The following is an 82,082-nucleotide window of genomic DNA, read 5'->3' on the forward strand; positions in this document are numbered from 1 at the left end:
TCATCGTCAAAGACGGCAGTATACTGGCCACAGTACCGCTTCCGATATCAGGATTAATGGCAGACCGTCCTTTTGAAAAAGTAAATGAAGAGATTATCACGTTAAAGGATAAGCTAAAAGAGCTTGATTTTAAAGGCAATTTTGATCCATTCTTAACCCTGTCATTTTTGACACTTCCTGTTATTCCTGAAATTAAGCTGACTGACTTAGGTCTTTTTGATTTTAAAACGTTTCAGCATATCCCTATAACAGCTAGTACACTCCTCTAAACGAGCGAGTGGTTAAATGCATAGATAACGGCTTGCGTCCGGTCTTGAACGTCTAGTTTGCTTAAGATATTACTTACATGAACTTTAACGGTTTTTAAAGCGATAAACAATTCGTCTGCAATTTCCTGATTGGTTTTCCCTTTTGTCATCAGCAATAAAATTTCCATCTCCCGCGCAGTCAGTTCCTCATGAGGCTCGCGCGTTTGTTTTTGTCTCATCTTGCTCATCATCTTGCCTGTTACTTCAGGCTCAAGAACTGACTTTCCATGATAGGTATCCCGAACGGCTTGGGCAATATCACTGGCTTTTGACGTTTTCAGCATATAGCTTGAGGCACCCGCTTCGAGTGCAGGATAAACTTTTTCATCATCTAAAAAACTCGTTACAACTATAATCTTAGCCTCTGGCCATGATTCTGTAATCAAACGGGTTGCTTCAATTCCGTCCATTTCGTCCATCACGAGATCCATTAAAATAATATCAGGCTTTATCTCCAAAGCTTTATCAACAGCTATCTTGCCGTTTTCGGCTTCACCAGTTACTTCTATATCCGGCTGTGCAGAAAGGTATGCTGAAACCCCGATCCGGACCATTTCATGATCATCCACTAACAATACTTTTATCATGCTTTTTCCTCTCCCGCTGATAAAATCGGAACCTTAACTTCAAGGCGTGTTCCTTCGCCTGGCAAACTTACAATCCTAAGCGTACCGCCAATTTCCGCGGCTCTTTCGTGCATATTCTGCAATCCATACGAACCCGTTTTTTCCTGATCCAGTTTAAAGCCTACACCATCATCCTCTATACGAAGAATGATAAGGTCGTCGCGCTGAACAAGAAGAATTTGAGCTTTGTTCGCCTGTGCATGTCTGAGAATATTAGATACAGACTCTTGTAAAATACGAAAAAGGTGGTCTTCTACCCCTTTATCAAGAGGGATCGTTTCAATTTTCCACTTCAGCTCTATGGGAACTTTCTGAAGAAGTTCTTGCAGCAGCTCTTCCATCCCTTTTTGAAGCGATTTTCCGTTTAGTGCAGCAGGACGCAAATGTAAAAGAAGAGCTCTCATTTCAAGCTGTGTTTGATGGATGGTTTCTTCAACGAGCTTTAATTGCTTCGACTCACGAGTATCCGATTCTGTCCGCACTTCGTTTACAGCAGACATGATCATGCTAGCCGCAAAAAGCTGCTGGGAAACTGAATCATGCAGCTCTCTGGCCAACCGGTTCCTTTCTTGAGAAATGATTTTCTGAATTCGTTTTTCCTGATCGACCGCCTTTTCGGTCGCCATTTTTTGAGACTGACGGATCTTCTCTCCTAATTGCTGCTGAATCCCTTCCATCCGCTTTGTGATCGCTTTTAACTCCAGGCTGGATACCTCTTGCATGTTTACCTGCCGCCCGTCTTCGATTGACTTCAATGTACGGTCAATGAGGTTTAATTGTTTCCGGGCTGTTATACCTGAATTTAATCCGAAGAAAGCTCCCATAATGAAGACCAGGAACGGAACCACAAAGGCAATGGGGAAATCCAATAATTGTTCCTCCAGCAAAAAAGTCCAATCATGAATAGGAAATAGTGTATATACAATCGATCCTAAAAGAATGGTTACTGCAAAAGCTAATGAGATGCCAGAAAACATATGACGCAAAACGGTACTCATACCCGCTTCACCTCCAAGCTTCCAGCTAATATGCTTGTCATGATTTTTACTTTTTTCTCAGACTCTAAGTAGTTTTTTGTGCGATAAGAGACCGTCTGATTGAACATCTTTGAATCTTGATAATCAAAGATCAGCGTGTTCCCTGCAAAAGCAGAATGTTTGATGGTTACTTCGATCTCATAAGGAACATAAATGGTGATATTGCCAATAAGCCCCCGAATAAAAACAACAGATTCCCCTGAAGGCAAAAGGGTTTCACTCAGGTCAATGATCGTATCACCTGCGCCGCACTGAATGTTGATATCATTCCATTCATATACATGATCAGGAGTTTGCTGTGTACCAAAAGCTATATTTTTTAAAAGAGATTCTTTTTTATATAAGTCTTCTGATGAATGCGTTACTTCCTGATTCACTTGTGGTGTAATAACAAACGGGTTCTTTTTTGATTGATAGAATTGCACGATAATGTAGACCACTAAAGCAACTAAAATTAATTTAAACGTATACATGCTTAAGATCGTGATTATTGCAATAACTACCCCTGCCCAGAACATAACTTTTCCGGAGCGTTTCGGCATTCTTCTGCGTCCAAAATACATAAGAGCCGCACAGATAATAAGAGTGAATACAATACCCTCTCCATTTATAGTTGCTTCTAACAGCACCATTACACATGCAATTAATAGCATCCAGCTTATAAAATCATTTTTCTTTTTGACTGGCATTTGCATTCACTCACTTTCTGTGTCTAAAACGGCTTAAAAAGGCGCAGTATTTTGCGCCTCAGTCTTTTTTTCTATAATTATGATAACTTGTATACACGTATTAAGTCGAAGTAGTAACAAGTTGCAGTATATAATACAAGTGCAAGGCTGACGTATGTCAGCCAAGTTTTCTTTATCGTATCACATACTGAATTAAACGGTAGTATGTGTTTCTTCTTTTTTCCATTCTTTTTCTAATTTTGCGAGTTTTGCTTCCATAGAGCTCGCATAATAATCAGAGTTTACTTTTTGCTCAAGACGGTCCATATAATTCTCAAGCTCATCGAAACGGAATGCAGTTTTCTTTAACACACTTGATGGCTCAATCACACGGTCCATCTTTTGATGGGCTCTAGCAACATTTTCACGGCCCATTAATTCCATGCGCTTAATTTGCATATCCTTCAGCTTATGCTTCATTTGCTCATATTTTTGTTCAAGCTCTGTAAGATCTTTTTCCGCTTGAGCTGAAGATTCTTTCAGCTTGGCTGCACGAATTTCATGCTGTTCTTTCTCTTGAATAGCATATTGGTAAAGTTCCTTCTCATTTGCCTGTTGTGCCAAGTCTGCCTGTTGACTGCGCTTTGCTGCTTTTGCTTCTGCTTCTTGTGTTTCACGGGTAAATTGATCTTTTAAAAGCTGCTGCCGTTCAACAAGCTTGCGTGCCTTATTTACTTCTTGCTCACATTGTCTTAAATATTGATTCAAAAGAGATAGAGGATTCTTTTCTTCTTTTTGATCCAAAATTTCATGGACATCCGCTGATATTGAGTTTTTAATTCTTTCAAATAAATTCATTGTGATTAGCTCCTTTTGTTTTTTTAGCTGTTTTTTAGCTTCGCCCATTCTTTTTCAAAGTTTGTGAATGGGTCATTATCCGTATTCTGATCTAAAGACTCTTTGTCGTTCCATTTTTTGTACACAACATAAAGAACATAAATCGCAACTGCTCCTAAAATGGCTGGTATGTTTGCGACAGAGACACAAAGCCCGATAACGGAAAGTGCCCCCCACCAAAATTTCTTTCCGCTGGTTTCTGCAGTCATGCATTTCTTATACGCATAGTACATAACTGCAAGACCAATCGCGAATCCAACCATCGGACCTAAGTTAGCTATCAATACGATAGCGGCAATTCCTCCAACAACTAGCAAGCCTAACTTTTTCATAGCGGCTGCCTCCTTTCGTATCTTTAGCTTACCTCCCTGCAGAATTTCTCAAAACTGACCGTAGCTGTATTTTCCAATAGGACTTGAGGCGTAGATAGGGACAGACCCGGGTCTGTTCTCGTACAAATATAAAAGAGAGACACCTTATAAGTGCCTCTCTTGACTTCTTTTACTTTTCTATTCGTTTTCTGCCTTCTTTTGTTACCGCACTTTTTCGCACCATCGATTTTATGGGCTCCGGTTTTCTGAAGCGCAGCGCTGACCAATCATCGTCTTTTGCACTTGTCTTACCAGTTCAAACTATATTCGTTTGGACTGTTGATTATCAATACCGATTTATCTTGGCTTTTAACGTTTAGTTTTTTGATTATCGGATGCATTTCTTTAACTCCTTATACATTCTGAATATCATTAACAAAGAAATAGTCTGATTCAAGCAAACCCGTTATAAGTTTACTTTTAATTACTTCAGGATAAAGGGCATATTCTGACAGACATTTTAAAGGTACCCATTTAAATACGAGTCTTTCTGCCTCTTGAACCGTAAATTCTTCTCCATTATAAAGAGGCAAAGGCTCATTAGTCTTTTATTTAAAGTATAGGCCTACTTCATGAATTTTTTTCCCTTTGTATGTAAAAAAGTTCTCAATCGTACAAAGATGACTTACTACTTCCACATCTAAGGCTAGTTCTTCTAACATTTCACGCTTTAAGCTAGTTCTTGCGTCTTCTCCTAGCTTTACCCTCCCGCCAGGTAATGACCAGTGAGTTTCAATCTTTGAACGGTGAATCAATACATGTTCATCTTTAATCAAAACCCCTGCTACACGGTAATTAAAAACCTGATGTTCCACATGAAACACTGCATCCATCATTCTAGCCCCCTTATTTAAGCAACCTTATTCTACCATTAAGAGCATTTTCCATGAAAGCCATTTCAAATACCGTTAAAATAAGTAAAACGAGATTAAAAGGAGACGGTTTAATGGTAATCTATGATTTTTCAGTTGAAACAATCAAGGGAGAACAAACAAATCTTCAGCCTTATAAAGGGAATGTCATGTTAATTGTTAATACAGCAAGTAAATGCGGCTTTACGCCTCAGTATCAAGGACTTCAATCACTCTATGAGGCTAATAAAGATAACGGTTTTACTTTACTTGGCTTCCCATGCAATCAGTTTGGTGCACAAGAACCTGGAACGAGTGATGAAATACAGGAGTTTTGCGAGCTGAATTACGGGGTTAACTTTCCGATGTATGCAAAAGTAGATGTTAATGGAGACAACGCACACCCGCTATTCAAACATTTAACAGCGGAAGCACCAGGCATCCTTGGCTCTAAAGCAATTAAGTGGAACTTTACGAAGTTTTTAGTAGATCGTGATGGCAAAGTAGTAAAACGGTTTGCTCCTACTGACAAACCTGAAACCATTGAAAAACACATAAAGGAATTGCTGTAACAAAAAAAGCTGTTCAAAGGAAGCCTCCTCTGAACAGCTTTTTATATTTTTTAGAATAATAGATGCGCCATTCCCACAACAATCGGAAGGGAAATGAAAGTACGCAAGAAGAAGATAATAACTAAGTCTTTAAAGTTAACTGGCACTTTAGATGCTAAAAGCAAGCCGCCAACTTCAGACATGTAGATTAACTGAACGACAGACATCGCAGCAATCACAAAACGGGTTAACTCACTTTCAATACCCGCTCCGATAATAGACGGAAGGAACATGTCCGCAAATCCAATAACAATGGTTTGTGCTGCCTCAGATGCTTGAGGAACCTGCAGCAATTCTAAAATTGGAACAAATGGTGCACCTAGATACGAGAAGAAAGGTGTGAATTCCGCAACGATCAGTGCAGATGTTCCAATTGCCATAACAATCGGTACAACTCCCATCCACATATCCAGTACGTTTTGAATACCTTCTTTAACAAGAGGTGCTGCTTTTTTATTTTGATGCGCACGGTCTAATGCTTTTTTAAGACCAAAACGAAATGCTGTTTCTCCGCGCGGAATCACTTCATCTGCTACGTTTTCCTTCGCTCCTTCATAGTACGTATCTGCTTTTCTGGAAAGCGGCGGGATGCGAGGAATAATAATCGCACATGCTAACCCTGCCAAAATTACTGTCAAATAATAAGGAACGATCATATGAGCTAAATCTACTTGTGCTAAGACAACTATGGCGAATGTAATGGAGACAACAGAAAAAGTCGTTCCGATTACGGCTGCCTCACGTTTTGTATAATAGCCTTCCTCATACTGTTTGTTCGTTAAAAGCACACCAATCGTACCGTCTCCTAACCAAGATGCCAGACAGTCAATCGATGAACGGCCAGGAAGTTTAAATACTGGGCGCATAAGCTTCACAAGCAGTGCTCCGCAAAATTCTAGAAGTCCAAAGTTAAATAGCAACGGCAGGAATAAACCTGCGAATAAAAACACCGCAAACAATACAGGAATTAGATCAAAAAGCAGCAGCTGCCCTGTATTTTCTGACCAAACCGCTTCAGGTCCAATCTTAAACAATGTCATAACTGCAAAAATCAACCCAACAACACGTATTAGCTGCCATGCGATATTCACATTAAATAATGTATTTAAAAAAGGATTGTTCACAATCGCTTTTGGCTTCGCAAAATAAGTAATCAATGAACCGATTACTGTAATAGCGATAATAGCCGTCATAATGTGCGGGATATATTCTCCCATGAAATCTTGTAAAATCCCTGCCAGAATTGCTACAGGAATCGTAATTTCCCCTTTAAACGAAATGGGGATCATAAATAAGAAAATACCAATTAATGATGGAACGATAAACTTGCCTAAGCTCTTCTGTCTCATATGGTGATATGTTTGCTGTTTCTGTAATTCCATGATGATGATTTCCTCACTTTCTGCAATGTAAAGCGCTTTCATATACTTTTCATTTACAAGTATATGACCTTTTTACAATTTTCGCAAATTTATAAATAATCTAAAACGAATCTAATGTTAGTGAAAGTACCCATACATTTTTACCCTTCAGATACTTAAGTTTAAACTCTTCTTTAATTCTAAAAGCTCCTTCGTTTCAAGCACTCTCCACTTTCCCGTTTCTAATGCATGAAGATGAATATTCATAATTCGTATACGTTCTAATTTTTCTACTGCATACCCGAGCGTCTTGCACATTCTCCTGATCTGTCTGTTTAATCCTTGTGTCAGGGTTATTCGAAAAACATATTTACTTACGTATTCAGTAAGCGCCGGCTTTGTCATCGTATCTAAGATGGGAACACCTTCAGCCATTTTTAGTAGGAACAGACTTGTAATCGGCTGATCTACAGTGACTTCATACTCTTTTTCGTGTCCATAGTCTGATTGGGAAATTCGATTTGCCAGCTCTCCGTCATTTGTTAAAAGGATTAACCCTTGAGAGGCTTTGTCAAGTCTGCCCACCGGGAAAACACGTTCTGGCATTTGGACACACTCTAATATGTTACCTTCTATTTCAGGATTAGCTGTACAAGTAATACCAACAGGTTTATTAAAAACGAGATAAATAGAGGAGGTTTTTCTAGGGATTGGCCGATTATCAATCAGTACCTCATCGCCTTCCAATACGTCGGTCTCTTTATTACAAATAACTCCATTAACTGTAATACGTCCGCTCTCAATAAGACGTTTAGTTTCACGCCTTGAGCAATATCCAGTTAAACTTATATATTTATGAATTCGCATAATTGTCCTCACTTAGCCGTGTTTTATGCACAACAGTTAATAATTATAACTGTAATTGAATATTTTTTCGACACTTTTTATAAATATCCAATATTTTTCTATTATTTAATATATCCTACCACACGATTTAACCATTGTTATCAGAATATTGCTTCAAATTGCTTTTCAATTGTATGGAGCAGCTTGTAAAATGAGTGTTATATAAGGGAGGTCGTTCACTATGCAAGTAAGAAAGCTTACTGAACAAGAATTTGATAAATCGATCGAACTATCACAATATGCATTTCAGTACAAAGTAAACAAAGAAGATCTGCCTAAAAGATATAAGATGCTCAAGAGGCATGAAATTTGGGGAGAATTTGAGGATGAAGAACTCATTTCAAAACTGCACATTCTTTCCCTGGAAATAATCATCGAAAATTGTCAATTCGCTATGGGAGGCATAGCAGGCGTTGCGACTTGGCCAGAACATAGACGCAAGGGTTCAGTTACACGTCTTCTTAATAAAGCACTTATTTCAATGAAAGAAAAAGGACAGACGATTAGTTTTCTCCACCCCTTTAATATCCAATTTTATCGGCGATTTGGATGGGAGCTTACAGCTTCCTTAAACAAGTACACCATTAAAAAAATAGATTTGCAACGTTATCCAGAGGTTCCGGGCAGTATATCCAGACTTCAAAAAGTGGATGGAAACAGTCAGTTGAATGTGGTTTATGAAAAATGGAGTAAAAAATATAATCATTTGCTTGTCAGAAATGATTACTGGTGGGACAGCCATGTATTCACCGAAGGATACAACCGCATCGTTTACAAAGATGAAAATGGAGAGCCTAAAGGATATTTATGCTGTAAAGCCGCTGATAAACTGCTGGATGTCCAAGAGTTTGTTTATGTAACAGAAAATGCAAGACGTGCTCTTTGGAATTTCATATGCCAGCATGATTCTATGGTAGATAAAGTGAAAATCGTTGCACCTTCGCATGACCAGCTTCCTTATTTACTAAATAATCCAAGGATCCACCAAGAGCACTATCCATACTTTATGGCTCGTATCGTTGATGTAGAAGGGTTTTTAAAACAGTATCCCTTTAAAAACACGGAAGATCCCCTTACTATTTCGATTACAGATGATAAAGCAGAATGGAACAACGGAACTTATACGATCTCAAGCGATGGTATTGCATTAGAACAACAAAAAGGGGGTCTCAGTATGGATGTACAAACATTGACGGCTGTTCTTCTCGGATCACAAAAGCCAGCCTTTTTATATGAATGCGGAAAAATAAAAGGTGATCTGCAAGAAGCTCACAAACTCGAACAAATCATTACTAACCTTCCAGCAGCATTTATTGACTTCTTTTAATTTAAAGCCCAAGCGCCAACCTATTATTAGGATGGCGCTTTTTTCATAATGAATGGAGATGTTTCAGGTTAATACTAAAGGGAATTGTAGGGATACCAGCCATTATAGGTTGGTTTAATCGATTATCTTTAGAGGAGGCGATAACTATGGCTGATAAAAATAAACAATCCGAAAAGATCGCTGAAAAAAATTACGAGCCAAATAAGAAAAACAAATCGGATATCGATAAGAGCTTGGAAACTGTTCACGAACAAATCAACGATACTTTTAATCAAGGCACAATAGATGAAAAAGAAAAACAAGAAAAGAAGAAAGACGAAAAAAGTAATTCTTAAAAGAGGCTGACCCAAAAGGACATGAAATATGCCCTTTTGCGGTCAGCTTTTATAATTCTGTTTTTCTGTACCCTTCTAATGTGTTATTTACAGGTAGAATTTCCTTTTTGGAGCGAAAATGAGAGGTCTGCGCGTGAAACTCCATGCCGTTTGATCGAAACGAGGCCTGGTTTGCGTGAAACGAGCAATCGTTGGAGCGAAAACTCGCACTATCGAGCGAACGTGTAATAAATAAAAGAACACGTACCATAAAGACCAGAGGCTCACTAAAATACTTTTTAGCCTGCCCATTTTTTATACTCGGAAAATATGCGTTTATACCCCGCCATCAAACCATACCAAACCTGATGTTGTTTAATACACTATAAGTATTACTCACCAGGAAGGATGTCAGGATGGCGAATTTAACAAACCAACCTTCAATAACAATCCTTGGCAGTGGTGGTGGTGTTGCAAAAGCAATATTATCTATCTTAAACCAAGCTGTACAAGATAAAAATGACCCTTTACATGGATTACTGCAAAAATCCGAATTTCATTTAATTGATATCGAACAAAAACCCCTTCAATATTTTGAAAATCTATTTCCTTACATTAGAAAACAAATTTTCTTGTATGAACTGGATCTTAGTGACTTAGACTCATATAAAAATCACCTCCAAAAAACAAACACTTCAGTTGTTATCGATGTTTCCTGGGCTGATACGAACGACATGCTGACTTGCTGCAATGAATTAGGCGTTTATTACGTTAATTCTGCATTAGAGAACACAGCTGTCGATGAAGACGAATCACTTTACGGATTTCCTCTAGCAGAACGCTTTAAACGATTTGAAGAAAAAAAAGATCAGTTTAATCATACAAAAGCTATCGTCGGTTCAGGAATGAACCCAGGTGTTGTTCAATGGATGGTCCATGAACTCCTTCAAAAACATATGGACAAACCCCCACTTGCCTGTTATATCGTTGAGCACGACACATCATTTTTTAGCAATAAAAACATAATAAACAAAGATACCATCTATACGTCGTGGTCTGTTGAATGCTTCCTTGATGAAGCCATATTAAGCTACCCGATGTTTGTTTCTCATCACTTACCTTTGTATCTGTACGATCAAGTCTATACTTCGGAATACACAGTAAGATTAGGGAATAAAAAATTCCAAGGTTGCCTTATGCCTCATGAGGAGGTTCTTTCTCTTGGCAAACTGTATGATATAGAATTCGGCTTTATTTATCGGGTTAATGAGCATACGACAAACTTGATCAGGGATAATCTTTATCGAGTAGATGATTTATGGGATTGGAAGCACCAGTTAATCGATCCGGATTTAGGACAAGTTGACGGCGAAGATCTTGTCGGAGTTCTGCTTGTTTTTGAAGATCACGAAGAATATATATATAACGTTATGAACACGGCTGAAATCTATCCAAAATACAAAACAAACGCTACCTACTTTCAAGTTGCATGCGGTCTTTATGGAGGGTTAGCAAGTTTGCTTCTGGATAACATCCCAGATGGCGCCTATTATGTGGATGAACTTTTGCTTCATTCAAACAGCAGTTATGGCGAATATCTCTCTTATTACATGAAGGATTTTGTTTCGGGTTTCAATGAAACTTCTGATGGGTTGCTGCACCAGCGGATCAAAAAGATAAAATAAATAAAATTGCCTCCCTGTTAGGAGAGGCTTTTTATAATCAATCTAATTTCCCCACCAGAAGTTGCGTTACTTTTTATGATTTATTTAAGTAAATTATTTTTAAACAATCTCTCTTTCCCAATGACGATGAACGGCAATCGCATCCGCAAATTGATCAGCAAAATCACTCATATTATCACCGGTTACTACTCCGGTACGATCTGTTAAATGAGCTTCTCTCAGCAAAGCTGTACCTTCATGTGTAGCTCCTATAGGTTTATAGTGAGAATATGCTTCTTTAATAAAATGCAGTGCATTCTGTTTGAATTTAGCGTCTTCACTACTGCATGCAACATAAATGGCATCAAACAGTACAGACGAGGCGGTGATGAATGTATGAACGACCTCTATCTCGGTTCCATCAGAAGCTATCGGCTTTCCTAGCTTATCGCTTATACATTCTGGCTGTAAACCTTTAGCTTTTAGTGCTTTTAGGACTGTAGAAATTTCTTTTCCCTCTACATCATCTCCGACTATTACGCCAACTTTACGAGTGCTCGGGTTTTTCTTTGTATTGAGCTGACTTAAGGCCGGTGAAGATTTTGTAACTTCAGACCCTTTTCCTGCTGGAGGTTCCGCACCAATCGCCTCAGCAAATGATTCTGCTAGCTCTACACTTACGTTTGCAAACATATCAACTACTTGCTGCTGTACTGATTTGCTTTTTACTTTTCCAAGTTCAAAGCTGAATGCATTTTTAAGATGCTGTTTCTCTGGTTCACTCATACTATTCCAGAAAAGAGTTGCTTGACTAAAGTGGTCCTTAAAGCTTTCACTTCTGCTGCGGACTTTTCTACCCTCAACTTTTTCCTGATAGTGAACGTAACCACCTTCTTCTTCCGTTGCCGGCGCGGGAGTATTTGCTGCAAGTGAATTTTTGTGATAGCTTACTTGTCCTCTATTTATCGTCTGGCGACCGAAGCCATCCCTTTGATTGTTATGAAACGGACATACAGGGCGGTTGATCGGCAGCTCGTGGAAATTCGGTCCTCCGAGACGTAAAAGCTGAGTATCCGTATAAGAGAACAAACGCCCCTGAAGCAATGGATCGTTCGAAAAATCAATACCTGGTACAACATGGCCTGGGTGAAAAGCAACCTGTTCTGTTTCCGCAAAAACATTATCTACATTTCTGTTTAGCGTCATTTTTCCAACTATTTTTACAGGAACATCTTCTTCAGGCCATAATTTAGTCGGATCAAGAATATCAAAATCAAATTTGAATTCATCTTCTTCCGTAATAATCTGAAGCCCTAGCTCATATTCAGGATAATTTCCGTTTTCGATAGATTCCCATAGATCACGACGATGGAAATCAGGGTCTTTCCCGGAAATTTTCTGAGCCTCGTCCCATACTAGTGAATGGGTTCCTAACACAGGCTTCCAGTGAAATTTAACAAAATGAGCTTTACCCTCGTCATTAACAAGACGGAACGTATGTACACCGAAGCCTTCCATCATGCGGAAACTTCTTGGGATCGCTCTGTCAGACATCGCCCACATAACCATATGTGCCGATTCTTGATTGTTCGCAACAAAATCCCAGAACGTATCATGAGCGGTTGCAGCTTGTGGCATCTCATTATGAGGCTCTGGTTTTAACGCATGAACCAAATCAGGAAACTTTATAGCATCCTGAATAAAAAAGACCGGAATATTGTTGCCGACTAAATCGTAATTGCCTTCTTCTGTATAAAACTTCGTCGCAAAACCACGTGCATCACGAACTGTTTCCGCTGATCCCCGCGATCCGGCAACCGTTGAAAAACGTACAAAGGTTGGAGTTTTTTTAGAAGTGTCCTGCAGGAAATTTGCTTTAGTAAATTCTTTTAAAGACTCATATAACTCAAACTCTCCATGAGCCGCAAATCCCCTGGCATGGACGATTCTTTCTGGAATCCGTTCATGATCAAAGTGCGTCATTTTTTCCCGGAAATGAAAATCTTCCATTAAAGTCGGTCCACGTTCACCCGCTTTAAGTGAAAATTCATCCTCAGAAACTTTTACACCTTGATTAGTTGTTAGCTTCTTGCCTTCATCATCTGCACGAAATTGTTCAAGCTGCTCGTCTTTACTGTTGGGGGTCATTTTGTTATCGCTCATTCAACCGTTCCTCTCTTTAGGTTTTTAATACACATAAGGACCCTTCCCTTCAGAGAGGATGAACAAACTGAATTTCCCTATAAAAAAACGCAGCTGTTTTAACAGCTGCGCATCAATCAATTATTCATATGTGCCAGGAAATCACCTAACAGGTCTTCCATTTCTTTTTCTGGATCTTGAGGCTCATCTTTCGGATTATCTTCCTCGCGTTTAGCGTTATCCCAGTCAAATTGATTTAAATCATCGTCACCTAAATCATCAATAGAGTTTAGATTTACAGATTTATCATCGTAAACGTCTAAAGTGACCTCATCCTTTTGTTTGTCTTCTTGGAGATACAGCGCCTGATCAATATCTGTAGAGTTACTGTTTATAGCTGCAAGCAGAGAAGCTGTTCTAACCGGATTGGATATAAGCTGGTACATAATATTTCCTAATAAAGCTTCTGAATGTTCATGCTTTAGCCAATCCCTTTGCATTTTACTAAGATTCTTCGGGAGCGGAATGGTGATTGTCTCTCTTTCTTTTTGAATCGTTTGTCCAACACCCTGCATGACGAATTCTGAAATACGACTTGAAAAGTTGCGTCTTTCCGTGTCTTTTAACTTTTGTAGCTGTTTTAAGACATGATCAGGGGTGTCAGAGGGAATTCGAAAAGCAATCGTTTTGCCTCTAGTTATTTCATTGGCAGCTTTTTTATCCATTTCATCACCCTACTTAAGCTTTAACGGCTTTTTTCTCTTTATCCTCGCTCTTATTGTTGTCTTTTGATGTTCTTTTAAGATGATCAGAAATCAGCTTATAATAAGCGTTTGCCATCATCCAGATACTTTCTTTCTCATCTTCAAAGAAGTCGATGTTATAGCCATCAAGATTGTTGTTCAGCGTCTTAATGTAATCCTTTAATACAGCTGAACCGCCGCCTACAAAATAGCAGATCTCTGTTTGGGAATTCTTCTGCCATACATTGCGTAGAAGACGGTATTGCTTTTTAGCCAGATCTACTAAAATACGGTCTGTAATATCATGCACGCTTGTACGACTTCCGCGCACCATGATATGATTTCGGTTCGTTTTCTTCGTAATGATTTCAACTACATCACGTCTGCTATCTAATTCTACGCCATGCTTGGAGCGGATCTCTTCCCTGATTTGTTCTAATGCTTCAGATACACCTAAGTTAAACCCTTGTGCTTTGTCATCATCTACATTTCTATTTTTTATAACAGCAATATCAGTAGATAAGCCACCGATATCCTGAATGAGAATAGGCTTATCAATCAGATCTTTGTTGATGATATTTAAATCATTATCCATTACAAGGTTAATAAAAGCTGCAAAGCCTTCCGGATAAACTTTTACTTCTTCAAACTTCAGGTTAACTTTTAATCCCTGATACTTCGGTGTAACTAAAAACTCTACTTGGTGAACAGAGCCCAGCAGCTTCGAACGATATCCAGCGTCTTTTCCTTCTTTCACTTCACGAAGCGGTAATCCTGTGCCTAGAATGTAGCTTGTATCAAGTACATTATTGTTTTTAGTAAATGTTTTTGCATTTTCTTCTCTTACAGCATCAAGTGCAAGAGCTGCAAAAAGCATGATTAATGTTTGATCTTCTTCAGACTTACTGCTTCCAGGGTCTAATTCAGTAGAGTTATCACTTTTGGCTGCTAATTCTCCTACACGATAAATGACGTTATTTTCTTTTAGAGCAGGGGAGTGGACTTTAATATGTATTCCTTCTAATGGATCTTTGCTGTCTAATTCTTCAATCCCGATAACAGGACGGTCTTCAATATCTCGTGCAATAACATTTGGTATGTTTAGTTCATAATCTAGTTTTCCAAATATCCCTTTTAATGAATCATTGCCTACATCAATTGCTGCAATCCTAGAATTACTCATGGGCATGCATCCTTTCTTTCTTCATTTTTATTTTGTTGCTATATTACTAGATTAGAGTGTAATCATAAAATACACAATGCCCATTTTATCTTTTAACATAAATGTAAACGTTGTTGCAAACATGCAAACACCGTTGTAAACACAAGGGTTATTTCTCATGAATCCAGTCACACCAACATGTAAACACGTTCGCAAACTTGTAAACATTAATGCAAACAAACGCAAACATATTTGTAAACTTGTAAACATTTTTGTTTGCAATAGACTGATAAACATAATCACCCCCCTCCCCTGCGTACAATGTTATTGATTACTAGACGAAATTTAGGGAATCATTGGAGTAATTGAACCGAAATTTAGCATTCGAGGTGAGTGAAAGTGGTTTTTTTAGATAAAAAACATGATCCTAGAAAAAACGCACAGCTTATAAAGAACATTCATCAGCATTCATTTTCAATTCAAGAAACCATAAACACAACTGAGGATCTCTTTAAAGAGAGCTGTTTGAAAACACAAAAAACGATTGAAAAAAGTTCACTAATGAAATGGTTGAAATGGATGGCACTGCGACCGAAAGTAAAAAAAGTAAATTACAAAAATATATCAACCACACAATTATGCTGTGATACAGACGAATCCGTATTTCCAAAATGGAAAGCAAAACTTGATTTCGAATATAATAATTTGTTCAAACAAATTAAAGGGGAAGTAAACGTAAAAGATTATGGTGCAAAAGGGGACGGAAACACGGATGATACCGAAGCATTTAGAAAAGCACTAGGAAAAGGAAAAGTAATGGTTTATATTCCAGAGGGAACCTATGTTATAAAGGGGATTAAACTGCCATCTTTTACTTGCCTTAAAGGGGAAGGAAAAGGCCGAACTATTCTTAAGCTTCATAATCACTCTTCAAAAGCAGAATGGGTGATAACAAATAAAAATCATATTTTTGGCAACCGTAATATTCTAGTAAAAGGGATGAGCTTGGACTGGAACGTTGGAAGGCTAAATCCAATAGAAAAAACAGCAGCAGGAAATAATCGTTCCAGCTGTCTTACATTCGCTAACGTTAAGTATGGATGGATGTTCGATCTTGAGGCTATTAATCCGGGATTGCACTGCTTTGATGTTTCTTCCACTGTCTATACGTATCTAGGAGATGGAACCCGTTCAAGGGGAGGAAGTAAATATATATGGCTGGACAATTTGAATGGCCATGGTTTTGGTGATGATGGAATTACAACCCATCATAGCGAAAGTATTTTTATTTCAAATTCCCATATGTGTGACCCTAGCGGAAGAGCGCATAAAAAAGGATTCTCTAACTCGAATGGGATTGAGATAGATGACGGATCTGAGGATGTATGGCTCTTGAACAACTCTACAGCACGATGTTTTGGCGGATTGGAGATTAAGGCTCATCATAACGCTTCAGCAGCTTCTAACGTCCATATCGTAGGTCATCTATCGCTTAACGATAACAGAGCTTATAATTTTCGTCATATTGGCCACCACAAAGACATAGATCCGGCATCGAAAACTGCCTATCACATCTCTGCTACTAACATTTGTGCCATAGCTCCTATCTTTACCGGTCTCTATAAGGATTCAACTCCACGAGGTCTGGTTATATCCGGATATAACCATGTATTAATTCATAATTTTACTTTATTAGGCGACTTATCTTATGACTATATGAAAAACCCTTTAATTGCTATACAATATCGAGCACGTAACGTCGTATTATTTAATATAAACATTAAAGATTTTAAAACCGCAGGACCTGCTATTAAAGTATATGGCGGCAGCCACCGTGCTGATGATGTTGTCATTCGAAACATCACATGCGATAAGTACTTTTTAAAACCAATCGAGATTGGTATAGATGTAAAAAACGCATTGATCGATAATATTACTGTCAGCAACCAAGAAAAAGAGACTCCTGTAACCTGACAGAAGTCTTCTTTTTCCTTATAGCTTTTTTTCAAGCTGTAAATCCAAAGGTTCTTTTTCAACAATATATGGGTTGATCTCAGCAGCCCTCTCGCAGCCCATTGCCTGATAAAACGCTTGTGATTCAACGGATGGATGTGCAGCGATATAAAGCTTTTTAGCCCCTAACTTCCTAGCTTCCCTGCAGCATCGGCTAAGAAGTTCTTTTCCAATTCCAAAACCTCTTTTTTCATAAGATACATGAATGTATGGGAGCTCCACATATTCTTTATTTGACCCAAACAACTTAGCCTCTACATTCGCAAAGCCTGTTAAACCTTCATCATCATAAGCTGCTATTACAGCACCACCTTTATTAAGACATTGTTTGAGATCCTCTATGACAAATCTTTTTTTCTTATCGTCCCACTCATCAATAAAATGGTCAGACTTTATCATGAACTCGCTGTTTTCTTTATACCAAACACGATTTGTTACTTGATACCGATTAAATGTTTCTAAGAAATTCTTACCTAAGTCTGCTAAAGATAGTGATTTAAATGAAATTTGTTTTTTCATTTTTGTTCCCCGCTTATTAATTCTCCCTGTCAATTGACATACCATCAACATGGCGTTTATTCATCAGTTTATCTTTTTTGCGATTTTCTTTTGATTCAAACACGATATCCATATCATAATTTTCGGGATAAAGCATTTCGCTTGGAATATGAAGCTTTAAGCGTTTTTTGTGTATTTGGTGCTTTTTATCCCCTGCAAGTACTCCATACTCCCCTTGAGTATTCTCTAACTCGCATATAATTCCTGCTGTTTTTAAACTTGATATATATACTCTGTCTCCTATTTGATACTCTTCAGTTAGATTGTTTTGATTTTGCACTGGCTTTTCTAGATGTTTTTTAACACTTGATTGTGCTTTATAACGCAAAATTTGGATTCGTTCTTGATCTTCTGTGGATAATGTTAAAGCATTCTGATTATCCACATGTGGATAATCTTCATTGAAATACGTAATTTTCTTAGCGCGGTTAATTACATCTGGAAGCATTCCCAGTTTAAGAGCGATTGAAAACGCCTGGCTTTTACCAGCTTTTCCGATGACTAACTTATAGAGTGGCTGCAAAGTATTAAGATCAAATTCCATAGATCCGTTTTCAAATCCATCTGTGATATTTGCAAACTCTTTTATCTCACTGTAATGAGTGGTAGCTAATATCATACTTCCCTGGCTAAATAGTTTTTCAAGAATAGACACAGCAAGCCCCATTCCCTCTGCAGGATCTGTTCCCGCTCCAAGTTCATCAAGAATAACTAAATCTTGAGGTCCTGCCTGTTTCATAATAGAAATAATATTTGTAATATGAGAGGAGAACGTGCTTAACGATTGCTCGATGCTTTGACCATCTCCAATATCTGTGAAAACTTCTCGAAAAACTCCAAACTTGCTTCCTTCATCTACTGGAACATGAAGCCCTGATTGAACCATCAGTGTTAAAAGACCTACTGTTTTTATTGCTACCGTTTTTCCGCCAGTATTAGGTCCTGTAAGAACCAGTGCCTGATAAGCTTCTCCGAGTGAGAAATTTAACGGGATACATTTTTCTCCTAATAGAGGATGTCTTCCATTCACGATCTGAATCTTGTTTTCAGCATTTAACTCTACACCTGCTGCATCCAATGCTATGCTGTATTTTGCTTTTGTAAAAATAAAATCATAATGTGCCATGCCCTCAATATTAATTCGAATTTCACGCTCATACCCTTCAACCATACCAGTTAACATGCTTAAAATTTTTGAGATTTCAATTTCTTCTTCTGCTCTTAGCAAACTGATCTCTGTTTGAAGCTTTCGAATATCGCTTGGCTCAATGTATACTGTTGCTCCACTTGATGAGCTATCTAAAATCTGACCGTCTATATTCCGTTTGAATTTACTTTTAACTGGAATTACGTAACGGCCATCCCTCATAGAAATGATTTGATCCTGCATCATATCACGATAAACCGAAGATTTTAACATATTATCAAGCTTAGATTTAATTCTTTCTTCGATGACTCCAACTTGTTTTCTTATTTTTAATAGAGCTTTGCTGGCGTGATCATCTACTCTGCCATTCCGGATGCATCGATAGATTTCATCTTTTATATCCGGTAGATCGAACATGGAATACGCATAATTCGATACAGTTGGGGCGACAAATTCTTTATCCTTCATGTATCGCTGTATTCTGCTCACATTATCTAGAAGGCCATATAAAAGGGAGAGCTGATCAGGGTTTAGATTTAATCCTTTTTTAGGAATATCGAGTATATACTCAATTCCGTTTAAATTCGCGATAGGAACACTCGCACTTTTTTCTAATATATTTCTTGCTTCCGTTGTATCTTGTATCCATGAACGGATCACAGAGAGGTTTGCGGAAGGTTCAAGTTTATGAATAGCTTCTTTGGTTATCGTATTAATAGAATAACTTCCTAGATTTTCTTTAATTTTATTCAATTCAAGCATATTTATCGTTTGAGTATTCAATGGAACTGCCTCCAATTTTTTTATTTAAACCTGCATTTCTTATTCATGTTGTTGTTTTGTGAGCTTTTATCCCCTCCTCTAACAGAGGCCAGGAACTTGCCAATAAAAAAAGACAGAAATGAACAATGTCATTTCTGCCTCATAGATAGACTTCACCCTAAAAAATGCATAAAAAAATCGGCTCTTAAAAGAGTCCGGCAGCATCAAGGGATTTGTATATGATGGCTTGTATCTGACCGCTGTTCTTAACTAATGAACGGCAACAAAAGTGCATAACAAATAAACGCAATAAACGTTTAAATTTTTACTTTTGCATGCCTTTATTCAGATTGTTTTAGTTAAGAACGATAACGCTCACAAACACACCATCCTTTCCATTGATTACTTTTATCATATGTAATTAATTTACAAATGTCAATATTAAAAGGCCGATCAAATGAACCGGCCTTACTGTTTATAGGTTAACGGTATTTTGTTTATCTTTCTTAATCTGCTTGCTTCTAAGCTGGCCGCAAGCTGCATCTATATCTGTACCATGTTCTTGGCGGATTTTACAGTTGATTCCGTTCTTTTTTAGTGTATCGTAAAAAGCTAGAACTGATTCCTGGGTACTTCGTTGATATTGGCTGTGCTCATCCACTGGGTTATAAGGGATTAAGTTGATGTAAACCTTTTTCTTCTTATCCTGAAAAAGTGCTGCCAGTTCAATGGCTTCTTCTATATGATCGTTAACATCTTTTAATAAGATATATTCGATCGTAATCCGGCGGTTTGTTTTCTCGATATAGTAATTAATGGCTTCCATCAGTTTTTCAAGTGGATAGGCACGATTAATTTTCATGATTTTAGTGCGCAGTTCATTATTTGGTGCATGCAAGGAGATAGCAAGGTTAACAGGCAGTTTTGTATCTGCAAATTCGTATATTTTATTAACAATACCGCTAGTAGATACAGTAATGTGTCTTGAGCCGATAGCTAAACCTTTTTGATCAATGATTATTTTCAAAAAGTCTACCATGTTCTCAAAGTTATCAAATGGTTCTCCAATCCCCATGACAACGATATGACTTACCTTTTCATCCTGGCCTGCATGATCTAAGTGATGCTGCACATTCATGATTTGTTCTACGATTTCCCCGCTGGATAGATCGCGTGTCTTTGTTAATAAACCACTCGCACAAAAACTGCAGCCGATGTTGCAGCCTACCTGTGTAGTAACACAAACAGACAAACCGTATTTATGCCTCATTAATACGGTTTCAATTAAGTTGCCATCTTGCAGTTTGAATAAAAATTTTATCGTTCCATCAGATGCTTCTTGTTTAACATGATGCGTCAGCGTGTTGATTGCAAAATTTTCATTTAGCAGCTCTCTGCATTCTTTGGTTACATCAGTCATATCTGAGAAATCCGTTACACGTTTTCGGTATAAATATTCCCAGACTTGCGATGCTCTGTATGGTTTATATCCATGTTTCAAAAGCCATGCGGTAAGCTGTTCTAATGTTAATCCATAAATGGAATTTAAATTCATAAAGAAACCTCTTTTCAATACCTTTAACTTATTCTTCTATACTACTGAAAACTTATCATTCCCACAATGTTATCATGCCATTTCCAAAACATTCATATTAAAATTTCCTAAATCGCCTATACTACTTTTTGAGGCTTTTCTAATACATTTATATAAGTCTTTCTACCTATAAAGGATGTAATTTCCATTTACGAATAAATAATAACCTGTAATAATAGATAAGCCAAAAACTTTTGACAATAATAAATATTTCAAAGTATTATATTTAATGAAATAAAGGAGGTTGTCTTATGTCAGACATCAATAGACAGAAAATTGTGGACTCTGTGCCTCAAAAAGGCTTCTTTGGACATCCTAAAGGTTTGTTCACACTTTTCTTCACAGAGTTTTGGGAGCGCTTTTCTTATTATGGAATGAGAGCAATCCTCATCTATTACATGTACTACGAAGTTTCTAAAGGTGGTTTAGGACTTGATGAAACCACAGCATTAGCAATCATGTCCATTTATGGTTCACTAGTATATATGTCTGGTGTTATCGGTGGTTGGTTAGCAGACAGAGTTTTTGGTACATCCAGGGCATTATTCTATGGTGGTATTTTAATCATGATCGGTCATATTGTCTTATCTTTGCCAGGCGATTTGACGATGTTATTTATTTCTATGGTCTTTATCGTAATTGGGACAGGTTTACTTAAGCCCAACGTATCAAGCGTTGTAGGGGACATTTATGCTCCTGAAGATAATCGCCGTGATGCAGGATTCAGTATTTTCTATATGGGTATTAACCTTGGTGCTTTCCTGTCTCCGTTAATCGTAGGTGAAGTTTCAAAAACGAGCTTCCATCTAGGATTCGGGATTGCAGCGATTGGTATGCTATTAGGACTAATCGTATTTGTTGTTACAAAGAAAAAAAATCTTGGCCTTGCAGGTACTTATGTGCCAAACCCGCTTTCTCCAGCTGAGAAGAAAAAATATTCCATAATCGTTGGAATTACAGCGGTAGCATTAGCTGTTATCTTAGGAACAACAATTCCTGCAGGTATTTTTACACTTGATGTTTTCATCACACTGGTTGGTATTTTCGGTATTACTATTCCAACAATCTATTTCATCGTTATGTACCGCAGTCCTAAAACAACAGCTACAGAGCGTTCAAGAATTTTGGCATATATTCCATTGTTTATTGCATCTGTTATGTTCTGGGCTATCCAAGAACAAGGATCAACAATCCTTGCTGCTTATGCGGACAAGCGTACTGATTTAGAATTTGCTGGTCTAACGATTTCTCCAGCTTGGTTCCAATCGTTGAACCCATTATTCATCATCGTTCTGGCACCTGTATTCGCTTGGATGTGGGTGAAGCTTGGTGATCGTCAGCCAACAGTACCTAAGAAATTTGCACTTAGTCTTTTCTTTGCTGGTTTATCATTTATGGTTATTCTTCTGCCTGCATACTTTGGAGGAGAAAACACATTGGTAAATCCTTTATGGCTTGTTCTTAGTTACTTTATCGTTGTACTTGGTGAGCTGCTATTATCACCAGTTGGACTTTCAGCAACAACAAAACTTGCACCAGCTGCTTTCTCTGCACAAACAATGAGCTTATGGTTCTTATCAAGTGCTGCTGCACAAGCAATCAATGCACAAATCGTTAAGTTCTACTCTGTAGAAACAGAAATGATGTACTTTGGTACAATTGGTGGAGTGGCAATCTTGCTAAGTCTTATCCTCTTTGTGATCTCTCCTAAGATTCAGGAGTTCATGAAAGGTATTCGTTAATCAAATAGTTATTTAATGCCACTGGCTTAGGAATTCCCTTATGTCAGTGGTTTTTTTAGGTATAAAAAAGCAGCTAACTAAAAAGCTTCCAATTATTCATTTATTTAATTTATAATCCCATGCAGCGTCCCGAGTAATGTGAAGATAACTAAATGATCTCCTACATTGTAATTTTCCCTTCTCTCTTAAGCTGTAAATAAATGATAAACTATATTTCTTATCCGCTAGTGTAAACATTTTTTGTGCGCATCCAATTTTATTAAATCAATTGTTTGTCCAAACATTTTAGACAAGCTAGCGTAAGATATGAGTAGAAAAGAGAGTCATTTTCTCTTTTCGAGGTTCAACTATAGAAGGGGGTGTCTATAGTGTTACCAATAATCTTCTTTCCTTTAAAGAAAAGAAAAAAGTGTGCTAAAAAAAGAGCTGCTTCAAATCCTGTATAATGAACCAGTAGAGCCGGGGAATTTCCCGGCTTTTTAACATACATAGTCCAGAGCCTTTTTCACAATTTACTAGGAATATATCCAAACAATTATTGGACAGCCACATATAGTACAAGCAAGGGGGATTTTAATAAAATAACACCTGTGTTAATGTTTTTTCATATTTTTGCGTTAGTATTCTAATTTTATGCTCCTAGTCATATCTTCCCTTTGCAGAGTAATATAAGGGGGAATATATTTGTATATTCGTAAACGGATCCCTGGTAAAGATGATCCTATTTTAGTTGATATGGTAGTTAACAACTTTCAGGTTCGAAAAGAAATAATACAAGCTATTCTAAAAATGGCCAATGAAGTTCTCGTTGTAATTGACGGTAATGACCGTATAGCAGGTTTTGTTAGTTATCGATTTAGAGTAGGCAATATGATTTTAGTTGATTATGTTGTTCTAGATACGAAGCACCAAGGGAAAGGAATTGCTAGCTCTTTCCTTCCCGTTTTTGAAGATCACTTGTTAAAGCAGGGAATACGAATCGTTTATGGCACTGTTGATGAAGAGAACACAGATGCATTACGAGTCTTCCAGCATTGGGGCTTTCAAGTGAAAGGACAGATCGGTTCGAGTATCATTATTGAAAAAGATCTGAAAGCAGCTTCTAATCAAAACGGTGTTAAAGTTCAATCTTCATATGTGAGAAAACTGAATACACCGCCTAAAATTGGTTTTTACAGGTAAATTATTAAAAAAGCAGGTCCAAAAAATTTTGGATCTGTTTTTGCACATATTAAAAGCCAACTCAAAATTTGAGTTAGCTTGTCAATTTTTATAATAAATAGATGAGACTGCTTGTCCCTACAAATCTGAAGGATTCTGCAAATTTTTTGGTCTTTTTAATTTTTTTGGTGCTCTTAAAAAATCATTTTCTGTATTGAAAATTTCATCAATAACTCGTTTGTTCCATTCACTGTTGTTCGTCTGATCGGAACAAATACAGCCACTTAAGTCATAGCGAAATAAACCACAATGCGGGCAATTACTCAAATTCCATCACCCCCTTAAATCCAACATAACATATTCTATGATCTGTTAAAGATAATGGAAACGGCTCTTGATGATTTATTTAAAAAATAGAGGAACTGATAGCTCCTGATTCCTTCTTGTTATACTAAACATTTGTCTGAAGGCAGCAACTCTGCAAATATAAGTAAATGACTAGTTAAAAAAAGAAGGTGACCATTTATCACCTTCTTTTTAAATATTAATGGATTGTTTCTAAAAGCTTATAAGCTTCTTCTTTTGTTTGAACAGCTAATAATTCTTCTCTATAATTTTCATCCATAAGTTTGCGAGAGAGCATCTGAAGAATTTTCAAATGTTCGTTTCCTTCACTATGCTTAGGAACGGCTATCATGAATATTAATTTAGCGGCTGTTCCATCAAGACTATTCCAGTCTACTCCATCACGCTTAAGTCCAAATACAACACTTGGCGTTTTAACTGATTCTGATTTCCCATGAGGAATAGCTATATTCATGCCGATTCCCGTTGTACTCTCTTTCTCACGGCTTAAAATTGCTTGTTTGAATTTTTCCTTTGATGAAAGAATACCTGAATCATCAAGTCTATTTATCATTTCTTCAATGACATCATCTCTTGTAGAACCGTCTAAATCCAGATCAATTAGGTCAAGATTCGTAATATCTGTCAGCTTATTGATTGGTGTTTCTTCCTGAATTGTTTCATGTGAAACATTTTCCGATTCTTCCTCTGCTTCTTGATTTTCATTCTCTAAATCTTTTTTTAGGAAGTTAACTAAAAAGGCAGTAACGAATACTCCAGCAATAACAGCGACAAAGAACATCAGCACATTATCTACCGCTCCAAGCACCGCAACGATAGGTCCTCCGTGCGCTACTCGATCTCCAACATTTCCTAGCATTGCAATAACAGACCCCGTCATTGAACCTGCCATTATACATGGTATTACGCGCAACGGATCTTGTGCAGCAAACGGAATGGCACCTTCTGTGATTCCAAACAGACCCATTGTAAACGCTGCTTTTCCTGCTTCGCGTTCACCAGCTTGGAATTTTCTTTTGTTCAAGAAAGTCGCAACACCCATTCCGATAGGAGGGATACAGATTGCAGCTGCAATGGGACCCATGATTTCGTAGTTTCCTTCACCAATCATGGCTGAACCAAAAAGAAATGCTACTTTATTTACTGGTCCGCCCATATCAAAGGAGATCATCGCACCTAAGATTAATGCTAAAAGTAATGAGCTTGTCCCTTGCATACCAGCCAGCCACGCTGTTAATCCTTCAAATACTCCTGCAACAGGAGCACCGATCAGGAATACAAACGCTAAACCAACGATGAGTGAAGCTAATACAGGAATAATGATGATTGGCATGATAGGCTGAATGGCCTTTGGAACTTTAACTTTTTTGATAGCTAATGCAACATAACCAGCCAGGAAACCTGCGATTATACCTCCAAGGAAACCCGCTCCCGCTTCACTGCCATAAAAACTCCCGTTGGCAGCGATATATCCCCCGATAATACCAGGTGCAAGTCCAGGCCGGTCAGCGATACTATAGGCAATAAATCCAGCTAAGATTGGTACCATGAACGTAAAGGATGCTCCGCCAATCTTTTCTATCGTCTTCCAAAAGGAATCGTCCGGAATAACGATTCCTCCAGGAGTTTTCTCTCCTCCAAGTGTAAGAGCAATCGCAATCAGCAGTCCTCCGACTACGATGAAAGGCACCATAAAGGAAACTCCGTTCATGAGATGACGATAAACCGGGTTTTCTTTTTTATCTCTTTTCTTGATCTCTTTGATTTTAGAACCTGCTTTATATGCAGGTACTTCTCCATTCATAACCTTCTTTATAAGCTGTTCAGGTTTTCTAATCCCGTCTTGTACACCTGTAACCAATAGCTTTTTACCGATGAACCTGTCCTTATTCACTGTTTTATCGGCTGCAATGATGATACCATCCGCTTCCTGAATATCTTTTTCGGTAAATTCATTCTCAACCCCAATGGATCCTTGAGTTTCTATCTTTATTTGGATTCCCAGATTATCGGCTGCTTTTTGTAAATTTTCAGCAGCCATATACGTATGGGCTATTCCATTCGGGCATGAAGTAATAGCTAAAATTTTCATATCTATTCCCCTTTGTTCAATCTGTAATCGCTTACAAACAATATACAATGAAAATTTAATATAAAAAGTTTAAATTTTTTCCGGAGCTTCGGTAAAAATGAATTATTTGTCTTCAATTACTTGCCGATAATGGGATAAGAACTTTACTATTTCATTTTCCTCTACTAATTTTTGAATCGCCGCAGGCTGTGAGGACAAATAGGAGATCTCCCGGAACAATTGCTGAGTATCAAACTTATTATCGTTTTTAATTGCAAGCATAAACACGATAGAAACTTTTTCAGATCCCCAATCTATCGGATTTTTTAATGTTGCGACTGCAATAGCTGAATGCTTAATGAAGCTCGGATGTCCATGAGGTATAGCAATTGAAGACCCAATTGAAGTAGCCGACATTTTTTCCCGTAGAATTGCATTTTGTGAATACTCTTTTTCGGCATACCCCTTTTTATAGAGTGTGTTTGCCAGTTTTTCTATTAATTCATATTTACTGGTGTATTCCTCTTTTAAAAAGACTAAAAAGGGTGTCGTATATTTTAATAAAACTGATTCTTTAAAGTCATTTTCCTCTGGATTTTCCAGCTTTTTAATAAACTCCTGAAGCCTCTTTTCATCCGTAGCTGTTAATAGGGGCGACACAACAATATGAGGTACCTCGCTCTCTGGCAAAGAGACTGTACTTATTACGAGATCTACATTCTCTTTCTCTAAAAAAGAAGCTAAATCAGCTCTTGCTATACTTCCTGCTACATGGACAGAATGGAAATTTTGTTCGATTTTTGTTCTTAAAAGCCTAGACATTCCAACACCCATATGGCATACGATAAGTATATTTTTTGTTTTGCCTCTTTTACCTTTTAGCCGTTCGATCGATGCCTGAAAGTGAAGTGTTAAATAGCCTGCTTCCTCTTCTGGGATATCTAAAGAGTGTATCTGGTTCACTTCTTCTAAAACATGAATCACCATATCGAACATATACGGGTAAAGCTTCTTAATGTCTTGAAGCATTGGATTTGATACGGAAAGCCCATATTTCAACCGGTTTAAAGTTGTATACAAATGTATCTGCAATCCTTCTTTTAATGCTGTATCATTTTGAAAATCAACCATACATAACTCTGACAGTTTAATAACTAATTCCTGAGTGACCTGATCAAGAAAAGGATTTTGTTCTGTATCTCCCTCAGTCCGGTAATCACGAAACTTTCCGCCTAATAAATGCAGCGTTAAATAAGCAAATTCTTCATCAGGAAATTTCATTGAAAAGTATTGTTCAAGTTTTAATAAACATTCTTGAGCCCATTTATATTCTTTTTTATTTGTTACGTTAGAGATTTCATCGCTTGACATCGAAATAGATTGTTTTAATTTAGTTCTTTTTATCATTAGAAGAATGTGAGCAGTCAATCCCTCCCTTGCTTCATCCGTAAAAAATAGAGAATGCCTTTTTTGAATGTTGTTTAATTCTTTTTTTACTATTTCAATCTCATGTGCAGAAAACTGCTGTTGAATAAAGGAATTGTTAAGTTCCCGGTTTGTGAGCAGCTCTGATATACGAGCTAACGCAACTCTCTTATTCCTTTCAGTTCCCTCAGCGATTAAACCGACATTTTGCTTCGTGATCAGTTTTATACTGTATTTATCCATCCACTTTTCTAAATAATTTAAATCTTGTTTTACGACTGCTTTATTTAGAAAGTATCTCTCAGATAGTTCTTGAACGGTTATAGGCTTACTGTTCATCAAAAGATGATATGCTATCTGGATTGCCCTCTCTTCATCAGCCGGTAGTTTTTCAGAAGCTTCAGCAAGGTTTAACCTATCAAAAAGCTTAGCATGATCTTCTTCGCTCATTTCCAGATATACTCCCAATCCTGGTTTGCGTATTAAAATTGCTTGTGAATTCTCTGCAAGATATTTTTCTATTTCTTTCAAATCACTCCGAACGGTTTTTTCAGAGCAGCCTAATTTATCAGCTATATCTTGTACTAGCAAATGCTTTCCAGCCTGATTTAACAGCATTCGGAGTGTTGTTATTTGTCTCTCATTCATTTTTATCACCTGTTTGCAAATTGAGATTATTCTCAATACCTATCTCTATTATGTATAATTTACCTATTAGACAATCATTTTTGCGGGAGACGATACTATGGGAGATAGCTCATCTAATTTTATATTGCATGCTAAAAGCAGCCAGTTCCACTGGGAAGGAAACGGCCAGCTTTCAATCAAAACCTTTTCCAATGGAAAAGCGCATTATAAAACCACTAAAGGATATTATGCAGTTGAAGAAAGCAGATACCTCCTGCTTAATAACGGCCCCTACGCAATAACAATCGATGATGAAACCGAGGTTGAATCTTTTTGCATTTTTTTTAAAGAAGGGTTCAGCGAGGAAATTTATCGTGGGTTAAACGAGTCCTCAGATCAATTGCTGTCTGACCCGTTTAAAGAAACAAGCTCTATCGGTTTTTTTGAAAAAACGTATAATCAAAGTAACACAATCTCTCACCAGATTCAGATGTTTAAACAGCGCTCTGCCGACAACGATTCACTTTGGCAGGAGCAACAGTTTCATGCTATTATGCAGTCTATTTTATTTGAACATATGAAAACATTAAAGGAAGTTGATTCTCTTGATGCTCTGCGAAGTTCCACCCGAAATGAAATCTATAAGAGGATCATCACCGCGCATGATTATATTCGAGCTTATTATAATAAGCAAATAACACTTGATAATATCGCCAAGGCTGCTAGCTTATCAACTAACCACCTGCTTCGAAATTACGCAAAGATATACAACAAAACTCCATACCAGCACATCACGGAACTTAGGATTCAAAAAGCATTTTTACTCTTAAAAAATTTTGATTACAGCATGACAGATATTACATTTGAAGTTGGTTTGAATAACCCTGTCTCCTTTAGTAAATGGTTTAAACAGCATACGGGTACTTCTCCCCTTCAATTTCGAAAAAAGGTGATATTGGATAAGAATGAATTAGTTTAATAGATTATGATCATTTTAGTAAAACATTTTAAAGGGGAGATTACTCATGACAACTCAAACAAAAGTTATTCAAAAGGTTGGTCAAATCGGTGTACCTGTTCAGAATCTGGAGCGGGCACTTGAATTTTACAGAGACAAACTTGGATTGCAGCTTCTTTTTCATACAGACAGACTCGCCCTTCTACAATGTGATAGTGTCCGGATATTACTGAGCCTTCCGGAAAAAGAAGAGTTTGCGCAATCAAGCTCAGTTATCTATTTCCAAGTAGAAGACCTCACAAAAACCTACCATGAATTAAAAGAAAAAGGTGTATCCTTTATAGATAAACCTCATATTGTTGGTAAAATGGAACAAACAGAAATATGGATGGCGTTCTTTAAAGATACGGAAGATCATACACATGCTTTCATGAGTGAAGTGCAAAAGCAATCGTAAAGTAGGACATCTTTTAAAAGATGTTTTCGGAATACCATTAGTGATCGGACGGCTTCATAGTTATTTCGCCGTTCAATCTGGCTGGTTTCTATTTGGGGCTGAAGTATGGACATCTATAGTAGTGGTTATGGTTATTTATACAGTTCTCTACTCTGTATTCGGTATGTTATCCGTGCTTTATTACAAAAGCTTAATTTCAGAAGCTTTATGATTTAAGCTCCAGCAGGATAGTTGGAGCTTTCTTAATTTTCCCTTTATTTTCTATTATACTTTTTAAACAAATTCGGATTTTAATTTCATTGCACCAAACCCATCGATCTTGCAGTCAATATCATGATCACCTTCTACAAGACGGATGCCTTTTACTTTTGTACCAATTTTAATAACCGATGATGTTCCTTTTACTTTAAGGTCCTTGATTACAGTTACTGTATCTCCATCGCTTAAGACATTTCCATTAGAATCTTTAATAACTTTAGCATCGTCGTTGCTTTCGTTTTCTTGTGACCATTCATAAGCACATTCCGGACAAACAAAGAGACTTCCATCTTCGTATGTGTATTCAGAATTGCATTTTGGTCAGTTAGGCAAGTTAGACATTTTGGTCCCCCTTATCTTCATTTTATTGTAACACCATTTCTTTTCATTAATAAAAAAAGACGAGAAAGAATCTTCTCGCCCCTGTGATTGAATCGTTGGCTTACTAACTAAGATTTTTGAAAAAAGAACCTTCAATCAAAGAATTAACTATAGACCAGTTCTTTTTCGCTAAGTCCAAGCGTCTGCCCTGTTGAAGAATGAATCTCTTGGAAAAGCTCTGGGTTATCCACTAGTGATACACCATAAGAAGGAATCATTTCTTTTATTTTCGGTTCCCACTCATGCATATACTGCGGGAAGCATTTTTCTAATACTTCAAGCATAACGTGAACGGCAGTAGAAGCACCCGGAGAAGCGCCGAGTAATGCAGCTATCGACCCATCAGCGGCACTAACAACTTCCGTACCAAATTGAAGAGTTCCTTTACCGCCGGCATCAGTATCTTTAATAACTTGTACACGTTGGCCCGCTACCACTATCTCCCAATCCTCGCTTTTAGCGTTCGGAATAAACTCGCGCAATTCTTCCATTCTCTTTTCATTCGATAACAGTACTTGCTGGATCAGGTATTTTGTAAGTCCCATCTCTTTTACACCTGCCGCCAGCATAGTAAAGAGATTATTCGGTTTTACGGAACCGATCAAATCAAAATTCGAACCGGTTTTCAAGAACTTTGGTGAGAAGCCGGCAAATGGGCCAAACAGCAAAGTTTTTTGGTTGTCGATATATCTTGTATCTAAATGCGGTACAGACATTGGAGGAGCACCGACCTTAGCCTTACCGTACACTTTTGCATGATGCTGTGCGACAACCTCTGGATTGTTACATACCAAAAATAGTCCGCTTACCGGGAATCCTCCAATGTGTTTTGACTCAGGAATACCGGTTTTTTGCAGTATAGGCAAGCTTGCGCCCCCAGCCCCGATAAAGACAAATCTTGCAGTATGGCATTCGATTTTACCACTATTGATATCATTCACTTTCACTTCCCACAAGCCGTCGCTGGTACGTTTAATATCCATAACACTATGCTTGTAGTTGATCTCGACGTTCTCACTCTTTAAGTGGTCGAACAACATGCGGGTTAATGCACCAAAGTTGACATCCGTTCCCGAATCGATTTTTGTTGCCGCAATTGGTTCATTTAATGTACGTCCTTCCATGATAAGCGGAAGCCATTCTATCAGTTTCTCAGGGTCATTGGTAAATTCAATCCCTTGAAACAAGGGATTGTTTGAAAGCGCTTTAAAACGTTTTTTCAAAAATGCTATATTTTCTTCTCCTTGCACTAAACTTATATGAGGTAATGGCATGATAAAATCTTCCGGATTACGAATCAGATTGCTGTTTACAAGATATGACCAAAACTGTCTTGAAAGCTGAAACTGTTCATTAACTTTTACAGCTTTACTAATATCTATAGATCCGTCCGGTTTTTCGCTTGTGTAGTTAAGCTCGCATAGTGCAGCATGCCCCGTACCCGCATTATTCCATTCGTTAGAGCTTTCTTCTCCTGCGTTTGCGAGTTTCTCAAACACTTTGATTTCCCATTCTGGTGCTAACTCTTTCAGTAATGATCCCAAAGTCGCGCTCATGACTCCGGCACCAATTAAGATAACGTCTGTTATTTTCTGTACGCTGCTCATAATTACCTTCCTTGTCGCCTATATTTGAAAAAAAGAGCAGGCGCTCCTGCTTAGGTAGCACAAAAAGCAAGATGCCTTCTAGGAACATACCTTTTCTGTCAAAATTAAAAACCATACATAGTCTATTATAATTATTTATAGATAAAAATATCTAGTATTATCTGAAATTATAAACGATTTAAGCACGTAAAAAAATGAGAAGTCTTTCCACTAGGCTTAAGAACACACAAAAACCAAGGCCTTCACTCGGTTTTTTACACGTGTTAAAGGATTGGTGTGCCATTACTTGTGATAAGGTTGTCCGTAGTGTATCTAAATGACAATTTTACAAAAATATAATTTTAACTGACAAAAAAGGCAGCTCCCTGATGAGGGATAGCTACCTTCGTTTAAGATTATTATGAAAAGGTAGGAGCAGGGAATTCATCAATTCTCATACGAAGTAAACTATATGGTTTTTCCCGCAGGTCTCTTCCATAATGAAATCTCGCCTGCCGATGTAATTGATTCACAATGACATATAAGATAAAATTCTCGGGTCATGTGCGATGGTTTCCATTGCGCCATTTGGTAATATCTTCCGGATACTGTTGTTTTCATAGTCTCCCGCATAAACGGTTCCTTTTGCGCCGGTGATCATTCCATCAGACGCACCTTTTTCCCCCCAATACTGCACATATTGGGATAAATTCATGTCCTGTATCCTTCTGTCTCTTAGGGCTACTGTTGAGATTGAGAACAGTTGACGGCTGGTTAGCGGAGCATAAAATAAAACCTTTCCATCAGGAGAAATCGCTAAACTATCGGAAGCCAATCTAAATGGGAAAGTCGAGCCGTCCGGGTTTCGATTCATCAAAATTTTACCTTCTACTTTCGGTAAAAAATAGGGATCAGGTGAAGTTGATTTTGCCCCATTTAACCGTCTAAACGCGTCCCCATTTTCTAAATCTACGACGATAATAGCCCCTGGCCCTCTTGAAGAAGAATCCGTAATATATGCATAGCCTGCTCTTCCAACCCGAAAATCCAAACGGACATCATTCAGATAAGTTGTTGGCAAGACAACATCTTCTGTAAAGGTATATACTCTCCTTATTGTATTCGTGCTTAAATCAACAGCAACTAATTTTGCTCCCCCTTGAATAGGTTCAGAAAAATTTGTTGCCCCTGTATCTAGTACCCAAAGTGTTCCTCTTCCATCAGCAACGATACTTTGGACACTGACGAAAGACATTGTAATATTACCAATATTAACCAAATTGGTTTCTAAACTGGGATAAGGCTGCAATTCACCCTCAACAATTTCCGCCACAGCAAATTGAACGTCGTCTCCCCATTTCGGAAAACAAACAAAAATACGACCGGTTTCGGAAACGCTGACACCTGTAGGCATAGCCCCATAAAAAGCATGCACCAGTTCAAACTGCCCAAAATATTTTTCCATAGGTAACATAGGTTGCATGATATCCTCCTCATCAAATCCGAACGGATATCAACTATATATGACGAAAATTTTTTGTAAGTGCCTGGTTCTTGATAAATTATTCTATCGTGATGGATGCTGTGGGTTTCAATTTCCCATTATAAAAATGTTGGTTTTATTAACGCTAGAATGAAATTATTTAAGAACCTCATTTACTTATGATAAGGTTCATTTCTATTTATCCGGAAAGCACGGTAAATTTGTTCGATCAAAACCAGTTTCATCAGCTGATGCGGATATGTAATCTTCCCAAAAGAGATCTTTTCATTCGCCCGCTTCATAACTGCTTCACTTAAGCCTAATGAACCACCAATAACAAAAGCGACTTTACTTTTTCCGTACGTTGCCAGTTTATCTAGATTTTCCGCCAGATCTTCTGAAGATATTGCTTTTCCCTCTATCGCCATGGCAATGACATGCACATCTTGTCCAATTTTTGCTAAAATCCGTTCACCTTCTGCATTTTTTACTATGACCATTTCTTGATCACTTAACGTTTCAGGTGCTTTTTCATCTGGAACTTCTATAATATCTATCTTAGCATAAGGCCCAAGCCTCTTTAAATATTCGTCTATTCCCTGCTTTAAGTATTTTTCCTTTAGTTTCCCTACAGAAACAATTGATATATTCACTTGTTGAAAACTCCTTTTCGCAATAAGTTATCCCCAAAACTTATCCACATATGCACATTTTAGCCCATATATTGTAGGCGCTCATATGTTCGATACTTTATATGCACCTGGTTCATCACAATATTCACAGGTTGTTGATAACTCGCCTTTTCCTGTTAGTAACTCCACAACTGGTGCTGCTTCAAACTCATCCACAATAACGTCAATCGCAAGCTCAGCATGCTCTTTGCAGCATATTATCTTCATTCTCGTATTCTCCTTACTTATCCACAATTCTCTTTTAACACTAACGAAATCTCTTTCATATGTAAACCGATATATATGTAAAAAGTTGTCCACATGTGGAATGTTCTATTCAAAATAAAAACAGGAGGATTGATGTCCCCCTGTTCATTCAAATTTATGTTTGTTTGCCTAATTCTACTTTTGTCGTTCTCTTTTTGCCTTCGCGATAATAGACTAATTCAACCTCTTCACCGATTTTAGTCTTCGTGTAAAGGAATTTACGAAGTGCGATAGGATCATTGATCCTTTCGCCCCCCATTTCAACGATAACATCCATTTCTTTAATGCCTGCACGTGCAGCTGGCGATGTAGGTGTGATTTCCATTACTACGATTCCACCCTTTACACTGTCTGGAATCTTTAAGGTCTGTTCACGATGGTAAGTATTTACCTGAGAGAGAGGAATGATATTTACTCCTAAAAATGGTCTTCGCACCTCTCCATACTTTTCTAGATCTTCAATTATGGGTCTTGCTACATCTGAAGGAATCGCAAACCCTATTCCTTCTACTTCTTGCTGAGCAATTTTAGATGAATTAATTCCAATTACCTGGCCTGCTATATTGATAAGAGCTCCACCGCTGTTTCCAGGATTAATGGCCGCATCAGTCTGAATAACTTCTGCTTGCCAATCCGGGTTGCCATCTTGATCAAGGTCAACCGGGATAGAACGGTCTGCACTTGAAACGATTCCTTGTGTCACTGAGCCCGGAAAGTTACCTAACGGGTTTCCAATTGCAATAGCAGGCTCCCCGCGTTTTAAGTCTCCAGATACACCAAATTCAGCTACATCCTTAATTTTACTTCCGTCGATTTCTACCACCGCTAAGTCCATTAAGGGATCTGTACCGCGAAGCGTCCCTTTAAGTTTCGTTCCATTACTTAAAGTGATTTCAATTTGGCTGGCATCTGCTACTACATGATCGTTCGTTACAACGTAGGCTTTATCGCCTTCTTTTTTATAAATAACTCCTGACCCTGTTCCTGCTGGCTGCTGGCTCCAAAAATCGGTTTGTTGAATATTGACTACTTCTACCACTGCATCAGATGCTTTATCTACGGCATCGGTTACGTTTGTAGTAAGATCAACATCCACGTTCTTTTCAATCGCATTTTCGTCCCCGCCTAAGCCGTTTTCTTCTCCATTTGAAGGATATAAGTTATCCGGCAGCAAACCCGCGCCACCCAAAGCAGGGACTGTAAATAATACAAGCAAACCGCCCAGAATCGCTCCTAGCAAAGCTGGTAGAAACTTTCCTCCACGGTTTCCCTTTTGTCGAGATGAGGATTCATGATCTCCATCATAATAACCCATGTAAGTCATCACCGTTCCTTTCAACAATGAAGTGTTCGAATTCATAACCCATTATAAGTAATAAGTCCTTAAAATTTGGACATTTTGGGTTATTTTTCATAATTTCCCACACTTATTGTTATTTCCTGAAACGGTTTACTTTAAACAAGTAAGTTGATTAAACGACTGCCAGCTTTGTAGGCTGACTTGCGTCTGTATCATGCAAAATGACTTGATCTCCTGTTGAGATATCATATGTTTTAAGCGTTTGTTCAACCGCAAGACGGGCGATGTCTTTCATGTTGTTATCTTTGCTGAGATGAGCTAAATATATATGTTTCGTGCCGTCACCAATTACATCGGCAAGAGCATGTCCGCAATCTTCGTTCGAGATATGTCCATGGTCCCCTAAAATACGGCGCTTAATGTTCCAAGGGTATCTCCCCATCATAAGCATATTGATATCATGGTTGGATTCAATAACAAGAGAATGACTGTCACGGATGATGCCTTTCATACGGTCGCTCACATAGCCAGTATCCGTCATAAGAGCAAGCTTCCTGCCATTATGATGGAATACATAGAACATCGGCTCTGCGGCGTCATGAGACACGCCAAATGACTCTACTTCAAGATCATTAAACGTTTTAACCGTATCCATCTCAAACTCAAACTTCTGTTCCGTATTCACTTCTCCAATTAAACCGTTCATCGCATTCCACGTATTTTTATTGGCATATATTGGAATCTTGAACTTTCGAGCGAGGACACCCAGTCCTTTTATATGGTCGCTATGTTCATGAGTGACTAAGATCCCGTCGATATCGCCTACTTCCCCGCAAGCAGCTTTTTCGAAAAGGATCTGTATCTGCTTGGCGCTAAGACCTGCATCAACAAGCAGTCTTGTTTTCTCTGTTTCTACGTAAACCGCATTCCCCGAGCTCCCGCTTGCGAGGACGCTAAATTTCAAACTCATAACCGCATGTTCCTTTCTATTCCTCTTTTTCGGTTAAGACTTGAATGGAACTGTCAGTTGCATTAACCAGGAATTGTCCGTTTTCTGTTTCGATAAACCAGGTTGGCGCATAAACTTGAAGATCCCCCACACCTACTAGACTGTAATATCCCAGTGTAATATCTTTAATTTTATTGCCTTTTTCAACATCACCAGTGTCTAGTAACCGTCCCAAAGCTTGTTTGGGAGTGATAATTTCTTGGTAAGCTCCTTGGCGCATAATACCTAAATAGGTTTGTGTAAACTCCGTTAAATTCCCTTTGTCGTCGAGTTTAAATTTTATCATGCCATTAGGTGTTTTATAATCTAAATTTGATCCTTCCAACTTTTCAAAATTAGCAGCATTATAAAATATGGGTTTCTCTAAATAAATCTGGTTAAACCAAATAATATTGTTTTCGTTGTCCCATTTATAATACTTATACTCTTTGCCGCGAGTAACATTTTCCTCTAAGAATTTTGTTAATTCATCAATAAGGTCTTTTGTATCTTTTTTTGGCAACTCCATAGGTTTTTTCAACTTATAAACTAGTGTAATATCTGTGCTTTCATCTTCAACAAGTGAAATATCTTTTGAACCGAGTTCTTGCTCTTCTTCGGTAAATTTGTAGCGTTGTGCACTAATTAAGGTTTGTTCGGGTTTGTATTTTGGAATTTTATCCTCATAAGCAATCTTATTAATCGCGAGCCTTTCTTCTAAAGGCTGTTCAGAAAGTCTAGCGATATTATTAATATCATTCTTTTGATAGAGCTGGTATCCCAAAAATAAGTTTAAGACAAGAAAGGTAAGGATAAAAATGCTTTTTGTTTTCTTCCAATCCAATTAAAATCCTTCCTCTCTGTCTTCTTTAAACAATGGCTGCCATCCATATGTTTCATAATTAATACCATAATTAAAAAACCACTTTGGTTCGAGCACATAGAAGTGAGATCCCCGTTTTCTCATGGTATATCCAATACGAAGATCCATAATGTAATTTCCGTTATAATCCGATTCTTTCAGTTCTCTTACAACTGCTTCTCCAGATTGTAGCGTAATTTCTTCAGTTAACGAAGAAGCACTTAAATCGAGTTGAACTAAAGAACGTTCATACTTCTGCAGCTCACCTTTATCCCATGTCAAACTCATCTGTATATCATGTTCGAGTACGGGCAGGTTTTCGACAAACAGCCAGAAGTCAGTTGTATTGGTTTCTAAATTTGATATTATATACGGATTTCCCCAGCCAGCATGTGTATTAATATACTCAATTGATTGAAAGAGCGGCGAAATCTGTCTTGAGTTCGGATTTGCGGATCCAGCAAAGTTTGTATACTCAAAACGGTTCCGCAGTTTATTAACCACCATTGCAGCAGTTCCATCTGCATAAGTAATTTCATTATCGCTCGTTGCACTCTTTACAGCTTGAGGATCCTTAAAGAGTGCCTGCTTATACATTTCATAAGTATCTTCATTTGTAGTATTTGAAATAAAGTTATAGCTTTTCAGCTTAAGATTATTTTTCGGCAAGTAGAAGCGTCGCTGTATTTCATTCCTGGCATCATCTGACCGCTGTTCAATATCATAAGCAATATAAGGAACCAGTCTGCCATTGGTAACCATGTCATCCATGCCTTTTATTAAAGGAAGTAAATTATTATTAGATGCCTTTATCTTTTGCATCTTCTTTGAGTGATAGGAAACTAAATATCCTTCGATATTACTTGTTTTTTCATTTTGATAAAGAAAAATTCTATCTACAAATTGTGGTTTGTTTGTCATAATTTCAGACTCAAAAGAAAATACATCTTTATAGATTTCCTGTGTCATTCTTACAGGGTATACCACTTCGACATAAGGATCGCCTCTAAAGAGGATTTCTTCGGGATCAAATGACATGTGGTTTTTTAGACCCGGTTCGATGGTGAAATTTGTTTCGTTCAAATGATTATGGAATTCTTCAATTGTATCATTGGCTTCTATCCCAAAAAGTTTGTTGCCTTTATGATAAATAACCTGAGTTGGGTTGACTACCTCTTTCGTTTCGGCAGGATCATCAACTTCCTGCTTTTTTATTGTTCTGGCATCCTCTATTAAAGGATGGCTCGGTTTAAACGTCCATAGACTCCAAGTAAGCACAAGACTTAATAAAATCAGAGAAGTTAATGTAATCGATTTAATAAGTTCATAGTTCTCACGGAAAGCAGTAATTATTTTTCTGGCATGTGTAATCCATTTTACCCAGTTCATTGCTGACCCTCCCTAACTTTTCTTAAAGGAAGAGTAAAATGTATAGTCGTTCCCTGTCCCCATTCACTTTCAGCCCAAATGTCTCCACCATGCGCAAGAACGATTTCTTTTGCAATAGCAAGACCGAGTCCAGTTCCTCCAATATCTCTGGAACGGGCGCGATCGACACGGAAAAAGCGATCAAAAATTTTAGACACGTTATTCTTTGGAATCCCTACTCCCTGATCAGAAATACTTACCTTCACTTTCCTACCAATTATAGAAACAGTAAACGCTATGGTTCCGCCTTCCGGAGAATATTTCATTGCATTAGAAATGATATTATCAAGCACCTGAGTCATTTTATCCGTATCCATCTGTACAGGAATCACTCCTTCAGGAAGAGAGCGGGATAATTCAATGTTCTCTTTTTCAAGCATCTCAAACCGGTCAATAATACCATTCAAGAAGTCTACTAGATCAATTTCACGGAAATTAAACCGATAGTCTTTGCTGTCCATCTTTGATAATTGGAGCAAGTCGGTTACAAGGCGAATCATGCGTTCTGTTTCATTCTGGGTAACCTCCAAAAAGCGCGGTGCAATGTTGTCATCCTGCCACGCTCCATCAGCAAGAGCTTCCAGATAGCTTCTCATCGTAGTAAGCGGTGTTCTTAATTCATGCGAAACGTTAAACACGAACTCTCTTCGCTCATTATCGATCTGTTCTTGTTCTGTAACATCATGCAATACACAAATCAGACCGTTAATCGGCCCATCGTCTTTTTGAATGGTTGAAAAGTTTGCCCGGACAACATAATGAAGATCATCTGTACTGAAATCGAGCAGCATGGATTCATATTCGTTATAGAGTTCTTCCCACGTGTAATTTGTATTTAACCGCAATAATTCCATAAGTGACGTTCCAAGAGCGTTTTGTCTTGAAATGTTCAGCATCTCTTCAGCACGGTCATTCATTAGAATGATCGCTCCATCCCGGTCGGTTGCGATTACTCCATCTGTCATATATGTTAAGACCGAACGAAGTTTTCTTCTTTCACTCTCTGTAATAGCTGTCGCTTCCTGAAGCTTTTTGGTTAAGTTATTAAATGTCATAGCAAGCTGACCGATCTCATCATCACCATATAGCTGTACTTGACGGGAAAAGTCACCTCTTGCCATAACGAGAGCCTGTTTTCTCATATCTGCCATAGGACGCGTAATCGTGCGTGCCAAAAAAACACCAAGAAGTCCTGTAATAATAAGTGCTATTACAGTACCGGTAACTAAAATGTTATTGATTCGCTGTATCTGTTTAAAAATGCTTTCAATCGAAGCCTCTAAATATATCGCTCCGATTGTTGATCCATTAGTCCCTATTTTAATCGGTTTAGCAAGAACCATGACCCGCTCGCCTTCCGGAGTCAGCATGACCTCGTCATCCACGGTCCCTTCAAGCGCCAGTTTGATTTTAGGATTGAAGCTGACCTGGCCTAGTAATCTAGGATTACTGCTTGCCAGTACAATACCTTCTTTATTTAAGACCTGAACTTCTTTCTCTTCAAATTCCTCATCAATTAACGCTTGAATATCACCTTCAAGCGTTACATCTGATTCTTCCCCTTCTTCTGTTTTTTTATAGCGTTTTTCGTCCTTCATTTTTTGCTCAATATTAAACTCCAGCAAGTTTACTCTATCGTAAAGTGATTTCGTAAAGTTCTGCCGCAGGTCAGTCTCTAAGTTGTTAATAAAATAAACACTGATCACCTGCATCGCGATTAAAATGAGCAAAACATAAATCAATACAAACTTTACATGTATTGATTTGAAAAAATTGACTTTATCCATGATGATTACTCCTGATCAGGATTTCTTAGGTAATACCCCACTCCGCGTCTTGTAATGATCCATAATGGATGGCTCGGATTATCTTCCACTTTTTCCCTCAGTCTGCGAACGGTTACGTCGACGGTTCGAACATCGCCAAAATAATCGTAGCCCCATACAGTCTGCAGCAAGTGTTCACGCGTCATGACTTGTCCGATATGTTTAGCTAAATAATGAAGCAACTCAAACTCCCGGTGTGTCAGTTCAATCGTTTCTCCGCGCTTTGTAACAATATAAGCGTCAGGATGAATCGTAAGAGAACCAATTGTAATTTCGTTGTTCTCATCTACCTCACGCTCAGATTCCTGCTGGTGGCGGCGAAGGTTCGCTTTCACACGTGCAATCAGCTCGCGTGTACTGAAGGGCTTCGTCACGTAATCGTCTGCCCCCAGCTCAAGTCCGAGTACTTTATCTATTTCAGAATCTTTTGCAGTCAGCATGATGATCGGCATATCGTATTTCTTGCGTATCTCACGGCATACTTCCATACCATCCTTTAATGGAAGCATGATATCGAGCAGAATCATGTCTGGCTTCTCTTTTTCAACCTTTTCCAGCGCATTGATGCCATCGTATGCACACATTACCGTGAAGCCTTCTTTTTCAAGATTAAACTGCAGAATATCTGCAATCGGTTTTTCATCATCCACAACGAGAATTTTCTTATCCATGGGAACGCTCCTTTTTCGGAAACTCTATTTTAATGTATAGCTGAATGAATTTTGAATTTTAGTTTTGTATAAATTGCTATATCTCTACTATTTTATCATAAGTGAAACTTTCTCCATAATACCGGGAAAACCTTTTAATTCAAGCAAGAAAAACCTCCCAGAAAAAAATCTCTCCCAGGAGGCAATGCGCTTATTTTATAAATAGTCTTCAGGATTTTGAAGCACTCCGTTTTTGTATACCTCAAAGTGCAGGTGAACACCTGTAGACTGCCCTGTTGAACCCATTACACCAATTTTAGAACCTTTTTGAACGACATCTCCTGTCGATACAGAAATAGAACTTAAATGTGCATAGATTGTTCTCATCCCATTATTATGGTTGATGATGATTTTGTTGCCGTAGTCTCCATCCCATCCTGCAAACGCTACAGTTCCGTTATCTGCTGCAAGAATAGAGCGATTCGATGGACGTGCTATATCCATTCCTTTGTGCTGGCGTCCCCAGCGTGAACCCATGTGACTGGAAATGTAACCGCCAACTGCTGGCCACGATAGGGTGCCTGTCCCTTTAGAAGGAATCACTTTCGTTCCGATCTTCTGAATCTCTGTTACAGGCGCTTTCACTTGTTCGTGGTTCAAAATATCTTTTTGGATTGTCTTGCCGTTAGATTTTCTAACCGTAAACGTAATATCCTCTAACCCTTTTTGACCTTTTTGAACCGTTTTGATTTCGCCCTTTTCAAGCGTATCGTCTTCTTGTTTTTCTATTTTAAAAGGAATCTCATTTTGAGTTCGAGTTGCTTCATACACAAGTACTTGTGTATAAGGTTTCTTCTCTGTAACGGTCACTTGATCTCCTGTTCGAATGACAGGTACCATCACCATTCTAGGATTCAATGTGAAAAATTGCTCCATTGTCAGATGATACTTTTCCGTAATAGATTCTACCGTTTCGCCTTCTTGGATGGTATGGTTCTTTTTCTGAATCGTACCTTCCTTTATACGTGTAATGGCTTCATCAACTGAAACCAATTCACTTAAAGACGTTTGAGCTTTTCTAACTAAAATTGGCGATGAAAAATCAATATCTACAACTTTACTTTCACCTGGCTGCAGTTCAGGTATCTCAAGTTCCTTGTTTTCAGCTTTACTTTTTTCAATCGCATCCAGTTCCTTTTTTGAAACATGCTCCAGTTTCATTTTTAACAGGATATCTTCTGCTTCCTTCTCACTTGATACATAAGCTACAGTTTGCCCATCAATTACTAGACGGTAAGCTTCTAATGAAACAGTCAATGTTTTTGATAGTGCTTCTCTTGCTGCTTCATTATCAAACTGTGGTCTGAACATTTTTTCAGGCTTTAGTTCAATAGATTCGTTTAATGTAAAAGCAAAATCACCTTTTTTGCCTTTTGCGTTCTGGAGGTGCTGTTCAACAGCACGATCTACTACGCTTTTTTCACGGACGGTTCCAATTTTCTTTCCATCCACATAAACATGAAATACCGTTTTAATCAATTGGTTATCATCATGATGTGCATATGTTACCGAATTCATCGTAAATGTAGTTGATAGCAAGATAACCGCTATAAAAAACGGAATTGCTTTTTTAAATAATCTTTCAGTGGCTTTTCGTTTTCGCACCCTTTTAGTCCCCCTAAAGATCCTCTGCTATATCTAATCTAAGTCTATTATCCTATGACAATCTACTCCGTAATCACCTTTTGTATCCTATCATATTACTTTTCCATTTGTCAGAATTTATCGGTTTTTGTAATGTAACTGTAAAAAACCGGATGTTTAAAAAGAAAGAATAGAGGAGATGCAAAGAGCGTAAAAAAAGAGTAATAGAGATGTTACCTCTTATTACTCTTAAACGATTTTATTCTCTTATCATGATTCGTTCTTTGATATCATCCTTTTGTACATACACGACCATCAAACTGATTGGAATGAGGATTAATGTTTCTATCCATTGTTTCTCTAACAGCCAATAAAAAAAAGGTGAGAGCGTAAATGCGAATAGACCTGCCACTGTAAGACTTCTTTTTATCGAATAAAAGAGTAGAAAAGCCACCCCAACAAGCACGGCAGACAGCCAATTAAAAACAATCAATCCGCCTATAAACGAAGCTACCCCTTTTCCTCCATGAAACCTAAGAAAAACGGGATATAGATGACCCATGATGACAGCTAAAAATCCAAGCAATTGAATGTGTTCAGGAAAACCTAGTTCAATGCCCGCCCATACAACCGCAGCAGCTTTAATAATGTCGCCGGCCAGCGTCAGGACAAATCCAGATGGTCCAAGAACACGTCCCGCATTACGGGCTCCGATATTACCGCTCCCCATTACTCTTAAATCATGACCCTTAAATAATTTAGCTACAAGAAACCCTGTCATCAAACCACCGACAAGATAACTTACGATCAAATAAAGAACCCATTGAAATTCCATTTGTATGATCATCTGCCTTCCTCATCCCAGTCTGATAACAATATATTCGCAGCATAGTGTTGTTAACCCTGTTGTTTAAATAAAAACTTTCCTTAAATGTCTATGCGTAAAGTACAAGCTTTAGTATAAAAAAAAGCATGCCTCTAAAGGCATGCCGCATGTTCTAGGATTAAAGTAAAATGGTGGCTCGAGACGGAATCGAACCGCCGACACGAGGATTTTCAGTCCTCTGCTCTACCGACTGAGCTATCGAGCCAAGTTGTTATACTGTCCGTAGGTACCCTGTCTCTTCCTCTAAAAGCGAAGTGTTAAGGTGTATCCGTCGAGACAACTCGTAGTTTAATCACGTTGTATTGCTCGTGACTGAGCTATCAAGCCAAATTTTTTTAAAAAAACAAAATTGTTAAGAAAAAATGGCGGACCCGACCGGGGTCGAACCGGCGATCTCCTGCGTGACAGGCAGGCATGTTAACCACTACACCACGAGTCCAGAAACTAAAGATTATTAAAATAAAAATGGTGACCCGTACGGGATTCGAACCCGTGTTACCGCCGTGAAAGGGCGGTGTCTTAACCGCTTGACCAACGGGCCACTTTTTAGAAAAAAGTGGTGAGCCATGAAGGACTCGAACCTTCGACCCTCTGATTAAAAGTCAGATGCTCTACCGACTGAGCTAATGGCTCTTGCTAATCGTGTCCGTCGGTACCCTGTCTCTTCCTCTAAAAGCGAAGTATGTAAGTGTATCCGTCGAGACAACTCGTCATTCAATCACGCTGTATTGCTCGTGACTGAGCTAATGGCTCTTGCTAATCGTGTCCGTCGGTACCCTGTCTCTTCCTCTAAAAGCGAAGTATGTAAGAGCGTATCCGTCGAGACAACTCGTCATTCAATCACGTTGTATTGCTCGTGACTGAGCTAATGGCTCTTAGAATAACAATGTCGTTTTTTCACGACAAGTGTTACTTTATCACGATATTGAGGGTTTGACAATATGTTTTTGTTTTATTTTTTTATAAAAACTTTTCAAGTTGCTGTTTTTATATAAAATAGCTATAGCATGTCTTCTATTAACAGTCTATTTTGCATATAATGTCGAAAATCGTGTTTATTGCAAATAACGTGGGATTTTCTCGTTTATCGTGGGATTAATTTTCCGTGTACTTTCCATATAATCATTAGCTCGATTTGTCTTCTTCACACAAACATTAACAAGAGAAAAAACTCTATAAAACAAAAAAAGAGCTCCTTGCGAACATGGAGCTCCTTTTTTATCATTTTTTATGCAAATACGCCTCTTACCATGTTTGTTTGTGCACGGTCAGGTCCTACTGAGAAGATAGATAGCGGAATGCCTGTTACTTGTGAGATACGTTCTACATAATGACGGGCATTTTCCGGAAGCTCTCCGAGATCTTTCACTCCAGTAATATCTTCAGTCCAGCCTGGCATTTCTTCAAATACCGGCTCGCAATCAGCAAGTACTTTAAGGCTTGCTGGGAACTCATGCGTGATTTCACCTTTGTATTTATAAGCCACACAGATTTTCAATGTTTCAATGCCTGTTAGTACGTCGATTGAGTTCAATGAAAGATCTGTAATACCTGATACACGACGAGCGTGACGAACGACTACAGCGTCAAACCAGCCCACACGGCGCGGACGTCCAGTTGTTGTACCGTATTCGCGGCCAACTTCACGAATTTGATTTCCGATTTCATCATGAAGTTCAGTTGGGAACGGACCATCACCGACACGTGTTGTGTAAGCTTTTGAAACACCTACAACATGGTTGATTTTAGATGGACCTACACCAGAACCGATTGTTACTCCGCCTGCGATCGGATTGGATGATGTTACGAAAGGATACGTACCTTGGTCGATATCAAGCATAACCCCTTGTGCCCCTTCGAAAAGAACACGGCGGCCATCGTCTAGAGCATCATTTAATACAACAGATGTATCCACAACATACTTTTCGATTTGCTGGCCATATTCAAAGTACTCGTCTAAAATTTCTTCTTTAGTAAAGCCTTCTGATTCGTAGATACGCTCAAACAAGCGGTTCTTTTCAGCCAGGTTGCGCTCAAGCTTTTCTTCAAATACTTCACGGTCTAATAAATCAGCGATACGAATGCCAATGCGCGCTGCTTTATCCATATAAGCAGGGCCGATACCCTTTTTTGTTGTACCGATCTTGTTAGCACCCTTGCTTTCTTCCTCTAAAATATCCTGACGAAGATGATAAGGAAGGATAACATGAGCACGGTTTGAGATACGAAGGTTATCTGTACTTACTCCATGGCTGTGAAGATATGCAAGCTCTTCAAGAACAGCTTTCGGATCAACAACCATTCCGTTTCCGATTACACAAATTTTATCCTTATAAAAGATTCCTGATGGAATTAGGTGAAGCTTATATTTTTTACCTTCAAATACAATTGTATGACCAGCGTTGTTTCCGCCTTGATATCTTGCTACTACTTCTGCTTTTTCTGAGAGATAGTCAGTAATTTTACCTTTACCTTCGTCTCCCCATTGTGTTCCCACTACTACTACTGATGACATGGTTGCACCTCCATCAAATTAACGACCGGCGAATTTATCGCCTAATCTTGAAAACCATGCTTAGTTTAGCAATAACTTAAGCGAAAGTCAACGAAAAACACGAACATTAAATGCATAATTATAACATTTGTTCGTAAAATATTTACATTCCCATAGTCAAAAGATTAAAAGCTTTATCGTATCCTGTAGTATACACCTTGTTTAGGAGGTCTAATTCAATTGTTTATTGAGAAATTAATGGTTGCTTATATGGATGACGCTGCTAACCATATCTATTATTTAGATAAAAGTGAACAAATAATCCTTCTCGATGCGATCGAACCAGGAGGATTGCCTAATTTAGAGTTTTTAGATGCTGATGAACCTGAACGATTTATTGAGATTCCAAAAGTAATGAATGTGGAATCTTTCAGCTGGATGGTCGAGTTTGAAAGTCAGAATCAACATAATGAATTATTGCATGCACTCAATGAAGATAATCCATTTGCACGATTTAATGAAACAATCGAACAGCTTAACTTAACGGAAAAGTGGCAGGCATTTCAAAAAGAAAAAGTGAAAATCCGCATTGAAAATTGGTTATCTGAAAAACAGATTGTAGAAATGGAAAAGCAGCTGGACTAATCCAGCTGCTTTTTTTATGCGCCTGGCGGTATGGCACTCTCATCGTGTCGCCTGTCCAGGTTAACGAATTTATTGTATTCTTTTACAAAAGCAAGCTCTACCGTTCCTGTGGGGCCATTACGCTGCTTTGCAATAATGATTTCGATAATATTCTTACTCTCCGTTTCTTTATCATAATAATCATCACGATAAAGGAAGGCTACAATATCGGCATCCTGCTCGATGGAACCTGATTCACGTATATCAGACATCATCGGACGCTTGTCCTGACGGGATTCTACACCACGAGATAGCTGAGACAGAGCAATAACAGGTACTTCCAGCTCACGGGCTAGAGCTTTTAATGAACGGGAGATTTCGGAAACTTCCTGCTGGCGGTTTTCTCCGGACTTCCCGCTTCCCATGATAAGCTGCAAATAATCAATCAGTATCATTCCTAAGCCTTTTTCCTGCTTAAGACGTCTGCATTTTGCACGGATATCATTGATTCTAATACCAGGCGTATCATCAATATAAATTCCAGCCGCTGAAAGGCTTCCCATCGCCATTGTAAGCTTCTGCCAATCCTCAGGCAGTAATGCACCTGTACGAAGGCGCTGAGCATCAATGTTTCCTTCCGCACAAAGCATACGCATAACAAGCTGCTCTGCTCCCATCTCAAGACTAAAGATTGCTACATTCTCCTCCGTCTTAGTCGCAACATTTTGAGCGATATTCAGGGCGAACGCTGTTTTACCTACTGATGGACGGGCAGCAACGATAATCAGATCGTTTCTTTGGAAACCAGCCGTCATCCTGTCCAAGTCATTAAATCCTGTAGGAATACCTGTGATATCACCTTTACGGTTATGAAGAGCTTCAATGTTGTCATAGGCATGCACTAAAACATCTTTAATCGCCGTAAAAGCACTCGTGTTTTTACGGTTCGCAACTTCTAGAATTGATTTTTCGGCTTCGTTCAAAATCGCTTCTACTTCTTCTTCACGCGCATAGCTGTTTGCCGTTATTTCAGTAGCTGTCCGAATCAAACGGCGGAGGAGCGACTTCTCTTCAACAATTTTACTGTAATATTCGATGTTTGCAGCAGTTGGAGCACTGTCGGCAAGTTCCGTTAAAAAGGATAAGCCGCCCACTTCATCCAGCTGGTTATTATCCGATAGCTCAGAGGTCACTGTTATGAGATCGACAGGCTCTCCTTTAGCGTTCAAGTCAAGCATGACACGATAGATTCGTTGATGCGTTGCCCGGTAAAAATCTTCCGGAAGCAAGATCTCCGATGCGGTAATCAAAGCTTCAGGTTCTAGAAAGATCGCGCCCAGTACTGCTTGTTCAGCTTCAATATTTTGTGGTGGTATACGGTCGGCAAATAAATCGTTCATTCGTCTGTTCCTCCTCTCCTCTTTTTTTATAAACACGGAAAAACCGGGAAATCCCGGCTTTTTTTATTCTTCCGTTACGTGTACTTTAACTGTTCCAGTTACTTGTGAATGAATCTTTACTGGCACATTCGTGAATCCGAGTGATTTAATTGGTTCAGCTAGTTCGATTTTACGCTTGTCGATTTTAATGCCTTGTTCTTTCAGACCGTCTGCAATTTGTTTACTTGTGACAGATCCAAATACACGGCCGCCATCACCAGTCTTTGTTTTAATCGTAATGGTAATGGAAGCAAGCTTTGCTTTTAGCGCTTCAGCTTCTTCCAGCTGAGCCTGCTGTTTTTTCTCTTCGCTCTTTTGCTGGCCTTGAAGTGTTGCCATAGCACCTGGTGTAGCTTCTGAAGCTAAGTTCTTAGGAAAAAGAAAGTTGCGGGCGTATCCTTCAGAAACGTTCTTTACTTCCCCTTTTTTACCTTTGCCTTTTACATCTTGAAGAAAAATTACTTTCATTCCTCTTCTCCCCCTTCAATATACTCATCAATGATCTGCTTTAAATGTCTTTCAGCTTCATCAATCGTGCTGTTTTCGATCTGGCAGGCGGCATTTGTTAAATGACCTCCTCCTTCTAATCGTTCCATGATCATCTGCACGTTGATATCCCCAAGCGAGCGTGCACTGATGCTTACTTTTCCGTCAATTCGGTTTGAAATAACAAAAGAAGCTTGAATGCCGTTCATCGTTAATAAGATATCTGCAGCCTGAGCAATCACCACTTGATTGTAAGCATCCTCAGGAGTACTTTTGGCGATTACGATGCCTTTTTTATAAACTTCAGCACTCTCAATCAGCTTAGAGCGTCTTGTGTACGTATTTAAGTCTTCTTTTAAGAACTTTTGCACCAAAATAGTATCTGCACCATGCGCCCTTAGATAAGATGCTGCATCAAACGTACGAGAACCCGTTCTGAGCGTGAAACTCTTCGTATCTACAATAATTCCCGCAAGGAGGGCTGTCGCCTCGAGCATGCGCATTTTAAGCCGCTTAGGCTGATATTCCAGCAGCTCTGTTACAAGTTCTGCAGTCGAAGAAGCATAAGGCTCCATATAAACAAGAACAGGATCCTTAATAAACTCTTCTCCTCTACGATGGTGGTCGATTACCACAACATGATCAAGCTTTGATAAAAGCTTCTCTTCAATAACCATAGATGGTTTGTGTGTATCAACAACGACAAGCAGCGTATCACGTGAAGCGATCTCAAGTGCTTCTTCCGGGCTGATAAAGAACTTCCATACGGATTCCGTTTCTTTGATCTCATCCATCAGTCGCTGAACACCAATATCGATATCCGACTGGTCAAGAACAACATATCCGTCTTTTCCATTTACTTGAGCCACTTTTAAAATCCCGATCGCCGATCCGATCGAATCCATATCAGGGTTTTTATGCCCCATGATCATCACTTTGTCGCTGTCAGCTACTAATTCACTAAGAGCATGTGAAATAACCCTTGCTCGAACACGGGTACGTTTTTCAACAGGGTTCGTTTTACCACCGTAAAAACGCACTTTTCCATTCGTTTGTTTAATGGCCACCTGGTCACCTCCGCGCCCAAGAGCAAGATCCAGACTGGATTGTGAAAGCTGGCCAAGTTCAGGAAGTGAAGAAGTTCCTGCCGCTACCCCGATACTAAGGGTAAGAGAAACATTCTGCTTAGCCGTTGATTCTCGAACTTCATCGAGAACACTGAACTTATTTTTTTCTAATTCATATAAAATCCGCTGGTTAAACACAGCTAAAAAACGTTCTGAAGATGTTCTCTTAAGGAAGATGCCATGCTCGTTCGCCCACTCATTCAAAACAGAAGTTACTTTAGAGTTAATCGTCGAACGGAACTGGTCATCCAGCCCTTGCGTTACTTCTTCATAGTTATCCAGATAGATAATCGCCATAACTGTCTGCTCTTCATCATATAAACGTTCAAGATCAAGCTGTTCAGTTACGTCAAAAAAGTAAAGAAGCCGGTCTTCCTTTTTAAAATTCACTTGGAATTTATGTGTATTAATCTTTATTACTTCTTCCTTCGCATCACTTTTAATATAAGGAATAAGTTCTTCTGAAACATGGTTTAGAGAATGCCCGATAAAGGATTCTTCCTCAATCAGCGATCCCATATATGGGTTCGCCCACTCAATCTTAAAATCCTCATCATACAAAATAATCCCGATCGGCATTTCCATAAGCGCTTCTTCGCCTACCTTCTTCAGGCGATGAGAAAGCGTAGAAATATAGTCACCTAGTTCCTCCTGAAAACTAGCTTCGGCCCTCATGGCATAATAAAATAAGCCGCCTAATAGCACAAAGCCTGCCATTCCAATCATCCATTGAAAATATGTGATGATGCTCACCAGCACAACAGAAGTAACAAATAAGGCGATGACGGGATAACCATGCCACCGTTTTAACAAAAACTTTGGCATATTTTCAGCTCCTACTGTTTTGGTTTCAACCGTTTTTTAATCATAAAACCTAAATCAATTATACCTAAGAATTTCACGACTTCCAGAGGAATTGGCAGGAAAGAGTTCAGCAAAAATAAGAGTATAATTAACAATATGATTCTTTTTCTCTTCCAATTCTTTATCCAGGCATAATAAAAGATAACTGTAAAACCTTGAATAATTAGTACAAACGATAATATCATATACAAATTTATCGTTCCAATATATAAAGCGGTGCCTTTTTCAGGGGTACTGAATGTTAATATAATCGCTACAATATAATACCACAAAAACGATTTGGGCAGGTTCCACTCTCGAAATGGCGGAAATGAAGGTACATCATAGCGCAGTCTTTTCATAAGCATTCTTGCAGCCAGATGTGTTAAAAAAGCAAGTATGACTGCTCCGCCAATAATATAAGTAGGAAGCATCATCGGAATAAGATCCGCTTGCTCTTTAAACTTTTCGATTTGCGACGGATCTTGCCCGCTCGTTCTATAAAACTCTTCTGCAGTCCCTATTGCAGTTTGAAAGTTTCGTTTTAATTCAGTAACAAAATTAATGCCCATTATCACTTGAGCAATCACAAGTGTGGCCAGCATGTTTAAAAGGTTCGCTAAACTGGCACCAAGCAGAACTGCAAAAGCAGATTTTTTTCTTCTGTAAAGTTCACCCATTACAATTCCGGTTAAACCAGAAAATAGAGTTACGATTATACCGTTGATCCCTGCAAATGCAAGAGACACACCAAAAGTAACTGCCCATAAAAGCAATCCCGACCGAAGATTATGCCGATAAATATAGATAATAAAAGGCAGAGGCAGAATAAATAAGGAAAAAAGGCTAAAAAACGGTATGTACATACTGATCAAAAAAAGAAGAGTGTAAATGCCCGAAACGACAGCACCCTCTACCAATACTTTAGTATTGCGCATGATTCACCTCATAAATTTCTTCATATGTTTCAATTGTAGTAACATACCCGCAGTAATTCAACTTTAATGCTAATTCTAGCATAGACGTACTTCATTGGATGTAAACAAAATGTGATGATACATCTCTGTATTAAAAGTAAAAAAACAGCACAGGGCTGTTTTTTTGCAAACTTTTAAGCCTCTTTCGGCCATCCGCTCCATATATGTGAAGGATGCCCATCAGGAACTCTTACAATTATAACCTCCGCCAGGCTTAAACGTAATTTCTTCCGTAAAAATTCCCTGATTCTGCAGTTTTCCATAAAAAGTGTGGATGTCCCTTATTTCAAACGCTAAGACAGCCTGCCGCTCACCTTTCACATTTACAAAATCAAAACTAGGAACCTCTTCGCATTCGACTAAACCAACTGCCAAATTATCACGGTACATCATATAGGCTGCTCCATCTTCAGGATTATAAGGAAACGAAAACTCCATCCCGAATATATTTTGATAAAATTCAGCTGATCGAACAGGGTCTTTTACAGGCAATTGAAGATAAGGAATTTGAAATGGTGTTACTTTAGTTTTTTGCATAGGATCATCTCCTTTAAAATCTCCATGTCTAATTTCCAGAAAAAAGAATTAATCCCTGTATGCAGCTGCAAAAAACACAAAAAACGCAGCAAGGATAACCTTACTGCGCTTCTTTAATGATCTTATTCAGATACATATGGTAACAAAGCCATGTAACGCGAGCGTTTGATCGCACGAGTCAATTGACGTTGATATTTAGCAGATGTACCAGTTACACGACGAGGAAGAATCTTACCGCGCTCAGAAATGAAACGCTTCAAAAGATCAGTGTCCTTGTAGTCGATGTAAGTGATTTTGTTTACAGTGAAGAAACAAACCTTACGACGCTTTTGGCGTCCACCACGACGTCCAGCCATTGATGGTCCCCTCCTTTTATTTTTATTTTATATATTCCGATTCATAGTTTACGTTAGTTGTTTAGAATGGCAGATCGTCATCAGAAATGTCGATCGGCGTGCCATCATTTGCAAACGGGTCATCGTTGAAGTTATTACGTTTTGGGTTCTGCTGCTGCTGTCCGCCAAATCCGTTGTCACTTCCATAGCTGCGGTTCTGATTTTGCTGCCCAAATCCGCGGTCATTTGATGGTCCACTAAAGTTGTTGCCGCCTTGATATTGCTGGCCGCCGGCATTAGCATTTTTCGGTTCAAGGAACTGAACGCTTTCAGCCATTACTTCAGTAACATACACTCTTTGACCCTGATTGTTCTCGTAAGAACGTGTTTGCAAACGTCCATCCACTCCGGCAAGTGAACCTTTTTTCAGGTAGTTTGCCACGTTTTCAGCGGGCTTTCGCCATACGACACAGTTAATAAAATCTGCTTCACGCTCACCCTGCTGATTCGAAAAAGGACGATTTACAGCAAGTGTGAAATTAGCTACTGCCACACCGTTTGGAGTGTACTTTAATTCTGGGTCTTTCGTTAAACGTCCCACCAGTACTACACGATTTAGCATTCAGAACCACTCCTTAAAGGATTAATTTCTTTCGTCTACAATTGTCATGAAACGAAGAACATCTTCGTTGATCTTCATAAGACGGTCGAATTCATTAATCGCTTCGTTTGGAGCGTTAACTTCCAATAGCGTGTAGTATCCATCGCGGAAGTCATTGATTTCGTAAGCTAAACGCTTCTTACCCATTTCCTTTTCGTTCGCGATTTCCGCACCGTTGTCAGTTAGGATGCTTTTCGCACGCTCTTTTGTTGACTTAAGAGCTTCCTCTTCGATATTCGGACGGACGATGTACATGATTTCGTACTTTTTCATTCCGTTCACCTCCTTTTGGTCTAAGCGGCCCAAAAACAAATGTTAAAGGGCAAGGAGAAAATCATCAAATTCAATATTTGTTGACAATTAACTCACAATAAAGAATTATATCAAAACATGCTGAATAAAACAAGCTAACTTTAAAATTAAGCCTAAAAAAAAGGAAAAGCCGCAGCTTTCCTCCGTTTTTCTATTTTTAATGCTTTTTTCAAAAAGGTGGTTGATTCTAAATGTTTTTGTAAAGTCGCTTCGAGCGTAAGGTGCGAGACTCCTGCGGGATCAGCGTGCCAGCTACCTGGCTATCCTTCTCGCAACATGCGACGAGGAAACTCGCTTCGCTGTTGTTTTTCTTGTAGACACAGGAGCACCAGCTACCCCTGATTATTCTTCTCGACAAACATGCGACGAGGAAGCTGACTTCGGCAGAATTTTCTTGTAGACGCAGGAGCACCAGCTACCCCTGATTATTCTTCTCGACAAACATGCGACGAGGAAGCTGACTTCGGCAGAATTTTCTTGTAGACGCAGGAGCAGCACTTCATATATCTTTCACCGATGCTCACTTTACCCTCCGCGGAAAGCGAGCATCCTGGAGCGGAAATCAACCACTTTCAATAGAACAAAGTTTACGGAAAATAACTTTTTTAAACGTTAAAGCGAAAATGTACAACATCTCCATCTTTCATCTCGTATTCTTTACCTTCTAGACGAACTTTTCCTTTTTCTTTGGCAGCACCCATGTTGCCCGCAGCCATAAGGTCATCATAAGCAACAACCTCTGCACGGATAAATCCTCTCTCGAAGTCAGTGTGGATAATTCCTGCACATTGAGGAGCCTTCATGCCTTTGCGGAACGTCCATGCACGAACTTCCTGAACACCTGCTGTAAAGTATGTCGCTAATCCTAAAAGTGAATATGAAGCACGGATCAGCTTATCAAGACCCGCTTCTTCAATTCCAAGTTCTCCTAAGAAAGCCATCTTTTCGTCACCATCAAGCTCAGCGATCTCTTCCTCAACTTTTGCACAGATCACAATAACTTCCGCATTTTCACGAGCAGCATATTCTTTTACAGCTTCAACATGCTCATTTGTTCCTTCTAGAAGCTCATCTTCACTTACGTTTGCAACGTAAAGAATCGGTTTCATTGTTAAAAGATGCATAGCATGAACAATTTTCTTTTCTTCTGGTGTTAAATCAACACTTCTTGCAGGAAGCTCTTGCATTAACGCTTCTTTTATTTTAGAAAGAACGGCAAATTCAGCTACCGCTTCTTTATCTTTCGATTTTGCGAGCTTTTCTACACGTGCGATACGCTTGTCTATAGACTCTAAGTCAGCAAAGATAAGCTCAAGATTTATAACTTCAATATCATCGATCGGATTTACTTTTCCGTGAACGTGTGTAATGTTTTCGTCATCAAAACAACGAACTACTTGCAGGATTGCATCGGTTTGACGGATATGAGATAAGAATTTATTTCCAAGTCCTTCCCCTTTGCTTGCTCCTTTAACAATACCAGCGATATCGGTAAACTCAAACGTTGTCGGCACAACTTTTTTAGGCTGTACAAGCTCTGTTAGTTTGTTAAGACGGTGATCAGGTACTTCTACAATCCCTACGTTTGGATCAATCGTACAGAAAGGGTAGTTAGCAGATTCGGCACCTGCCTGAGTAATAGCGTTAAACAATGTTGATTTACCAACGTTCGGCAAACCAACGATTCCAGTTGTAAGAGCCACTGTTATTTCACTCCTCTTTTTTATATGAAGCTCGGAGAACCGAGACTCTGATTCGATGTAAAAAAATATCCTTCCCAATTATAGGTTTTATCACATTAAAAAACAAGAAGAACCGGGTTGCAGTACCCGGCCCTGTCTTAGCTTATTTTTTCGATGTCTACTTTGCAGTCATAAAACGTACTGCCTTGACCAAGGTCAGATTCACCGCTCGGGGTCAGGACGTTAATACTTCCTCCAAATCGCTGCCATTGCCCTTCATCAACATTAATAACGTTAGGATGCCCGTTTTTAATAATTTTCGCTTTGCCTCTTACCCGCCCTCTCTTATTGTATATTTCAACCGTATCACCTTCAGTTATCCCTTTAAAATCAGCGATCGAATCAGAAACGTGAACGGTAATGGACTGCAGGCTTCCTATTAGATGATAACTTTGGGAGTGGTTAGACCGCAAAGGGTGTATCGTTAAGAGCTGGTAAGGAAATTGCTTTGTGTGTTCTGGCAGATTTACTTCACTTTCTTCGGGATAGATCAGTTTTATCTTTCCATCTGAAAACCCTTCCTGAAGAGCTAATGTTGAAGTGAATTCATATTTCCCGGTCGGGGTTTGAAAATGCCTGTCTTTCCATGGAACAGAATCTACAGGCAGCTCTATGAACTGTTCTTTTTTTAACTTCTCAAGTGTGATTCCGTACTTATTCAGCGATTGAAGTCCCATCTCTAAAAAATCATCCGTAGTATATTTGAAATCGTCGCCAAAGCCCAGCCTTTCTGCGAGCATTTTCCAGATTTCCCGGTCGGATTTTGCTTCCCCTTTTGGAGGAACGAGCTTTTTGCCATAATTCATATAATGATGATACATGGAAGCGTAATAAATATCCTCTTCCTCAAAGACTGTCGTACAAGGCAGCACATAATCTGCAATCGCTGCAGAATCTGTCATATACTGATCCACTGCAACGACTGTCGGAACTGATTCAAAAGCTTTTCTTACTCTATTTGTGTCCGGTACTTGAGTTAAAGGGTTGCTTCTTGTGATAAAAAGAACCTCAACCGGAAGTTCTTTCGCACCTAAGATATCTTCGGCCTGATTCATTCGGGTGAACTGACGAACCTCTTTACGTCTTTCCGGTAGTGTCAGTTTTTCTTTGCTGAAACTTTCGCCAACAGCAAGATTCCCATAGTTGCACCCTCCGCCAGGAATTCCAACATTCCCGCTTACCGCTGCAAGTGCGTCGATTAAACGAATCGTGTTTCCGCCGTTCCTATACCTTTGCATCCCTAGTCCAAGAAAAGTGGATGTCGGACCGCTCGTATAAGTGTCGGCTAATTCCTGGATTGTTTCACGTGAAACATCTGCAGCTTTTTCAATTTCTTTAAAGGAAATACTTGAGGCGAGTTCGACTAAATCCTGAAAACCTTCTGTGTAGTTTTCAATAAAATGCTTATCTTCCCAACCGTTCTTAAGAATGGTCTTTATGACGCCTAATGCCAGCCAACCGTCCATTCCAGGCTTTATGCATACGTAACGATCAGCTAATTTAGCCGTAGTATGGTGGATAGGGTCAATTACGGTAATGGGTACACCCTTTTTCTTCATGTTTTGAAGCCTTATATAAAGGTGCATGTTCGTATTCGCTGCATTCCTTCCCCAAACAACGATACGTTTGCTGTTTTCTATATCATCCGGTGCATGGCTGTAGGCATTACCAAAATCCCATTTTTGGGCCGCGATGCCGGCTCCCCAGCATAGACTGCCCACTACTTCTGTTAAACCCCCGAAACAGTTGAAAAATCGCTGATCGAGACATTTTAAAAGTCCGTTGTTGGAATAATCATGTGAGTGCATAACCGCCCGAGGGCTAAATTTTTCTTTTGCTTCTTTCATTTTTAAAGCAATCTCATCTAATGCTTGATCCCAACTGATTTGAATCCATTCACCATTCCATTTTTTCAACGGATGTAAAATACGCTGAGGAGAATTTGTTCTTTCTGCAAGAAGCCGGCCTCTTCCGCATATTTTCCCCTGGGTTACTGGGTGATCATGATTGCCCGCTATGCTTCTTACTTCTTGTTGATCAATATTCACGTGAAAGCTGCACGCATCCCAGCAATTCAAAGGACATGCAGAAACCGCCTTCTCCATCTCATTACCTCCTGTATTACTCCCCTGGTGACGCCAATACTTTCTTAATCTTTTTAGCGAATTCCGATCTCGGCAGCATTACGCTGTGCTGACACCCCATACATTTAATCCGAATATCTGCCCCCATTCGAATAACCTTCCACCGATTCGTTCCACAAGGGTGTTGTTTTTTCATTTCTACTTCATCATGAAGGTGAAATTCTTTTTGCTGCTGCATCATCAACCCTCCATCTTATTCTTAATTTCTTTTGGCTTAGCATCTTTATGATACGTAACCATTTTCGGATATGGAATTTCGATACCTGCTTTCTCAAGTTCAAACTTCAGTGTTTTTCTAAGCTCTCTTGCTATTTTAAAGTGGGTCATCGGTAGCACTTCAGATGTCACCCGTATGACTACTTCAGAAGCACCCAGCATTTGAACACCGAGTACTTCAGGATCTTTTACCATTTCGGGATAATTAGGTTTTACTTTTTTAACTACATCTTCAATAATTCGTTGCGCCTTATCAATATCTTCTTCGTAAGCAATGCTTAAATCGATTACAGCAATGCTGTTATGCACAGAAAAGTTCGTCACTTCTGTGATAGACGAATTCGGCAAGATGTGCAGTTCTCCTGTCCAGCTTTTTATTTTTGTTGTTCGCAAACCGATCTCTTCAACGGTTCCTTCAAAACTGGCAATTCGTACTGTGTCTCCTACAGAAAACTGATTTTCAAAGATAATAAAGAAGCCTGTGATAATATCTCTCACGAGGTTTTGTGCACCAAAACCGATGGCTAGTCCTACGACTCCTGCACCGGCAAGGATTCCTCTCACATCCATAAACTCACTTAATATCGCTAAGATAGCTACAAAATAAATAACATAGGTAGCTATGTTATTTAGGAGTCTAAATAAGGTGTTCTCTCTTCTTTCGCTAAGGCGTAAAGGAGATTTTAGTCTGACTTTAAAAACATTTGAGATAGCAGCTTTAATGATGTATTTAAAGATGACTGCTATGAGTATTATTCCTACAATTTTTAAACTTGTGGCTGCTATTCCGGTCCACCAATCTTTATCTGAAAATATAGTAATGGCTTGTTCTGCTGTATCAACTACATCATCTTTACCTTTCAATGCAGTTCCATCCTCTCTATGATTATGAAATTATTTAAACAGCTTTTACAGAGAAATACAATGTCATTCATTGAAAAACAGTATTAAAAATTTATTCGGTTACGGGAACGCCCTAAACGGGTATAGACTCTAAACAAAAGTCTGTGATTATTCTATTCTACCATGTATAGGAAAAGGAATTCTTCCGTATACTAGTAGTACCATGATAAAGGAGAGGATGTCATGTTCCTCAAACGGAAGCTGGGATTAGGGAAACCCATTCAATATAAATTGCACCACGAAGACAAGGAAGCCACACTAAGAATTACAGAACAAATACTGCCTATGCTTCCGGAATCGAGCCATCAGCCAGTTGTTATTGTCTGTATCGGAACAGACAGGTCAACAGGTGATGCATTAGGCCCTCTTGTCGGTACAAAGCTTCACAATAAAGATACCTTTCCCTTCTATGTGTACGGCACACTCGATGATCCCGTACATGCGGTAAATCTCGAAGAAAAACTAAAGTTGATTGAAACGGAGCATCCCGGAGCATTTATTGTCGGAATTGATGCTTGTCTTGGGCGCTTGAATCATGTCGGAATGGTTTCTATTAATGAAGGTCCTGTTAGACCCGGAGCCGGAGTAAACAAACAGCTTCCACCAGTCGGTGACATGCATATTACTGGAATTGTGAACGTTAGTGGTTTTATGGAATATTTCGTTCTTCAGAACACAAGACTTAGTATCGTAATGAAAATGGCTGACTTAATTGCAGATTCACTTCATATGGCTTGCCTGAGAAAAAAGATTCAGCAAAAAAACATGATGCATCAAGCAGAAATACGCTCAACAGATATCTACAAAATACAATAATTACAAAAGCCGCTCATATCTTTAGATACAAGCGGCTTTTTTTATAGAATTCCTTGTGAAAAAGCAAGAATGCTATCCCATTTTTCAACGATGAAAACAAGGATTCCAGCAATCAATAGTCCCGGTAAAAGGTTAGCCACACGGATTTTAGCTACACCAAGAAGGTTTAAACCTATTGCTACGATCATAATCCCTCCTGTTCCTGTAATCTCTACGATAAGCGCATCCATAAGATCCTGAGGAACAAACCGATCGATTTGTGTCGCCAAAAGTGTAATAGCTCCTTGGTATAAAACAACAGGAATTGCAGAGAACATAACACCAATTCCAAGAGCTGAAGTGAACAGGATCGCACAAAATCCATCAATCAAGGCTTTTGTGTAAAGTACATCATGCTCCTGTCTTAAACCGCTGTCTAAAGCACCGACAATGGACATCGCCCCCACTACAAAAACAAGCGTAGCTGTAACAAATCCTGTTGCAACCGAACCCTTCTCCTGTTTGCCTATCTTCGTTTCAAGCCATCTTCCGACTGCATTCAGCTTTTCTTCTAGATCCCACCATTCTCCTAACGCTCCTCCTATGGCAAGACTAGCAATAACAATTAGAAATTGTTCACTTTTCAGCCCCATACCTATTCCTAATATCGTAACTGCTAACGCCATTGCCTGAAGAATAGTATCTTTAAATCTGTCTGGTATGGCAGTCCAGAATAAACCTAAAAAACTTCCAGAGATGATTGCAATACCGTTAACAATTGTTCCTAACAGCGACATATGTTTTATCTCCTATCCAAGTAGACCCACTGATGATTTCTCTTAAAGCGTTAATCAAGGTGATTACTTATTTTTATGTATTGAAAAAACCAAAACCAATCCTTAAAGATCCTTCATTGTTTATTCAGGACCGTCTAAGAACGAGGTGTGCACAATTTCGAATAAAAGAATAAAATTTTTAAAAAAGAAACCACCGATACGATGGTTTCATACTGTTACTTTTCCAAAAGTTCTAATATACGTTCTAAATCATCTTCAGAGAAGAACTCTATTTCAATTTTACCTTTACGTTTTGATTTTTTTATTGAAACACTTGTTCCAAAACGGTCTCGTAAAAAGGATTCTTTTTCTTTAAAAAACACGTTGGTCTGTGTGGTTTTCTTTTTTGTTCCACGTGAAACATTCATGTTAATATCCTGTATGAGTTTCTCAAGCTGCCTTACATTCAAGCCATCATCTGTAATCCGCTGTACAACCTGCTGCATTTTTGCTTTTTTCTTAAGGCCCAGTAGAGCACGTCCATGCCCCATCGTGATTATGCCGTTGGATAACAGCTCTAAAACAGGTTTGGGCAGCTGCAAAAGACGGATATGGTTCGCAATATGAGGACGGCTTTTCCCTACTCTAGAAGCTAGTTCTTCTTGAGTGAGTTTAAGATGGTCGATTAACTTTTGGTAAGCCTGCGCTTCTTCAACGGGATTTAAATCTTCACGCTGAAGGTTTTCAATAAGTGCAACTTCCATCATCTTTTGCTCAGAATAATCTTTAACAATGACAGGAATGGTTTTTAGTCCCGCTTCTGTTGCCGCTCGGAACCTTCGTTCACCAAGAACTATTTCATAGCCCTTAATGCTTTTCCTTACTACTATTGGCTGCAGAATTCCATGTTCCTGAATGGATTCCTTCAGCTCACCGATTGCTTTTTGGTCAAAAACTTTTCGTGGCTGATATGGATTCGGCCTAAGTTCTTTTACACTGACTTCCCGGACTTGTTCTTCTTCTCCAGCCTCTGAAGGCGGGAAAAATGCATTCAGTCCCTTACCTAACCCTTTCACCAATGCCAATCACTTCCTTCGCAAAGTCTAGATAAACGTCTGCACCCCGGGATTTTGGATCATATATAATTATCGGCTTTCCATGACTCGGCGCTTCTGAGAGTCTAACATTTCTTGGTATGATCGTTTCATACACTTTATCCTGAAAATACTTTTTCACTTCTTCGATTACCTGAATGCCTAGGTTCGTTCGCGCATCCAGCATTGTGAGCAAAACACCGTCAATCATCAGTTCAGTATTTAAATGCTTTTGCACAAGTCGCACAGTGTTTAAAAGCTGACTTAAACCTTCGAGTGCGTAATATTCACATTGGACCGGAATAATTACTGAGTCGGATGCTGTTAAGGAGTTAATAGTAAGCAGTCCAAGAGATGGCGGGCAATCGATGATGATAAAATCATAGATTGGACTCACCTTCTCTAAAGCTCTTTTCAACCGCACTTCCCGTGATATCGTTGGTACAAGCTCGATCTCCGCTCCAGCGAGTTGTATCGTTGAAGGGAGTATATGTAGTCCTTCACAGATAGTTTCTACTATCACATCTTTTACTTCCACATCCTCAACCAGGACATTGTAGATACATTGATCGATATCTCCTTTATCCACACCTACTCCGCTAGTAGCGTTGCCTTGAGGATCTATATCTACTAATAAAACTTTTTTTCCGAAATACGCTAAGCATGCACCCAGGTTGACTGACGTAGTCGTTTTTCCGACTCCGCCTTTCTGATTGGCTACTGCAATGATTTTCGCCACGTTGTCACCTACCTCACTTTATGAACAATCAATTATCTATTATTCTATCATGAAGCATTTAAAATAACTTATTGAAATAATGAAAAAAAGAGTTTTTTCTGCATGTTTATTTTACGTTTTACGCATACGGCCGGTTATATAATTTTCGAAAATCGCAGCATCCCGGATAAAATTTGATATTATCGATTATTTGAGCAGAATGAAAAATAAAAAACCACCCGCTAAGAATCTCTAACGGGTGGTCTTACAATTAATTTTTAGGAATACGGATTGTGAATTGGTAAAACTCTTCATGTTCTTCTTCTTCGGTATCAATGGACAGTCCGCTTTGAACGACCATATCAACGGATTGTCTAACAGTATTAATTGCAAGGCGCATGTCCTTGCTGTATGACTTGCGGCGAGCCTGCGGTTTTTTCTCTGCTGTTTCAGACTCGATCATTTTTTTAACCCGGTCTTCAGTCTGTTTAACGTTTAATTGTTTCTCGAGAATCTCCTGCAAGACGAGTTCCATTTTATCTGGTACCTTTAATACAATTAGAGCTCTGGCGTGACGCTCCGTTATTTTCTTTTGCAAAAGAGCATCTTGAATAGACTGCGGAAGCTTTAATAACCGCAGCTTATTTGCAATGGTAGACTGGCCTTTTCCTAATTTTTGTGCCAAGCCTTCTTGAGTAAGTCCATGGAGCTCCAATAGTTTTGCATAGGCCATTGCTTCTTCAATTGCTGTCAGTTCTTCCCGCTGAAGGTTTTCAATAAGAGCTACAGAAGCCGTTTGGGAGTCATCCATTTCTTTTACAATAGCCGGTATCTTCTCCCAGCCTAATTTTTGGACAGCCCGCCATCTGCGTTCTCCTGCAATCAGTTCGTATTGATCTTCTCCAATACTGCGCACCACAATTGGCTGAATGATTCCGTGAGCTTCTATAGTTTGTGATAATTCCTCAATTCGTTCATCTATAAAAACCGTTCTTGGCTGAAACCGGTTTGGAATAATCTGCCGAACCGGAATTTGAAGTACTTCTTCGTTGTCGTTTTTTTCAGCTGGTTCTGGATCTAAGGTTTGCTGGCTCTTTTCGCCGATGCCGAATAAACGTGAAAAAGGATGCTTCATGCGAATACACCACCTTTTGTAATCTGCCTGTTAATCTAATTCGTCTCACTAGTCCTATAATCCTGCAAGTCTGTAAAAATCTTTCTTTTATGTATCACCTGTGTTTCACGTGAAACACAGGATTATTTTACAATTTAAAAAAGTATATCTTTTTAACTGATCGATATTCGACGTGGTAAAAAAGTTTACGAATAAAGTATAAGTGCAACTAAGGCTGGTGAATAAGGCTTGGCGTCAGCCAAGTTTTCTTTATTGGATAGGCGACTTGTTTGGTGTTCCTGGTTTACGCGGGTATTTTTTTGGTGTTTCCTTTACCTTTTCAATGATTACAATGTTTCGTTCGCTTTCTTCTATTGGCAGGGAGAAGGAATAAATATCTTGAATCTTTCCTCCTAAAAGCTGAACTGCTTTTTCGCCGTCTCTTACCTCTCCAGGAAGGTTAGCACCTTTCATTCCTAAGAAGTGACCTCCCTTTTTTACCAGTGGAAGGCAAAGTTCCGATAACACCGAAAGTCTGGCAACCGCTCTCGCCATAACAAGATCAAATTGCTGTCTGAACTCTTGTTTATGGGCAAAAGTTTCCGCACGGTCATGATACATAGAAACATTCTCTAAACCAAGTTCATTTGCAACATGTTCTAAAAAACCGATCCGCTTATTCAATGAATCGACGACTGTCAGCTTGATCTCGGGAAAACAAATTTTTAGGGGAATAGCAGGGAAACCAGCACCTGCACCAACATCACAAACCGTAATATCCCGTTTAAAGTCAAAATAGAAAGCAGCTGTAACAGAATCATAAAAATGCTTTAAATAGACTTCTTCTTTTTCTGTAATCGCCGTTAAGTTCATTTTTTCATTCCACTCAACAAGCAGCTTAAAATACGTCTCGAATTGAGCTAATTGTTTTTCCGATAATTCTATTCCCTTTTCTTTCAGGGAAGTTTGAAACATCTCGATATTCATTTTTGTTGCGCTCCCCCTTAACGGGCAATTTTCGCTAGTTTGCCTTGCTCCAGGTAAATCAACAGAATAGAGATGTCTGCTGGGTTTACCCCTGATACTCTTGATGCCTGCCCTACAGAAAGAGGGCGAACTTCATGCAGCTTTTGTTTAGCTTCTGTTGCTAATCCGTTTATTGCCATGTAATCAAGATCGACAGGAAGTTTTTTGTTTTCCATCTTCCGCATTTTTTCTACTTGTGCAAGCTGCTTATCAATGTATCCAGCGTACTTCACTTGGATTTCAACCTGTTCAGATACCGTTTCGTTTAAAGGTGTTTCTGCAGGTGCTATTTTATGGATGACAGAATACGTCACTTCTGGCCGTTTAAGGAGATTCGCGGCTGTCATTGGTTCTTTCAATGCTGACGACTGTGCTTCGGCAAGAAATTGCTGAACTTCCTCAGACGGTTTAATCGAAACATGTTCTAAACGCTCTATTTCCTGTGCAATTTGTGCTTTTTTCTCTTCAAAACGTTCGAAGCGGTCTTGCGGTATTAGTCCAATTTCGTAGCCTTTTTTCGTTAAACGCAGATCAGCATTGTCATGTCTTAATAGCAGACGGTACTCTGCTCTTGATGTTAAGAGGCGATATGGCTCATTTGTTCCTTTTGTAATAAGGTCGTCAATGAGAACTCCAATGTACGCTTCTGAACGGTCAAGAATGAGTGGTTCTTTATCTTGAACTTTTAATGCAGCATTAATCCCTGCCATAAGTCCTTGGCCTGCAGCTTCTTCATAACCGCTTGTGCCGTTAAGCTGTCCTGCAGTAAACAAGCCGTTCACAAGCTTTGTTTCAAGTGATGGCCAAAGCTGAGTCGGTACGATTGCATCATATTCAATCGCATAGCCTGCACGCATTAATTCAGCTTTTTCAAGTCCAGGAATAGTAGCTAGAATTTTTTTCTGAACATCCTCAGGCAAACTTGTAGACAGACCCTGAACATAAACTTCTTCCGTATTTCTTCCTTCTGGCTCTAAGAAAATCTGATGGCGAGGCTTATCATTAAATCGCACGATTTTGTCTTCGATCGATGGACAATATCTAGGACCCGTTCCTTCGATCATTCCAGAATACATCGGAGAGCGGTGAAGGTTACCGTTAATCAGCTGATGAGTTTCATCTCCTGTGTAAGTTAGCCAGCAAGGAAGCTGATCAGTGATGTATTCAGTCGTTTCATACGAAAAGGCTCTTGGAACATCATCTCCAGGCTGAATTTCAGCTTTGGAATAATCAATCGTCTTGCTGTTTACACGAGGTGGTGTTCCTGTTTTAAAACGAACCATATCAAAGCCAAGTTCTTGAAGATGATACGATAAGTTAATGGACGGAGCCATGTTGTTCGGACCGCTTTCATAAGCAAGTTCCCCGATAATAATTTTTCCTCTTAAGTAAGTACCCGTTGTTAATACGACAGCTTTTGCTGCGTACTCTGCCCCTGTCTTCGTAATAACACCTTTACATTGTCCGTCTTCAATAATGAGTCTTTCTACCATCCCTTGGCGCAATGTGAGGTTTTCAGTGTTTTCCATTGTTTTCTTCATTTCATGCTGATACAAATATTTGTCTGCTTGAGCGCGAAGCGCACGTACAGCAGGACCTTTCCCTGTATTCAGCATTCGCATTTGTATGTGTGTTTTGTCGATGTTACGAGCCATCTCTCCACCGAGAGCATCTACTTCACGCACTACGATCCCTTTTGCTGGTCCCCCGACTGAAGGGTTGCATGGCATGTAGGCAACAGTATCCAAATTTAACGTCAGGCAAAGTGTTTTTGCACCCATACGTGCTGAAGCGAGCGCCGCTTCAACTCCAGCATGTCCTGCCCCAACGACAATAACGTCAAAAGCATCTGCTTTATACCCCATAAGTGATTACCTCCTTTTTCTTTATTTTCCGAGACAAAATTGTGAAAATAGCTGGTCGATTAAGCTCTCTGAAACGGTATCTCCTACAATTTCACCAAGTATCTCCCACGCTCTTGTAATATCAATTTGAACCATATCAATCGGCAAGTCTGCTTCAATGCCGCCTAAAGCTTCATCAATATGATGAATCGTCTGCTGAAGCAATGCAATATGCCTTGAATTCGACACATAGGTTAAATCTTGGGATTCGATGCCACCAGCAAAGAATAGGTTTGCTATAGCTTGTTCTAATTCATCTACTCCTTCTTCTTTTATTAAAGAAGTAGCAATAACAGGTGAACCTTCTGCAAGTTTTTTTACGGAATCTATATCTAGTTTTGTCTCTAAGTCTGTTTTATTAATTATAACGATCTTGTCTAAACCGGCTGCTGCGCGAAATAAGTTTTCATCTTCTATAGACAGCGGTTCGTTTCCGTTTAAGACAAGCAAAATTAAATCTGCTTCCTTTAGTACCTTGCGTGATTTTTCAACACCGATTTTTTCAACGATATCTTCTGTTTCACGGATACCTGCTGTATCAACAAGCCTTAAAGGAACGCCTCTAACATTAACGTATTCTTCTATAACATCCCGTGTCGTTCCCGCAATCTCTGTTACGATCGCCTTGTTTTCATGAACTAGAGCATTCATCAATGAAGATTTCCCTACGTTTGGCCGTCCGATAATAGCGGTAGATAATCCTTCACGGAGTATTTTCCCTTGCTGAGCCGTTTGTAAAATAGATTCTACCTCTTTTTTTACAGTTAAGAGATTGTTATTTAATAAAGAGTGGGTCATTTCTTCTGCATCGTATTCGGGATAATCGATGTTTACTTCAACGTGGGCAATGGTTTCTAGCAGCGTTTGTCTAAGACGGCTTACCAAACTTGAAAGCCTGCCTTCCATCTGGTTAAGTGCTACGTTCATAGCCCGGTCTGTTTTAGCTCTGATAAGATCCATAACTGCCTCTGCTTGTGACAGATCAATCCGTCCGTTCAAAAAAGCACGTTTTGTAAACTCACCTGGTTCTGCCAGACGTGCTCCCTGCTGCAGAATCAACTGAAGAACACGATTTACGGACACTAAACCGCCGTGACAGTTGATTTCAATAACATCCTCCCGAGTGAATGTACGCGGCGCACGCATTACACTAACCATTACTTCTTCTACAGCCTGATTGGTTTTTGGATCGATCAGCTTGCCGTAATGTATGGTGTGAGTATCTGCTTCTTTAAGTGTCTTCGCTCCCTTATAAACACGGTCAGCAATGTCAACCGCTTCAGGACCGCTCAGCCGTACAATCGCGATAGCTCCTTCTCCCATCGGAGTGGATATTGCTGTAATTGTATCGTAATCCATTTGTTTCACCTCAACTTCCCTAAAAAACGCTCTATCTATTTATCCTTAGTATGACCTTAAATGGTTGCTGTGATAATTGTTAGTTTAGAAAACTTGGCTGAAAAACCCATAGAAGTTTTACAGCCATAGTTGCACTTATACTGTGTACCATAAAACGTGTCCACTGCGTCGAATATCTTCCTGCTGGCAAGTTAATATTTATTACAGTCAAAAAAAGGACATAAATATCCACAATAAAAAATAGTGTATCGCATAATGAGCTTACAGTAAACAAAAAGCCCCAGAGGAATACCCTCTGAAGCTTCTCTATCTCTTGATTGAATTCACCGGACGGATTACTACTTTTCGGAATGGTTCTACCCCTTCAGAAGTTGTTTCAACATCGCGGTTTTCTTTAAGTGCTAAGTGAATGACTTTACGTTCATTGGCAGGCATCGGTTCAAGCGCAAAACTTTTTTTGGTAATGAACACTTTTTGTGCGGAATGCTCAGCAAGTCTTTCAAGCGATTCCTGCCGTCTGGTACGATAATGTTCAGCATCAAGAACAATTTTTATATGCTTTGCTGATGGATCTGAGTTTGCAACCATATTCGTTAAAAGCTGAAGCGCATTTAGCGTCTGTCCGCGTTTACCAATTAAAATAGCAATTTTGTCACCCGATAAATCAAGCACTAAATGTTCGTTTTCCTGCCGCTGAGAAATGGTAACGGGCACCCCCATTTTGGATGTTACATCCTGAAGGTATTCGATCGCGGTTTTAACAGGATCAGCTTTCACTGCTACTTCAACAACTGCCGGCTTACCGCCGAGTCCAAAAAAACCTTTTTTGGAATCCTCAAGAATTTTAACTTCTACATTTTCTTTTGAAGTCTGAAGTTGTTCTAGTGCTGTTTCTACTGCTTCTTCAACCGTTTTCCCTGTCACCTGTACCTTTTTCACTTTTTAGCTCCCCCATCAACTTGATTTTCTTTCTTTTTCATTGGGGTCGTAATGAAGTATGTTTGTGCAATCATGAAAATGTTACCGATCACCCAATATAATGATAATGCGGCTGGGAAATTAATCGCAAAGACCACGATCATGACTGGCATGATGTATAGAAGCATCTTCATTTGCGGATTTGGGTTATCCATTCCGCCCATCATGATTTTTTGCTGCAAGAATGTGGTTAAACCTGCTACTAGCGGCAAAATAAAATATGGATCTGGATCTCCTAAGTCGAACCAAAGGAAATTGTGATTAGCAATTTCTTCAGTACGCATGATTGCATGGTAAAAACCTAAAAGAATCGGCATCTGAATAAGTAATGGCAAACAACCTGCAAGCGGATTTACACCATTCTTTTGGAAAAGTGCCATTGTTTCCTGCTGCAGTTTTTGCTGTGTGTTCGCATCTTTCGATTTGTACTTTTCACGCAGTTTTTGGATTTCAGGTTGAATTTCCTGCATCGCTTTAGAACTGCGGGTTTGCTTAATCATTAATGGCAATAATGCTGTACGAATAATCAACGTAACGATAATAATAGCTAGTCCGTAATTTTCACCCGTTAAATTAGCGAAGTATGTGATCAGCCATGATAATGGATAAACAAAATATGTGTCCCAAATTCCCGTGCTGTCTTCTGTGACAGGATCCATCGTCCCACAACCAGATAGGACAGCCATGAGTGCGAAAAGGGCAATCATTAAACCTATTTTCTTACGCACACTCTTATCCTCCTTAAAATCATAAATCTCATCTCAATTATTTATTGTCTCTTTTTTCAGGCACGAGGTCAACGCCTCCAGGATGAAATGGATGACATTTCAGGATTCTGATGATTGTCAGCCACATTCCTTTAATGGCACCGTGACGCCTGAATGCTTCTATACCGTAGTGTGAGCAAGTCGGATAAAAGCGGCATGAAGGCGGTGTCATTGGAGAGATCCACCGCTGGTAGAAACGGATAATCCCTATAAATAAGGATTTCACTTCTTACACCCTCTTTTTTAAAACGTTTGCCCTGTTTAAAACATGCAGCAGACTTTTTTCTATTTCGTGAAAATCCATATCTGCTGTCGGTATTCTTGCAATAACGACATAATCTCTGCCTGTCAGCAGCTGTTCGCTGTATTTATGAAAAACCTCTTTGACTGAGCGTTTGATCCTGTTTCTCGTAACAGCTTTTCCAACCTTTTTGCTGACTGATAAACCGATGCGAAAAATTGGCTGATCTTCTTTTTTTAAACTGTATATAACAAATTGGCGATTGGCCGTTGATTTTCCTTTTTTGAAGACTTCTTGAAATTCCTCATTTTTTTTGATGCGCTGTTCTTTCTTCATTCAATTAACACTCCATCAATTAAGCAATCTCATTCCCTGGTCTTTTCAACTCTCTTCTGAGTATTGGTCTATTTTTAAGTTGTAAAACATCGGATCAGCAAAAAACCGATTAATTTCACCCAGAATCAGACGAGGAGTGAGCGGATAGGTCTATAAAAGTAAAAAAAGACCACTGATATCAGTGGCCTATGCGGATAACACTTTTCTTCCCTTTTGACGACGGCGAGCTAGAACTTTACGACCGTTCTTAGTAGCCATACGTGCACGGAAACCATGTACCTTCTTGCGCTTACGGTTGTTCGGTTGAAATGTTGGTTTCATGTATATTACACCTCCCTGAGGATATCTCTTATAAAAGACAGTCTAATAAAGTATAATGACTGACTGCTTTATTTGTCAAGGTGGATTTTCGTTTTATTAAAAGTCCTGTTTTTTCGACAGGATCTCTTACGTCTTATTCAAATATTTATCCTTCCTCCAATTTTCTTCTTTTATCTTCCTGTGGACATCTTTTTCGACACGTTTTTCATTATCCACACCATTTATCGACATCTTTTACACAAAATCTAGTGTTGTGGACAACTTTCCTACACAAGGTATGGGCGTTGTGGATAAGTGACAATAATCCGTTGCCAAGCTTGCTTTTTTTTGATATGCTTGTTGTGTTTTAACTCGTTAATAACATCTTAGCCATACAAAGTTATTCACATCCTGTGGATAAACTTGTGGACAGGTTATTTTAGCTGTTTAGAAGGTTGTCCACAAATACGGTATGGCTGTTTATAATCCTATTATCTACTATATAAATTATCATTCACATATCATGTGGACTTTTATTTTTATTCATAGGTATTCACTGCATGTACAAACCTTAAACAACAGGGAAAATGACTGCTGAAATAGGATAATTTTAAAGAGATAAGGGGGGAAATTGGTTGGAAAACATTAATGACCTATGGTCCAAAGCACTTGCTGCTATAGAAACAAAAGTCAGTAAGCCCAGCTTTGAAACCTGGTTAAAATCAACAACAGCTCATGCATTGCAAAATGATACACTTGTCATCACAGCGCCTAATGAGTTTGCACGTGATTGGCTTGAATCAAGGTACGCGGGCATTATTTCAGAAACGCTGCTGGATGTTACGGGTGCGGCCCTTGAGGTAAAATTCATTATTCCACAAAATCAGTCAGACTTAGACTTAGATCTTGAACTGTCCATGAAAAAGGCCCCAAAGGCATCTAACGAACCTCACGAAGAAGTTTCTCAAAGTATGCTGAATCCAAAGTATACGTTCGACCGGTTTGTTATCGGGTCCGGAAACCGTTTTGCGCATGCAGCATCACTAGCTGTTGCAGAAGCGCCGGCCAAAGCCTACAATCCACTATTCATCTATGGTGGTGTCGGATTAGGGAAAACGCATCTGATGCATGCGATCGGACATTATGTACTTGAACATAATCCAGGGGCTAAAGTTGTTTACTTGTCATCAGAAAAATTTACAAATGAATTTATTAATTCTATTCGAGACAATAAAACCGTTGAATTTCGCAATAAGTTCCGAAGTGTAGACGTGCTTCTAATAGATGATATTCAGTTCCTTGCGGGGAAAGAACAAACTCAAGAAGAGTTTTTCCATACATTTAATGCGCTCCATGAAGAAAGTAAACAAATTGTGATATCCAGCGACCGTCCTCCAAAGGAAATTCCGACATTAGAGGACAGACTTCGCTCTCGATTTGAGTGGGGATTGATTACTGATATTACACCGCCTGATCTGGAAACAAGGATTGCAATCCTGCGAAAGAAAGCAAAAGCAGAAGGTCTTGATATTCCAAATGAAGTGATGCTTTATATTGCTAATCAAATTGATACCAATATTCGTGAACTTGAAGGTGCACTTATACGCGTTGTTGCTTATTCTTCTTTAATTAATCAAGATATGAACGCTGATCTCGCTGCAGAAGCACTGCGGGATATTATTCCGTCATCAAAACCTAGAACTCTTACCATTCATCATATACAGGAAGTCATTGGTAAACATTACAACGTTAAGCTTGAAGACTTCACGGCAAAAAAGAGAACAAAATCGGTAGCATTCCCTAGACAGATCGCTATGTACCTTTCTCGCGAGTTAACCGATAATTCGCTGCCTAAAATTGGCGAAGAATTTGGCGGACGAGATCACACGACGGTTCTTCATGCCCATGAAAAGATTTCAAAGCTGCTTATTACAGATCAAGTGCTGCAGAAGAAAGTCCAAGAAATTCATGATCAGTTAAAATCGATCTAAATAGCAACCTTGAATACTGTGAATAACTGCTGTTGCCTTATACACAGTCTGTCCACATGTGGATAGGCTGTTCTATCTTTGTTTGAACGGGTTATCCACACATTCACAGCGCCTATTACTATTACTACTATTTTTTTAAAAGATTTTAATAAATTATCAGGGGGGAAATAACATGAAAGTTAAGATTCAATTAAACCAATTGATCGAGGCCGTTCAAGATGTCATGAAAGCAGTCTCATCAAGAACAACGATTCCAATTTTAACGGGAATAAAAATGGAAGTAACATATGATGGTGTTCATTTAACTGGTAGTGATTCTGATATTTCCATTGAGAGATTGATACCTACTGAAGAGGGAGATCTTGTACATATTGAAGTAAAGCAAGAAGGAAGCGTCGTACTGCCTGCTCGTTATTTCTCTGAAATCGTTAAGAAACTGCCGAATGATACAGTAGAGATTGAAGTGGGAGAACGATTTGAAACCACTCTTCGTTCAGGTGCATCTGAATTTAGCTTGCTGGGGCTGGATCCAGAAGAATATCCTCGTTTACCACAGATCGAAGAGGATCTTGTCTTTGAAATTCAAAGCGATCTGCTAAAAACAATGATTCGCCAAACTGTCTTTGCGGTGTCCACCTCAGAAACACGCCCTATCCTAACTGGTGTGAATTGGACGTTATCTGATGGAATTTTGAACTGTATTGCAACAGACAGCCATCGTTTGGCAGAGCGTAAGATACGTATTGATTCTCAATCGGAAGAACTTTCTTTTCAAAATGTAGTTATTCCGGGAAAAAGCTTGAATGAGCTATCCAAGATTCTTGATGAGTCTGCTGAGAAAGTACAAATCGTTGTAACAAACAACCAAATTCTATTTAAAGCGAAAAATATTCTTTTATTCTCCCGTTTGCTTGATGGAAATTACCCGGATACATCTAAGCTGATTCCTTCAGAAAGCAAAACGACATTTGTGTTAAAGACTAAGGAGTTTCTGCAAGCGATCGACCGTGCTTCTTTATTAGCAAGAGAAGGACGCAATAATGTCGTTAAACTGGCGACTTTAGACAATAAAACGATTGAACTTTCATCTAACTCTCCTGAGATCGGGAAAGTATTTGAACATATGATCGCTGAAGAAATTGAGGGTGAAGAGCTTAAGATCTCTTTTAACGCAAAATATGTAATGGAAGCACTGAAGGTTATGGACTGCTCTGAGATCAGTATTCTTTTTACAGGTGCGATGCGTCCTTTCCTTATTCAGCCTGTATCAGATGACACCATCCGCCAGTTAATCCTGCCGGTAAGAACTTACTAAAATATAAAGCTGCCGGAGGACCGGTGGCTTTCTTTTCTTTTCTAAGAGACTCTTTTTTTGGAGAAACTATATATTATTTGTTTGGCTCTTTTCTAAAAGATTGTTGCTTTTGGATTCTTTTATGTGAAGACACTTCGTTGACAAGTTGATTGGAGTGCAAAGTGCGAGACTCCTGCGGGATTAGCGTGCCAGCTAACAGATTATTCTTCTCGCAAGGCATGCGACGAGGAAGCTCGCTTCGCTGTTGTTTTTCTTGTAGACGCAGGAGCACAAATTCTTCCTTGAATACAAGCCTTTACCCATCTTCCTCCAAGGCTCACCTTACCCCTCGCGGAAAGCGAGCACAGCCTGGAGCGGAAATCAACCACTTCCAATAGCGACATATTTACGAAAACAGCCAGTTGATTTGAAGGAGGCTAAAACAGTGGAAAATGTAAAAATCACAACAGAATTTATCACTCTTCAGCAGCTGTTGAAAACAACCGATGTTATCCAGTCGGGAGGAATGGTAAAATGGTATTTAGCAGAACATGAAGTTCTTGTTAACGGAGAACATGAAACACGCCGGGGAAAAAAATTATATGCGGGTGATGTCGTGTCCATTCCAGATATAGGAGAGTTTAAGGTAACAACGGAATAGGGGGAATCCCTTTGCATATTGAACAGCTTCATCTGAGGAACTACCGCAACTATAAAGATCAGTCGTTAACCTTTGAAAATAAGGTCAATGTTTTTCTTGGCGAAAATGCTCAAGGCAAAACGAACGTCATGGAATCCATCTACGTTTTGGCCATGGCGAGGTCTTATAGGACGGCAAAAGATAAAGAGTTAATAACTTGGGACGAAGAATATGCTAAAATAGAAGGTAGTATAAAAAAGAGGAACAGTTCTTTTGATTTGAGCCTTGTTATTTCACAAAAAGGAAAAAAAGCGAAAATCAGCCGCATTGAACAGCGACGGTTAACGGATTACGTCGGTCATTTTAATGTGGTCATGTTTGCACCTGAGGATTTAAATCTTGTAAAAGGCAGTCCGCAGGTGCGTCGTCGTTTTATTGACATGGAAATCGGGCAGGTAAACGCTGTTTACTTGAACGACTTATCTGTGTATCAAAAGATTTTGTCTCAGCGAAATTCTCTTTTAAGAGACATGTATCGAAATAAGAGTATGGAAAACATGACGATGCTTGAGATATTAACAGAACAGCTCATAGATAAAGCGGCAAGAATCACGTTGAAACGCATGAAATACATGGAAAAGCTGCAAGAGTGGGCAGAACCCATCCATCATGGCATATCAAGAGGGCTAGAAAGCTTAAAAATTCATTACAAACCTGCCGTAGAGGTATGCGATGAACCGGACTTGTCGAAAATGATAGAAGCGTTTCATTCGAAATTTGGTAAAATAAAAGAAAAAGAGATTGAGCGGGGCACATCATTATTTGGACCCCATCGGGATGATCTGCTGTTTTCTGTAAATGGAAAAGATGTACAGACCTTTGGATCGCAAGGGCAGCAGCGAACGACCGCTCTTTCACTAAAGCTTGCTGAAATTGATTTAATTCATTCAGAAGTCGGAGAATATCCTGTTTTGTTGCTGGATGATGTACTTTCTGAATTAGATGACTTCAGGCAATCTCATCTGTTAAATACTATTCAAGGGAAAGTTCAAACCTTTGTTACTACGACCAGTGTGGAAGGCATACACCATGAGACATTGGAAAAGGCCGCAACCTATCAAGTTCATTCAGGCTCCATAGAACGTTTGAAATGAGGTGAGGGAATTGCTATTACATTTAGGTGATGAAGAGGTTATTCATTCTAAGGATGTACTGGCTATATTGGATATTAATGCGTTAAAGACTTCTGAACTTGCGAAGGAGTTTCTTAAAAAGCATGAAAAGGATCAGACATTAACCGACTTAAGCGGGAATGCTGCAAAATCCGTCATAATTACAGACAAAACGATTTATTTGTCTCCCCTTTCTGCATCAACGTTAAAAAAGAGAGCCTCTGATCGCCTCGAACTTGAAAATGGCTGGAATATAAAATAAAGGTTTTATAAATAAAGCGTTTTTAAACCGGAATGAAGGTGAACCAATTGACGACTGAACAAAAGTTAGAGCATCAACAAAATTATGATGAAAGTAATATCCAGGTACTCGAAGGTCTTGAAGCCGTTCGTAAACGTCCTGGAATGTATATTGGCGCAACAAATGTACGCGGATTGCACCATCTCGTATGGGAAATCGTGGATAACTCGATTGATGAGGCGTTAGCAGGATACTGTGATACGATTCGCATCACGATTGAAGAAGACAACAGCATCACTGTAGAAGATAACGGACGTGGTATCCCAGTTGGTATGCATGAAAAAATGGGTAGACCGGCACTCGAAGTCATCATGACTGTCCTCCATGCAGGCGGTAAATTCGGCGGCGGCGGATATAAAGTATCCGGAGGTCTTCATGGTGTTGGTGCTTCCGTAGTAAACGCATTGTCTACTATGCTTGAAGTTACTGTATCCCGTGACGGAAAACTTCACTATCAATCTTATGAGCGCGGTGTGCCGACAGCCGATCTTAAAGTTATCGGTGAAACGGATAAGACAGGAACACGCACACACTTTAAACCAGATCCTGAAATTTTTACTGAGTCATTAGAATATGATTTCCCTACTTTATCGAACCGTATTCGCGAACTGGCTTACTTAAACCGCGGTCTTCGCATCATTGCAGAAGATAAACGCGGCGAGGAGCCTGTTGTTAAGGAATACCACTATGAAGGCGGAATTAAATCATATGTTGAGCATATCAACAGAACTCGCGGGGTCCTGCATGAAGAGCCGATCTTTGTTGAAGGTGAAAAAGACGGTATCTCTGTAGAAATCGCATTCCAATATAATGACAGCTATGCAAGCAATATATACTCTTTTGCAAACAACATTAACACGCATGAAGGCGGAACGCACGAATCGGGCTTTAAGACGGCTCTTACACGTGTTATCAATGATTATGGCCGCAAGAACAACTTGTTCAAGGACAACGATACGAACCTGACCGGTGAAGATGTTCGTGAAGGGTTAACAGCGATCATTTCCATCAAGCATCCTGATCCGCAGTTTGAAGGACAAACAAAAACAAAGCTTGGTAACTCTGACGCAAGACAGATCACAGAGTCTATTTTTTCTGAAACTTTCTCATCTTTCTTACTCGAAAATCCTGTTGTTGCAAAATCAATCATTGAAAAAGGGATGATGGCGCTACGTGCACGTGTCGCTGCTAAAAAAGCACGTGAGCTAACACGCCGTAAGAGTGCATTGGAAGTTTCATCGCTGCCAGGTAAATTAGCAGACTGTTCTTCTAAAGATGCAAGTATTTCTGAAATCTACGTGGTTGAGGGTGACTCTGCCGGCGGATCAGCTAAACAGGGGCGTGACCGCCACTTCCAGGCGATTTTGCCGCTTCGAGGTAAAATCATCAACGTAGAGAAAGCAAGATTAGACAAGATCCTTTCAAATAACGAGGTCCGTGCCATTATTACCGCTTTAGGAACAGGTATTGGCGACGAATTCGATATTACAAAAGCACGTTATCATAAAATCATTATCATGACCGATGCCGATGTCGATGGAGCGCATATCCGTACGCTTCTTCTGACTTTCTTTTTCCGGTATATGCGCCCAATTATTGAACATGGTTATATCTATATTGCCCAGCCGCCACTTTATAAAGTGCAGCAAGGCAAGCGCATAGAATATGCCTACAATGATAAAGAACTTGAAAAATTATTAGCTGAACTTCCGCAAGTTCCAAAGCCTCAGCTTCAGCGCTATAAGGGTCTTGGTGAGATGAATCCAACCCAGCTGTGGGAAACGACAATGGATCCCGAAACACGTACATTGCTTCAAGTGGAAATGAAAGATGCAATGGCAGCTGACGAGACATTTGAGATCTTGATGGGCGATAAAGTTGAACCACGCCGTGATTTTATTCAAGAAAATGCGCAATACGTTAAGAATTTGGATATCTAATTACAAATGTTCCAGCACTGTTTAAGGTGCCGGAGCTGAACATAAAAAATGCTGAAGCTGGACAAGGTCCAGTTTCGGTTCGTTTAAAAGCCGATTAGGTGGCTTTAAAAACCTGTTTTTCAAGAGGTTATGGAGGTAAAACGAATGTCTGAAATGGAACGTTCCCGGGTTAAAGAAATAAATATTAGTACGGAAATGCGTGCATCATTCATGGATTATGCCATGAGTGTTATTGTCAGCCGTGCATTACCAGATGTACGTGACGGATTGAAACCAGTTCATCGACGTATTCTTTATGCCATGAACGATCTTGGTATGACAGCAGACAAAGCTTACAAAAAGTCTGCTCGTATCGTCGGTGAAGTAATCGGTAAGTACCATCCGCACGGCGACTCTGCCGTATACGACACGATGGTGCGTATGGCACAGGATTTTAACTTCCGTCACATGCTGATCGATGGCCATGGCAACTTCGGTTCTGTTGACGGCGATGCCGCGGCAGCGATGCGTTATACTGAGGCGCGTATGTCTAAAATCGCCATGGAAATGGTACGAGACATCAACAAAGATACGATCGGTTACAAAGATAACTATGATGGATCTGAACAAGAACCTGTTGTATTACCTGCACGTTTTCCTAATTTGCTTGTTAACGGTGCAGCCGGAATAGCAGTTGGTATGGCAACGAACATTCCGCCGCATCATCTTGGAGAAGTAATCGACGGAATTTTAGCATTAAGTGAAAATCCGGATATCACAATCCCTGAACTGATGGAAATTATACCAGGACCAGATTTCCCAACTGCGGGTGAAATTTTAGGACGTGAAGGAATCAGAAAGGCTTATCAAAACGGACGAGGTTCAATCATTATCCGTGCGAAAGCCGAAATCGAAGAAATGCCAAGCGGAAAACAAGCGATCATCGTAACGGAGCTTCCTTACCAAGTAAACAAAGCGCGACTTATCGAAAAGATTGCTGAACTCGTTCGTGACAAAAAGATTGAAGGTATAACGGACCTTCGTGATGAGTCTGACCGAAATGGTATGCGTATCGTGATGGAAGTCCGCCGTGACGCAAATGCCAATGTAATTTTAAATAATTTATATAAACAGACAGCTCTTCAGACAAGCTTTGGTATTAACATGCTTGCACTTGTTGATGGACATCCGAAAGTTCTTAACATCAAAGAATGCTTGTATCATTATCTAAAGCATCAGCAAGTTATTATCCGCCGCCGTACGGAATTCGACCTTAAGAAAGCTGAAGCAAGAGCTCACATTTTAGAAGGGCTTCGTATTGCACTTGATCATCTGGATGAAGTAATCGCACTGATCCGTGCTTCGAGAACAACTGACATTGCTCGTGAAGGATTGATGGAGAAGTTTGAATTAAGCTACGATCAATCTCAGGCCATTTTAGATATGCGATTACAGCGTTTAACAGGTTTAGAACGAGACAAGATAGAGAACGAATATAGTGACCTTGTAGCTTTGATTGCTGAATTAAGAGCAATCTTAGCAGATGAAGAGAAAATTCTTGAGATTATTCGTACTGAGCTTGTTGAAATCAAAGAAAAATATGATAATCCAAGACGTACAATTATCTCAGTAGGATTTAACAGTATCGAAGACGAGGACTTAATTCCTCGCTCTAACATCGTAATCACATTAACAAACAAAGGATATATTAAACGTCTTCCTATCTCCACTTACCGTTCACAGCGACGCGGCGGAAAAGGAATTCAGGGAATGGGTACGAGTGAAGATGATTTTGTTGAACAATTGTTTACAACAAATACTCATAACTACATCCTGTTCTTTACGAACAAAGGGAAAGCTTATCGCTTAAAAGGTTACGAAATTCCTGAGTACGGCAGAACAGCAAAAGGTATTCCGATCATCAACCTGCTGCAGATCGAGCAGGGCGAAACGATTTCTGCTGTTATTCCTGTTGAAGACATGGAAAGTGATGAAATTTACCTTAACTTTATGACGAAACAGGGAATTACAAAGCGTTCTCCATTGTCTGCATACAGCAACATCCGTAAAGGCGGTCTGTTTGCTATCAATCTTCGAGATGAAGATGAATTGATGGGTGTACGCTTAACTGACGGTACAAAGGATATCATTGTTGGTACAAAGCAAGGGATGTCTATTCGTTACCAAGAAACAGACGTAAGATCTATGGGAAGAACAGCTACAGGTGTTAAAGCCATAACTCTAGGTGAAGATGATGCTGTAGTTGGTATGGAAGTATTGGATGAGACACAAGATATCCTGATTGTTACAACAAGAGGCTACGGAAAGCGTACACCGATGAGTGAATACCGGCTACAGTCACGCGGAGGTAAAGGGATCAAAACGGTTAATATCACCGAAAAAAATGGTCCTGTTGTTACATTGAAGACTGTAACGGATGAAGAAGACTTGATGATTATTACGGCAAAAGGAATTATCATCAGAATGAATATCTCTGGTATTTCACAAATGGGCCGTAATACGCAAGGTGTAAGACTGATGTCTATGAATGACAGTAATCATGTCGCTACCGTTGCAGTTGTAGAACGTGAAGAAGAAACAGAAGATGAAATATTAGACGAGAATGGCGATCCTATTGTATCTGAAGAGGAAGCACCAGTTTTAGAAACGGAAGAAACTCCTGCCTCTGAATCAGTAGATAGCAAAGAGAATAACGAATAATTTCATAAAAGAGGAAAATGAGTATACATTTTCCTCTTTTTTATATGTACAATTAAACTATGAATTTTCCGACAAAAGGAGTTTATTGTATGAAAGTTAAAACGAGCCAGGTTAAAATTGGCCAAATGCTGGTTCAAGATATCTTCTCAATGACTAATCATCCCATTATAAATAAAAATACTGTATTAAATTCAGAACATCTCAGAGTACTTACTCGTTTTCATATAGAGGAGATCGATATTCTAAATGATTCTGGCTGGGATACTAATCATATAAAGAAAAAAGAGGCAGCAATAGCATCTGTCGTTAATACAGAAGAAAAAATAGCGGATTTATCTGTCAAAAAAGAAGTGATCCCTTCATTTCCAAGCATGTATCTTCAAACAGTCAAACGTTTTAAACAGTTATTTACGAATTGGCAATCAGGCAGTTCTATCGATATGTTGGAGGTTCGCCAAAGTGTATTGCAGGTGCTGGAAGAGGGATCAAATTATCCAAAAGAAATATTATTGCTCCACCACTATGCAACGAGTGCGGATTATATCTATCACCACGCCATCTCAGTTGGCATATTAAGCACCTTTTTAGCAAAAAAATTAAATTATTCGAATGGTGATTGTATTCAGATCGGTCTAGCTGGAGTATTATCTGATTGCGGAATGGCAAAAGTTCAGCCGAAATTATTGAAGAAGAGCAGCGCCCTTTTACCTGCAGAATTTGATGAAGTAAAAAAACACACTATTCATGGTTACAACATGCTAAAAAAGATTCCCTCTATAAAAGAAGGAGTACTTCTCGGCGTTCTTCAGCATCACGAGCGAGAGGATGGTTCAGGGTATCCGTTAAAAGTTAAAGGAAGCAAACTGCATCCATTTAGTAAAATCCTTGCGGTAGCGGATGTATATTTAGCAATGACAGCCGAAAGACCGTACCGAAGCAAACAGTCACCTTTTAAAGTATTGGAAATGATGATGAAAGATCAGTTCGGTAAATTCGATCATCAAGTCATAAGGGCTTTGTTGTCCGGACTATCGACATTCTCGGTCGGCAGCCGTGTAAAACTTACGAATCATGAAACAGGTGAAATCGTCTTTATTGAAGACAGCCAGCCTACAAGACCGATGATCAAGTTAGATACTAATAATGAGATCATCGCTTTAAAAACTAGAAATGATTTGTTTATTGAAGAGCTCTTATCTTAAGATAGGAGCTTTTTTTTATTTTTAGTATTGCTACTCTGCTTTATCCATGGTAGACTAATCAAGCTGTCTTAAAAACAGCTCTGCAACACTTTAAGTTGATAACGAATTAAATTGAAAAAGTTTTAAAAAGTTATTGACTCTGACAGTTTAGCGTGGTATATTATTAAAGTCGCTAAAACAAGTGACGCAAACAAGTTCTTTGAAAACTGAACAAAAGAAATAGGTAAGGAATTATATTTAATTCCGTCAGTTTTAAATCGAGCAAGTCAAACACTTTTATGGAGAGTTTGATCCTGGCTCAGGATGAACGCTGGCGGCGTGCCTAATACATGCAAGTCGAGCGAATGAAGAGGAGCTTGCTCCTCTGATTTAGCGGCGGACGGGTGAGTAACACGTGGGTAATCTGCCTGTAAGACGGGGATAACTCCGGGAAACCGGGGCTAATACCGGATAACAAGAGAAGAAGCATTTCTTCTTTTTGAAAGTCGGTTTCGG

Annotated in this window: 73 protein-coding genes, 4 tRNA genes, 1 rRNA gene and 3 pseudogenes (1 of these 81 running past the window's edge); 22 read left to right on the forward strand and 59 right to left on the reverse strand. The window is 39.1% G+C overall.

The annotated features are described in order from the left end of the window. Window positions 1–269: the 3' end of an adenine deaminase gene (gene ade, locus M3196_RS09720; protein ID WP_251322085.1), read on the forward strand. Its footprint begins 1,477 nt before the window's first position; only the last 269 of its 1,746 coding nucleotides appear in the window; its start codon lies off the left edge, out of view; the stop codon is at window positions 267–269. Here the strand turns inward: ade and M3196_RS09725 are convergent. The 6 genes from M3196_RS09725 to M3196_RS09750 form a co-directional block, all read right to left on the reverse strand. Then, window positions 266–895: a response regulator gene (locus M3196_RS09725; protein WP_251322086.1), complete on the reverse strand. Its 630-nt coding sequence runs from the start codon at window positions 893–895 to the stop codon at window positions 266–268. The genes ade and M3196_RS09725 overlap by 4 nt on opposite strands. After that, window positions 892–1,932, reverse strand: coding sequence for a sensor histidine kinase (locus M3196_RS09730; RefSeq protein WP_251322087.1), 1,041 nt, complete (start codon window positions 1,930–1,932; stop codon window positions 892–894). The genes M3196_RS09725 and M3196_RS09730 overlap by 4 nt, the downstream gene beginning before the upstream one ends. Continuing rightward, window positions 1,929–2,660, reverse strand: coding sequence for a cell wall-active antibiotics response protein LiaF (gene liaF / locus M3196_RS09735; RefSeq protein WP_251322088.1), 732 nt, complete (start codon window positions 2,658–2,660; stop codon window positions 1,929–1,931). Before liaF ends, M3196_RS09730 begins: the two co-directional genes overlap by 4 nt. 192 nt (window positions 2,661–2,852) lie before the next feature. Then, window positions 2,853–3,497, reverse strand: a complete 645-nt coding sequence (locus M3196_RS09740; protein WP_251322089.1) for a PspA/IM30 family protein — start codon at window positions 3,495–3,497, stop codon at window positions 2,853–2,855. Between the two features lie 23 nt (window positions 3,498–3,520). Further along, complete coding sequence (locus M3196_RS09745; protein WP_251322090.1) at window positions 3,521–3,868, reverse strand: flagellar basal body rod protein; 348 nt, start codon at window positions 3,866–3,868, stop codon at window positions 3,521–3,523. A 587-nt stretch (window positions 3,869–4,455) separates the two neighbouring features. Then, window positions 4,456–4,743: an NUDIX hydrolase gene (locus M3196_RS09750; protein ID WP_251322091.1), complete on the reverse strand. Its 288-nt coding sequence runs from the start codon at window positions 4,741–4,743 to the stop codon at window positions 4,456–4,458. 110 nt (window positions 4,744–4,853) lie between these two features. Here M3196_RS09750 and M3196_RS09755 point away from each other — a divergent pair, with 110 nt between their 5' ends. Beyond that, window positions 4,854–5,330 carry a glutathione peroxidase gene (locus tag M3196_RS09755; RefSeq protein WP_251322166.1) on the forward strand — a complete coding sequence of 159 codons (477 nt, stop codon included), beginning with the start codon at window positions 4,854–4,856 and terminating at the stop codon, window positions 5,328–5,330. Between the two features lie 50 nt (window positions 5,331–5,380). Here the strand turns inward: M3196_RS09755 and M3196_RS09760 are convergent, their stop codons facing one another. Both M3196_RS09760 and M3196_RS09765 read right to left on the reverse strand, forming a co-directional pair. Next, on the reverse strand, window positions 5,381–6,751 hold the full coding sequence (locus M3196_RS09760; RefSeq protein WP_251322092.1) for a YjiH family protein: 1,371 nt from the start codon (window positions 6,749–6,751) through the stop codon (window positions 5,381–5,383). Between the two features lie 147 nt (window positions 6,752–6,898). Then, window positions 6,899–7,597, reverse strand: coding sequence for a pseudouridine synthase (locus M3196_RS09765; protein WP_251322093.1), 699 nt, complete (start codon window positions 7,595–7,597; stop codon window positions 6,899–6,901). Between the two features lie 220 nt (window positions 7,598–7,817). Between M3196_RS09765 and M3196_RS09770 the strand changes: the two genes are divergently transcribed. From M3196_RS09770 to M3196_RS09780, 3 genes are all read left to right on the forward strand, one after another. After that, entirely contained in the window at window positions 7,818–8,963 is a 1,146-nt protein-coding gene (locus M3196_RS09770) for a GNAT family N-acetyltransferase (RefSeq protein WP_251322094.1), read from the forward strand. 146 nt (window positions 8,964–9,109) lie between these two features. Then, window positions 9,110–9,298 (forward strand): YozQ family protein, encoded by a 189-nt coding sequence (locus tag M3196_RS09775; protein WP_251322095.1) that lies wholly within the window; start codon window positions 9,110–9,112, stop codon window positions 9,296–9,298. Window positions 9,299–9,693: 395 nt separating this feature from the next. Next, window positions 9,694–10,962, forward strand: a complete 1,269-nt coding sequence (locus M3196_RS09780; protein WP_251322096.1) for an S-adenosylmethionine decarboxylase related protein — start codon at window positions 9,694–9,696, stop codon at window positions 10,960–10,962. 99 nt (window positions 10,963–11,061) lie between these two features. Here the strand turns inward: M3196_RS09780 and M3196_RS09785 are convergent, their stop codons facing one another. The 3 genes from M3196_RS09785 to M3196_RS09795 all read right to left on the reverse strand — a co-directional run bounded on the left by M3196_RS09785 (window position 11,062) and on the right by M3196_RS09795 (window position 15,009). Then, window positions 11,062–13,104: a catalase gene (locus M3196_RS09785; protein ID WP_251322097.1), complete on the reverse strand. Its 2,043-nt coding sequence runs from the start codon at window positions 13,102–13,104 to the stop codon at window positions 11,062–11,064. A 116-nt stretch (window positions 13,105–13,220) separates the two neighbouring features. Beyond that, window positions 13,221–13,808 carry a hypothetical protein gene (locus M3196_RS09790; protein ID WP_251322098.1) on the reverse strand — a complete coding sequence of 196 codons (588 nt, stop codon included), beginning with the start codon at window positions 13,806–13,808 and terminating at the stop codon, window positions 13,221–13,223. A 13-nt stretch (window positions 13,809–13,821) separates the two neighbouring features. Further along, window positions 13,822–15,009 carry a ParM/StbA family protein gene (locus M3196_RS09795; RefSeq protein WP_251322099.1) on the reverse strand — a complete coding sequence of 396 codons (1,188 nt, stop codon included), beginning with the start codon at window positions 15,007–15,009 and terminating at the stop codon, window positions 13,822–13,824. A 378-nt stretch (window positions 15,010–15,387) separates the two neighbouring features. On the opposite strand from M3196_RS09795, the gene M3196_RS09800 reads away from it, so the two are divergent. After that, a complete protein-coding gene (locus tag M3196_RS09800) occupies window positions 15,388–16,962 on the forward strand; it encodes a glycoside hydrolase family 55 protein (protein WP_251322100.1) in 1,575 nt (524 codons plus the stop codon). An 18-nt stretch (window positions 16,963–16,980) separates the two neighbouring features. On the opposite strand, the gene M3196_RS09805 is transcribed toward M3196_RS09800, so the two are convergent. The 3 genes from M3196_RS09805 to rlmN form a co-directional block, all read right to left on the reverse strand. Next, complete coding sequence (locus tag M3196_RS09805) at window positions 16,981–17,520, reverse strand: GNAT family N-acetyltransferase (RefSeq protein ID WP_251322101.1); 540 nt, start codon at window positions 17,518–17,520, stop codon at window positions 16,981–16,983. 16 nt (window positions 17,521–17,536) lie between these two features. Further along, complete coding sequence (locus tag M3196_RS09810; protein WP_251322102.1) at window positions 17,537–19,489, reverse strand: endonuclease MutS2; 1,953 nt, start codon at window positions 19,487–19,489, stop codon at window positions 17,537–17,539. 454 nt (window positions 19,490–19,943) lie between these two features. After that, window positions 19,944–21,023: a 23S rRNA (adenine(2503)-C(2))-methyltransferase RlmN gene (gene rlmN / locus M3196_RS09815; protein ID WP_251322103.1), complete on the reverse strand. Its 1,080-nt coding sequence runs from the start codon at window positions 21,021–21,023 to the stop codon at window positions 19,944–19,946. A 290-nt stretch (window positions 21,024–21,313) separates the two neighbouring features. Here rlmN and M3196_RS09820 point away from each other — a divergent pair, with 290 nt between their 5' ends. Both M3196_RS09820 and M3196_RS09825 read left to right on the forward strand, forming a co-directional pair. After that, complete coding sequence (locus tag M3196_RS09820) at window positions 21,314–22,804, forward strand: peptide MFS transporter (protein ID WP_251322104.1); 1,491 nt, start codon at window positions 21,314–21,316, stop codon at window positions 22,802–22,804. 684 nt (window positions 22,805–23,488) lie between these two features. Continuing rightward, a complete protein-coding gene (locus tag M3196_RS09825; protein ID WP_251322105.1) occupies window positions 23,489–23,986 on the forward strand; it encodes a GNAT family N-acetyltransferase in 498 nt (165 codons plus the stop codon). A gap of 117 nt (window positions 23,987–24,103) precedes the next feature. Here M3196_RS09825 and M3196_RS09830 read toward each other — a convergent pair whose 3' ends face one another. From M3196_RS09830 to M3196_RS09840, 3 genes are all read right to left on the reverse strand, one after another. Continuing rightward, on the reverse strand, window positions 24,104–24,292 hold the full coding sequence (locus tag M3196_RS09830) for a hypothetical protein (protein WP_251322106.1): 189 nt from the start codon (window positions 24,290–24,292) through the stop codon (window positions 24,104–24,106). Window positions 24,293–24,509: 217 nt separating this feature from the next. Continuing rightward, the gene (locus tag M3196_RS09835) at window positions 24,510–26,423 is read right to left on the reverse strand and encodes a PTS fructose transporter subunit IIABC (RefSeq protein WP_251322107.1); all 1,914 of its coding nucleotides are present in this window, start codon (window positions 26,421–26,423) and stop codon (window positions 24,510–24,512) included. Window positions 26,424–26,525: 102 nt separating this feature from the next. Continuing rightward, on the reverse strand, window positions 26,526–28,475 hold the full coding sequence (locus tag M3196_RS09840; protein WP_276531317.1) for a BglG family transcription antiterminator: 1,950 nt from the start codon (window positions 28,473–28,475) through the stop codon (window positions 26,526–26,528). 97 nt (window positions 28,476–28,572) lie between these two features. Here M3196_RS09840 and M3196_RS09845 point away from each other — a divergent pair, with 97 nt between their 5' ends. From M3196_RS09845 to M3196_RS09855, 3 genes and pseudogenes are all read left to right on the forward strand, one after another. Beyond that, window positions 28,573–29,433: a helix-turn-helix domain-containing protein gene (locus M3196_RS09845; protein ID WP_251322108.1), complete on the forward strand. Its 861-nt coding sequence runs from the start codon at window positions 28,573–28,575 to the stop codon at window positions 29,431–29,433. Window positions 29,434–29,479: 46 nt separating this feature from the next. Continuing rightward, the gene (locus M3196_RS09850; protein ID WP_251322109.1) at window positions 29,480–29,869 is read left to right on the forward strand and encodes a VOC family protein; all 390 of its coding nucleotides are present in this window, start codon (window positions 29,480–29,482) and stop codon (window positions 29,867–29,869) included. A gap of 4 nt (window positions 29,870–29,873) precedes the next feature. Continuing rightward, window positions 29,874–30,080, forward strand: a pseudogene (locus M3196_RS09855) (bacitracin ABC transporter permease); the annotation flags it as partial. Between the two features lie 62 nt (window positions 30,081–30,142). Here the strand turns inward: M3196_RS09855 and M3196_RS09860 are convergent. The 18 genes and pseudogenes from M3196_RS09860 to M3196_RS09945 form a co-directional block, all read right to left on the reverse strand. Beyond that, window positions 30,143–30,469, reverse strand: a pseudogene (locus M3196_RS09860) (zinc ribbon domain-containing protein YjdM). Window positions 30,470–30,612: 143 nt separating this feature from the next. After that, a complete protein-coding gene (gene mqo, locus M3196_RS09865; protein WP_251322110.1) occupies window positions 30,613–32,115 on the reverse strand; it encodes a malate dehydrogenase (quinone) in 1,503 nt (500 codons plus the stop codon). A 398-nt stretch (window positions 32,116–32,513) separates the two neighbouring features. Continuing rightward, window positions 32,514–33,577, reverse strand: a pseudogene (locus M3196_RS09870) (L-dopachrome tautomerase-related protein). Window positions 33,578–33,750: 173 nt separating this feature from the next. Continuing rightward, window positions 33,751–34,230: a 23S rRNA (pseudouridine(1915)-N(3))-methyltransferase RlmH gene (gene rlmH, locus M3196_RS09875; protein ID WP_251322111.1), complete on the reverse strand. Its 480-nt coding sequence runs from the start codon at window positions 34,228–34,230 to the stop codon at window positions 33,751–33,753. Window positions 34,231–34,311: 81 nt separating this feature from the next. Beyond that, window positions 34,312–34,476, reverse strand: coding sequence for a CxxH/CxxC protein (locus M3196_RS09880; protein WP_251322112.1), 165 nt, complete (start codon window positions 34,474–34,476; stop codon window positions 34,312–34,314). A gap of 154 nt (window positions 34,477–34,630) precedes the next feature. Next, the gene (locus M3196_RS09885) at window positions 34,631–35,830 is read right to left on the reverse strand and encodes a S1C family serine protease (protein WP_251322113.1); all 1,200 of its coding nucleotides are present in this window, start codon (window positions 35,828–35,830) and stop codon (window positions 34,631–34,633) included. A gap of 157 nt (window positions 35,831–35,987) precedes the next feature. After that, window positions 35,988–36,785, reverse strand: coding sequence for an MBL fold metallo-hydrolase (locus M3196_RS09890; RefSeq protein ID WP_251322114.1), 798 nt, complete (start codon window positions 36,783–36,785; stop codon window positions 35,988–35,990). A 16-nt stretch (window positions 36,786–36,801) separates the two neighbouring features. Further along, window positions 36,802–37,647 carry a two-component system regulatory protein YycI gene (locus tag M3196_RS09895; protein ID WP_251322115.1) on the reverse strand — a complete coding sequence of 282 codons (846 nt, stop codon included), beginning with the start codon at window positions 37,645–37,647 and terminating at the stop codon, window positions 36,802–36,804. Continuing rightward, on the reverse strand, window positions 37,648–39,054 hold the full coding sequence (locus tag M3196_RS09900) for a YycH family regulatory protein (RefSeq protein WP_251322116.1): 1,407 nt from the start codon (window positions 39,052–39,054) through the stop codon (window positions 37,648–37,650). Further along, a complete protein-coding gene (gene walK, locus M3196_RS09905) occupies window positions 39,051–40,880 on the reverse strand; it encodes a cell wall metabolism sensor histidine kinase WalK (RefSeq protein WP_251322117.1) in 1,830 nt (609 codons plus the stop codon). Before walK ends, M3196_RS09900 begins: the two co-directional genes overlap by 4 nt. A gap of 5 nt (window positions 40,881–40,885) precedes the next feature. After that, window positions 40,886–41,590 carry a response regulator YycF gene (gene yycF, locus M3196_RS09910; RefSeq protein ID WP_077360970.1) on the reverse strand — a complete coding sequence of 235 codons (705 nt, stop codon included), beginning with the start codon at window positions 41,588–41,590 and terminating at the stop codon, window positions 40,886–40,888. Window positions 41,591–41,785: 195 nt separating this feature from the next. After that, on the reverse strand, window positions 41,786–43,234 hold the full coding sequence (locus tag M3196_RS22105) for a peptidoglycan DD-metalloendopeptidase family protein (RefSeq protein WP_251322118.1): 1,449 nt from the start codon (window positions 43,232–43,234) through the stop codon (window positions 41,786–41,788). A gap of 238 nt (window positions 43,235–43,472) precedes the next feature. Further along, on the reverse strand, window positions 43,473–44,060 hold the full coding sequence (locus M3196_RS09920) for a glycerol-3-phosphate acyltransferase (RefSeq protein WP_251322119.1): 588 nt from the start codon (window positions 44,058–44,060) through the stop codon (window positions 43,473–43,475). A gap of 168 nt (window positions 44,061–44,228) precedes the next feature. After that, a tRNA-Phe gene (locus M3196_RS09925) sits at window positions 44,229–44,304 on the reverse strand. 158 nt (window positions 44,305–44,462) lie between these two features. Then, window positions 44,463–44,538 (reverse strand) — tRNA-Asp (locus tag M3196_RS09930). Window positions 44,539–44,565: 27 nt separating this feature from the next. Continuing rightward, a tRNA-Glu gene (locus M3196_RS09935) sits at window positions 44,566–44,640 on the reverse strand. 16 nt (window positions 44,641–44,656) lie between these two features. Next, window positions 44,657–44,732: transfer RNA gene (locus M3196_RS09940), tRNA-Lys, on the reverse strand. 595 nt (window positions 44,733–45,327) lie between these two features. Next, the gene (locus M3196_RS09945; protein ID WP_251322120.1) at window positions 45,328–46,614 is read right to left on the reverse strand and encodes an adenylosuccinate synthase; all 1,287 of its coding nucleotides are present in this window, start codon (window positions 46,612–46,614) and stop codon (window positions 45,328–45,330) included. A gap of 219 nt (window positions 46,615–46,833) precedes the next feature. On the opposite strand from M3196_RS09945, the gene M3196_RS09950 reads away from it, so the two are divergent. Next, window positions 46,834–47,238 carry a UPF0158 family protein gene (locus M3196_RS09950; protein WP_251322121.1) on the forward strand — a complete coding sequence of 135 codons (405 nt, stop codon included), beginning with the start codon at window positions 46,834–46,836 and terminating at the stop codon, window positions 47,236–47,238. Between the two features lie 14 nt (window positions 47,239–47,252). Here M3196_RS09950 and dnaB read toward each other — a convergent pair whose 3' ends face one another. The 12 genes from dnaB to M3196_RS10010 all read right to left on the reverse strand — a co-directional run bounded on the left by dnaB (window position 47,253) and on the right by M3196_RS10010 (window position 58,900). Next, the gene (gene dnaB, locus M3196_RS09955) at window positions 47,253–48,617 is read right to left on the reverse strand and encodes a replicative DNA helicase (RefSeq protein WP_251322122.1); all 1,365 of its coding nucleotides are present in this window, start codon (window positions 48,615–48,617) and stop codon (window positions 47,253–47,255) included. Window positions 48,618–48,680: 63 nt separating this feature from the next. After that, entirely contained in the window at window positions 48,681–49,124 is a 444-nt protein-coding gene (rplI, locus tag M3196_RS09960; RefSeq protein WP_251322123.1) for a 50S ribosomal protein L9, read from the reverse strand. Continuing rightward, window positions 49,121–51,094, reverse strand: a complete 1,974-nt coding sequence (locus tag M3196_RS09965; RefSeq protein WP_251322124.1) for a DHH family phosphoesterase — start codon at window positions 51,092–51,094, stop codon at window positions 49,121–49,123. The genes rplI and M3196_RS09965 overlap by 4 nt, the downstream gene beginning before the upstream one ends. An 11-nt stretch (window positions 51,095–51,105) precedes the next feature. Further along, window positions 51,106–52,050 (reverse strand): YybS family protein, encoded by a 945-nt coding sequence (locus M3196_RS09970; protein ID WP_251322125.1) that lies wholly within the window; start codon window positions 52,048–52,050, stop codon window positions 51,106–51,108. A 219-nt stretch (window positions 52,051–52,269) separates the two neighbouring features. Next, the gene (locus tag M3196_RS09975; RefSeq protein ID WP_251322126.1) at window positions 52,270–52,626 is read right to left on the reverse strand and encodes a VOC family protein; all 357 of its coding nucleotides are present in this window, start codon (window positions 52,624–52,626) and stop codon (window positions 52,270–52,272) included. Window positions 52,627–52,748: 122 nt separating this feature from the next. Continuing rightward, on the reverse strand, window positions 52,749–52,982 hold the full coding sequence (gene rpsR, locus M3196_RS09980) for a 30S ribosomal protein S18 (RefSeq protein WP_066294401.1): 234 nt from the start codon (window positions 52,980–52,982) through the stop codon (window positions 52,749–52,751). Window positions 52,983–53,043: 61 nt separating this feature from the next. Next, complete coding sequence (gene ssb / locus M3196_RS09985; RefSeq protein ID WP_251322127.1) at window positions 53,044–53,583, reverse strand: single-stranded DNA-binding protein; 540 nt, start codon at window positions 53,581–53,583, stop codon at window positions 53,044–53,046. A gap of 21 nt (window positions 53,584–53,604) precedes the next feature. Next, entirely contained in the window at window positions 53,605–53,895 is a 291-nt protein-coding gene (gene rpsF, locus M3196_RS09990) for a 30S ribosomal protein S6 (protein WP_251322128.1), read from the reverse strand. A 644-nt stretch (window positions 53,896–54,539) separates the two neighbouring features. Then, window positions 54,540–55,637 carry a redox-regulated ATPase YchF gene (ychF, locus tag M3196_RS09995; RefSeq protein ID WP_251322129.1) on the reverse strand — a complete coding sequence of 366 codons (1,098 nt, stop codon included), beginning with the start codon at window positions 55,635–55,637 and terminating at the stop codon, window positions 54,540–54,542. A gap of 137 nt (window positions 55,638–55,774) precedes the next feature. Next, window positions 55,775–57,781 carry a molybdopterin-dependent oxidoreductase gene (locus M3196_RS10000; protein ID WP_251322130.1) on the reverse strand — a complete coding sequence of 669 codons (2,007 nt, stop codon included), beginning with the start codon at window positions 57,779–57,781 and terminating at the stop codon, window positions 55,775–55,777. Window positions 57,782–57,797: 16 nt separating this feature from the next. Beyond that, the gene (locus M3196_RS10005) at window positions 57,798–57,998 is read right to left on the reverse strand and encodes a DUF951 domain-containing protein (RefSeq protein ID WP_251322131.1); all 201 of its coding nucleotides are present in this window, start codon (window positions 57,996–57,998) and stop codon (window positions 57,798–57,800) included. 2 nt (window positions 57,999–58,000) lie between these two features. Beyond that, window positions 58,001–58,900, reverse strand: a complete 900-nt coding sequence (locus M3196_RS10010; protein WP_276531318.1) for a mechanosensitive ion channel family protein — start codon at window positions 58,898–58,900, stop codon at window positions 58,001–58,003. A gap of 222 nt (window positions 58,901–59,122) precedes the next feature. Here M3196_RS10010 and yyaC point away from each other — a divergent pair, with 222 nt between their 5' ends. Then, window positions 59,123–59,755, forward strand: a complete 633-nt coding sequence (yyaC, locus tag M3196_RS10015; protein ID WP_251322132.1) for a spore protease YyaC — start codon at window positions 59,123–59,125, stop codon at window positions 59,753–59,755. Window positions 59,756–59,796: 41 nt separating this feature from the next. Here the strand turns inward: yyaC and M3196_RS10020 are convergent, their stop codons facing one another. The 12 genes from M3196_RS10020 to rpmH form a co-directional block, all read right to left on the reverse strand. After that, window positions 59,797–60,531 (reverse strand): DUF554 domain-containing protein, encoded by a 735-nt coding sequence (locus M3196_RS10020; RefSeq protein ID WP_251322133.1) that lies wholly within the window; start codon window positions 60,529–60,531, stop codon window positions 59,797–59,799. 215 nt (window positions 60,532–60,746) lie between these two features. Further along, the gene (locus M3196_RS10025; RefSeq protein WP_251322134.1) at window positions 60,747–61,589 is read right to left on the reverse strand and encodes a ParB/RepB/Spo0J family partition protein; all 843 of its coding nucleotides are present in this window, start codon (window positions 61,587–61,589) and stop codon (window positions 60,747–60,749) included. Next, window positions 61,570–62,343 carry a ParA family protein gene (locus M3196_RS10030; RefSeq protein WP_251322135.1) on the reverse strand — a complete coding sequence of 258 codons (774 nt, stop codon included), beginning with the start codon at window positions 62,341–62,343 and terminating at the stop codon, window positions 61,570–61,572. Before M3196_RS10030 ends, M3196_RS10025 begins: the two co-directional genes overlap by 20 nt. A gap of 250 nt (window positions 62,344–62,593) precedes the next feature. Continuing rightward, window positions 62,594–63,457, reverse strand: coding sequence for a nucleoid occlusion protein (gene noc, locus M3196_RS10035; protein ID WP_251322136.1), 864 nt, complete (start codon window positions 63,455–63,457; stop codon window positions 62,594–62,596). Window positions 63,458–63,706: 249 nt separating this feature from the next. Beyond that, a complete protein-coding gene (gene rsmG, locus M3196_RS10040) occupies window positions 63,707–64,423 on the reverse strand; it encodes a 16S rRNA (guanine(527)-N(7))-methyltransferase RsmG (RefSeq protein ID WP_251322137.1) in 717 nt (238 codons plus the stop codon). Window positions 64,424–64,440: 17 nt separating this feature from the next. Further along, window positions 64,441–66,327 carry a tRNA uridine-5-carboxymethylaminomethyl(34) synthesis enzyme MnmG gene (gene mnmG / locus M3196_RS10045; protein WP_251322138.1) on the reverse strand — a complete coding sequence of 629 codons (1,887 nt, stop codon included), beginning with the start codon at window positions 66,325–66,327 and terminating at the stop codon, window positions 64,441–64,443. Between the two features lie 21 nt (window positions 66,328–66,348). Continuing rightward, a complete protein-coding gene (gene mnmE / locus M3196_RS10050; protein WP_251322139.1) occupies window positions 66,349–67,725 on the reverse strand; it encodes a tRNA uridine-5-carboxymethylaminomethyl(34) synthesis GTPase MnmE in 1,377 nt (458 codons plus the stop codon). A 306-nt stretch (window positions 67,726–68,031) separates the two neighbouring features. Continuing rightward, window positions 68,032–68,664 (reverse strand): RNA-binding cell elongation regulator Jag/EloR, encoded by a 633-nt coding sequence (jag, locus tag M3196_RS10055; protein ID WP_251322140.1) that lies wholly within the window; start codon window positions 68,662–68,664, stop codon window positions 68,032–68,034. Further along, window positions 68,661–69,431 (reverse strand): YidC family membrane integrase SpoIIIJ, encoded by a 771-nt coding sequence (gene spoIIIJ / locus M3196_RS10060; RefSeq protein WP_338082940.1) that lies wholly within the window; start codon window positions 69,429–69,431, stop codon window positions 68,661–68,663. Before spoIIIJ ends, jag begins: the two co-directional genes overlap by 4 nt. A gap of 37 nt (window positions 69,432–69,468) precedes the next feature. After that, window positions 69,469–69,696 carry a membrane protein insertion efficiency factor YidD gene (yidD, locus tag M3196_RS10065; RefSeq protein ID WP_251322141.1) on the reverse strand — a complete coding sequence of 76 codons (228 nt, stop codon included), beginning with the start codon at window positions 69,694–69,696 and terminating at the stop codon, window positions 69,469–69,471. Between the two features lie 3 nt (window positions 69,697–69,699). Beyond that, window positions 69,700–70,047 (reverse strand): ribonuclease P protein component, encoded by a 348-nt coding sequence (rnpA, locus tag M3196_RS10070; protein WP_251322142.1) that lies wholly within the window; start codon window positions 70,045–70,047, stop codon window positions 69,700–69,702. Between the two features lie 186 nt (window positions 70,048–70,233). Then, complete coding sequence (rpmH, locus tag M3196_RS10075; protein ID WP_007201576.1) at window positions 70,234–70,368, reverse strand: 50S ribosomal protein L34; 135 nt, start codon at window positions 70,366–70,368, stop codon at window positions 70,234–70,236. A 614-nt stretch (window positions 70,369–70,982) separates the two neighbouring features. On the opposite strand from rpmH, the gene dnaA reads away from it, so the two are divergent. The 9 genes from dnaA to M3196_RS10120 all read left to right on the forward strand — a co-directional run. After that, entirely contained in the window at window positions 70,983–72,338 is a 1,356-nt protein-coding gene (dnaA, locus tag M3196_RS10080; RefSeq protein ID WP_251322143.1) for a chromosomal replication initiator protein DnaA, read from the forward strand. A gap of 172 nt (window positions 72,339–72,510) precedes the next feature. Beyond that, entirely contained in the window at window positions 72,511–73,653 is a 1,143-nt protein-coding gene (dnaN, locus tag M3196_RS10085) for a DNA polymerase III subunit beta (protein WP_251322144.1), read from the forward strand. A 424-nt stretch (window positions 73,654–74,077) separates the two neighbouring features. Continuing rightward, window positions 74,078–74,293 (forward strand): S4 domain-containing protein YaaA, encoded by a 216-nt coding sequence (gene yaaA, locus M3196_RS10090; RefSeq protein ID WP_251322145.1) that lies wholly within the window; start codon window positions 74,078–74,080, stop codon window positions 74,291–74,293. An 11-nt stretch (window positions 74,294–74,304) separates the two neighbouring features. Continuing rightward, entirely contained in the window at window positions 74,305–75,426 is a 1,122-nt protein-coding gene (gene recF, locus M3196_RS10095; protein ID WP_251322146.1) for a DNA replication/repair protein RecF, read from the forward strand. Window positions 75,427–75,436: 10 nt separating this feature from the next. Further along, complete coding sequence (gene remB / locus M3196_RS10100; RefSeq protein WP_251322147.1) at window positions 75,437–75,706, forward strand: extracellular matrix regulator RemB; 270 nt, start codon at window positions 75,437–75,439, stop codon at window positions 75,704–75,706. Window positions 75,707–75,738: 32 nt separating this feature from the next. Continuing rightward, window positions 75,739–77,685 carry a DNA topoisomerase (ATP-hydrolyzing) subunit B gene (gene gyrB / locus M3196_RS10105; protein WP_251322148.1) on the forward strand — a complete coding sequence of 649 codons (1,947 nt, stop codon included), beginning with the start codon at window positions 75,739–75,741 and terminating at the stop codon, window positions 77,683–77,685. Window positions 77,686–77,829: 144 nt separating this feature from the next. After that, complete coding sequence (gene gyrA / locus M3196_RS10110; RefSeq protein ID WP_251322149.1) at window positions 77,830–80,385, forward strand: DNA gyrase subunit A; 2,556 nt, start codon at window positions 77,830–77,832, stop codon at window positions 80,383–80,385. An 89-nt stretch (window positions 80,386–80,474) separates the two neighbouring features. Beyond that, entirely contained in the window at window positions 80,475–81,587 is a 1,113-nt protein-coding gene (locus M3196_RS10115) for an HD-GYP domain-containing protein (protein WP_251322150.1), read from the forward strand. Window positions 81,588–81,862: 275 nt separating this feature from the next. Further along, a 16S ribosomal RNA gene (locus tag M3196_RS10120) occupies window positions 81,863–82,082 on the forward strand; the annotation flags it as partial.

Source organism: Fictibacillus nanhaiensis (assembly GCF_023715445.1).
Taxonomy (GTDB): Bacteria; Bacillota; Bacilli; order Bacillales; family Fictibacillaceae; genus Fictibacillus; species Fictibacillus nanhaiensis_D.

Coding starts and splice junctions, on each gene's coding strand:
- M3196_RS09725 (WP_251322086.1), bottom strand. CDS start 895: ATGATAAAAGTATTGTTAGTGGATGATCATGAAATGGTCCGGATCGGG.
- M3196_RS09730 (WP_251322087.1), bottom strand. CDS start 1,932: ATGAGTACCGTTTTGCGTCATATGTTTTCTGGCATCTCATTAGCTTTT.
- liaF (WP_251322088.1), bottom strand. CDS start 2,660: ATGCCAGTCAAAAAGAAAAATGATTTTATAAGCTGGATGCTATTAATT.
- M3196_RS09740 (WP_251322089.1), bottom strand. CDS start 3,497: ATGAATTTATTTGAAAGAATTAAAAACTCAATATCAGCGGATGTCCAT.
- M3196_RS09745 (WP_251322090.1), bottom strand. CDS start 3,868: ATGAAAAAGTTAGGCTTGCTAGTTGTTGGAGGAATTGCCGCTATCGTA.
- M3196_RS09750 (WP_251322091.1), bottom strand. CDS start 4,743: ATGATGGATGCAGTGTTTCATGTGGAACATCAGGTTTTTAATTACCGT.
- M3196_RS09755 (WP_251322166.1), top strand. CDS start 4,854: ATGGTAATCTATGATTTTTCAGTTGAAACAATCAAGGGAGAACAAACA.
- M3196_RS09760 (WP_251322092.1), bottom strand. CDS start 6,751: ATGGAATTACAGAAACAGCAAACATATCACCATATGAGACAGAAGAGC.
- M3196_RS09765 (WP_251322093.1), bottom strand. CDS start 7,597: ATGCGAATTCATAAATATATAAGTTTAACTGGATATTGCTCAAGGCGT.
- M3196_RS09770 (WP_251322094.1), top strand. CDS start 7,818: ATGCAAGTAAGAAAGCTTACTGAACAAGAATTTGATAAATCGATCGAA.
- M3196_RS09775 (WP_251322095.1), top strand. CDS start 9,110: ATGGCTGATAAAAATAAACAATCCGAAAAGATCGCTGAAAAAAATTAC.
- M3196_RS09780 (WP_251322096.1), top strand. CDS start 9,694: ATGGCGAATTTAACAAACCAACCTTCAATAACAATCCTTGGCAGTGGT.
- M3196_RS09785 (WP_251322097.1), bottom strand. CDS start 13,104: ATGAGCGATAACAAAATGACCCCCAACAGTAAAGACGAGCAGCTTGAA.
- M3196_RS09790 (WP_251322098.1), bottom strand. CDS start 13,808: ATGGATAAAAAAGCTGCCAATGAAATAACTAGAGGCAAAACGATTGCT.
- M3196_RS09795 (WP_251322099.1), bottom strand. CDS start 15,009: ATGAGTAATTCTAGGATTGCAGCAATTGATGTAGGCAATGATTCATTA.
- M3196_RS09805 (WP_251322101.1), bottom strand. CDS start 17,520: ATGAAAAAACAAATTTCATTTAAATCACTATCTTTAGCAGACTTAGGT.
- rlmN (WP_251322103.1), bottom strand. CDS start 21,023: ATGAATTTAAATTCCATTTATGGATTAACATTAGAACAGCTTACCGCA.
- M3196_RS09820 (WP_251322104.1), top strand. CDS start 21,314: ATGTCAGACATCAATAGACAGAAAATTGTGGACTCTGTGCCTCAAAAA.
- M3196_RS09835 (WP_251322107.1), bottom strand. CDS start 26,423: ATGAAAATTTTAGCTATTACTTCATGCCCGAATGGAATAGCCCATACG.
- M3196_RS09840 (WP_276531317.1), bottom strand. CDS start 28,475: ATGAATGAGAGACAAATAACAACACTCCGAATGCTGTTAAATCAGGCT.
- M3196_RS09845 (WP_251322108.1), top strand. CDS start 28,573: ATGGGAGATAGCTCATCTAATTTTATATTGCATGCTAAAAGCAGCCAG.
- M3196_RS09850 (WP_251322109.1), top strand. CDS start 29,480: ATGACAACTCAAACAAAAGTTATTCAAAAGGTTGGTCAAATCGGTGTA.
- mqo (WP_251322110.1), bottom strand. CDS start 32,115: ATGAGCAGCGTACAGAAAATAACAGACGTTATCTTAATTGGTGCCGGA.
- M3196_RS09880 (WP_251322112.1), bottom strand. CDS start 34,476: ATGAAGATAATATGCTGCAAAGAGCATGCTGAGCTTGCGATTGACGTT.
- M3196_RS09885 (WP_251322113.1), bottom strand. CDS start 35,830: ATGGGTTATTATGATGGAGATCATGAATCCTCATCTCGACAAAAGGGA.
- M3196_RS09890 (WP_251322114.1), bottom strand. CDS start 36,785: ATGAGTTTGAAATTTAGCGTCCTCGCAAGCGGGAGCTCGGGGAATGCG.
- M3196_RS09900 (WP_251322116.1), bottom strand. CDS start 39,054: ATGAACTGGGTAAAATGGATTACACATGCCAGAAAAATAATTACTGCT.
- walK (WP_251322117.1), bottom strand. CDS start 40,880: ATGGATAAAGTCAATTTTTTCAAATCAATACATGTAAAGTTTGTATTG.
- yycF (WP_077360970.1), bottom strand. CDS start 41,590: ATGGATAAGAAAATTCTCGTTGTGGATGATGAAAAACCGATTGCAGAT.
- M3196_RS09920 (WP_251322119.1), bottom strand. CDS start 44,060: ATGATCATACAAATGGAATTTCAATGGGTTCTTTATTTGATCGTAAGT.
- M3196_RS09945 (WP_251322120.1), bottom strand. CDS start 46,614: ATGTCATCAGTAGTAGTAGTGGGAACACAATGGGGAGACGAAGGTAAA.
- dnaB (WP_251322122.1), bottom strand. CDS start 48,617: ATGAACGATTTATTTGCCGACCGTATACCACCACAAAATATTGAAGCT.
- rplI (WP_251322123.1), bottom strand. CDS start 49,124: ATGAAAGTAATTTTTCTTCAAGATGTAAAAGGCAAAGGTAAAAAAGGG.
- M3196_RS09965 (WP_251322124.1), bottom strand. CDS start 51,094: ATGCCAAAGTTTTTGTTAAAACGGTGGCATGGTTATCCCGTCATCGCC.
- M3196_RS09970 (WP_251322125.1), bottom strand. CDS start 52,050: ATGCGCAATACTAAAGTATTGGTAGAGGGTGCTGTCGTTTCGGGCATT.
- M3196_RS09975 (WP_251322126.1), bottom strand. CDS start 52,626: ATGCAAAAAACTAAAGTAACACCATTTCAAATTCCTTATCTTCAATTG.
- rpsR (WP_066294401.1), bottom strand. CDS start 52,982: ATGGCTGGACGTCGTGGTGGACGCCAAAAGCGTCGTAAGGTTTGTTTC.
- ssb (WP_251322127.1), bottom strand. CDS start 53,583: ATGCTAAATCGTGTAGTACTGGTGGGACGTTTAACGAAAGACCCAGAA.
- rpsF (WP_251322128.1), bottom strand. CDS start 53,895: ATGAAAAAGTACGAAATCATGTACATCGTCCGTCCGAATATCGAAGAG.
- M3196_RS10000 (WP_251322130.1), bottom strand. CDS start 57,781: ATGGAGAAGGCGGTTTCTGCATGTCCTTTGAATTGCTGGGATGCGTGC.
- M3196_RS10005 (WP_251322131.1), bottom strand. CDS start 57,998: ATGCAGCAGCAAAAAGAATTTCACCTTCATGATGAAGTAGAAATGAAA.
- yyaC (WP_251322132.1), top strand. CDS start 59,123: ATGTTCCTCAAACGGAAGCTGGGATTAGGGAAACCCATTCAATATAAA.
- M3196_RS10020 (WP_251322133.1), bottom strand. CDS start 60,531: ATGTCGCTGTTAGGAACAATTGTTAACGGTATTGCAATCATCTCTGGA.
- noc (WP_251322136.1), bottom strand. CDS start 63,457: ATGAAGCATCCTTTTTCACGTTTATTCGGCATCGGCGAAAAGAGCCAG.
- rsmG (WP_251322137.1), bottom strand. CDS start 64,423: ATGAATATCGAGATGTTTCAAACTTCCCTGAAAGAAAAGGGAATAGAA.
- mnmG (WP_251322138.1), bottom strand. CDS start 66,327: ATGGGGTATAAAGCAGATGCTTTTGACGTTATTGTCGTTGGGGCAGGA.
- mnmE (WP_251322139.1), bottom strand. CDS start 67,725: ATGGATTACGATACAATTACAGCAATATCCACTCCGATGGGAGAAGGA.
- rnpA (WP_251322142.1), bottom strand. CDS start 70,047: ATGAAGAAAGAACAGCGCATCAAAAAAAATGAGGAATTTCAAGAAGTC.
- rpmH (WP_007201576.1), bottom strand. CDS start 70,368: ATGAAACCAACATTTCAACCGAACAACCGTAAGCGCAAGAAGGTACAT.
- dnaN (WP_251322144.1), top strand. CDS start 72,511: ATGAAAGTTAAGATTCAATTAAACCAATTGATCGAGGCCGTTCAAGAT.
- gyrB (WP_251322148.1), top strand. CDS start 75,739: ATGAAGGTGAACCAATTGACGACTGAACAAAAGTTAGAGCATCAACAA.
- gyrA (WP_251322149.1), top strand. CDS start 77,830: ATGTCTGAAATGGAACGTTCCCGGGTTAAAGAAATAAATATTAGTACG.
- M3196_RS10115 (WP_251322150.1), top strand. CDS start 80,475: ATGAAAGTTAAAACGAGCCAGGTTAAAATTGGCCAAATGCTGGTTCAA.